Source organism: Duganella sp. OV510 (assembly GCF_900100205.1).
In the GTDB taxonomy this organism is placed as follows: domain Bacteria; phylum Pseudomonadota; class Gammaproteobacteria; order Burkholderiales; family Burkholderiaceae_D; genus Rugamonas.
Map to the genome: position 1 here is coordinate 1 of NZ_FNEQ01000011.1, position 112,261 is coordinate 112,261.

Below are 112,261 nucleotides of genomic sequence, written 5' to 3' on the forward strand. Positions count from 1 at the left end.
ACTGGATACGGCCGCATCAGTTCAACCAGGGACTGGCACCGGCCGTCGTCGAAGAAAAACTTAACATAGTGTCCGGGATGGGTTGACCACTACAACATCATCAAGGCGATGCTTATGCAGCATAGTCCATTAATCCTCAACGAGATTTTCCCACGCCTGCGAAGCGACATGGTAGACCCGGGATTCCAAGAAGATTTTTTGACCCACTTTCGAAATGAGGCAAGGCTAGAGCTTATGCATCTCGATACCGAAGCGCAAAAGTGCGAAGCAGTCGGTGATGATGCTCGGTTTTACACGGACCAGATTCCACGTTTTAAAGTAAGCGTCGGCCCAGCACCGTCTGCGAGTAGCGTCTGCCAAAGTAGTCCCCGTTTTTTTTTGCAGGAACTACTGTGGACATTGAAATGGAATCGGGTAATCATAAAGCCGGCCAAATTATTCGCCGGAGTTTATACTTTGGCTCGCAGTGACGGTCTGTAAGACTGGCGTGTCGGTATCGAAAATGGCCCAGGACCACGGCGTTTATTTGATAATTTGAACTGGCGGCGCCAATGGGCATCAATGGAAAACGACACACGCTGACATTAAAAAATAATGCATGGCGATAATCCTGCCTACAGGCACATCCCTTACAATCTGCTTTTGACATTCCGTTACGACGCGGTACTGCCACATGCCACAGCCGAGCTCAGACGAGCAACTCGACCCACTTGACGCAACTTCCCTCAGCCGCGAAAAGGCGCACCGTATCGTCGTTCTCGACGATGAGCTCGAGCTGCGCAACATGCTGCTGCGCTTTCTCACCTCGGAAGGCTACGAGGTCCGCGCGGTGGCCGACAGCGCCAAGCTCGACCGCCTGCTGGAGCGTGAACCGTTCGACCTGCTGGTGCTCGACTTGATGATGCCCAAGGAAGACGGCCTGTCCATCTGCCGTCGCTTGCGGGCGGAGGGCCAGACTATTCCGATCCTGATGCTGACCGCGCGCGGCGATCCGCTCGACCGCGTGATCGGCCTGGAGACCGGCGCCGACGACTACCTGGCCAAGCCGTTCCTGCCGCGCGAATTGGTGGCGCGCATCCGAGCCATGCTGCGCCGCCAGCAGATGCTGCATGGCGATACGCCGTCGACGCCGGAACGATTGCGCTTCGGCGACTTCACGCTCGACCTGACGCGGCATCAACTGCGGCTCGGCAATGAGGAGATCGAATTGAACTCGGCCGAGCGTTTGCTGCTGGAAGCGCTGGCGAGCACGCCCAACCGGGCGGTCAGCCGCGACCATCTGTTGCTACGCGCGCGCGGCCGTGGCTACGACGCCAACGCCCGCAGCATCGACGTGCAAATCTTGCGCCTGCGCCAGGCCATCGAAGCGGTGCCGGCCAGTCCGCGCCATATCAAAACCATCTGGGGGCTCGGCTATATGCTGGTGGCCGACATCGAAGCATGAGCCTGAAATGGCCCCGCACCCTGCTCGGCCGCAACGCGCTGTTGCTGATCGCCGCCATCACCATCAGCCAAGTCACGGCGGTGCTGGTGTTCATCATCTTCGTGCAGGCGCCGCGTGTGAAGGATGCGGCAGCATTGCTCGCGGCACAGGTCACGATCATCCAGCGCCTGCTGTCGGCCCTTCCCGACGCAGAACGCGCAGGATATGTCGCCCTGTTGGACGGCCAGACCACGCCGCCGGCGGTGCCTTCCTCCGCCAATGAGTCCGCGTTATTCCAGCCGCTGGCCCAGTACGAAGTGCGGCGATTCTTGGAGGAAATGAAAGCGCGCCTGCCAACCGAAACCACGCTGCGCATTCAGCCCGGCCAGCCGGCACGGTTATGGGTGCAACTATCGATGAGCGGCAAGCCGTACTGGATCTCGCTGCCGGTCGAACGTAGCGCGCGCTATCGTGGTGCCTGGATCGCCATCTCCGTCTCGGCTGCGTTGAATACGCTCGGCGTGCTGCTCGCCATTCTGATCCACCGCCACATCAACCGGCCCCTGCAACAGCTGGCCGCCGCCGCCGAACGGCTGGGCAAAGGCGAACTGCCCGAGCCGGTATCGGTGGCGGGCCCGGTGGAGGTTTCCAGCGTGGCCGCCGCGTTCAACGACATGACCCGGGCGCTGGCCGACATCGACGCCACCCGCGCGCTGATGCTGGCCAGCCTCTCGCACGACATTCGCACGCCGCTGACCAAACTGAGGCTGTCCAACGCGATGCCCGAACTGGCGGCGACCCGGCAGGCGTCTGCCGAGCGCTACATCGACGATATCGACGCCATTGTCCAGCAATTCATCGACTACGCGCGTGGCGGCGATGGCGAGGACTTCCGCTACGCCGACCTGAACGCGATGATCGAACAGCTGGCCGCCGATTTCATCGGGCTTGGCCAGCCATTCACGCTGGCGTTGGCGCCACTGCCACCGCTGAGCATCCGTCCAGTCAGCATGCTGCGCCTGCTGGTCAATCTGATGCAAAACGCTGCCCTGTACGGGCGCGTAGGATTAACTGTACGAACCTGGCAGCGGGAACGATATGTCCATGTCGCGGTGGCCGACGACGGCCCCGGCGTGGAAACCTCGTTGCTGCCACTGCTCAAGCAACCGTTCCGGCGCGGGGAACCGGCGGCGCAACCGTCGTCCGGCACCGGTCTGGGCTTGGCGATCGCCAACCGCATCGCCCAGCAACACGGCGGCAGCCTCGAGCTGAGCCTGCGTCCCGAGGGCGGATTCCAGGCCGAACTAAGACTGCCGACTCGCCGGTAACTACCTCTCCGCGAAGAAACTTTCGAGGATGCGAACGAAATCGTCGGGCTTGTCGAGATTTACCACGTGCGTCGCGTCCACTTTCACAAACTGTCCATGCTGGAGCAGCCCCATTGCGCGGGCTGCGTCGACCTCGCTCATGGCGCCATCGAGCGTGCCGTCCGGCAGCGTCGAGGTGTTGGCCTGCATCAGCAAGGTTGGGCAAGAAATTTTTGCAAGGGCGGCAGCATGGTCGAACCCGTGGTGCCAGCTGCCATCATGGAACGCCGCGCCAAACCTGGGGTCGTACTGGTCTAGTCCGCGTAACAGCAGGCGCACTGTATCGTTGTTCAGGAGACCGATTTCCACCGGCGCGCCAGGGTGAACGAATCGATAGACCTTGATCGCACCGCTCAGCAAGCGCGCCGTTCCGGGGCCCACATTCCGTGTGAAGAATTGGGAGGTGGCATCGATCCAATACAGCAGGAAGTCATCCGTACTCTGCAGCGCCTGCAGCGCCGCCTTATAACTGGTGGCGAAGGACTTGTCCGCGATGGTTTTTTTGATGCGGGGATATTCGGCGGAAAACAACGGCGGATCTTCCAGCAAGACGGCCCGTGTCACTCGCGGCCGGTTGGCCGCCAGCCAAGTCGCCAACAATCCGCCGGAAGAGTTGCCGCTGATGAAGACCGGCTGGCCGATCCGTTTGATGAAATCGCCGAGGTCGGCGCCGATCTGATTGGCGGTCATTGGATAGTCGGACGGCGTGCGGGTGGCGCCATGACCGGGATAGTCCACGACATAGACGTGGAAAGACTGCGCGAGGGCCGGCATCACCCGGCTGTAACTGAACCAATCCAGATGCTGGGCATGCAACAGCACCAGCGGCGGCCCGTTGTCGGGGCCTTCCACATAGCTGAGCGCAACACGATTGACCTGCGCCGTCTTCACCACGTAGCCGGCCGCCGCGACCTTCGCATGGAAGGGATCGACATAGGTGCCGATCTTAGCCACCAGCGCCAAGATCAAGACCGCCGCCACCACAACGACAACGCTAGCGCCCCATAGCATCACACGCCACCTCATCGATTATTTTTTCTGCGCGGCCATGAAGGCGCCGATTTGGACCAACGTGATGAACCCGGCGTTGTCGGCATCGATCTTCTCGAAGTTCTGCGCGACGCGCGGCATGCCTGCCTTGGCTTCGGCCTTGGTCAGTTTGCCGTCGTGGTCCTTGTCGGCCGCATTGAAACGCGCCTCGATTTGCTGCATGACTTTGCCTTGCGCCAAGGCGGGGCCGGCGGCCAATGCCAGCAAGGAGGCGATGGATAAAATGGCAGCGCGAGGGGACCAATGTTTCATGGGGAATCTCCAGGTAGTGTTGAACATGAGAACCCAGTATAGAAGCGCTCGCCTTCCGCTGCTGTAACACTTCATGTCAAATGATGTCACCGGTCCGGGCCCGGCCGATGACATCGGCTGACACAAATTTGTAAGAGATTTTTACGTCGATGCTCACTATATTTCGGCCTGTAATTTCCTGTAAAGAATTCCAATCAAATCAACGTGGACAATCTATGACATCAACCTCTTCAACAAAACGGACGCTGGCAACCTGCGCCATGGCGCTCCTGGCTGCGGTGCTTTTCAGCGTGGGCATCAGTGGATGTGGCGGCGGCGGCGACGATCGCGCTCAAACCACGCCGGTGACGGAAGTGACCACGCCGGTCGCGGCTTTCCTGTCCTACAAGGACCCGTACCATGAAAAGATACAGGCTGCCGGCTATGTCGAGAAGACGGCGGCGATGAATGGCGTGAACCTGAGCTACGTCGAGGGACCGGACAACGGGCCGCCGCTGGTGATGCTGCACGCGCAGTTGCTGGACTGGTTCAGCTACAGCCGGGTACTGCCGGAGCTGGCGAAATCGTTCCATGTGTACGCCATCGATTATCAAGGGCACGGCACCACCACTACGCCGGCCAACTATGCCATGACGGCGAATCAAATCGGCGCCGACCTGGCCGCCTTCATCGAGCGAAACATCGGCCAGCCCGTCTACGTGACCGGAAATTCATCCGGCGGTCTGCTGACAACGTGGCTTGCCGCCAACCGGCCGGACCTGGTCAAGGCGGTGGCGCTGGAAGATCCACCGCTGTTTTCGTCGGAATATCCTGAAATCAAAAACACCGTGGCGTACCGTACTTTCGCGACCAGCTATAAGGCGGCGTCCACCGATCATCCGGATGACTTCCTGCTGTACTGGGTGAGCGCCAGCACCGAGTTCTTTAACAACAATATCGGCCCCGGCTCGGCGCTGGTACTGACCGGCGCGATCGAAGCCTACCGCAAGGCCAATCCCGGCGTGCCGGTCGAGCTCAGTCTGGTGGAAAACGACACGATCAGATTGATGCTGCGCGGACTCGATCACCAGTACGATCCCCGCTTCGGCGCCGCCTTCTACGACGGCAGCTGGAATGCTGGCTTCGATCATGCCACGGCACTGGCCAGGATCGAGTGTCCAGTGCTGTTGATGCAAGCGAACATCGCGTATCTGGCGGATGGCACGCTCGACGGCGCCATGAGCCAGGAACAGGCGGACCGCGCCATGTCGTTGCTGAAACACGGCACGTACCTGAAGATCGACTCCGGCCACGTGATCAACCTCGAAAAGCCGGATGAGTTCATCAAAGCGATTAAAGCCTTCTTCCTGAATCACTAATCCGTAAGGAGCATCAGGGTTATGGGTCATTGCCTAGAATCGGACATAAGGATATTGTACTCGGTGAGGCGTAAGCGTTCGCTCAGGTACGTCCTGAGCGCGATGGCAATGATCGATGATGGCATCACACCGCTGGGAAGCGGCGTAATCTCAGAGGGCTGCTGGTAAGTAGCAGTTCCAGGGCAAGAAATAATCGACCCTGTTGACGGGGTGATCGGCGATATGCGTCAGCACGTGACGCAACCAGGCTTCGGGGTCGACACCGTTCAGCTTGGCGGTGCCGATCAGCGAGTAGATAGCGGCGGCGCGTTCGCCGCCGCTATCAGCGCCGGCGAACAGGTAGTTGCGGCGGCCAATGGCCACGCCGCGCAAGGCGCGTTCGGCCGCTGAGTTATCAATCTCGATGGCGCCGTCGTCGCAGTAGCGCAGCAGCGCCGGCCAAAGCTTGAGCGCGTACATGATCGCCGCCGCCGTGTCGGACTTGCGTGACAAGGTATCGAGCGTGGCACGCGGCCAGCGTTCAAGGTCATCGACCAAGGGCCGCGCGCGGGCTTGCCGCGCCTGCCTGCGCTCATCGGGCGGTTTGCCTCGGATCTCGGCCTAGATCACGTATAGTTCGGCGATCCGGCGCGGCGCCTCGGCGGTCAGCGCGGTCGGGCGCGCCGCGTGCAAATCGTAGAACTTGCGGCGTGCATGCGCCCAGCAGGCAGCTTCGCGGATCGTGCCATCGTCTAACAAGGCGTTGAAGCCGGCGTAGGCATCGGCTTGCAGTACGCCTTCAAACTTGGCCAGGTGGGTCTGAGGATGGATGCCTTTTCGGTCAGGCGTGTAGGCAAACCATACCGCTGGTGGTGTCGCGTCGCCGGCGGGCCGGTCATCGCGCACGTAGGTCCACAGGCGCGCGGTCTTGGTCTTGCCGTTACCGGGCGCCAGCACCGGGATCGGGGTGTCGTCGGCATGCAGCTTTGCTGCCGCCAGCACGTGCCGCCGAATGGCGTCCACCAGTGGACGCAGCAATGCGCTGGCAGCGCCGACCCAACTGGCCAGCAGCGCGCGACCAAGGTCAACGCCTTCGCGAGCGTAGATGACGGCCTGGCGGTACAGCGGCAGATGACCGGCGAACTTCGCCACCAGGACATGCGCGAGCAGACCGGGGCCGGCGATGCCGCGCTCAATCGGCCGGCTTGGCGCCGGCCCCTGGACGATGGCGTCGCAGCAGGAGCATGCCAGCTTGGGACGCACGTGGCGTATCACGCGAAACTGGCCGGCACGAACTCCAGTTGTTCCGCCACGTCCTCACCGAGCGGCCGCAGGCCGCCACCGCAGGCCGGGCAGGCATCGGCCGTCGGCGCATAGATTTTCTCATCACGCGGCAAATGATCGGGCAGAGTAAGCGTCTGGTCAGCGACGTCTTGAGTGGTGCAGCAATTTAATCGATGATGGCATCACACCGTTGGGAAGCGGCTTTATCTCAGAGGGCTGCGGGCAGGTTGCAGTTCCAAGGCAAGAATTCATCAACCCGGTTGACGGGATGATCGGCGATATGCGTCAGCACGTGACGCAACCAGGCTTCGGGGTCGACACCATTCAGCTTGGCCGTGCCGATCAGCGAGTAGATCGCGGCAGCGCGTTCGCCGCCGCTGTCGGCACCAGCAAACAGGTAGTTACGGCGCCCGATCGCGACGCCACGCAAGGCGCGTTCTGCCGCCGAGTTATCAATCTCGATGGCGCCGTCGTCGCAGTAGCGCAGCAGCGCCGGCCACTCTCACCGAGTGCATGACAGCGGAATCAAAGGACACAAAAAACGCAAAACCTTCAAAATCGATAAAGCCCGCATACCGTTCGATTTCAGCTTCGAGAGCCGGTACTTCCTGTTCTTGGTCCTGGACAGCTACTTCCAGAACAAACGCCTCATCAGCGAGTACTTTGAGACCATGTGCTGCACTAAAGCCAAGTAGTCAGGCCGAGACCATCAACGGTTTGTACAAGGCCGAACTGATTCATTGCCGTGCTCCTTGGAGGACCCGTGAAGTCGTCGAACTGGCCAAGTTGGAGTGGGGCTGCTGGTTTAACCATCACCGGTTGTTCGAACCTATTGGTCATATGCCACCGGCTGAAGATGAAATGAACTACTATCGTCAACTTTCGAGTCAAGCCATCACGGCATGACTCAAACTAGGGGGCTCTCAAAATCCCGGAACGGTTCACTATTGATTACAGCATTTACGGAAGACTCACTCATTAGAAACACCTCAACATCACTTCGAGGAGAGCCGATTGAAAGACAAACAAAACAGCAATCTGTATCGCATAGTTAAATTCCATCACGCGGTCGAGATCCTAAAGGGCTCTCTCCATTTTTCTCACCCATCGAAATGGGATGACCCTTATGAAACGCGAGTCAAGCATTCGCACGACTATGCGATGTTCGCGCAGTGCTGGGGGAAGAAAAGTATGTCGGACGCGATGTGGCGAATCTACTCACAAGATCATCTTGGAGTGCGGATTAAAACCACGCGCGCGAAGCTTAACGACGCGCTGACAGACTTTGTGAGAAAGAACAAAGGTTACAAACGCAGGCTTGCAGACGTGAAATACGAAAAAACGCCCGCGGTCAGAAAGAAGACGCGGGAAATCGTCGATGCTTTAAATGGTGGATGGCAGCCGACATTAGCGGCAGATCTGTTGTTTCATAAACGTGAGGCGTTTGATCACGAAAATGAAGTGCGCGCTTTGCTATATTGCCCGTCTATCGATCAAGCGCAGAAGGACGTAGGATTAAAAGTACCTGTAAACGGTCATCAACTCATTGAGTCCATCTACCTAGATCCAAGAGCACCTGAAGCACTCACCGACGCGCTAACTCGTTACATAGTGGATATTCTGAAATTCAAAGGTACTGTCCAAAAATCGGAACTCTATGCGAGGCCTAAAGAGCTGACCGTGGTGCAAGAGCAGATCTTGAACCAAGTTTGAATTTGGGACATATTTCTATTGAAAGCTTCGTGCAGCTATTCCTAAAGCGCTGCAGTTGTCAACTTCCAATCTTTATGTGGCACAAGCATCATGCAATTGCTTCTTGACCATCTCAACAGCTACGCCTCGTGCGTCAACATGGACTTAACCGATCCGCAATGGTTTTTCCCGTTGGGACATCCCGAACAAGCCAGGCTGGTACTTTAGTCCCGACAACTTCGTTCTATTAGATGATCACAACATAAAACGGTTGAGATTGACCCGCTACCTCCAACTCTTGCTAGTGATTGTCATTTGCCAACCCAATAGGGCGAAAATTCACGCACATATTTTGTGCGTTGTTTTGACTTGCATCAAAATAGCTAACCAAATTCATGGTGTAAGTGACGTGCGATTGTCACGTTTGGTGAGGTGATGCGAACTATGTCCGGTTGATGCATGGTGCTTTTCAGCAGGCGCTTCCTGACGGGGAGCAGCGTAAGTTGCTCACCTCGGTGGTGTTGCAGGCGGTTGCCGATGGCGCCCATCATGCTCTAATTTTTGTTGCTTCGTGTGGGATTTCCGGAATGGGCTGGACGCAGCGTTACAATATGATGGTTTCTGTAACACTGACACAAGCCGCATTCTTAGGACATTAAAACATGAGCTACACCATTGAAGTGGTCAGCGTGGGCATAGAATTATTGATGGTGGTAGCGGAAAATCCCGGCCTCGGCGTCACCGAGCTGGCGAAGCGATCGGGCATCACCAAGGCGCGGACGTTTCGCTTGCTGAATACGCTCGAAGAAACCGGCCTGATTCGCAGAGAGGGGCCGCTTGCTACTTATTCGCTTGGCTACCGCGCCTTGCTGGTGGGCGCTGCCGCCAAGGAGCAAGTGCAGCTATCCAAGCTGGCTGACGCCTTGCTGCCGGCGGTCGGCGAGGCCTGCGGCGAGAGCGTGCTGCTGCGCGTGCGCGAGGCACATGAGACGATATGCATCGCCTGGTGGGACGCGCCGAATATGGTACGCGTCGAGTCGCAACTGGCGCGGCGCCGTCCCTTGCACGTCGGCGCCTCCGGCAAGCTGCTGCTGGCCTACGCGCCGCCATCTGTCCAAGAGGAAGTCTTGCAGGCGGAACGGGAGAGTTTCACCAGCAATACCATCACCGGCGCCGATCAGTTGAAGCAATCCATCCAGAAAGTCCGCGAGCAAGGCTATAGCATTTCCTACGCCGAGAAAGCGGTCGATACGGTCTCGGTGGCCACGCCAATTTTCGACGCTACAGGCAGCGTGGTCGCCTCGCTGGCCACCACGGCGCCAGCTAGCCGCGTATCGCAGGAAAAACTGCCGCTGCTGGTCGCTGCCTTGCAGCAGGGCGCACGCCAATTCTCCCAACAGCTCGGTTACGTCGCTAGCTAATGCTGTTTCCATGGGCATTGTTCTGATGCCCATGTTTCATTTCTTCCACATCGGACGCCGCTAGCCAGCCCGCCTTTTCCCTATGAAAAGCTGATTCGGGCGCTTTTTTGCGTCGGTAATCTTATTGACTCGTATCATTCAATGAGATACTGTTGCACTCAGTGAGACAAAAATCGAAACTTGGAGAGATAGATGTTGAGATGGCGTAGATGGTTTTCTGCCGTGGTGCTGAGCGCCAGCGCAGTCCTTGCGACGGCTGCTGCTGCTGATTTGCGGATTGGCTTCAAGGCCGAAGTCACCTCTGCCGATCCGCACGTGCTGAACGGCCAGAACCGCAACGTCTGGTTGCACGTCTACGAATCGCTGGCACACCACGATAGCCAGTTGCGCCCGACGCCTGGTCTGGCGCTGAGCTGGCGCGTGATCGACCCGACAACCTGGGAATTCCAACTGCGCCCAGGCGTGCGCTTCCACAATGGCGAGACCATGACCGCTGCCGACGTCGAGTACTCGCTACGCCGCGCCATGGCGGTCAAGGGCGCACGCACATTCCGCACCTACCTGAAGGGCATCGTCGCGGTAGAGGCCACCGGACCTTTGACGGTGCAGGTGCGCACCAGTGGGCCGAGTCCGGCTGTCCCGGATAATCTGGGCCTGATCGCCATCCTGCCCAAGTCGCTGGGCGCCGTGGACGAAGCCAGCTTTGCCGACGGCCGCAGCGCCATTGGTACAGGCCCCTACAAGTTTGGCAGCTGGACCCATGGCCAGCGCGTGGTCCTGCTGCGCAATGCCGATTACTGGGGCGATAAAGAGCCCTGGAACAAGGTCACGTTCGAATTCATCCCGCGCGAGCCGGCGCGCGCCTCGGCGCTGCTATCGGGCTCGGTGGACCTGATCGATGGCGCCACTGCCAACCTGGCGTACTCGCTGAAGCGCTCGCAAAAGGTGGTGCTGCAATCGGTCACTTCCTACATGCTCAATTACATTGGCCTGGACCAGTTCCGCGCAGCCTCGCCCTATCTGCGCGCCAACGACGGTACGCCGCTGCCACACAATCCGCTGCGCGACCTGCGCGTGCGCCAGGCGCTGATGCTGGCCATCAGTCGCGAGGACATCGTGCGTTACCTGATGAAGAGCGACGCCACCGCCGCCGCGCAAATTGTGCCGGCTGGGTTTGTCGGCTATGACGCGGATCTCAAGGCGCCGCAGCAAAATATCGCGGCGGCGCGCGACCTGCTGACGCAGGCCGGTTATCCGCAGGGCTTCCGCATTACGCTGCATTGCCCGAACAACCGCTATGTCAACGATGCCCGCATGTGCGAGGCGCTGGCGCAGCAGCTGGCGCATATCCGTATTCAGGTGGAGCTGTCGGCGATGCCATTCTCCGTGTATCAGACCCGCGTGGTGGGCACTGGCGGCGCTTCCGATTTCAGCATGTTCCTGATCGGCTATGGCTCGGTCACTGGCGACGCCATGACCGGCCTGGTGTCGGTGATACGCAGCCGCGATAACAAGGCCGGCGTCGGCGCCAACAATTATGGCGGCTACAGCAACCTCCAGGTTGACGCGCTGGTCGATCAGGCCACCCATACCTTCGACCTTGAGCAGCGCCAGGCCTTGCTGCGTCAGGCCGCCAGCCTGGCCATGCAGGACGGCGCCATCATTCCGCTGGTGCACCTGAACGCCACCTGGGCGCTGCGCAAAGGGCTGACGATACAGCCGCGCGCCGATGGCTTCACCATGGCCACCGATGTGCGGATGACGCCATGATCCCGATGACCCCTCTTTTGAAAGACGATTCCAGCGTGATTCTGCAACGTGACGTAATGGTGCCGATGCGCGACGGCGTGCTGCTGGCGACGGATATCTATATGCCCGCCGGTGATGCGGCTACGCCGCATCCGGTGATTCTCGAGCGCACGCCGTATGGCAAGCATCTGCCCAGCCGCAGCGAGTGCAGCGCTGCCGATCCGCAGCCCAAAAGCCGGGCCGAGATCGCCGCTTACTTTGTGCAGCACGGCTACATCGTGATCTACCAGGATTGCCGTGGGCGCTACCAATCGCAGGGCAGCTTTGTCAAATACACCAGCGACAGCGAAGACGGCTACGACACTTGCGCCTGGATCGTGGCGCAGCCCTGGTGCAATGGCCGTATCGGCACCAAGGGCTTGTCGTACGCAGCCCATACACAGGCGGCGCTGGCCAGCCTGAATGCGCCGGGCGTGAAAGCGATGTTTGTCGATTCCGGCGGCTTTGCCAATGCCTACCAGGGCGGCATCCGGCGCGGTGGCGCGTTTGAGCTGAAGCAGGCCACCTGGGCCTTGCGCCAGGCGCTGGAAAGCACGGCGGTGCAGGACGATCCGGCCACGCTGGCGGCGCTGGCGGCGGTCGACATGCGCGTCTGGCTGCGCCGCCTGCATGAATGGCAGCCAGGTCATTCACCGCTGTCGCTGGCGCCGGAATATGAGTCCTTCCTGTTTGATCAATGGCGGCGCGGCGTGTTCGACGACTACTGGCGCCAGGCCGGCCTGTATGCGCAAGGCTTCTATCCGCAATTCAGCGATGCCGCCATGGTGCATATGTCGTCCTGGTATGACCCGTACTCGCGCACCGCCGCCGCCAACTACGCCGGGCTGGCTGCGCGTGGCGGCGCGCCGGTGCATCTGATCCTGGGGCCCTGGACCCATGGAAACCGTTCGCTGACGTATGCCGGTGATGTCGACTTTGGTCCACAGGCGCAGCTCGACGGCCAGCTTGCGCCGGACTTCCTGGCGCTGCGGCTGCAATGGTTTGAGCGCTGGCTGAAGCAGGACCGCGCCGCGCCGGATCCGCTGGCGCCGGTGACGATTTTTGTGATGGGGGGCGGTGATGGCCGCAAAAATGCCGAAGGGCGTATGTCTCACGGCGGCCAATGGCGCAGTGAGCAAAGCTGGCCGCTGCCGGATGCGCGCCAGGTGGCGTTCTATCTGCATGGCGACGGCACACTGTCCCCTCAGACACCGCAGCCGGAGGCGCCCGCGCTGAGCTATTGCTACGACCCAGCCGACCCGACGCCGACCACCGGCGGCGCCGTGACCTCTGGCGAGCCGCTGATGTTTGGCGGCGCGTTCGATCAGCGCCGCGAGCGCGATGATGTACTCGTATTTGAAAGCGCTCCGCTGCATCAGGACATGGAAGTAAGCGGTGATATCTCGTTGCATCTGTGGGTGTCGTCTGATTGCGTCGATACCGACTTCACTTTCAAACTGATCGACGTCTATCCGCCTTGCGACGATTACCCGCAGGGCTATGCGATGAATCTGAGCGATGGCATTCTGCGCGCCCGCTACCGCGACAGCTGGAGCGAACCAACGCTGCTGACGCCGGGCCAGGTGTATGCGCTGCGCATCGATGGCTACCCGACCAGCAATCTGTTCCAGCGCGGCCACCGCATCCGCATCGATATCGCCAGCAGCAATTTCCCTCACTTCGACAGCAATCCGAACAGCGGCAATGCCGAAGGTTATCCGGGACCGGTACGGGTGGCGCGCAACCGCGTGTATCTTGACCATGCGCGGCCATCGCATGTGATGCTGCCGGTGATCCCGCCACGCCAGGGGGGCAAGCATGGCTGAGATGTTATTCAAACGCCTGCTGCAAAGCGCGGTCGTTCTGTTGCTGATGTCCTGCCTGGCCTTCGCCGGCATCAACCTGGTCGGCGATCCGATTCATCTGCTGGTGGCGCCGAACGCTACACCGGACGAAATCGCGCGCGCCTCGCAGGCACTGGGGCTGGATTTGCCGCTGCATCAGCAATACCTGCGCTTCCTGAGCAACGCGCTGCATGGCGACCTGGGTACGTCGTTCGTGTTCAACCGTCCGGCGGTCGAACTGATACTGGAGCGCATGCCGGCCACCTTCGAACTGGCGGTCAGCGCCTTGCTGCTGTCGCTGCTGATCGGCGTTCCGCTGGGCATGTGGGCCGGCATGCGGCCGGGCAGCCGGCTGCATCAGTTGACCATGGGTGTCTCGCTGCTGGGTGTAACCATTCCCTCGTTCTGGGTCGGGCTGATCTTGATCCTGGTGTTTTCGGTCACGCTGGGCTGGTTCCCGTCCGGTGGACGCGGTCCCACGGTCGAGGTGCTGGGTGTGCCGCTCAGCTTCCTCTCGCCGCAAGGCCTGTCGTATCTGGTGCTGCCGGCGCTGACGCTGGCGTTGCACAACGTTGCGCTGGGCATGCGCATGGCGGAAGCCGGCACGCGCGAGGTGGCCGGCCAGGAATACATCAAATTTGCGCGTGCCAAAGGTGTCGGTCCGCTGCGGCTGATGCTGCGCCACATCGCCCCCAACGTGATGATCCCCATCGTGACCTTCATGGGCATCGAATTTGGCCATCTGGTCGCGTATTCGCTGATCACTGAAACCATTTTCGCCTGGCCCGGCATGGGCAAGCTGATTATCGACTCGGTGCTGCAACTGGACCGGCCGGTGGTGGTGGCCTACCTGATGGTGGTGCTGGTGCTGTATGTGGTGATCAACCTGGTGGTGGATGTGCTGTACCTGGTGCTGGACCCGCGCCTGCGCAGCAAGGCAGCCTGATTGTGGAAAACGAGACCCCTATGCATATGAACGACATCCAGCAAGTCAGGGCCGCACCACCGGTACAGCCGCCATGGCGTGCGGCGCTGCGGCGCTTTTTCCGCAGCCCGTCCGCACGCTTTGCCGTGGCGCTGCTGGCGCTGCTGGTGGTGGCCGCGATGACCGCGCCGCTGATCGCGCCGCAGGACCCGTATGACCTGCGCCAGGTCAGCATCATTGAAAACGAGAAGCCGCCGGGCGCATCCAGCAACGACCATGCTTTGACCTACTACCTCGGCACCGATGGCGCCGGCCGCGATGTGCTGAGCGCAATCCTGTATGGCCTGCGCGTCAGCCTGGTGATCGGCGTGACCAGCGCGCTGGTAGCGCTACTGATTGGTACCGCAGTCGGGCTGCTGTCAGCCTGGCGCGGCGGCCGTGTCGACGCGCTGCTGATGCGCATCGTCGATGTGCAACTAAGCCTGCCCACCATCCTGATCGCGCTGGTGTTGCTAGCCGTTCTTGGACAGGGCGCTGACAAGACCTTGCTGGCGTTGGTGCTGGTGCAGTGGGCGGTGTTCGCCCGCAATGTGCGCGGATCGGCGCTGGTGGAGCGCAGCAAGGATTACGTCGAAGCTGCGCGCGGCCAGGGCCTGCCGGCGCATCGCATCATGTTCCGCCATGTGCTGCCGAACTGCCTGGCACCACTGATCGTCACCACCACCAACCAGATGGCGGCTGCGATCACGCTGGAGGCGACCATGAGCTTTCTCGGCATCGGCCTGCCGCAGACCAAGCCGTCGCTGGGGCTGCTGATTTCGAATGGCTTCGATTACATGTTTTCCAATCTGTACTGGATCAGCGTGTTTCCGGGCATTGCGCTGGTGCTGCTGGTGGTGTCGATCAGCCTGGTCGGCGACCGTCTGCGCGTGATGTTGCAACCTGACTGAGAGGATAGGCAGATGGCACTGATTGAAGTGAACAAGCTGGTTACCGAATTCCATACGCGCGCCGGCGTCATCCGCGCGCTGGATCAGGTGTCGTTCTCGATTGAACGCGGCAGGGTGCTGGGCATCGTCGGCGAATCCGGTTCCGGCAAGTCGGTGACGGCGTTTTCGCTGATGAATTTGCTGGATGCGCCGGGCCGTATCGCCGCTGGCGACATCATCTTCCGTGGCGAGGACTTGCGCCAGGCCGACGCCGCCCGCTGGCGCGAGCTGCGCGGCAATCGTATCGCCATGGTGTTTCAAGACCCGATGATGTCGCTCAATCCGGTGATGCGCATTGGCGCCCAACTTGGCGAAACGCTGGCGCTGCATCAGCGGCTGGACCGCCAGCAGATCAACCAGCGGGTGATTGCGGCGCTGCGCCAGGTAGGCATTGCCGCGCCGGAGCAAAGGATGCGCGCCTACCCGCACGAGATGTCGGGAGGCATGCGCCAGCGGGTGGCCATCGCCAATGCCATCCTGAACCGGCCGGACCTGATTATCGCCGACGAACCGACCACCGCACTGGACGTCACCATCCAGGCGCAGATCCTGTACCAGATGAAGCGCCTGGCGCGCGACAGCGGCACGGCGATGATGTGGATTACCCACGACATCAGCCTGATCAAGGATCTGGCGGACGATTTGTGCGTGATGTATGCCGGCCGCGTGGTCGAGCGTGGCCCGGTCAGCGAAGTGCTGGCGCAGCCGCTGCATCCCTACACGCGCGGCTTGCTCGATGCGCTGCCGCACGCTGGCTCACGCGGCAGCCGTTTGTATGCGATTCCCGGAGCGGCGCCGCCATTGCACGCTTTGCCGGCCGGCTGCGCCTTTGCGCCGCGTTGCGGACGGGCCGAAGCGGCATGCGCCGCGCCGCCGCCAGTGGTACGACTCGGCCACCGGGAACACCGCTGCTTTTACCCACTGATACCGGTAGGAACTGTATGAATACGATGCTGGAGACACAGGAAATCAGCAAGAGCTTTAGCGCGCCGCCGGGCTGGCTGGCGCGCTTGCACGGCCGCACCAACCCTACCGTGTATGCGGTCAATCAGTTGTCGCTGCGCGTCGAACAGGGCGAGGTACTGGGCCTGGTGGGCGAGTCGGGGTGTGGCAAATCCACGGTCGGACGCATGATCGCCGGCCTGCTGCCGCCGACTAGCGGTGCCATGCTTTTTGAAGGCCGCGATATCAGCCGTCCTAGCGTGGCGCAACACCGGCAAATTCAGATGGTGTTTCAGAATCCATATGCATCATTGAATCCGCGTTTGCGCATCGAGCAGCTGGTGGGCGAGGCGGCGCTGTATCACGGCCTGGTGGCGCCAGCCGATGCTGCCGACTACGTGCGCAGTCTGCTGTCGCAAGTGGGGCTGGATGCCAGTTATGCGACGCGCTATCCGCAGCAGTTTTCCGGCGGCCAGCGGCAGCGCATCGCGATTGCGAGGGCGCTGGCGCTCAAGCCGCGCTTTATTGTCTGCGACGAGGCAGTGTCGGCGCTGGACGTCTCGGTGCAGGCGCAGATATTGAATCTGTTCATGGACCTGCGCGAGGCGCAGGGACTGACCTATCTGTTCATCAGCCATAACCTGGCGGTAGTCGAATACGTGGCCGACCGCGTCGCCATCATGTATCTGGGGCAGTTGGTCGAACTGGCCGACACCGCCGAGATTTTTTCCCATGCCAACCATCCCTACACGCGCGCGCTGATTGCCGATGCGCCACGGCTGGATGCGCCGGTGGTGGAGCATCAGCCTATCCAGGGAGAGTTGCCCAGCCCATTGCAGCGCCCCGGCGGCTGCGCCTTCCATCCGCGCTGCCCGCATGCGATGCCGCGTTGCGCGGTGGAAGCGCCGGCCTGGGAAGAAATCGCACCGCGCCACTGGTCGGCGTGCCATCTGAATCAGGATGGCGCCTGAACGGCGCCGTCATCCATCAACTCGTTCGGAGTCCGGACTCCGCGCGCTTGAAGCAGTCCGGCCGCCATGGCGGTCAAGTTACATGTTCATGCAATCCAAAAATGTATAGGGGTGTAATAATGATTTTGAAGAAAAATTGGGCAGTGGAAGCAATCGCGCTGAGCTTGTTAGGACCGCTCGCTGTGCACGCGCAGACAACCGAACCGGCCGGTGCTCCGGCTACGCCGGACCCGTCTTTGCAATCGATCGTCGTCACCGGTTCGCGCATCATCCGGCGCGATGCCGACGGGGTAGGTCCGATGCTCACCTTGAGCAAGGACGATATGAAATTTGCGTCGCCAACCTCGGTCGGCGACCTGTTGCAGACGGTGCCTAGCGCTGGCGTCAGCCTGAACTCCAACGGCACCCAGGGTACCTCGTACGGCGTCAGCTCGATCAATCTGCGCTATCTGGGCAGCGCTGAGGGCAGCGGCAATCGCACGCTGGTGCTGGTGGACGGGCATCGCTGGGGCAATGCGGCCGGTGGCCGTGGTTTTCGCGACTTTGTCGACCTGAACACGATTCCGCTGGGGATCATCGACCATATCGAAGTGCTCAAGGATGGCGCTTCGGCCATCTACGGCGCGGACGCGATTGCCGGCGTGGTCAACATCTATACCAAAAAGCGCCTCGACGGCTTTGAGTCGGACCTGCGGCTGGGACAAAGCAGTCATAACGACGCGGAGAACGCCAGCGGCTATGTCAACTGGGGCAAGCGCTTTGACAAAACCTCGCTGTTCCTGTCTGCCAGTTTTAATGACAGCAAGCCGATTGCCAGCTCCGACCGCGCGCTGACCAGCGTGGCGCTGGCGCCATTGACTGCGGCGCCGGTCAGTCCGCAAGGCCTGTATGTGTTGCCGGGCTTGTCCAATAATGCCTACTTTGGCACGGCCAGCGGCTTTGCATCGAGCGCAGCGACGGCGGTGGCGCGCAATGCCGGGGTCACGTCGATTGGCGTCGGCGCTGGCGCCGACAACAGTTTCCATACTGCCAGCTTACCCGGCGACTATTACAACACCATGACCCAGGGCATGCAGGCGGCCGGTCCGAGCAAGCGCGGCGGCGTGTTCGGCCGCCTCAGTTATCAGATCGATGACGACACCACAGCGCGGGTGGAAGCGCTGTACTCGGTGCGCGAATCCAGTCAGCTGTATTCGCCGTTTGCGTTGGACATACGCGGCAGCAATGGCTTCCGCATCTCCAGCGACCAGGCCTACAATCCATTCGGCACGGCCAACGGTGTGCCGGCGGCGAATGCGCTGGGCTTCTCCGGTTCGACCTTCCGTATCCAGCGTGTTGCCAACGACGTGGGCAATCGCAGCGTCGAGCAGCGCGTGGAGCTGGGACGGCTGCTGCTCGGCATTGATGGCCGTCTCGACTGGATGGGGGAATGGCGCTGGGACGCCACCGCGACCTACACTAAATCGCGCGCCGACTTCGATTCCTATAATCAGATCAACCTGGATCACGTCTACAACGCGCTGGCCTCGCCCGCTGTGTGCGCGGCGGCGCCGGGCTGCACGCCGCTGAATATCTTCGGCACCATCACGCCGGACATGGCCAACTACATCCGCTATAACGCGCATGACCGCAATGGCACCAGCCAGACTGATTTGTCGTTCAACGCCACGCGGACCCTGATGGAACTGCCTGCCGGCGAACTGGGCCTGGCAACCGGCTACGAATACCGTCGCGAAACCGGTTTCGATGCACCGGATGCCTTCTCCGGCAGTATCTCGACGGTGCTGCCAACTGTCAGCGGTGTTGGCCAGTCGCCGACCACCAATGCCGGCCGCAGTCCAACCAATGGCAAGTACGACCTGCATGAAGCCTATGCCGAAGTCAGCGTGCCTTTGTTGTCCAATCTGCCAGGCGTGCACTATCTGGAACTGGATGCGGCGATGCGCTACTCGCGTTATTCCACCGTGGGCGGCAAGGCCACCGGCAAGCTGGCCTTGCTGTATCGTCCGGTGAAATCGACCATGTTGCGCGGCACCTACTCGCAGGGCTTCCGGGCACCGTCTATCCTGGAACTGTACCAGGGCCAGCGGCAGACCAATTTCCAGGCGGTCGACCCATGTAACGGCGGCGGCGCCAGCTTGCCGGGATGCGCGGGAATACCGTCGAGCTACAACCAGAATCTGTACAACAGCGGCTTGATGCGCGGCGTTACGGCAGGCAATACCAGCCTCAAGCCGGAAACCGCCGATACCTACAGCGTTGGCCTGGCGTGGACGCCATCGGCCATCGACGGGCTGAGCTTCACGGCCGATAAATTCCTCATCAAGATCAAGGATGCGATCGCCTCGCAAACGGCGACGCAATTGCTGCAATCGTGCGCGGTAAGCGGCCAGTTCTGCGATCTGATCCAGCGTGGCACCGGCGGTGAAGTATTACAGCTGACGCAGGCGGTGGTTAACCTGTCGCGGCTGGAGGTCGCCGGGATTGACGCCACGCTGCGCTATGTATTCCCGGCAGCCGGCGGCAAGATCGACAGCGCGCTGGATGTCTCCTATCTTGAACGTTACCGTTCCTACGTGCCGCAGGCCGATGGCAGTGTGGTGGTCGATGACCGCGCCGGCAAGTCGGACCAGCCGCGCTCGACCTTCCCGCGCGTAAAAGCCCAGGCTTCATTGCGCTACCTTGGAAAAAACTACACGGCCGGATGGAAGGCACGCTTTATCGGCGGCAGCGCGGATATCGCTAACAACGCGGTCAATGGTGGACATACAGCAGCGGTGCTGTATCACGATCTGCAGTTCGGCCATACGCTACCTGGCGGTAATTTGACGCTGGCGCTCGGGATCGACAATGTATTTGATAAGATGCCGCCCGCTTCCGCCGCCAACAATCCGATCAACTTCGATATGTACACCTATGATGTGCGTGGGCGCTACTTCTACGCGAAGGTTGCAACCAAGTTTTGATGAGATTGAAGTTCTCTCACCCCAAACAGGTAGAGAGTTCCTATGGCGCTAATAGATGACCTGTGAGCCTTTCCTGTGGCTAATCGTCTTCTGTTTTCCATGGTTCTTCAAAGACCAGCAAGCGCAGCTCCCGTTCTAGATGTAACTGGAGCTGCACTGCTTTCTCCGAGCGCTGAGCCTCGCGATTAGCCAAGCTGGATCAATCCGTCCTTGCAGGCAAACCACGCTTGCTGCCCAGACCAGCTTAATCCCCAGCAGTAAATAGCGTGTAAAAGCACTTTCGCCGCTGTCAATTTACACCGAACATTACAGCTTCCAGTCCTGAATTCCCTCAAAACACGTCATTTTCGTATTGGCATGCCGTTTGCTGTATGTCCCTCGATAACAAAAATCCAGGGGAAGACAGCATGAGCACGATTTCGAGCTTGCATGGCTTGCAGGCGTTGTGGGGCGAGACCCTCGGCCATCCGGAGATTTGCATTGCCATCCTGGATGGGCCGGTTGATCTTGCCCACGCCTGCTTCGACGGCGCCCAAATTGAAGAAGTCGCCACGCTTGCCAGCAGCGCGGTAGGCAATGACCCTGCCTCGCAACATGGGACACATGTGGCCAGCATCGTGTTTGGCCAGCACGGTAGTGCGATACAGGGGATTGCGCCTGGCTGTCGCGGCATTATTGTGCCGATCTATTCGTCCAGCCAGGGTGGCAAGCGCAGCTGCCTGCAGCTTGACCTGGCCCGCGCCATCGATCACGCAATCTCCCACGGCGCCCACATCATCAATATCAGCGGCGGCGAATTGAGCGCCAGCGGCACGGCCGATCCGCTACTGCAACAGGCGATCCAACGCTGCGCCGAACTCGGCATCCTGGTGGTCGCCGCCGTAGGCAATGACGGCTGCCGCTGTCTGCATGTGCCAGCGTCGCTGGCCTCGGTGCTGGCGGTTGGCGCGATGGACCACAATCAGCAGCCTCTGGACTTCAGCAACTGGGGCGATCTCTATCAGAACAACGGCATTCTCGCGCCCGGCGTTGACATCCCCGGCGCCGCGCCCGGCGGCGCTGTCATGCCGCGCAGCGGCACCAGCTTTGCCGCACCTATCGTTACCGGCGTCGCCGCGCTGCTAATGAGCTTGCAGGTCCTGCGCGGCGCGCCACGTGATGCCCATGCGGTCCGCACCGCATTGCTGGATGCGGCGGATCGCTGCGACAGCACCACCTCCACCGATTGCCAGCGCACGCTGGCCGGCCGGCTCAATATCACCGCAGCGCACGCCAGTTTGCTAGGCATAAAAGAAGTTGGTCCCCACAGTTCCCTTGATTGGAGAAAGATGATGATTGAAAGCGAAAACACCATATCGGCAAGCATGCTCGAAACAGCCCTGGCCGGCGGCGCCGACAACGCGGCAGTCCTGCCGTCCTCCGCGCCGGCGCAAGTCAGCGCCAGTGAAGTCAACGCTTCCGACTGCGCCTGCAGCAAGAACAAGGCGCCGCCAGCGCTGGCTTATGTGCTGGGGCAGATCGGCTACGACTTCGGCACCGAGGCAAAGCGCGATGCCTTTGCCCAGCTGTCCGGCATCAATGTGCACAATCCGGCCGAACTGCTGGCCTATCTGCAAAACGATCCGGTATCCGCCTCCATACATGTTGGAAGTCACTGCGTCGTATAGTCACTACGACATTTATTGTTCGCGGCCGGAATGGCGAGCTTAAAGCCGAAGGATTCTTCGTCTTCAACACTTCCATCGTTTCAATAGATGATCACCGCAACCGCGCGCTGAATTTGCAACGCGTATCCGTTTCGGCTGACCTGTTAAAGGAACGCAGCGCAACAGATAAGACAACGTTCCTCGAATTGCAGGAGGCTGACGTTTTCCTGACGCTTGCTGCTGTCGCCAAAATGGACTTGAATTCAGGGGGATCCAGCCACTTTTGGACTCCACGCACCGCAGTCTACTTCCACTACTCGGCGCAACTGCCTTTGTTTATTAGGGCAGGTGATGAGCATACCCGAAATGGGATTCTGTCAGCTTTGTCAGTAGAGAACGGGGCAGCCTTGAAATTGAAGTTTGACGAAGTCAGCAAGCTTTTCAACGGCTTCGGAAGATTAAGTCTCGGCACCTTCAGTGATTTCAATTTTCTCGATGCAGTGAATGCTGAGAAGTTGACGCGCTGATAATCACCAAGATGTGATGCATTTATGGACTGAATGAGGTGGTTTGTCTGCCTACTGAATCCGCGGCAAGAGTGGTCAGTCAAAATATCAGAAGGCAATAGCTATACACAAGCGGGGTAATGTATGTACACAGGATTCTGGATAGATGATAAGTTCATATGGGGGCCACAGCAATCTGGAAAGTACTGGATCGATGATGGTTGGATTTGGGGCCCTCAGAACGGTGGGAAATACTGGATTCAAGATGGGTACATATGGGGGCCAGTCGATGGGGGTAAATTTTGGATTGATAACAATTATATCTACGGCCCGCACAAGAATCTTCCTTGGCTTCGTTGATATGAACTGAGCGGCGGCCTTGGGGAGCAGACCGTCGCTATCTCTAATGTGACCGCAGCCCACGCTGAGCGTTGGTGGAGCCGCATACGAACGAGTGGCGGCGGTTATTGGGAACAGGTACCTGTTGCACATGAGAAGTGGCGATTATCTCGTGGCTTGGATAAATACTCGGCACAGCTATTAGGCTGGATCAAGGTCGAGGCCCAAAGGCTCTAATCAGAGGCGCTTGCCTTGGGGGAACTCATCGTCGTGTTGAAGAAGACCAGCAGACGTTAGCGTGGAACGCCACGTGGCTATTTCGTAGTGTCAAACTTTATTACTGCAAGATTTTGCGGGCAAAGTGGTCAAGCTAATTTAGTGTCAAACTATATTCTGTTGGCTATTGCTTCTCTAATGACTTAACTCTTTGATTTGTATGAGAATGAAGTGTCAAACTTTATTCCGCGTGCACACTAATCAGTAATGATAGCGGCAAGAAATGATGACCAAGTCTTCTTCGGTGGCTTCGTAGATAAAGCGGTTTGTCTCGTCTATCCGTCTGGACCAGAAGCCAGTGAGGCTATGCTTTAATGCCTCGGGCTTGCCAATACCACTGAAGGGGTCTCTTTGCGCATCTTTGATGAGTTCATTGATGCGTTTGAGCGTTCTTTTGTCCTGCGTTTGCCAGTAGGTGTAGCTGGTCCAAGCCTCATCCGTGAACTTTATGTTGCGCATTTTCCGAGTTCTCCATATCGGGAATGCTGATTAGTTCCCGATGCTGCGCTTGACCTGCGCGTGCCTGATCGATTGATTTTGCCAGGTGTGCCACGTTAGCCGGCGAACTAAGCAAATGCACAGTCTCCATCAGGCTGCTGTAGTGATCGAAGGACATGACTACGGCATCTGGCGCATCGCGACGCGAAATGACGGTGATATCGGCATCTTCCACCACCTGGTCGATGACAGTCCGTAGATTGCTGCGGGCATCGGAAAAGTTAATAATTCGCATAGGCACTCCATCGTTTCAAATCTTGTACAGCATATGGTACATGTTGAAGTATATACGAATGATTGGAGCTCGCACAGCTCTGCCAATTTTGGCTTGGTGCGCAGTGCACGCGTAATCAAAGCCCCAGTTCGGTCAAGCCCGGATGATCGTCCGGGCGGCGGCCCAGTGGCCAGTGGAATTTGCGGTCGGATTCCTTGATCGGCAGGTCGTTGATGCAGGCGAAGCGGCGCTGCATCAGTCCCTGCGGGTCGAACTCCCAGTTCTCGTTGCCGTAGGAGCGATACCAGTTGCCGGAATCGTCGCGCCATTCGTAGGCGTAGCGCACGGCGATGCGGTTGCCTTCGTAGGCCCACAGTTCCTTGATTAAGCGGTAGTCGAGTTCCTTTGCCCATTTGCGGCTCAGGAACTGGACGATTTCCGGGCGGCCGGTCGCGAACTCGGCGCGGTTGCGCCAGCGGCTGTCCGGCGTGTAGGCCAGGCTGACTTTTTCAGGATTGCGGGAATTCCAGCCATCTTCGGCGAGACGGACTTTTTCCAGGGCGGAGGCGAGGTCGAACGGCGGCAGTGGCGGGCGGATTTCGTTGGTGGTCATGCGGGGCTCCTTTGCGTAGGCATCTTGCGATGCATTGTGCGGCAGGAGCGCCGGCCAGGAAATCACGCAGGCTGCAATTCTGCATTCACCCTCGCGTAATAATGGGCAAAGCTCAGGCGAAGGTTTCGTCGCTGCGCAGCGTCAACACCTGCACGCCGCTGCGGGTGACGGCCACCGTATGCTCGAACTGGGCGGACAGCTGGCCGTCGGTGGTGACGACTGTCCAGCCGTCGTCTTCGGTGCGGCAGGCGTGTCGGCCCTGGTTGATCATCGGCTCGATGGTGAACACCATGCCTTCGCGCAGGATCAGCCCTGTCTTCGGACGGCCCCAGTGCAGCACCTGCGGTGGCTCGTGCATTTCGCGGCCGATGCCGTGGCCGCAGTATTCGCGCACCACCGAGTAGCCGTGACGCTGAGCGTGGCGCTGGATAGCGTAGCCGACATCGCCCAGTTGCGCGCCCGGCCGGACGGCGTGAATGCCCTTCCACATCGCTTCATAAGTCACTTGCACCAGCCGCTGTGCCTCTTGCGCAACAGCGCCGATCAGGTAGGTTTTGCTGGAGTCGGCGATGTAGCCATTTTTTTCCAGCGTGATGTCGAAGTTGACGATATCGCCGTCCGCCAGGATGTCGGTGGTGGATGGCACGCCGTGGCAGACCACGTTGTTGCGCGAAGAATTCAGCGCGTAGGCATAACCGTACTGGCCTTTGCTGGCCGGCCGTGCCTGCAATTCGTTGACGATGAAGCTGTCGACCAGGTCGTTGACCTGCATGGTCGAGATGCCGATCAGGTTGAGCTTATCCAGCCGGCTGAAAACGCTGGCCAGCAGCCGGCCCGATTCGGCCATCAGCGCTATTTCTTCTGGCCGCTTGGTCATGAGGCGACCGCTTTCAGATGCCTGGCGTCGACGCCGGCCGCGTGCAATTCGCGCGCGATGATTTCGTTAAACGTCAGCGTGGGATTGGTTTCGGCCAGCATGCCGATCTTGATCCAGAACGCCGCCTGCGCGTTGATCGAACGGCACGAAACCGCGCTGGCCTTGCGGATCTGGTCGTGCAGATCCTCGTCGATGTTCACAATACCCATGCTGCCCTCTATATACGAAACGTATACGAAGTATATATTCGTTCCGCCGGGGCAGGCAAGTTATTCCGGAATCGGCCGCGTCACCAGAAACAGGTAGGACATCGCTCCCAGGAAGGCGATGCCGGCGCCGGTCAGCAGCGCCGGCACGAAGGACCAAGTCTGGGCGATGTAGCCGGTGAGGATGGGCGCCAGCGCGCCGCCGAGGAAGCCGCCGAAGTTTTGCAGCGCGCCCAGCGAAGCCACCCGGCTCGGCGGCGCCGCCACGGTCGCCAGTGACCAGGCGCAGGCCGACGAGGCATTCGCCAGGAAGATGACGATCGAGATGCAGGCCACCGCCACCACATTGCTGTCGACCAGCGCCGCCGGAATGGTGAACGCCACCATGCCCAGCGTCGACACCACCACCGCGTTGCGGCGGCCGGTGACTGGCGAGGTCGCCGCGCGGGCGACCCGGTCGGAGGCCCAGCCGGCAATCAGCGCGCCGGCAAAACCGCACATGAACGGTACCGAGGAAGCGATGCCGGCGTAGGCCAGGTCCATGTGGCGTTCGGTGCGCAGATAGCCGGGCAGCCAGGTCAGGTAGACCCAGTTCAGGTACACCGAGCCGAAGAAGCCGAGCATCATGCCCCACGTCACGCGGTAGCGGAACAGCGCCAGCCACGAGGAGAAACTGGCTTTCGGCGCCACCGCGTTGACTGCGTCCACTTCGAGGTAGGCACGTTCTTCCGTTGTCAGTTGCTCGCGCACCGGGTCGCGGTACAACGTGACCCACACCAGCGCTGCCACGAGGCCCATCGCGCCGGTGATGAAGAACGCCCAGTGCCAGCTGGTGGCGACGATCAGCGGCGCCAGCAGCAATGGTGCCAGCGCCACGCCCAGCGGCGAGGCGGAGTTGTAGACGCCGGTCGGCGTGCCGCGCGCACGCGCCGGAAACCAGTTGCTGACCACGCGCGCCGCTGCCGGGAACTGCGGTGCTTCGCCGATCCCCAGTGCGATGCGGGCGATGACGAAATAGCTGAAGGTGGCGGCAAAGCCGCCCGCCATCTGCGCCAGCGACCACAGCACAAGCCCGGCGCCGAGCAGCCAGCGCGGCCCGATCTTGTCGACCAGCGCCCCCACCGGCAACTGGCATAGCGCGTAGCTCCACGAAAAAGCCGACAGCAGCAGCCCCATCTGCCCAAGCGACAGGCCAAGGTCGGCGCGAATATATTCATTGGCGACCGCCAGCGTGGCGCGGTCGAGGTAGTTGATAACGCCGCACACCACCAGCAGCACCAGGGCCAAGGTCTGGCGACGGCGGATGCGGGCTGGCGCTGCAAGGTTGGCGTGAGGAGTTGTCATGGCGCGTCATGTATCGGGAGAAAATGACGGCGAGTATAGAACATGTCAGGCGCTGCGCCGCAGCAAAACCGTCACATCTGGCGGAAGTGATGCAGGTAGTTGCGGCTCACTGGCAGCACGGCGGCATGGTTGCGCAGATGCAGCTCGGCGGTTTCGTTGAGGCCGCGTACCACTTCGCGCACGCTGCCCAGATTGACGATGACGGAGCGGTGCGTCTGCACGAAGCGCGCTGGATCGAGTTCTTCGCTGAGTTCGCGGATACTTTTGCGTATCAGGGCTTCGCCTTCCTCCCACGCCACCAGTGTGTATTTGTCGTCGGCACGCAGGAAATGGACTTGATCGACCGGTATCAGCCTTACGCTCGTGCCCACCGATGCCTTGATCCATTGCAGCCATGCTCGCGGCTGCGCACGCTGTGCCATGTGGTCCGCCAGTTGGTCGAGCACGGCATGCAAGGTGTCGCTGCCCTGCTTGCGCGTGCGCAGCCGCTCCACCGTGTCCGCCAGGCGGGCGCTGTCCACCGGCTTCACCAGGTAATCGATGGCGCCCTGCTCGAACGCCTGCACCGCATACTGTTCGTATGCGGTGACAAACACCAGGTGCGCGCGCCGTCCCAGTGCGCGTGCGGTGTCGATGCCATTTAGTCCAGGCATGTGGATGTCAAGGAAGACGATGTCCGGCCGGTGCTGTTCAAACAGTTCCAGCGTTTCCGGGCCGTTGCGCGCGTCGTCGATCAGGCGCAGTTCCGGCCATAGCTGTGTCAGCAGGCTGCGCAAGCGTTCGCGTAGCAGCGGTTCGTCGTCGGCAATGAGAGCGGTGGTCATGCTGGCGTCCCTGGTTGAAAATGAAGTTCCACGCGCACGCCGTGCGGTTGCTGTTCGTGTACGTCGAGATGCGCATCGGCGCCATAAAACGCCTGCAAGCGCGTGCGCAGATTCGACAGCCCGGTGCCAGGCTGCGCTGTCTCCGCCATGCCGACGCCGGTATCGCTGACCCACAGCACGACCTTGTCGTCATGCCGCTCGCCACCCACTTCAATGCGGCCGCCGGCCATGCTCGGATCGATGCCGTGGCGGACAGCGTTTTCCACCAGCGTCAGCAGCGCCATCGCGGGAAAGCGCAGGCTGGCCAACGCGGGCAGGTTGGCCACATCATATTGCAGCCGGTCTGGCATGCGCATGTGCATCAGGTCCAGATAGGTCCGCACCAATTGCAGTTCGGTGCCCAGCGTGGCATCGGCATCATTCAAGCGCGGCATGGCGGCGCGCAGGTAGGCGATCAGCTGGCGCAGCACCGGCCCGGCATTCGGTGAACCGGAGGCCACCAGCGCCTCGACGTTCGCCAGCGTATTGAACAGGAAGTGCGGTTCGATCTGTGCTTGCAGCAGTCGCAGGCGCGCGTCCAGCAACTCGCGTTCCAGCGTGTTCTTTTCCAGTTCCCCCTGCAAGCGGTCGGCGCGTTCGCGCTGGCGTCGCTCGCCGCGCATCGACAGCGTCGACAGTACCAGGCCAAAGACCAGCGCCACCAGCACCAGCATGATGTAGCCGCTGAGGTTTTTTATGCTACGCAGATAGCTGAAGACATTAGCCCCCTGCATGATCGCCGCCATGGCAAGCGCCGCGACCGGCGCGGTCACCACCAGCGCCAGCAGCCGCGCTGCGCGCAGCGACAGCCACTGCGGCCGCAGCGGCCCTGCTGCCGAGTAGGCCATCAGCAGGCAGCTGCCCATAAAGCCGATGTGGGCGAGCACGATGTGCAACGGCGTGCGGCTCGCCGCATGGAGAAACCATGACAGCAGCGCCACGACCACTGCCACGGTCAGCACCTGGCGCCGGGTGGGCAACAGTGTGCGGTAGGAATGGATGGGTGTGGTCGTCATCGGCTCACAATAACCGCAATACGATCGTCGTTCAAGTCCTGAAAACCGTCGTTCATCGCATCAAGGACGGCACTGTCTTGAGACAGTGGCGGCCGCTGGCTATCGTAGGCCGGATACAACAACACGGGAGAAACGACATGGACAAAGCCCTCAATGCCACCGCCAGACTGTGGTTCGGCGCTACCTTCGCCGGGCAATTGATCTTCGGCCTGTACGTGGTGGCGCTGTACGGCGGCGCCGCCGTACGGGGCGATCTGACGGGATGGAATACGGTGATGCCGCACGGGTATGTTCCAGGCCAGCATGCCGGCAATACGGCCATCGCTGTGCACCTGTTGCTGGCGGCAGTCATCATGCTGGGGGGCGCCTTGCAACTGCTGCCACAGCTGAGGACGCTGGCCCCGGCCTTCCACCGCTGGAATGGCCGGGTTTACCTGGCTGGCGCGGTGCTGGCCAGCATCAGTGGCATCTATATGGTGTGGTTTCGCGGCACCGTCGGCGACACCTCGCAGCACATCGGCACCACCGTGAATGGGCTGCTGGTGCTGCTATGCGCGGCACAGGCCTTGCGCCATGCGCTGGCGCGCGAGTTCGATGCCCACCGGCGCTGGGCCTTGCGCCTGTTTCTATGCGTCAGCGGTGTGTGGTTTTTCCGTGTGGGACTGATGTGCTGGCTGGCGCTGAACGGCGGGCCGGCCGGTTTTGATCCGCATACCTTTACCGGCCCCTTCCTGACCTTCCTCGCCTATGCACAGTACCTGCTGCCGTTGGCGGTGCTGGAACTGTATCTGCTGAGCCGCAAGCACGGCGGCACGGCGGCGCGCGCTGGCATGGCGATGCTGCTGGCGCTGTCCACCGGCATCATCGCCATGGGAACAGGCGTCGCCACCATGGGCATGTGGCTGCCGCATATGTAGTGCTTACACTTCGCTCCACTGGCGCAGCAGGTTGTGATAGTGGCCGGTGATGCCGACCATTTCCGGGCAATCGCCGAGGCGGGCGCGCAGGCTCTGGATATTCTGGTCCAGCTCCAGCAGCATGCCGCGCCGCATGTCGTCACGCACCATGCTTTGCGTCCAGAAGAACGAGCAGACGCGGGCGCCGCGCGTCACCGGCTCAACCCGGTGGATGCTGGTCGACGGGTAGATGATGGCATCGCCGGCCGGCAGCTTGACCTCGTGCTCGCCATAGGCGTCGGTGACGATCAGTTCGCCGCCGTCGTATTCGTCCGGATCGCACAGGAACACGGTGGTGGAGACATCGGTGCGCACCCATTCGCCGCTGCCGGGAATGCGGCGCATCGAGCCATCGACATGCGCGCCGTAGTGCTCGCCGCCAGCATAGCTGTTGAACAGCGGCGGGATGGTGCGCAGCGGCAGCACCGCCGAGAAATATAGCGGGTGCGTGGCCAGCGCCGTCAGGATGGTCTGGCCCAGCTCCAGCGCCAGTGGCGATGATTCCGGCAACTGGCGGTTCTGCTTGACCTTGGCGCCCTGCTCGCCGACCGTGGCGCGGCCGTCGATCCATTGCGATTCATCCAGGCGGCGTCGCATCTCGCTCACTTGTTCGCGCGTCAGCACGCAGGGGATATGCAGCATCATGATGTAGCTCCTATAAAGCAAAAAACCTCGCCGCTACGCATCAAGCGTAGCGGCGAGGCCAGCAACACGGAATCGGGTACCGGTGCTTAGAACTTGAAGTTCGCGGTCAGGCTGGCCGAACGTGGCGTGCCCGGGGTGTAACGATAACCCGATTTGTTGATCGCTTGCACGAACTCTTTGTCGCCCAGATTGTAGACATTCAGGCGCAGGTCGATGTTCTTGTTGATCGGGTAAGCAGCCATGGCGTCGAACACCCAGTACGAATCAGCATATTTCGGGGTGCCGATGGCGCCATCGGTGCCGCGTGCCAGCTTGTCGCTGAAGCGGGCGCCGCCGCCAACTTGCAGGCCGAACGGCAGCGTGTACGAGGTCCACGCGGTGAACGCTTGCTTCGGCGTGTAGGTCAGCTGGTTGTCGCCGCTGGCGGTGATCACGCGGCCGGTTTCCACGCTGGTCGATTGACGGGTGTAGCCTGCGCTCACCAGCCAGCCGCGGCTGATTTCGCCGGTCACGCCCAGTTCGATACCTTGCACGCGTTTCTTGCCGTTCTGGTAGACGATGGCGGTGTTGGTCGGATCGGTTTCGATCTCGTTCTTCACCTCGGTGCGGAAGGCGGCGGCGGTCAGCGACAGTTTCTTGTCCAGCAGATCCCACTTGGTGCCCAGCTCGTAGTTGGTGGTTTCCTGTGGATCGAACTTCGGATTGGCAGCGCTGCTGGCGCTGGTGCTCAGGCTGAAGCTGGTGCCGCCTGGTGGCGATTTCGAGCTGCCGACCATTGCGTACACGCTGCTGTAGTCGGTAGGCTTGTACAGCGCCGACAGTTTGCCGGTCCACAGGTTGTCGCTGTTGGTCAGCGCGGTGGCGACGTTGGTGGTGACAGCGATCGAGGTGTAGTCCAGGTTGTAGTGGTCCAGACGCACGCCGCCGTTGATGATCCACTTGTCACCGATCTTGATGGTGTCGAACACATAGGCGCTCTGGGTGTTGATTTCGCCACGGGTCTGGGCGCCGTTGCGCGCATAGCTGACGTTGACCACGTCGTTGACGTTCGGGTGGTACAGGTTAGCCGGCGGCAGGGTCTGGCCGGCAGCCAGCGCCACGGTGTAGTTGGTCTGCTTCTCGTTGGTGATCTCGAAGCCGCCGACCACGGTGTGCTTGACGGCGCCCGTGTCGAAGCTGGCGGTCAGCGTGGTCTGGTTGGTCAGGATTTCATTCAGCTGATCCTTGAAGGTCGGATTGCTGCGGCGCATGGTCCAGCTGTTGTAGTTGGTGGTGTCGGTGCCGGTCATGTTGGCAGCGGTCAGCATGAACGCGGTCAGCATGTAGTCCTGCTGGGTACGGCCGTAGCGGCTGATGTTGGACAGCTTGGCGCCGCCGGCGAAGTCGTGCTCGACCTTGACGGTGGCCATGTCGGCCTTGACGTTGTCGTGGTCCAGGCGGGTGCCGTAGAAGTTGTTCGGGTCGACCATCGGTGCGTTGGTCATGTTGGCAACAGCAGCGGTGGTGGCCGGCGCGGTATAGCCTGGCAGGCCGATGGTCGGCACGCCGCCATCAGGAATATTGTTCTGCTTGACGTGCAGGTAGTTCAGGTAGACGCGGGTTGGACCGTTGAGGCCGAAGGCCACCGATGGCGCCACGCCCCAGCGCTTGTTCTTGACCACGTCACGGCCGGCGTTTTCGCTGTCCTGGTCCAGCAGGTTCAGGCGGAAGGCGGTGCCCGATTCGGCGTTGATGACGGTGTTGATATCAGCGGTGCCACGGCGTTGCTTGCCGCTGCCCACGGTCAGCGAACCCTGGTAGGCGTTTTCCAGCGATGGCTGCTTGCTGACCAGGTTGATCGAACCGGTTGGCGACGAACGGCCGTTGTCGGTGCCGGCCGGGCCTTTCAGCACGTCGATCTGTTCGATATTGAAGACGTCGCGCGAGATCGAGCCGACGTCGCGCACGCCGTCGACATAGATCGAGGCCGAAGCGTCGAAGCCGCGCATATAGATGCTGTCGCCGGTGGTGGTGTTGCCGTTTTCGCCCAGGAAGAAGGCGCCGACGCCCGGGGTGTTGCGCAGCGCTTCGGTCAGCGTGGTGGCGCCTTGTTGTTCGATCAGCTCTTTCTTGATGACGGTCAGGGTCTGGGCGGTGTCGACCAGTTTTTCGGTGTACTTGGCGGACGAGGCGCGTTCGGCCTTGAAGTCATTTTCGCGGTTGGCGTTGACTTGCACTTCCTGCAGGGTTTGTGGCTTGGCCTGGTCGGCGGCTTCCGGGGCGGCGGCCTCGGCGGCGTGGGCGGCCACTGGCAGCAGCATCGCAGCCAGCGCTGCGCTCATATGTTGGTTGAAGCGCGTCTGCGCGTGTTTGCGACTCTTAATCATTGCCATGTCTTCTTTCTGTTCTGGAAAGTGGTCAGGTGTAAAAATGAGTAAGATTGTAGCAATTAAAAGCGTGAACGTAAATGCGAATTATTATCAATATGATTCACGAAAACGATTAAGCCTGCAAAGTGTTGCAAAAAAACAGCGGAAAGTGGATCAGAATGGCTGGCTGTCCAGCCAGGCGCGGGCCAGCACCAGCGTGTGTTGCAGCTCGTTGCGCACGGTCTGGTAGAGCGCGTCAAACTGCTCTGTGCGCTGCTCGTGGATGGCTTCCTCGGCCGCCAGCGTGGCCTGGATCAGGCGCTTGGCACCGAGCACGCCGACCGCCCCGCGCAGGCCGTGCAACAGCTTGGTGGCGTCGCGCAGCTGTCCTTGCTGCAAGGCTACGCCGGCCTGGTCGGCAGGCTGCATGCCAGTGTCGAGCACGCCGCGCACCATCTTGATCATGGCGGCGCGGCCCCTGGCATCCTTGCCCATCACGCGCATCAGCGCGTCCATATTGAAGACGGTGTTGGCCGGCGTGCCGGCATCGACCAGCCTGGGCGCTGGCGGCGGCGCCGTTGCCGCGCTGCCGAGCTGCATCGCCAGCGGCACGGCAAACACCGGCGCTGGCGCGGCGGCGGCCATGGCGGCCAGCAGGTCGTCCTGTTCCGGGACGGCGGTCGGCGCCGGTGCCGGCTTCACCACCGGGGCTGGCGCCGGTGCTGGTTTCGGCAGGTGGCGGCGCAGCACGCCCAGCATTTCCTCGACTTCGATCGGCTTGGGAATGAAATCGCTGATGCCGGCCTCGCGGCTGCGTTCGCGCTCGGATTCCAGTACGCCGGCTGTCATGGCGATGATCGGCAGCGTCAGATGCAGTTCCTGGCGCAGTATGCGGGTGGCGGTAAAGCCGTCCATCACCGGCATCTGCATGTCCATCAGCACCATGTCGTACTCGTTGGCGCGTTGGCGCATCAGGTCGACCGCCTGGCGGCCATCGGCGGCGATGTCCAGCGTGGCGCCGGCGTGTTCCAGGATGCCGCGCGCCACCGCCTGGTTCAGCAGATTGTCTTCCACCAGCAGGAAATGGATGTCGGCCAGGCTGCCGACGATGTGGTTGTCGGCAGCAGCCTGCGGATCGCCTTCGCCCTGCGTGACCAGCGCCTGGTGCAGCGCGTCGAACAGGTTGGAACTGGTGATCGGCTTGACCAGTACCACGTCCGCCTCCGGCGCATGCGAGATTTCCTCGATGCGGTCGCGGGCGAAGGCGTTCAGCATCACCACGATCGGCTGCGGCTTGCCGTTGGCGCTGGCGCGGATGCTCTTGGCGGTGGCCAGCCCGTCCATGCCGGGCATGTGCCAGTCGGCCAGCACCACGTCATACGGCTGCTGGTGATCGATGCTCTGGCGGTAGCGGCGCAGTGCCGCTTCGCCGGAATCAACCTCGTCCGCCTGCCAGCCCCAGGCGCGTATCAGTCGCGCCACCAGTTCGCGGCTGGTGCGGTTGTCGTCCGCCACCAGCAGGCGCAGCTGGCCCAGCGCCGGCTTGCGGCGCTCGTCGGTCTGGTCGGCCTGGATGTCGAACGGCAGGCTGAACCAGAAGGTCGAGCCCTGCCCCGGCCGGCTGTTGACGGCGATCTGCCCGCCCATCAGCTCGATCAGCCGCCTGGTGATGGCCAGGCCCAGGCCGGTACCGCCGAAGCGCCGGGTGATGCTCTGGTCGCCCTGCGAGAAGGCATTGAACAGCTGGCCCAGCTGGGCCTCGGTCATGCCCATGCCGGTATCGCGCACCTCGAAGCGCAGCAGCGCGCTGTTGGCGTCGCGCGCGCTTAGCTGCACCGCCACCACCACCTCGCCCTGCTCGGTGAACTTGATGGCGTTGCCGGCCAGGTTGACCAGGATTTGCTGCAGCCGCATCGAATCGCCGTGCAGGCGGTTGGGGATATTGCTGTCGACGCTGATCGCCAGTTCCAATTCCTTGTCGCCGGCGTTCATGGTCATCACCGTGGCCAGCGTGTCCATCACATCGTTGAGGGCGAAGTCGACCGGCGACAGTTCCAGCTTGCGCGCCTCAATCTTGGAAAAGTCCAGCACGTCATTGAGGATGCCCAGCAGCGACTGGCCCGACACGCGCACCATGTTCAGGTACTTGCGTTGTTGCGGCGTCAGCTGCGTGTTGCCGAGCAAATACACCATGCCCAGCACCGCGTTCATCGGCGTGCGGATCTCGTGGCTCATATTGGCGACGAAATCGCTCTTGGCGCGGTTGGCGGCCTCGGCACGGTCGCGCTCGCGCTCCAGTTCCAGTGCGCGCGTCTCGACTTCGTGCTGCAGGCGCTGGCGCTCGGTGATGTCGGAAATTACCGCCAGCACCTTGGTGCCCTGGTCGGTGCGCACCGCGCTCAGGTTGACTTCGACCGGGAATTCGCTGCCGTCGCGGCGCCGGCCGTAGGTGGCCATGCCGGCGCCCATGCGCACCGGCTCGGCGCTGAGGCGGTCGGCAAAGAAGCGGCTGCGGTGCGCCACGTGCTGCTGGCGCAGGCGTTCCGGCACCAGGATTTCCAGCGGCTCGCCGAGTAGCTCGTCACGATCATAGCCGAAGCAGCGCTCGCCTTCGCGGTTGAAGGTTTCGATGCGGCCATCGACGCCGACCACGACGATGGTGTTGGGCGCGAATTCGACCAGGCTTTGCAGGCGCGCGTCGGCCGCCAGCCGTTCGTGCATCAGGTCATTGAAGGCAGAGGTCAGCTGGCCGACCTCGTCATGCGCGTGCACCGGCAGCGGCGTGAAGCGGGCCGGCTCGGCGCGCAGCGCGACGATGGCGTTGCGTAGCCTGATCAGCGGCGCCATCAGCCGCAAGGTCATCACGCTGATCAGCAAGGCGGTCAGCAGGGCGGCGATGCCGCTCCAGATCATCACGCGCTTCATGACGCCGTCGAACGGCTCGAACGCTTCCTCGGCAGGCAGCGAGGTGGCCAGCAGCCAGTCGACCGATTTCAGCATCTTGTAGCTGTTCAGCGTCGGCCGGCCGTCGCCCATGCCCATCACCGTGCCCTCGAACCCGTCATCCAGCGCGCGGCTGGTGGCCGGGTTGGCGTTTTCCGCGCGCGGCTTCAGCAGGCGCGTGATGTCCGGATGCAGCACGTACACCGGATTGTCGCTGCGCGTCAGCGCAAAGTAGTAGCCGTTGTTGCCGATTTTGGCGGTGCGCAGGTGGCCGAGCAGGTTGTCCTTGTACAGCCGCAACACGCCCAGCAGCACGCACACCACTTCGCCTTTGTCGTTGAGCACCGGCGCCACCATCTGCACCACCGGCTGCTTGTTGGCGCGGCCGATGATGGGCTCGGTAATCATCGGCTTGCGGGTCCGCATCACCGTCTTGAAATAGGCGCGGTCGGCGGCGTCGATGCCGACGCGGCCGGCCACCACCGGCAGGTCGGAGATCACCTTGCCGCTGGCGTCCAGCACCAGCAGGTCGTCGAACAGCGCCAGCACGGCGCGGTTCTGGTAATACTCACGCAGTTTCTCGGCTGAACTGGCCAGCGCCGGCGGCTGGTTGCGGGCCGACAGCGCAATGATGTCCAGCAGCATGGCCAGCTTGTCGTCCAGCTCCTGCGCGGTACGGTTGACCAGCGCGGTCTGCTGCGTGAACAGCACCCGCGTGTAGTCTTCCTGCATGCGCTGGGTTTGCACCAGCGTCACCAGGCCGATCATCAGGACCGAGGTGATGCTGGTGGCGAGTGCGACCTTAGCCTTGATGCCGAGTGGCTTCATATCGTCCTTGATATAAGAGGGCTAGGTCGATTCTCCTATCAAAGCGACAAGTTGGCAAGATACAAAAGCCGGCGTGTGCGCCGGCTTCATCTGGTTTAACGCTGGGCTGCGGCGAGGATGACTTCCGCCACCTTGGCTGGCTGCGACACCATCGGCACGTGGCTGGTGGGCAGCGTGGTGGTGAAGGCGTTGATTTTCTTCGCAAACGCCTGTTCAAGTTCCGGCGAGATCATGCGGTCCTTGCTGGCGACGATGTAGTAGTTGGCCTTGTTTTTCCAGGCAGCTACGGTGGTGGTGTCGCTGAAGGCTTTGGCAGCGATCGGGCCCTGGGTGGCGGCGATCAGCGCGGCCTTGGCGGCTGGCACATCCTGGGCGAAGTTTTTCGCCACCGAGTCGGCTGGCAGCCACAGGTAGCCGCCGGCGTCGGCTTTCAGCGTGGCGATGCCTGGCGGCACAGGATAATCCTTGCCCAGGTTGCCACTGGCTTCACCTTCCGACGGCGCGAAGGCGGCCACGTAGACCAGCGCCTTGATCTTGTCGCTGGTGCCGGCTTCGGTAATCACGGTGCCGCCCCACGAGTGGCCGACCAGTACCACTTTGCCGGTTTGCGCGTCCACCACGCGCTGGGTGGCGGCGACGTCGTCGGCCAGCGAGCTCAGCGGGTTTTGCACGGCGACCACCTTGTAGCCTTTGGCCGTCAGGATCGGAATGACTTTGTCCCAGCTGGAACCGTCGGCAAAGGCGCCGTGGACCAGCACGATGGTGGTGTCACTGGCTGGCGCGGCCTGGGCGAAGGTGGCGGCGGCGAACAGGGCGGAGGCGATCAAGGTGCGTTTCATGATGTGTTTCCTTTCAGTAGTTGGCTATTAAGTCGTGCTCGATGTAGTGATAATAGTGCACAACTAAATCGTATGCAACATAAAAAGTTTAAATATTTGTTGAAACCTGTGCTGCCGCTGCCGTGCTAGAACGCGTGGCGCGGGGGAATACCTGATTGGATGAGTGCGGAATAGCCAGCAAAATTGATGTTGATGGGCTACACTAGCCGCATGATACGAGAACTTCCTTCGCTGGTTATCCCCGGCGCGACGATTGAGGTCCTGAAGGCGAGTTGCGCCTCCTGCAGCATGCACCAGTTGTGCCTGCCGATGGGCCTGGATAATAACGACATGGCACGGCTGGACCAGATCATCGGCCGCCGTAAAAAGGTGGCCCGTGGCGCCACGCTGTTCCGTATTGGCGATCCATTCCAGAACCTGTACGCGATCCGCCTCGGCCATTTCAAGACTTACCAGGTCAACCGTGAGGGCGCGGAGCAGATCACCGGCTTCCAGATGGCCGGCGAGCTGCTGGGCATGGACGCGATCAGCGCCGACCAGCACCATTGCACCGCCATCGCGCTGGAAGACAGCGAGGTGTGCGAAATTCCTTTCGGCACGCTGCAAACCTTGCTGGCGGAAATGCCGACGCTGCTGCGCCATTTCCACCGCATGATGAGCCAGGAAATCACCCGCGAGCAAAGCGTGATGCTGTTGCTGGGCAATATGCAGGCGACCCAGCGCTTCGCCGCCTTCCTGGTCAACCTGTCGTCACGCTACGAGGCGCGCGGCTATTCGCCAACCACCTTCCAGCTGCGCATGTCGCGCGAGGAAATCGGCAACTACCTGGGCCTGACCATCGAGAGTATTTCGCGCCTGCTGTCGAAGTTCAAGAAAGAAGGCCTGCTGCGCGTCAGCAACCGCGAAATCGAGTTGCTGGATGCACGCACCTTGAAAGCCATCACCGCCGGCACCGAGACTTGCGGTTAATCCGGTAGCAGCGTGATGTCACGCTGCTTCGGCCAGATCCAGGCGCCGGCCAGGCGCCATTCGCGTTTTTCCCCTTCCACCAGCACCACCCAGCGGCTGCGCTCCAGCATCGGCAGGCGCACGCTGAAGCTGCCATCCGCTTGCGGCACCACAATCAGCTTCAGGTCCTTGGCCGGCTGCGTCGCATGCGACAGGCTGACCATCAGCGGGCCGGTATCGGCACGGTTGATGCGGCCGGTCAGCTGGCCGTTGGCGGCGTCGTAGCCCAGTTCCACCGACAGGCCCATCTGCGCCGCCACATGGTCGCGCCGCAGGTCCTGGTTGATGGCCTTGCCCTGCTTGTAGTAATCGCCCACCACCACCGCGTCCGGCGTCTGGATGGCGAGATAGGTGGCGTAGCCGGTGGCCGCCATGATGATGGCCGGGCCGGCCATCAGCAGCCACGGCCAGCGGTGTTTCCACCACGGGGCGACAGGTGCGGCAAGTGTGTTCATGGCATTCTCCTTAGCGCGGCACGATAAATACCGCAGATTCTTTCACATGCAGCGACGGATCGTCGACTGCGGTCAGCGTGACTTCAATCTTGTTCGAGCCCGGCTGGCCGGCGCCGTGCGCGGCGCGCAGGCGGATCGGATGGGCGCGGGTTTCGGTGGCTTCCACCCGCACCAGGTCGGCGGCGGCCACGGCCAGCGTAGGCATGCCGCTGACGGTAATCTTGTACACATGCTCCTGTTCGGAGGTATTCATGATCTGCAGGCGGTAGACGTTTTCGATCATGCCGTCCTCCACTTCGCGGCCCATCGAGCCACGGTCGCGGATCACGTCCAGCTTCAGCGGCGTGCGCAGGTAGAGCGAGGTACAGGCGGCGATGACGATCAGGCCCAGCACGGCCGTGTAGATGCGCACGCGCGGGCGCGTGGCGCGGCGGCGGATCTCGGTCGGCGTCAGGTGCTCGTCCATCGCGCGCTCGGTGCTGTAGCGGATCAGGCCGCGCGCCTGGCCGGTCTTGTCCATGACGATGTTGCAGGCGTCGATGCAGGCGGCGCAGCCGATGCACTCGTATTGCAGGCCGTTGCGGATGTCGATGCCGGTCGGGCAGACCTGCACGCACAGCGAGCAGTCGATGCACGAGCCGCCATTGCCGTTCTTGTTCTTGGCCAGCGGGCCGCGTGGTTCGCCGCGTTCGGTGTCGTAGGTGATGATCAGCGTGTCGCGGTCGAACATCGAGCTCTGGAAGCGGGCATACGGGCACATGTATTTGCATACCTGTTCGCGCAGCCAGCCGGCGTTGCCGTAGGTGGCGAAGCTGTAGAACAGCACCCAGAACCATTCCCACGGACCGAAGTTGAAGGTCCACACTTCGTTCATCAGGTGCTTGATCGGCGTGAAGTAGCCGACGAAGGTGAAGCCGGTCCACAGCGCCACCGTCAGCCAGGCGATGTGCTTGGCGGTTTTCTTACCGGCTTTTTTGACCGACAGCGGCTGGCGGTCAAGCGCGATGCGGGCGCTGCGCGGACCTTCGATCTTGCGTTCGATCCACAGGAAGATTTCGGTATACACCGTTTGCGGGCAGGTGAAACCGCACCACACCCGCCCTGCTATCGCTGTCGCCAGGAACAGCAGGTAGGCGCTGATGATCAGCAGCACCGCGAGGTAGATAAAATCCTGCGGCCACAGGACCAGGCCAAAGATGTAGAACTTGCGTGTGCCCAGGTCAAACAGCAGGGCCTGACGGTCGTTCCATTGCAACCACGGCGTACAGTAGAAAGCAAGCTGCGTCAGCCAGACAAACAACCAGCGCAGACGGGCATATTTACCGTCAACCTCGCGAGGGTAGATCTCCTCGCGTTTTGCATACATCTTGATGACTTGTTCCTGTGGGGTGTTCATTTTGTTTCTGCTATCGGTGGATCGGTAGGAGTGGCAGCGGTGGCTGCAGGCGTAACTGCTGGAACCGCCTTTGTATCATTCGACAAACTCCATACATACGCTGCCAGCACATGGACCTTGGCGTCACCCAGGAAGTCGGCGAATGCCGGCATGGTGGCGGTACGGCCCTTGTTGATGGTTTCCTTGATCGTCTCGATGCTGCCGCCGAACAGCCAGATCCTGTCGGTCAGGTTAGGCGCGCCCAGCATCTGGTTGCCCTTGCCGTCGGCACCGTGGCAGGCCATGCAGGCAGCGAACTTGTCTTTGCCGAACACCGCCTTGATCGGGTCGTGGGTCGATTTGGACAGGCTCAGCACATAGTGCGCCACCGCCTCCACTTCCTTGTCGCCGCCTACCGCCGCACCCATCGGTGGCATCATGCCGGCGCGGCCGTGCATGATGGTTTCCTTGATGGTTTCCGGCGCGCCGCCAAACAGCCAGTCCTTGTCGGTCAGGTTGGGGAAGCCCTTGTTGCCGCGTGCGTCAGAGCCGTGGCACTGGGCGCAGTAGGTCAGGAACAGGCGTTCGCCGATGGCGTGCGCTTGCGGATCGGCTGCCACCGCTTTCAGGTCCTGCTTCTGGAACTGGGCGAACAGCGGGCCGTATTCGGCGTCGGCTTTTTTCAGCTCTTGCTCGTACTCGCCGCTGGATTTCCAGCCCAGCTTGCCGGCGTAGGAACCCAGGCCCGGATACAGGAACAGATAGGCCAGCGCAAACACGATGGTGATGTAGAACAGCCACATCCACCAGCGCGGCATCGGCGTATTCAGCTCGGTCAGGTCATCGTCCCAGACGTGGCCGGTGGTGTCGACATTGACGTCGCTGCGCACGCCGACTTTGACCTTGGATTGCGAATACAGCAGGATGCCGCAGCCGATGATGCCCAGCAGCGTCAGCGCGGCGATGTAGATGTCCCAGAAGCCGTTGGTGAAATCAGCCATGGCGCTTCTCCTCGTCGTCGGCGAACGGCAGCGCGGCTGCCGTGGCGAAGTCGGCGTCCTTGTGGTGCACATAAGCCCACCACAGGATGCCCGCGAAAGTGATGAACGAGACCACCGTCATCACGCTGCTGGCGTTGTCAAACAGGATATCCATGCTAGTTCCTCGCTTTGATCAGGGTGCCCAGGCCTTGCAGGTAGGCGATCAGGGCGTCTTCTTCAGTCTTGTCCTTGAGCTCTTCCGGTGCGGCGGCGATCTCGGCGTCGGTGTACGGCACGCCAATGCGGCGCAGCGCGCGCATCTTCGGCTGCACCTCGGCCGGCACCAGCGCGGTTTTCGACAGCCATGGATAGTTCGGCATATTCGATTCCGGCACCACGTCACGCGGATTGTTCAGGTGGGTGCGGTGCCATTCGTCGGAGTAGCGGCCGCCCACGCGCGCCAGGTCGGGCCCGGTACGCTTGGAGCCCCACTGGAACGGGTGGTCGTAGACGAACTCGCCCGCCACCGAGTAGTGGCCATAGCGCTCGGTCTCGGCGCGCAGCGGACGCACCATCTGCGAGTGGCAGTTGTAGCAGCCTTCACGCACGTAGATGTCGCGGCCGGTCAGGCGCAGCGGCGAATACGGCTTCAGGCCCGCCACCGGCTCGGTGGTCGATTTCTGGAAGAACAGCGGCACGATCTCGACGGCGCCGCCGACGCTGACCACCAGCGTCACCAGCGCGATCAGCAGCCAGGGATTTTTCTCGATCCATTCATGTGAAAATTTCATACTGTGCTCCGATTAAGCGTGGGCCGGGTTCACTGCCGGAATCGGCGCGACCGCAGTCTTGGTGTTACGCAAAGTCATCCAGGTGTTGTAAGCCATCACGCACATGCCGGTCAGATACAGCGCGCCGCCGGCGACCCGCACCACGTAGTACGGATAGGTGGCTTTGACGCTTTCCGCGAAGGTGAAGGTCAGCGTGCCGTCCGGATTGACCGCGCGCCACATCAGGCCTTGCATCACGCCGGCAATCCACATCGCGGCGATGTACAGCACCACGCCGATGGTGGCAACCCAGAAGTGCAGGTCGATCAGCTTGGTCGAATACATCTTCTGCTGGTCGGCCAGGCGCGGGATGATGTAGTAGATCGAACCCATGGTGATGAAGCCCACCCAGCCCAGCGCGCCACCGTGGACGTGTGCAACGGTCCAGTCGGTGTAGTGCGACAGCGAGTTGATGGTTTTGATCGACATCATCGGACCTTCGAAGGTGGCGATGCCGTAGAACGACAGCGAAACGATCATGAACTTCAGGATCGGGTCGGTGCGCAGCTTGTGCCAGGCGCCCGACAGCGTCATCATGCCGTTGATCATGCCGCCCCAGCTTGGCGCCAGCAGCACCAGCGAGAACACCATGCCGACCGATTGCGTCCAGTCCGGCAGTGCGGTGTAGTGCAGGTGGTGCGGACCGGCCCACATATAGGTGAAGATCAGCGCCCAGAAGTGCACGATCGACAAACGATATGAATACACCGGACGTTCGGCCTGCTTCGGAATGAAGTAGTAGACCATGCCCAGGTAGCCGGCGGTCAGGATGAAGCCCACCGCATTGTGGCCGTACCACCACTGGATCATCGCGTCCTGTACGCCGGCGTAGACCGAGTACGATTTGAACAGCGAGGCCGGCATCGACATGCCGTTGACCACGTGCAGAATGGTCACCGCGATGATGTAGGCGGCAAAGAACCAGTTGGCGACGTAGATGTGCTTGACCTTGCGCTTGATGAGCGTGCCGAAGAACACCACGGCGTAGGAAACCCACACCAGCGCGATCAGAATCGCGATCGGCCATTCCAGCTCGGCGTATTCCTTGCCGCGGGTGAAACCCATCGGCAGCGTAACAACCGCGCTCAGGATGACCGCTTGCCAGCCCCAGAAGGTGAAGGCGGCCAGCTTATCGGAGAACAGCCGCACCTGGCAGGTGCGCTGTACCACGTAGTAAGAAGTAGCAAACAGGCCGCAGATACCAAACGCAAAAATCACCGCGTTGGTATGCAGCGGACGCAGACGGCCATAAGTCAGCCATGGAATGTCCAGATTCAGCGCCGGCCAGGCAAGCTGGGCCGCGATGATGACGCCAACGAGCATGCCGATGACGCCCCAGACTACGGTCGCAATCGTGAACTGCTTGACGACCTTGTAGTTGTAATGATGATCCAATTTTGTTCTCCCCAGAACACTTTGATGATGTACGTCAAAGGTTACTTAGGAGAAGCTTAAAAATCCTTGATATAAGTCAAAATCTGCCGGATCACTTGGTGTCAGGCGGAGGATTGTCATCGTCTTGCAGGATGCGCAGCGCCGGGCCGACCAGGTCGTCGAACTGGCCATCGTCGGAGGCGCGGAAGAAGATCCACAGCGCGACAAACACCAGGATCACGCTGAGCGGAATCAGCAGGTAGAGTGCTTCCATCAAGTTTTCCTTCGCAGCCGCAGCGCATTCAGCACCACCACCGCCGAACTGGCCGCCATACCGATGCCGGACAGCCAGGGGTTGAGCAGGCCGATGGCGGCGGCCGGAATCGCCGTCACGTTGTACAGCATGGCCCAGCCGAGGTTCTGGCGGATGATCTGCATGGTGCGTTCGGCGGTGCGGGCGCTGTCCGCCACCGCGCCGAGGCGGCCGTTGAGCAGCACCGCGTCCGCATGGGCCTGCGCCAGCGCGGCGCCGCTGCCCATGGCAAACGAGACGTCGGCCGCACCCAGCACGGCGGCGTCGTTGATGCCGTCGCCGATCATCGCCACCACGCAGCCACGGCGTTGCAGTTGTTGTACGAAATTCAGCTTGTCGGCCGGCAGGTAGCCGCCGACGGTGGTTTCAATGCCGAGCTGATCGCCAACGCGGCGCGCCAGCACGTCATCGTCGCCGCTGACCAGCACCACGGTCTTGCCGGCCTTGCGGAAGTAATCGACGGTGTCCTGTGCATCGGGCCGCAGACCGTCGTGCAGGTGGAAGCAGGCCAGCCACTGGCCTTCAACACCCAGGTAGACCGGCGTGACACCTTCCGCATGTTCGCGCGGCGGTGGCAGGCCGGCAATACCGGCCACAAACTGCGCGCTGCCGAGGCGGTAGCGGCGGTTGTGTACCGTGCCTTCCAGGCCGCAGCCGGCGGTTTCGGTCAGCGTGGCGGCGCTCCAGTTCTCGCGTCCCGCCTCGTCGGCGGCATTGACGATGGCGCGTGCCAGCGGATGGGCGCTGCCGGCTTCCAGCGTGGCGGCCACTTGCAGGCAGAAGTCGGCGCGCATCGCGCCCAGTTGGTGGATGTTTTGCAGCACCGGCCGGCCCCAGGTCAGCGTCCCGGTTTTATCCAGCACGATGTGGGTGGTGCGGTACAGCGTTTCCAGCGTTTGCGGGCCGGTCACCAGCACGCCCTGGCGCAGCAGCTGGTCGGTGGCGGCGGCCAGCGCGGTGGGCGTGGCCAGTGACAGCGCGCACGGGCAGGACACTACCAGCACGGCGATCGCGATCGGCCAGGCGCGCACCGCGCTGCCATCGAGCCAGAACCAGAAGCCGAAGGCCGATAAGGCAAACAGCAGCAAGCCGGCGACAAAGTAGGCGGCCACGCGGTCGGCCCACAGCGAGATGCGCGGTTTCTCGCCGCCGGCGCGGTTGATCAGTTTAATCAGGTCGGACAAGGTGCTGTCCTGCGCCTTGCGGGTGACGCGGGCGATGATCATGCTGCCAGCGTTGATGGCGCCGCCGGGAATGGCGTCGCCGACGTTTTTCGGCACAGGCGCGCTCTCGCCGCTCAGCAGCGACAGGTCGAGCGAGGTGCGGCCTTCGATGATGACGCTGTCGGCAGCCACCGCTTCACCGGGCTTGATAACAATGATGTTATCCACAGCCAGCGCCGCCGCGCGCACGATGGTGGCGGCGCTGCTGGCCGGGTAGTTTTCCAGCAGCGAGGCGGATGCGGGCAGCGCATGCTGCAATCGTTCCAGCGCGGCGCCGGCCTTGCGGCGTGCGCGCAGTTCCAGATAGCGGCTGCACAGCAGCAGGAAGATGAACATCGTCACCGAATCGAACCACACGTCGCCCTGGCCGGTGAAGGTGGCGATGACGCTTGCGCCGAAAGCGGCGGCGATGCCCAGCGCCACCGGCACGTCCATGCCCAGCGTGCGGGCGCGCAGTCCGCTCCAGGCGCCGCGCCAGAACGGCAGCGCGGAGTACAGGATGGCCGGCAGCGTCAATAGCAGACTGGCCCAGCGCAGCAGCGAGGCCATGTCGCTATCCAGCGTGCCATCTCCGGCGGCCAGGTAGGACGGAGCCACATACATCATCACCTGCATCATTGACAGGCCGGCGACGAACAACTGGCGGCCCAGCGTTTTCGAGGCGCGGCGCTGCTGGTCGGCGTGGCGGTCGACATCGTAGGGATAGGCCGAATAGCCGATGGTGTGCAACGCGCCGAGGATGTCGCCGGGCTGGCAGCGGTCTTGTTGCCAGCGCACGTACAGGCGTTCGGTGGCGACGTTCAGCTGCGCGCTGTCGACGCCGGGCAGGCGCGCCAGGCGCTGTTCGATCAGCCACACGCAGGCGGCGCAGCGGATGCCTTCCACCGTGAAGGTGGATTCGCGGCTGTCTTCATCCAGCGCGAAACGCGGATCGGCGTTGTCATACAGTTGCAGTTCCGGCGGCAGCTGCTGCGCGCCTTCGGCACTGGCGGCGTAGGCGGTGCGGTCGCGATAGTAGCTTTCCTGGCCAAGATCGACGATGGTTTGCGCGACTGCCGCGCAACCGGGACAGCACATGGTGTGCGCGGCGCCGGCGATGTTGACGGTCCACGCGGCGTTGTCGACCACGGCCGGCAGTGGCTGGCCGCAGTGGTAGCACGGCGCAGCTTCGGCGTCGTTCAGTGGTTTGGTGTGAGGCATAACATTTCCATCCATTCGGGCGTGACGCCACCCGCTGCGCGGGCAAGCCCGATCACGCCGAAGGCCAGCACCAGCAGGCCGCAGGCGATGCGCATGGAGCGGCGCTGCATCGCTTGCTGTACGCGCGCACCGACCAGGCCAAGGCTGGTCAGCATCGGCAGCGTGCCGAGGCCGAAGGCCAGCATCATGGCGGCGCCGTTGGTGGCGGAGCTGCTCAGCATGGCGGTGGTCAGCGCGCTGTAGACCATGCCGCAGGGTAGCCATCCCCACAGCGCGCCGAGGGCGAAGGATTTTGCGGCGGTGTCGGCGGGCATCAGGGTTTTCATGGCCGGACCGATGACGGGTTGGGCGCGTTGCCACAGCACGCGGCCGCCCTGCTCCAGTATGGCCAGGCCGCGCCAGGCGTTCATCAGGTACAGGCCGAGGGCGACCAGCATCAGGTTGGCCAGCCAGTAGAAGCCCATTTGCACGCCGGCCACGGTGGCCATGTTGCGCGCGCCGCCGGCCAGGCCACCGGCCAGCGCGCCGGCCAGCATATAGCTGCTGATACGGCCGGCGTTATACGCCAGCACCTGCGGCAGCGCGCCAGCGTGCGATCGCGGGTGCGCTGCGGTCGCAACCGCGATCGGGATGGCGCGGCGAACCGGCATGGCCGCATGCGCTGGCGCCATGCCGTCGGGCACTGTGGTGGCGCTTGCGCGCACGGCGTCGCGCGGCCGCGCGGCGGCAGACATCGCGGTAACAATCCCGCCGCACATGCCGGCGCAGTGGATGCTGCCGGCCAGGCCGACAACAAACACTGGCAGTAGCTGTGCAGCGTTCATGGCATCCTCAGATGGTCTTCGAGTAGCGCAGCGGTTGCGGCGCGATGTCCTGCGCCACGCCAAGATAGCGGTCGAACACCATGCAGATATTGCGGATCAGCAGACGGCCTTTCGGCGTCACCGAAATCCATTCATCGTCGATGGTCATCAGGCCATCCTCCTCGAAGGCTTTCAGCTTGCCCAGCTCCGTCTCGAAATACTGGCGGAACTTGATCGGAAAGCCCTGCTCGATCGACGACATCGACAACTCGAAATTGCACATCAGCTTGGCGATTACAATCCGGCGCAGCAGGTCGTCGTTATCCAGCTTGATGCCGCGCGTGATCGGCAGCACGCCGCCGTCGAGTTTTTCGTAATACGCGTCCAGCGTTTTCTCATTCTGGCTATAGGTCGCACCGACCGCGCTGATGGCCGACACGCCGCACGAAATCAGCTCCGCTTCGGCGCGCGTCGAATAACCCTGGAAGTTGCGCTGCAAACGGCCCTGGCGCTGCGCCACCGCCAGCTCATCATCCGGCTTGGCGAAATGGTCCATGCCGATGTAGATGTAGCCGGCGTCGCACAAACGCTGAATGCTCATCTTCAGCAGTTCCAGCTTGACTGCCGGCGACGGCATATCGGCATCGGCGATGCGGCGCTGCGGCTTGAAGATGTGCGGCAGGTGCGCGTAGTTGTACAGCGCGATACGGTCGGGCGAGGCAGCTATCACCTTGTCCAGCGTTTGCGTCATGCTGGCGATGGTCTGCTTCGGCAGGCCGTAAATCAGGTCGATGCTGATCGAGCGGTAGCCGGCGGCACGCGCGGCATCCATCACGGCGCGCGTTTCCGCTTCCGGCTGGATGCGGTTGACCGCCTTCTGCACATCCGGATCGAAATCCTGCACGCCGAGGCTGATACGGTTGAAGCCCTGCTTGCGCAGGCTGTGCACGCGCTCCACGCTGACCGTGCGCGGATCGATCTCGATCGAATACTCGCCGTGCGCGTCATCGGCAAAGTCGAAGTTGGCATGCAGGTGCGCCATCAGGTCGCCCATCTGCTTGTCGCTCAGATAGGTCGGCGTGCCGCCGCCAAAGTGCAGCTGCTCGATCTGTCCCATGCCGTCGAACAAACGCCCCTGCATATCGATTTCCTGCTTCAGGTAGCCGAGGTAGACGGCCGCCTTGCTGCGATCCTTGGTGACGATCTTGTTGCAGCCGCAGTAGTAGCAGATCGTATCGCAGAACGGGATATGCACGTACAGCGACAGCGGGCGGCGGATGCGGCGCATGCGCAGGCCGGCCACCGCTTCCAGGAACTGGCCGTAGCCAAAGTCGTTCTGGAAGCGGTCGGCGGTCGGATACGAGGTATAGCGTGGTCCCGATTGACTCAGTTTGCCAATGATCTCGGCGTCAAATTCAACGGGTGGGAAAGGCGTAATCATAGTTATGCTGCGAGGCGTTTCACTGAGGTTGAAGACTTCTGGGACGCAGCCGCACGCGATGCGCGCGAGCTGCGGGCCGGGCCGAATTTGAACAGGCTGACCGCTTGTGTCAGGCCGCCCGCTTCCAGCGCCAGGCTGGCGGTGGCGGCAGCTGCCTCTTCGACCAGCGCGGCGTTCTGCTGCGTGACCTGGTCCATATGGGCGATGGCGGAATTGACTTGGTCGACGCCGATGCTTTGCTCGTGCGAGGCGACCGAAATTTCACGCATGATGGCGGTGACCTGCTGCACCGAGGCCACCACTTCCTTCATCGTGGCGCCGGCGCGGTCGACCTGCAGCATGCCGGCACTGACCTTGCCCACCGAGACGTCGATCAGGTTCTTGATATCCTTGGCGGCGGTCGCGCTGCGTTGCGCCAGGTTGCGCACCTCGCCGGCCACCACCGCGAAGCCGCGGCCCTGTTCACCGGCGCGCGCCGCTTCGACTGCTGCATTCAGCGCCAGGATATTGGTCTGGAAGGCGATCCCTTCGATCAGGCCGATGATGTCGACAATCTTGCGCGACGAGTTGTTGATTTCGTCCATGGTGGCGATGACGTCGGCGACGATTTCGCCGCCCTGCACTGCCACGTCGGAGGCGTTCTGCGCCAGCTTGTTGGCCTGCTCGGAGTTGTCGGCATTCTGCTTGACGGTGGACGAGAACTCCTCGACGCTGGACGCGGTTTCTTCCAGGCTGGCGGCCTGCGCTTCGGTGCGGCCGGACAGGTCGGCATTGCCGGCGGCGATCTGGCGGGTGGCCACGGCCATCGTCTCAACGTTGACGCGCACGTCGCGGATAGTGGCGATCAGGTTGCTGTTCATCTGTTCCAGCGCGCGCAGCAGCTGGCCCACTTCGTCGGTGGCGTGGGTTTCAAAAGTGCCGGACAGGTCGCCGGCGGCAATCGCGCGGGCGCCGTGCAGCGCACGGTCGAGCGGCTGCAGCACCGAAACGCGCAGCGTGTACCACAGGAAGACGTTGATCAGCAGGCCGACAAAGGTGGCGGCAAAGATGCCGTAGTTGTTGGCGGTATTCCCGTTCAGCAGGGCGGCGGCGCAGACGCTCATCTGCAGCACGTTGACCAGGCTGGTGGCGGCCCAGATGCGGAAGCCGAGCGAGGTATGGCTCAGGCGCGACAGCAGCGTGCCGAAGCCGGGTTCGATCACCTGGCCGTTCTTGATGCGGATGCCGTGGTTGCTTTCGGTGCGGATGGTACGGTAGACCTGGTCCGCCTTGGCGATCTGGTGGCGCTCGGCCTTGACCCGCACCGACATGTAGCCGATGGTCTTGCCGTGTTCGCGGATCGGCGTGATGTTGGCGCGCACCCAGTAGAAATCGCCGTTCTTGCAGCGGTTCTTGACGACGCCGGTCCATGGCGTGCCATCCTTCAGCGAGGCCCACAGGTCGGCAAAGGCTTCGGCTGGCATGTCCGGGTGGCGGACGATGTTTTGCGGCTGGCCCAACAGTTCTTCTTCGCTGAAGCCGCTGACCTGCATGAAATACGGGTTCACATAGGTGATGTTGCCGTTCAGGTCAGTCTTCGACACGATGGCCTGGTCGTCCAGGACTTCTACTTCGCGATTGGTGACTGGTTGATTGTTGCGCATTCGTCTCTCCGGGCGGTTTTATTGCTTTATCGCAATGGATATGATCAGTTTACGTAGTCCACCTGTCGAATTTATTGATTTAGATCAAATTTCGCCGGAATGGAGGGGGTATGCCTCCATTCCGTCAAGGCGGACAGGTCAGAGGTTTTGGTTGGAACGCTGGGCGGGCTTGGTGGCGGTCAGGTCGCGCACATTTTTCTGCACGGTGACGGCTGCGAACAAGCTAAGCACGAAGGCCATGCCGTAAAAGCCCTTCTCACTTAGCGCTAGCTGGGCGTTCCATAAGCCGATTAATAACAGCAAAATTGCCAGGAGTACAGACATCCAGCACAGTCCGTAGTACAGGGATGAAACTGGTATACCTTCGCTGCGGTCGCGGACGGATTTCTGTAGCGAAATAGCGGCAAACAGTCCGTACATCAGAATGGTGAAGTAGTAGCCCTTCTCGTTGAGCGCCATGTTGGCGTTCCACAGGCCGATGATGAAGGTGAGGCAGCCGGCCAGCAGGGCCAGCCAGGAGGCGCCGACGAAGGCGTTGGAGGGAGTGCTCATGCAGTGCTCCTTGTCGAAATGGAAAGCGAGCGCCGGGATGGCGCTCGTTCCATATCAGAGCAGAAGACTCATGCTGGCTTTTTGACCAGGCGCAGCACTTTGCTGCCGAGGGTGACCACGGCCAGCGCCAAGGCGCCGGCGATGACGCCTGCGACCGCGTCCAGCAGGCTAGGCACGATCACGCCCAGTACCGGGCCGACCGTCGGCGTGGCGGCCGCTGCTTGGGTGGCGTGGTGGATGAGGTCGTGGGCGAACGGCAGGCCGTGGGTCAGGATGCCGCCGCCGACCATGAACATGGCCAGCGTGCCGACGATGCCCAGCGTCTTCATCAGCAACGGCGCCGCCGACAGCAGCAGGCGGCCCAGCGCCTGCACCGCCGCACCGCCGCGCTGGGTCAGGTACAGGCCGGCGTCGTCCATCTTGACGATGGCAGCCACCAGGCCGTACACACCGACCGTCATCACCAGCGCGATGCCGACCACCACCGTTACCTGTTGCGCAAAGGCCGCCGTTGCCACCGTGCCCAGCGCGATGACGATGATTTCCGCCGACAGGATGAAGTCGGTGCGCACAGCGCCCTTGATCTTTTCCTTTTCCAGCGCCACCAGGTCGACCTCGGGATTGGCCAGCGCGGCGTGCAGTTCCTGCTTGTGGCCGTCGTCCTCCTTGGAATGGAACAGGCTGTGGGCAATCTTCTCGAAGCCCTCGAAGCACAGATACAGGCCGCCGATCATCAGCAGCGGCGTGATCGCCCACGGCGCAAAGGCGCTGATCGCCAGCGCCGCCGGCACCAGGATGGCCTTGTTCTTCAGCGAACCGACCGCCACCGCCCACACCACCGGCAACTCGCGCTCGGCGCGCACGCCGGCCACCTGCTGCGCATTCAGCGCCAGGTCATCGCCAAGCACGCCGGCGGTTTTCTTGGCGGCGACCTTGCTCATCGCAGCGACATCGTCGAGGATGGTGGCGATATCGTCGATCAGCATTAACAGGCTGGAACCGGCCATCTTGTGCAACTCCTTAGTAGTTTGATAGACAATATTAACCCAAGCGGGCGACAGCACGATACCGCTACAATGGTGATTGCCTCTGAACAAATGGAACCGTCATGACTTTCGCCACCTGGATCACCTTTTTTGTCGCCGCCTGCATTATCGCCGTCTCGCCTGGTTCGGGGGCGGTGTTATCGATGTCGCATGGATTGTCGTATGGCGTGCGTCGCGCTAGCGCCACGATTTTCGGCCTGCAGACCGGCTTGCTGCTGGTGTTCTTCATCGCTGGCGCCGGGGTCGGCTCGCTGCTGATGGCGTCCGAGGTGGCGTTCAATATTGTCAAAACGGTGGGCGCGCTGTACCTGATCTACCTTGGCCTGAGCCAGTGGCGCGCCAAGGTCACCATCGGCGCGCAGCAGCACGCCGAGGTGGTGGTGCCGACCGCCCGCAAGCGTTTCCTGACGGGTTTCCTGACCAATGCCACCAACCCGAAAGGCATCATCTTCATGGTGGCGGTGCTGCCGCAGTTTATCACCCACGCTGCGCCGTTGCTGCCGCAGTTGCTGATCCTGGCGGTGACGATGTGCTGCATCGACCTGGTGGTGATGCACAGCTACGCCTTCCTGGCATCGTCGATGCAACGTTTCTTCCGTGACGCTGGCGCGGTCAAGAAGCAAAACCGCGTGTTCGGCGGCTTGCTGATGGCGGTGGGTGCGGCGCTGTTCTTCGTCAAGCGCGGCGGTTCGACGGCTTAAGTGCAATTATTTGTAAGCGCTGTAGTCGAAATCTAACGTGCGGCGTTAAATCAGGCATCACCCACAGGAGACGCAGCCATGAGCCGCAACATCATCCCGACCGTCGTGCTGGCCGCTTTGGCCGGCTATAGTGCGTTGGCCTATGCCGAAGATCCGCCCGCCATGGTCGGCCGGATTTCCAGCATTCAGGGCCAGGTGACGCTGGTCGGGGAAGGCGAGCCGGTGGGCGCCTCGCTGAACTGGCCGGTGACCGCCGATAACCACGTCAATACCGCCTCCGGCGCGCGCACCGAGTTCCGCGTCGGCTCGACGGCGGTACGGCTGGACAGCGATTCTGATCTGGAAATCGTCGGCATGGACGACGACCTGCTGCGCCTGCGCCTGAACTACGGCAGCGTCAGCATTCGCGTGCGCAGCCCCGAGATGCTGCGCGATTTCGAGCTGAACACGCCGCAGGCGCGCATCACCATGCTGGAGCCGGGCATACTGCGGGTCGACGTTGATCGCCAGCCGGATACCAGCCAGGTCACCGTGCTGGAAGGCAGCGCGCGGGTGGAAGGCGCCGGCTCGTCGGTGGTGGTCAACAATGGCCGCCACGTCGACATCACGCCGGAAGACGTGCGTACCAGCGTCGCGCGCCGCGACGGCTTCGACGTCTGGGCCGAAGACCGCGACCGCCTGGACAGCGCCACCACCACCACCCGCTACGTCTCCAGCGGCATGACCGGCTACGAGGAACTGGACCGCAACGGCAGCTGGACCGACAACGTCGAATACGGCCCGCTGTGGACGCCACGCAACGTGGCGCTGGACTGGGCGCCCTACCGCGACGGCCGCTGGACCTGGCTGGCGCCGTGGGGCTGGACCTGGGTCGATAACGCATCGTGGGGCTATGCGCCATCGCATTACGGCCGCTGGGTGCTGGTCGAGCGCCGCTGGCGCTGGGCGCCAGGCCGTCCCGCCGGGCGTCCGGTGTGGGCGCCGGCGCTGGTTGGCTGGGTCGGCGGCAATGGCGGTCCGCATCATCCGGGACCGGGGCTGGGCTGGTATCCGCTATCGCCGCGCGACCGCTTCGTGCCGAATTACCGTGTCTCGTCCGACTACGAGCGGCGCGTGACGTGGACCCATAACGGCAAGCCGTTCACGCCGCGTCCGGACTTCAACGGCCGTCGCGACGGCCTGACCGTGCTGCCGCGCGACCAGTTTGATGGGCGCCGCAATGTGAATGTCGGACGTGGCGCGCATCTGCTGCCGCCAGCCAACTTCGTCAAGAACGTCACACCGGTGACGCCCCCGCAGGGACCGCAGCGTCCGCTGAGCACCGACCGTGGCGGCCGGGGCGACCGCGACCATGATGGCATCCCCGACCGTTTCGACCGCAACGATGGCCGCAATAGCCGTCCGGGGCCGGGCCGCACGATCACCGCGCCATCGCAGCCGCAGCAGGTGCCGGCGCAACAGCCGCCAGGCCGCATCAGCACGCTGGCGCCGAACCAGTTCGGCCATCCGGATACACCGACGCAGACCATCAATCCGAACGATATGCGGATCGAGCTGCGTCCGCGCTTCAATCCTGGGCAGCCGGGGCAGCCGCGTCCGCAGACATCCCAGTCGCCAGTAATGCCGCAGCCGGTATTGCAGGTATCGCCACAACAACAGCAGCAGCAACGCGAGCGCTTCGACCGCGACCGCAACGACGATGACCACCGTGGCCGTCAGCGTGAGCAGCGCCCGCAACCGCAACCGCAAGCCCAGCCCCAGCCGCCGCGCCAGTTCACGCCGCCACCGCAGCAAGCGCAGCCAGCCCAGCGCGAGCACCGCGAAAGCCGCGAAAACAATCGCAACGACAACCGCCGCAACGACAACCCCCGCGTCAACGAACGCTAATCCGGGGTCAGTTCTGCCAAACGTACACGAGCTCATGTACATTTGGCAGAACTGACCCCCGGTTTATTGTTGGGCTTTGAGGCGCAGGCGGGCGCGCCATTCGCCGAGGGCGGAAAGTGCGCCCTGGAATTCTTTTTCGATCAGATCCGCTTCCGCAGCGGTCACTTTGCCATCCATCAATGCGGTGGAGACGGCTTCCGCTACCGCGCCTACCTGGCTCATTACCTTGCACACCGTCTGCGACAGGTCGTCTTCGCTGACGCTGTCCGGCGTCGGCACCACGAAGGCGGCCATGCCGTGGCGTACCAGCAGGGCGTGCAGCGGCAGGTGCGCTTCCACGACGCCAGCCCGGTGGCACAGGTCCACCACCGTTGATACTTCTTCGAACGACGGGTAGTGCGACGCAATCGTCGGCGCTAGCTTGTTGCGCAGGACGTTGACCGAGATCCCCATCGCTTGCGCCAGCGCGTCGATGCCGCCGGGATAGCTGCGCGCCACCTTGTAGAGCGCGTCGTGCTGATTCATGTCCAGGTATTTACGTGTCATGGTGAAGCGGGCCTTTTATTACCGATGCAAGCGCGAACGCGCGGCGCTATGCTGTTTTTCATTCAACTTCTTTGTGAAAAGACATCATGAAGTCATTCAGTTCTGCGCTGCTGTTGATGGTTTGCCTGGGGGTGGCAGGCAATGTGCCGGCGGAAGCGCGGCCGGCTTCACATTCTGGCACATCGTCGTCGTTTAAAAAGGGATTTTCTTCACAAAAGAGCAACTCCGCTGCCAGGCATAGCAAGCCAGCCGCGCCGCCCGCCAATCGCCAGAGCGGTCCGGGCGCTTTCGGCAAGCAGGCTGGTTCGCCGGCGCAGCCGCAACGCAATACGTCGGCGATGTCGCGCGATGTCGATCGCGGTGCCGCCGAGGCCAATGCGCTGAAGACGCTGGACCAGCGCCGCAACGCCACCACCAATCAGCCGCTGCCACCGCTGAACGATCGCTTGCGTCAGCCGCAGCCTCCGTCACCTGTGGACCGTGCGCCGGCCTCTCCGGCGCCGGGGCCGGGCTATCAACAGCAAGCGTCCGGCAATGGCAATGGCCTGATGGCCGGCGTGCTGGGCTTTATGCTGGGCCGGGCGATGAGCCAGAGTCATCAGCCGGTGTCGTATCCGACCACCAATGGCAGCCAGCCAGCCGCGCAGCACCCAGCCGTTGCGGGGCCGGCGACAGCAGACAGCGCCATGGTTGGCGGCATGCCCGGTCTTGGCGACACCGCGCCCGCAGCCATGACGCCCACCACCGCGACCACCGCGCAGCCCGGCGCGGCCATGACATCCGCCGCTGCGCCCGCGCCGCCGTTCAGCGCCACTGTGCTGCGCTGGTTTGCCTGGTTGTCGGTGCTAAGCCTGCTGGGCTGGGCCGCTGTGTATTCGGTGCGCAAGTTCCGCCGCCTGCGCACCGGTCCGAATTATTCATTTGAAAGGAACTGAAGATGGGCTGGACCGATGCTTACAACTATCTGCGCACTGGCGCCACCAGGCTGATGGGCGATGACGCGCCGCGCACCGATACCGGCCTGCCGCTCGGCGCGCGCATCGGCAGTGTGGTCGGCATCCAGCAGTCGCCGCTGCTGCGCGCGGCCGGCGAAGGCTCGCTGATTGCGCTGCCGGATGCCGATGACACGCGCATCGTCGCCGTCTCGCAGATCAAGCTGAAGCAGTCCGGCGGGCTGTACCGCTATTACCTGGAAACCGGCGACCGCGACGACAAGGAGAAATTCCTGCAGGTCTACCAGAACGCCAGCGGCGAAGTCAGCGAGATCATGTACTGCTCCCAACTGGCGCGCGTGATTCCGGAATCGACCGAGGACCAGGATGCTTACACCGGCCGCACCGGCGCCGGCCTGGGCGACCGCAGCTACACGCTGTGGCGCGAGCAACTCAGCGATATGGAGCTCGATCTGGCGCTGATCTTCGGCGCCAATGAAGGCATCGACTACTGGCGCGACGCCGGCGACCCGGAAGTGGCCTATATGCCGCCCTTCACCGGTACCGAGGTCCGGCTGGACGACGCCAGCGGCAGCACCGGCCTGCGCCAGGAAATGTACTTCATGCCGTATGTGCGCGAACTGCGCAGCGGCAACCACGAATATCTGCTGATCACGACGGAAATCATCCACAGCGTGAACGGCGATACCAGCAAACGCGGAATCCATGTCGACTTCGTCATCGGCATCCCGGTGGAGCAGCAACGCATCGTTATCCAATGATGCGCAACCTTTGTAAACCTTGAGGAAACTGAAATGAGCAACTTGAATGGCTGGGGTTTGACCGCGCGACTGATTTCCAAGCACTTTGGCGCGCTCGGCAATCGCGTTTCCGAGGCGATCGCCAACTTTGATCCGGAAACCGCCACCGAGGCCGACCGCGACCGCCTGGCCGACAACCTGCGCAGCGCCGCGCAAAAGCTGGCCGCCGCCCGCGCCGCCTTCGACAAGGAAGCGTCCGACGTGGTCAAGCTGCGCCAGCTGATCGCGACCGACGAGCAAGCCGCCGGCACGCTGGCCGAACGCCTGTCCGCCGGCAAGATTTCGGAAGCCACCATCACGCTGTTCTGCGACGAGCTGGAAGGCAACAAGGCGCGCCTGCCGCAGGAATTGCAGGAGGAAGCCGATGCGAAACAGTACATGAACGAGCTGCAAACCATCGTCGACGCGCTGTCGAAACAGCTGGCCGAGTTCGATACGCAGGCGAAAAAGGCGATGCAGGCGCTGGCTTCGGCCCGCGCCCAGCAGGATCTGCAACAGCTGCGCGCCGACCGACAGGCCCAGCTGGCCGGCTTGCAAGGCATGCGCGGCCAGTCAAGCGCGCTAAGCGCCCTGACCCGCCGCGCCGACACCATCCGCAACGATGCCGAAGGCCTGCGTATCGTCACCGATATCGGCCAGAAGCCGCTGGACCAGGCCGCCGAACTGGAGGCGATCCGCAAGTCGGTCAGCCAGCCTGCGCTGGGTGGCAATGAGTCGGCGCTGGCGCGTTTGCAGCGCCTGTCCGGCACGCCGGCGCAGGAGCCGCTGGCGCTTGCAAAGTCCTGATCGGGCTACAATATAGGGTAGTGCCGCCGTTGTGGATGGCACTACCTTATTAGATTGGAAAGAATATGCAAGCGATCCCGCCATCAGAGTCCCTCATCGAGTATCCGAGCGACTTCCCGATCAAGGTCATGGGGCCGACTCATATCGATTTCGCCCCGACCATCATTGTGGTCGTGCAAAAGCATGACCAGGATTTTCATGAAGGCAAAATGGAAGTCCGCCCTTCGGCCAAGGGCAATTACACCGGCCTGACCTGCACCGTGCGCGCCACCAGCCGCGAGCAGCTGGATGCGCTGTACACCGAGCTGTCCGCCCATCCGATGGTCAAGATCGTCATGTAATCAGGCTTGCTGGCGCTGGAAGGCGTTAATTTCTTCCAGCAGCCAGTCACGGAACGCCAGCACCTGCGGCTTGCTTGCCGCGTTGGGCGGCGTGACGAAGTAGTATTCATCCGGGCTGGGCGTGGCGATATCGAACAGTCGCAGCAGCTGCCCGGAGGCGATCTCCTGCATCGCCACCACATGCCGCACCAGCGCCACGCCGTTGCCGTCGGCAGCCGAGCGGATCAGCATCGGCAAATCCTCGAACATCAAGCCGCCTGACGGTTCTGACAGGCTCAGGCCAGCCGCGTGCAGCCATGGTGTCCAGCGCTCGGTCGAGCGCAGCAGCGTGTGCCTGGCCAGATCGGCCGGCATGGCGGGCAGCTGCCCACCGCGATAGTGTGGACTCACTACCGGGTAGTAGACATCTCCCATCAGCCTGAGCACCACCATGCCCGGATAGTTGCCGCGCCCGAAGCGGATGCCGACGTCCACGCCCTCGCGCGCCAGGTCCTGCATGTGGCCGCTGGACTGCAACACCACCTCGATATCCGGATGCAGCTCGATGAAACGCCCGAGCCTCGGCGCCAGCCAGCGCGCGGCAAACGAGGGAATCGAGGTAATCGTCAGCCGCTGGTTGATGCTGGTGGCGCGCATGGCGTCGGTGGCGGCTTCGATGTCGGCAAAGGCCTTGCCGAGGAATTGGGCGAACTTCAGCCCGTCGTTAGTTATTTTCACCTGGCGGCCGTGACGCACGAACAGCGCCCGGCCCAGCTCCTGTTCCAGTCCACGCACCTGATGGCTGATGGCGCCGTGCGTCAGGTGCAACTCTTCCGCCGCGCGCGAGAAATTCTCGTGGCGGGCCGCCGCCTCGAAGGCGCGCAACGCGGAAAAATTGGGCAGCCTGCGGGCCATTCTGTGGATAACTTTGTGAATAAAACTAACAAGAATTGCGAAAATATACCGTTATACAGGCACTTACACAAGGTTTACCATGTGAATAAATCTACCTAAGCCGGAGCCGCCATGCCGTTTGAACTGTACGTTGATGCCTTGCACACCAGCCCGTATGCGCTTTCCGTCTTCGTGGCGTTGACCGAGAAGGGCCTGCCCTTCGCCGTCAAGACAGTGGACTTGTACAGCGGCGAACAGAAGCTGGCAGCTTTTGCCGACCGGGCGCTGACGGCCCGCGTGCCGGCGCTGGTGGAGGGCGATTTTGTGCTGACCGAGTCGTCCGCCATCACCGAATACCTGGACGAGAGCTTCCCGCCGCCGGAATACATCGCGCTGTATCCGCGCGACCGCCGCCAGCGTGCGCTGGCGCGGCAGCTCCAGGCCTGGGTGCGTAGCGACCTGGTGCCGGTGCGCGTTGAGCGCGATACGGAAACGGTGTTTTTCGGCAAGGCCTGCGCGCCGCTGACCGAAACGGCGCAAGCCGCCGCATCCAAGCTGGTGCACGTGGCCAGTCACTTCGTGCAAGGTCCGCAGCACCTGTTCGGCGACTGGTCGATTGCCGACACCGATCTGGCCATCATGCTCAGCCGCCTGGTGCGCAATGGCGATGAAGTACCGGCCAAGCTGCGCGAATACGTCGATTTCCAGTGGCAGCGCCCGTCCGTGCAGCAATGGCTGGAGCGCCAGCAGCCGGGCTGAAAGCGGCCTTCGAGGGTATAATGCCGGCATGACGTCCCCAACCTTCCCTGAGATCAAGCATCTCGGCAAAGCCGACTACGACAGCACTTTTGCCGCCATGCGGGCCTTCACCGACGCCCGCACGCCGGACACGCGCGACGAACTGTGGATCGTCGAGCATCCGCCGGTCTACACGCTGGGCCTGGGCGCCGATCGCGGCCACCTGCTGGCCGGGACGTCGGAGATACCCGTGGTGCAGACCGACCGGGGCGGCGAAGTCACCTACCATGGCCCCGGCCAAGTGGTGATCTACCTGCTGATGGACCTGCGCCGCAACAAGCCGGGCGGCAAGCTGTATGCACGCCAGTTTGTACATAAAATCGAGCAGGCGATCATCAATGTCTTGCAGGCGTATAATCTTGTCGGTGAGCGCGTGGAAGGCGCGCCGGGCATCTATATGGCCGGCGGTGACCACCAAGGCGCCAAGATCGCCGCGCTGGGCTTGAAGGTACGCGGCAATGGCTGCACCTACCACGGGCTGTCGCTGAATGTGGCGATGGACCTGGCCCCGTTTTCCTGGATCAACCCATGCGGCTATGCCGGGCTGGAAACAGTCGATATGCGTACTGTCGGTGCGCAGGCAATGCTGTCGGATGTGCAACAGCAGCTGGCCGAGGAATTAGTCCGCGTCCTGGCGGCAAACGAATGAACTGATTATGACCACTGAAACTCCTGTAGCTTACAACCCGAGCGAAAAGCAAAAAGGCGCCAGCAAGACGTCGCGCATTCCGATCAAGATCGTGCCGGTCGAGCAGGTCGAGCGCTTGAAGAAGCCGGACTGGATCCGCGTCAAGGCCGGTTCGCCGAACACCCGTTTCTACGAAATCAAGGAAACGCTGCGCGAGAACAAGCTGGTCACCGTCTGCGAAGAAGCCAGCTGCCCGAACATCGGCGAGTGCTTCGGCAAGGGCACGGCCACCTTCATGATCATGGGCGACAAGTGCACCCGCCGCTGCCCGTTCTGCGACGTCGGCCACGGCCGTCCGGACCCGCTGGACAAGGATGAGCCGACCAATCTGTCGCACACCATCGCCAAGCTGCGCCTGAGCTACGTGGTGATCACCTCGGTGGACCGCGATGACTTGCGCGACGGTGGTGCCGCCCACTTTGTCGAGTGCATTTCCAACACCCGCGCGCTGTCGCCGAAAACGCAGATCGAAGTGCTGGTGCCGGACTTCCGCGGCCGCCTCGAAAAAGCGCTGGCGATCTTCGCTGACGGTCTGCCGGATGTGATGAACCATAATCTGGAAACCGCACCGCGCCTGTACAAGGAAGCGCGTCCGGGTTCGGATTATATGCACTCGCTGAAGCTGCTGAAGGATTTCAAGGCCCTGTATCCGCAGGTGAAGACCAAGTCCGGCATCATGGTTGGCCTCGGTGAGACCGACGAAGAAATCCTGCAAGTGATGCGCGACATGCGCGAACACGACATCGACATGCTGACCATCGGCCAGTACCTGGCGCCGTCCAACAGCCACCTGCCGGTGCGCCGCTACGTGCACCCGGATGTGTTCAAGATGTTTGAAGAAGAAGCCTACAAGATGGGTTTCAAGCACGCTGCCGTCGGCGCCATGGTGCGCAGCTCGTACCACGCGGACGAGCAAGCACACAACGTGCTGGCTGCAGGCTAAGTAGTCGACGCTGTCGTTATTGACAGCGTCGCCCTGCTTTGCTGCCGGATCTTATTTCGACGGGTCGTTATCTGGCGCCAGCACTACCGGCTGGCCGTCTTCCGTCACGTCGGTACCGTCAAAGACCACCACCGTGTTGCCGCCCATCTTGGGCATGGTAATCGTAATCTTGCCGCCATCCTGCGCGAAGCTGCCTTGCGGCGCGCAGGTGCCGAATTCGGGCGTTGCGGTAACGCCGGAAGCTTGGACCACCAGGAAGAAGAACAGCGCCTCGCAACTATTGCCGCGACCGCCGCTGCTGGTCATCAGCACGAATTGCTTGCTGTCGGAATGCTGGAATAGACGGACCGGCTTTTGCCAAGCTGCGTCATCGCCGTTGAACAGTGGCGTGCCGTTGAGCGTGACGGCGGACTGGCCGTTGGCCAACTGGGTTTGAGCCAGTTGGCCAACGATCGTATTCAGCGTTGCAGGCAGATTATCGCTGTTGATGTCGAAACTGCCGCTGGCGGTGGGCAAGGCTGGCGCGACTTCTTGCGACGGCGTATTCACCGGGGCGGACATCGCTGCCGAGATTTCATCCGACAGTTTCTGCTCCTCGGCCCTGTTGCGGTAATTCTGGTAAGCGGGGATCGCCACGGCGGCCACAATACCCAGCAGCATGACGCCAAAGGTGAGGCCGACAGCCCAGCGCGACCAGGATTTCTGAACGCGGTTGAAGTGTTCGAGGCTTTCCCACTTGCCATTCTTCCAGGCCATTTCCCGGCCTTTGATGCCCAGCCAAATGGCAAAGATGAAGCCGATGTACGGGATCAGCGCCAGCAGACCTATCCAGGTGCGGTTACCGATGGCCCATATCCAATTCAGCAGGAAGGCGCCCCAGCTCCATCCTTTGACGCCTTCAGGTATGGCTTCGGAGGCCGGTTGCGCCGGTGCTGCCGGCACTGCCGGCGCCGGGTGATGAACAGTTGCCGGCTGTGCGGTCAGGGGTTTTCCGCAGTTCTTGCAAAACGCTGCCTGATCGTCATTTTGACTGCCACATTCACTACAAAACATATTGGTTTCCTCTTTTAGCCAAGCAAGGCAAACAGAATTCGGATGATGGAAAGCACGCCAACAACCATCAGGATGATCTTTGCGTACTGCGGAATCGGTGTGACCTTGCCGTCTTTTTCCAGATAGATATCGCCGGTGTACAGAATGAACAACAGGGCTGGCGAGAAGAACAGGCAGCACAACACTGCGAACCAGCGTTTTCTAAACACGGGGACATCGTCGTACCTTGCGTAGCTGACTGGCGTGCCAGGCGACGCGGCAACTGGCGGTACTGCTTGCGGCGCGCCGCACTTGGAGCAGAAGCGGGTGGTGTCGGTGATTTCGTTGCCGCATCCACGGCAGAAAGCGATGGCCATAGTCGGCTCCTTTTTATTGGGTATGCATGCCGATCAGGGCCAGCACGGAAATGGAAGAAAGTACGATGCCGGCAATGGCCATCTTCTTTGCGGCGATGTAGCTTTTGACGCTGACCGCGCCGAAAACGATGGAGACTGTGGCAAACATCAGGAAGCCGATGATGGTGTCCTTGTCCATGGGTTCTTCGTCGAACAGGATGAGAAAGCAGATGATGCCCAGCACCAGCGAGGTGATACCCATCCATTTGGGGCCATCGGCTGCCAAGGCTGCGCTGTCGGGCACTTTTTGCACGGCGCCGCATTGCGGACAGGTCGGCGCCGACTCATGTATTTCCTTGCCACAGCCTCTACAAAATACCATTCGTTTCCCTTTCGGACATTCGTTGGAGTAGTTATTGAATTGAAAAAAATAGTTCAATAACACAATTTCTTATAGGAATTATCTTAACGAAAGGGAATAGCTTAGAAACTCTCCAATACTCACAAACAAAAACTTTTTATTCGCCGGGACGGTTCTAGTATTATTTCTATTTCCCTGATCATTTCATCCACGTTATAGGATATCTATCATGTCGCTACGTATTAATGACATCGCCCCGAATTTCACCGCCAACACCACCCACGGCAAGATCGACTTCCACGAGTGGATCGGTGACCAGTGGGCGATCCTGTTTTCGCATCCGAAAGACTTCACGCCGGTCTGCACCACCGAGCTGGGCTACATGGCCAAGATCGAACCGGAATTCACCAAGCGTAACGCCAAGCTGATCGGCCTGTCGGTCGACGCTGTCGAAAACCATGAGAAGTGGGCTGCCGATATCGAAGAAACCCAAGGCGCCGCCGTCAAATATCCAATGATCGGTGACACCGACCTGGCCGTGGCCAAGCTGTACAACATGCTGCCAGCCGAAGAAGAAGGCACGCATGAAGGCCGCACGCCAGCTACCAACGCCACCGTGCGCTCGGTATTCATCGTCGGTCCGGACAAGCGCATCAAGCTGACGCTGACCTACCCGATGACCACCGGCCGCAACTTCGACGAAATCCTGCGCGTGCTGGATTCGATGCAGCTGACCGCCAAGCACAAGGTCGCCACGCCGGTGAACTGGAAAAACGGCGATGACGTCATCATCACCACCGCTGTCAGCAACGAAGAAGCCGAAACCAAATTCCCAGGCTTCCGCACCATCAAGCCCTACCTGCGCGTGACCAAGCAGCCGGTTTAACAATGAGCGTGCGCATAGAGGAATCGTGGAAGCAGCGGCTGCAAGGTGAGTTTGAGCAGCCTTACTGGGAATCCCTGACTTCCTTTGTGCGTGCCGAATATGCGGCCACGCAGTGCTGCCCGGCCGGCAAAAACATCTTCCGCGCCTTCGACCTGACGCCGTTTGATGACGTCAAAGTCGTCATCCTCGGACAAGATCCGTATCACACGCCCGGCGCCGCCATGGGCTTCTGCTTCTCGGTCCCGGATGGCAATCGTCCGCAACCCAGCTTGCAGAATATTTTCCAGGAACTGCACAGCGACCTTGGCGTTGATCGTCGCCACACCGATTTGAGCGACTGGGCGCAGCAAGGCGTGTTCCTGCTGAACAGCGTGTTGACGGTGCGTGCGCGCGAAGCCGGCTCGCATGCCAACAAGGGCTGGGAGACGTTCACCGACAGCGCCATCAAAACGCTGTCGCAGCAGCGGGAAAACATCGTCTTCATCTTGTGGGGCAGCTATGCCATCGCCAAGCGCGCGCTGATCGACAGCCGCAAGCACCTGGTGATTACCTCGCCTCACCCATCACCGTTCTCCGCGCACAAAGGCTTCTTCGGTAGCCGGCCATTCTCGCGCGCGAACGATTACCTCACCTCCAACGGCCACGCGCCGATTCAATGGGCTTGAACATGGACGCCAGCAAATTCACCACGGAGTATTTCAACACCTTCGGCAAGGGCACGCTGCCCGATCATCTGGGCATCGTCATCACGTCGGTGAAGGAAGGCGAGATCGTCGCCGAGTTCGACGTCACCAAAAACCATCTGGCGCCGAACGGCTTCCTGCACGCCGGCAGCGTGGTGACGCTGGCCGATACCGCCTGCGGCTATGCGTGCTTCTCGCACCTGCCTGACGATGCGCAGAACTTCACCACGATCGAACTGAAATCCAACCACCTGGGCACCGCGCGCGAAGGCACGGTGGTGGCGACTGCCACGGCGGTACATCTGGGCCGTACCACGCAGGTGTGGGATGCCACCGTCATCAACAAGTCCACTGGCAAAACAATAGCGTTGTTCCGCTGCACACAAATGGTTTTGTATCCCAAATAGCTGCTAAATTTGCGGGTAGGCATGACATTCATGAGGACCCACGATGATCAAATTCTCCCGCATGGCAGCCATCGGCCTACTGCTGGCCTCCTCGCTGGCGATGGCGCAAACGCCCTACACCGACGACTCCACGTATCAAGGCCTGGGCGGCAAGGACGGCATCAAGAAAATCGTCGATACCTTCATTACGCTGGTACTGGCCGATCCCCGCATCAAGGACAATTTCAACGATTTCGACATCCCGCAGCTGAATGTGCGCTTGCAGGAGCAGTTCTGCGAGTTCGCCGGCGGCCCTTGCAAATACACCGGCAAATACCGCGACAAGACCATGGACGGCGTCGGCACGGTGCGCGACATGAAGACCGTGCACCAGGACCTGCAGATCACCAACGCCATGTTCAACGCGCTGACCGAGGATTTGCAGATCGCGATGGAGCAGCACAATGTGCCAAGCAGCGTTGCGCTCAAGCTGGTCGCCAAGCTGGCGCCGATGCAGCGTGACATTGTGACCAAATAATCGCCAGGAGCGGAGCCATGAAAAAACTCATCCCAGCATTGTTGGCATGCGCGTGCGCCAGCGTCGGTGCGCAGGACATGGGCAAGCTGCTTGCCACGGGCGGCGTCTCGCAGGTGGAGGGCGCGGGCGGCGGCGGCATCACGCCTTGGGCGCTGATCACAGGCTACGGCACGCGCGACTCGTGGGGCGCCAATGCGCACTTCACCTACGTCAGCACACAGGACTATCAGCTCAACACCTATGGCGTCGCGGTTGGCATTGCGGACCGGGTGGAGCTATCGCTGGCCAAGCAGGAATTCAAGGGCAGCCTGGCGCCGCTGAATCAGCTCAACATCAAACAGGATATCGTCGGCCTCAAAGTGAAGGTGCTGGGTGACGCTGTGTATGAACAGGATAGTTGGGTGCCGCAGGTGGCGGTCGGCGTCATGTACAAGAAGAACAAAGGCATAGACGGCCTGGGCGCGCTGGGCGTCACCAACGTCAAGCAACTCGGCGCCAAGGACGATAGCGACTATGATTACTACGTGTCCGCCACCAAGATCTATCTGGAATACAGCCTGCTGTTGAATGCCACGCTGCGCGCCACGCGGGCGAACCAGATGGGGATACTGGGCTTTGGCGGCGACAGAAATGAAGACCGTCGCCTGAAGCCCGAGTTCTCGGCCGCGTACCTGATCAACCGCAAGCTGGTGCTGGGCGCCGAGTACCGCCGCAAGCCACACAATCTCGGCGTGGATAACGAGAAGGCATATTACGACGTGTTCCTCGCGATATTCCCCAACCGTCATTTCTCGGCGACGGTGGCATATGCCAACCTGGGGGACATCACCATCTTCAATCCTAAAAAGCAGAAGGGACTCTATCTGTCCCTCCAGGCGGGCTTTTAGTTTTAGTAGCTTTTGTACGGCAGGAATTTTCCGCTCAGGACCACCTGCACGCGGTCGCCTTTTGGATCGGCTGCGCGCTGGATGTCCATCGAGAAGTCGATGGCGCTCATGATGCCGTCGCCGAATTCTTCATGGATCAATTCCTTGATGGTGGTGCCGTACACGCTGACGATTTCGTACCAGCGGTAGATCAGCGGATCGGTCGGCACGGCGCTTGGCAGCGAGCCTTTGTACGGCACGATCTGCAGCCACGCGGCTTCCTCGTCGGTGAGGCCGAACAGCTGCTGCGCCTTGTCGGCCTGTTCGCGGTTGAAGGTCATCTGGCCGAGCAGCGCGGCGGTGGTCCATTCTTTACTTTGTCCGAATTCCTTGGCCAGATCGCCCCAGCGCAGGCCTTTGGCGACTTTGGTCGAGATGATTTTTTGCGTGACTTGATTGCGGTCCATGAGGTTTCTCCTTTAGTTGGAACGGTGGACGAGGAAGTCCACCAGATGATTGCGTAAGGGGTAGAACTGCGGGTCGTGGTGCATGCCGGCGCGCGTACGGTCCTTGGGCAGCGGGTTGCTGACCACTTCGGCGATGCGGGCGCGCGGTCCGTTTGACATCAGCATGATCTTGTCCGACAGCAGAATCGCTTCGTCGACATCGTGCGTGATCATGAAAACGGTTTGATGGGTGGCGGCGCAGATTTTCAGCAGCTCGTCCTGGATCACGCCACGTGTCAGCGCATCCAGTGCGCCAAAGGGTTCATCCAGCAGCAGCATCTTCGGCTCGATCGCGAACGCGCGGGCGATGCCGACACGCTGCTTCATGCCGCCCGACAGCTCGGACGGTTTTTTGTTTTCCGCATGTGCCAGGCCGACCATGGCGATAAAGCGTTTGGCATGCCCGGTCTTCTCGGCCTTGCTCCACTCCGGATAGCGCGACTGCACGGCGAACAGCACGTTCTCCAGCACCGTCAGCCAGGGCATCAGCGCATGGCCCTGGAATACGACGCCACGTTCCAGGCCGGGGCCATTGATCTCGCGGTTGTTCATGAAGGCGTGACCTTCGGAGGCGGATTCCAGCCCGGCCAGTACATTCAGGATGGTCGATTTGCCGCAGCCGGAATGGCCGATCACGCAAACGAATTCGCCCTGCTCGATATCGAAGGAGACGTTTTCAAATACCGGCGGCGCCGATGGCACGTAGCGCTTGGCCAGGTCCTGCACGCGCAGGAAGGGAATGTTATTCGACATAAGTCACCAGTTTTTGCAGTCGTCCCAGCGCCAGGTCCAGCAGCATGCCTACCACGCCAATCAGCACGATGGCGAACAGCACGCTGGTCAGCGACAGGTTGTTCCATTCATTCCAGACGAAGTAGCCGATGCCGGTGCCGCCAACCAGCATTTCGGCGGCGACGATCACCAGCCAGGCGATGCCCATCGAGATACGCATGCCCGTCAGGATGGTCGGTGCAGCCGCCGGCAGGATCACGCGGTGCGCGGTACGCAGCGGCCCCACTTCCAGCGTGCGGGCGACATTGAGCCAGTCGCGCCGCACCGAGGCGACGCCGAAGGCGGTGTTCATCAGCATCGGCCACAGCGCGCAAATGAAGATGACGAACATGCCGGACAGCGAAGAGTCCTTGATGGTGTACAGCGCCAGCGGCATCCACGCCAGCGGCGAGATCGGCTTGAGGATCTGCACATAGGGATTCAGCGCGCGCTGCATCAGCGGCGACATGCCAAGCACAAAGCCGACCGGGATCGCTACCAGCGCGGCCAGCAGGAAGCCGATGCCGACCCGCGCCAGCGAGTAGCCAAGTTGAATGCCGATGCCTTTGTCGTTCGGGCCGTTGTCATAGAACGGATGGGCGAGATGGCCGGCGGCGGCGCGGCCGAATTCCAGCGGCGTGGGGAAGCCGCCGCTGCTCTTTGGCGCCGCTGCGGACTTGCCCATCAGCGCGGCGTATTCCGCGTCGGCCGCAGCGGTGGCGCTGTCCTCCGCCGTTGTGCCGGCGCTCGTCGGCAGCGTGGCGAGGTGCCAGGCGCCGACAATCACCAGCAACAGCAGCAGCGATACCAGCGCAGCGCGCAGGTTCAATGAAGTCCGCATCAACGGCTGCTCCGCTTGATGGCAAAGCTGTCGGCATACGCCGCTGGCTTGGCCGGATCGAACACTTTGCCCATCACGGTAATCGGCTTGTTTACGCCTTGCGGCACCGGCTGGCCCAGTTCCTTCATGTGCTTTTTGGCGTCGGTCAGCAGCAGCACTTTTTCGGTGATGGCCTGGTAGTCGATGTCTTCCTTGATATAGCCCCAGCGCTTCATCTGCGTCAGTATCCACACGCCCATCGAGTGCCACGGCACCGGATCGAAACCGGCACGGCCAGGCACGGTGCGTACATTGCCCAGGCCATCGGCAAACTTGCCGGTCAGGACTTGCGTGACCACGGTTTCCGGCTGGTTCAGGTAAGCCGCCGGCGAAATCACCTTGGCCACCAGCGCGCGATGCTGTGGATCGTTGGCCATGGCGGCGGCGGTCAGCACGGCGCGGAACAGCGCGGCAAAGGTGTTCGGGTTCTGGCGCACGAATTCGTCCGGCGCACCGAAGGCGCAGCATGGGTGGCCATCCCAGATTTCCTTCGACAGGATGTGGATGAAACCTACTTCGTCATACACGGCACGCTGGTTGAACGGATCGGGACCAAGGAAGCCGTCGATGTTACCGGCGCGCAGATTGGCCACCATCTCCGGCGGCGGCGTCACGCGCAGCTGTACGTCGCGGTCCGGATCGAGGCCATGCTCGGCCAGGTAGTAGCGCAGCAGGTAGTTGTGCATCGAGTATTCAAACGGGATGGCCAGCTTGAAGCCCTTCCATTGTTTCGGATCGCGCTTGTCCTTGTGCTTGACGTGCAGCGTAATCGCCTGACCATTGATGTTCTGGATGGTGGCGATGCGCACCGGCTGTGGCGCGGCGCCGCCCAGGCCCAGCGACATCGCCAGCGGCATCGGCGACAGGAAGTGCGAGGCGTCGTGCTCCTTGTTGATGATCTTGTCGCGGATCAGCGCCCAGCCGGCGGTCTTGTTCAGCGTGACGTTGAGGCCCTGCTTGCGGTAGAAGCCCAGCGGGTCGGCCATGATCAGCGGTGCCGCGCAGGTGATGGCGATGAAGCCGACCTTCAGGTCTTTCTTCTCCAGCGCACCATTGGCGCCTTTCGTCTCTTGCGCCATCGCCTGCATGGCGCCCACCGGCAGCACGCTGGCGATGGCGGCGCGCGCGGTGTTGGCGCCGACCGCGCGCAGGAAGTCGCGCCGTTGCTGCGCTTGCGGGAACATGGCGCGCAGCAGCGATTCTTCGACGACATCGTTGCTTAGTTGTTCGACGGAGGCAGCTTCTTCTGCCGCGTGTTCGGCGGCGCTGGCGTGACGTCCGCAGCCGCAGGCCAAGGCCGGGCGGTCGGCGTCATAGGAACGGAAGATCGACATGGACTACTCCTGGAGTGGTTATGTCGATGATGCTCGCAAGCGTCGGGCCAAGCGCCTGCGGCTGTAGTGCTTCCCCTACATCAGACTTTAATCAGCTGGTGCTGCACGGCGTACAGGGCGATGCCGACGTCGTTGCTGGTGCCGGTCTTTTCCAGGATGCGTGCACGATAAGTGCTCACCGTGTTGGAGCTGACGCCCAATTCCAGTGCAATCTGCCCGACGCTGCGGCCGGCGGCAATGGCTTCAAAGACCTGGTATTCGCGCTGCGACAGCGCTTCATGCGGCAGCTTGGGGGCGCTGCCGGGGGCCAGTGAGCCTCCGCTGGCGATCAGGCGGATGGCGGCCAGCAGTTCGTCGGCGTCCACGCTTTTATTCAGGTAGCCGGCGGCGCCCAGCTTGTAGCAGCGCAGCGCGTACTGTTTTTCCGGGTAGGTGGACAGCATCAGCACCGGCAGGCGCGGCGTGCGACGCTTTAGTTCCTCCAGCACTTCCAGGCCGTCCTGCAAGGGCAACGCGATATCCAGCAGCACCATGTCGATCGCCTGGATGCCGGCCTGGCGCAGCGCTTCCGGGCCATCGGCGCATTCGGCGGCCACTTCGATGTCGCCGGCATCGGCAAGGATCTGTTTCAGGCCCTCGCGCACCACGCGGTGGTCGTCGCACAGCAGCACGCGGATCATGTGGCGCTCCGCAGCGGCATGGTCAGGCGGACGCGCGTGCCGACGCCGCCGTCGCCACGCTCGATCTCCAGTGCGCCGCCGAAGTGCAGCGCGCGTTCGCGCATGCCCATCACGCCGTAGGAGCCCCGGTCGCTGAGGCGCGCGCTGGGTGCGCCCACGCCGTTGTCGGCCACTTCCATCTGCAATTCATGCGACAGCAGGTGGATGCGGATGCGCACCGCCGTGGCGCCGGCGTGGCGCGCGACATTGCTCAGCATCTCCTGGAAAATGCGGAACACGGCGGTGGCCTGCTGCGCTTCCGGCGCTGGCGCTTCGGGTGCGGCGACGATGTCGGCGTCGCAGTCGATTTCGGTGGCGTCGGCAAACTCCTGCAACTGCCACTCCAGCGCGGCCACCAGGCCCTGGTGATCGAGGATGCTGGGACGCAGATCGGTGATGATGCGGCCGACGTCTTCCACCGCGCGCTCGATCAGGCGGTTCATGGTCTGGCATTTGTCGGCCACCGGCGCGCGGTCGTTGACGCGGCGGGCGATCCAGTTGACGTCGAACTTCAGCGCCACCAGCAGGCTGCCCAGTTCATCGTGGATTTCGCGGGCGATGCGCTTGCGTTCCTGTTCGCGCACCGCTTCGGTGTGGGCCGACAACTGGCGCAGTTGCAGCAGCGCCTGTGACAGTTCGGCGGTGCGCTCGGCCACCCGCTGTTCCAGCTCCAGGCGGGCGTGCGCCAGCGCTTCCTCGGTCTGCTTGCGCTGCGTGATGTCGGTGAAGGTGATGACGGCGCCACGCACTTCGCCCTGGTCGACCACCGGGTGCGACGAATATTCGGCGTTGAAGCGGCTGCCGTCGGCGCGCCAGAACACTTCCTGGTCGTTGCGGCACGGCCGTCCGGTGCGGAAAGCCAGGAAGATCGGGCATTGCTGCTCTTCGTAGTGGCTGCCGTCGGGATGCGAGTGGTGGATCAGGTCATGCATGTTCTGGCCCAGCACCTGCGCGGTGCTGTAGCCGAGGATTTCCGCACCGGCGCGGTTGATGAAGGTGCAGCGGCCATCGAGATCGACGCCGAACATGCCGTCGCCGGTGGATTCCAGCAGCAGCGTCAGCTTGTCATGCCAGGCCGCCTGCATGGACGCTTAGCCTTTCAGCGATTCGTCCAGCAGCTTGTGCAGCGCGGGGAAGTCCGGCTCGCCGAGGTAGCGCTTGAGGATCTTGCCGTCCTTGCCGATGACGAAGGTGGTTGGCGTCATCGATACATTGCCGTAGGCCTTGGCGGCCGAGCCGTCGACATCCAGCGCCACCTTGAACGGCAGCGCGCGGGTTTCGGTGTAGTTGATGACATAGTCCGGGCGGTCGTAGCTCATCGCCACGGCGACGAACTCCAGGCCCTGCGGCTTGAACTTGTTGTAGGTGGCGACCATGTCCGGCATCTCCTTGACGCAGGTGGCACAGTCGGTGGCCCAGAAATTCACCATCACCACCTTGCCCTTCAGGCTTTCCGGCGTGATCTTGTCGCCCTTGATGCTGAGGAAGGTCAGCTGCGGTGCCACCTCGCGCTTGGAGACCGTGGCGTAGACGCCGACGCCAATGGCGGCCACCACCACGGCGGCAATGACCGGCTTGATCCAGCCGCGCGAGGAGCTACTCATGGATTACTCGTGCTGTTGGCGGTGTTGGCCGGCTGTGGTTGATACGATTTCCACTCTTCTTCCGAGATGTATTCGAATACCTTGACCACTTTGGTCACGCCGCTGACGCCACGGGCGATGTCGGCGCCGATCTGGCCTTCGCGCTGGGTGACGCGGCCCTGCAGGTAGACCACGCCGCGCTCGGTGACCACCTGATACGAGTTGGCGGAAATGTCCTTGGCGTCGACCAGGCTGGCCTTGACCTTGCCGGTGATGATGGTGTCGCTGGAGCGCGAGGTGTAGCTGGCCGGGCCGGCGATCTCCATCTCGTTGATGACGTCGATGACGCCTTCGATGCCGCGGATTTCGCGCTCGATCTGCGCCTTCATCGCTTCATCGCGCACTTCGCCGGTCAGCAGCGCGCGGCGGTTGAAGCTGTTGATATTGACATGCGCGGCGTTGCCGCCGACATTGGTGATCTTGATTCCGCCCTTGACTTCAATCGCCCGGTCTTCGGTTTGCGCGCCGAAGGTGCGGCGGTCGGAGGCGGCCAGCGTACCGGAAATCGCACCGCCCGCGACCAGCGCGACGCAGCCCGTCAGGGAAGCCAAGGACGCCACCATCGCGCCGCACAGCACGCTCATGGCCAGCGGACGTTGTACCTTTTTCCAGATAGCGCTGGAATTATTCATTCACATCTCCTCCGAACAGGGCGACGTCGATGCCGTCGCAAATAGCATGGATGGTAACCAGGTGGACTTCCTGGATGCGGGCGGTGCGGTCGTGCGGCACGCAGATGTGCACGTCGGCGTCGGTCAGCATCTTGCCGATGGCGCCGCCGCCCTTGCCGGTCAGCGCCACCACGCGCATTTCGCGTTCCAGCGCCGCTTCAATCGCCGCCACCACGTTGCCCGAGTTGCCCGAAGTGGAAAACGCCAGCAGGATGTCGCCGGCCTGGCCGAAGGCCTGCACCTGCTTCGAGAAAATCTCGCGGTAGCTGTAATCGTTGGCCACGGCAGTCAGGATCGAGGTGTCGGTGGTCAGCGCGATGGCCGGCAGCGGGAAGCGCTCGCGTTCGAAGCGCCCCACCAGCTCGGCAGCGAAGTGCTGCGAGTCGGCGGCCGAACCGCCGTTGCCGCAGACCAGAATCTTGTTGCCGTTGGACAGTGCCGTGAACATCATCTCAATCGCTTGCGCAATATGCGGCGCGAGGACGGTGGCGGACTGGATTTTAGTTTCGGCACTTTCGTGGAAGTGCGCCAGGATGCGTTGATTAGTCATAGTGTGCTGATTATAGTGCAGTCGTCCGGTTGACCGGACAAGCGCTGTTAAAAATGCTTACATCTCTAGTGCGTTTTGTATCCATGATAACTTTTCCGCGTCGATGGCGACCAGGTCGAAGCGGCACGGCGGTGGAATTTTGTGACGTAAAAGATAATATTGCGCCGCACGAAACAGCCGCTGCTGCTTGGCCGGCGTCACGCTGTAGACGGCGCCGCCGAATTTTTCGCTGGCGCGGCGGCGCACTTCGACAAACACCAGCATCGGCCCATCCAGCATGATCAGGTCGATTTCGCCCGATTTACACAGGAAATTGCGCTCCAGCAGCGTCAGGCCGTGGGCTTCGAGGTGGGCCAGCGCCCGGTCCTCGCCCAGCCGGCCCAGCCGTTGCTGTGGAGTGCGCGACATGATGTCCTCATGGGTTGACCGGCTCCGGCGCGCCGTTCTTGTAAACGGCCGCTGGTTCGATGCGCTCGAAGCTGGATGGGCCCTGGCCGAAATCGACGCTCAGCCTGCCGGTGACGCCATCCAGCTGGAAACGGCCGGCCGGATGGCGGCCGATCTCCCGCGCCACGCGGAAGGCGTCGATGCCCAGCGCGTACAGGCGCGACATGTCGGCGCTGCCGACGCCGGCTTGCAGCGGACGCGGGTAGACCATCACCGCCGGGTGGTCGCGCTGGACTTGCCATGGCAGGTCCAGCAGGCGCACGCCGTCCAGATCCTGGGTCGGGAAGCCGGCGTCGCGGCCCGGATTCAGCGCCGAGGTGCCGTAGATCGGCAGGCCGCTGAATTGCTCGGTGGGCGCTGCGGGTGGCGGTGGCGGCAGCGCGTCGGCGGTGCTGAAGATCGGATTGGTCGGCTCGGTGCTGACATTGCTGCCAAGGGCGATACGCAGCTGGCGTGTCTGGTCGGCGCCCATGGCCGAGAACAGCAGCGCCGGCAGGTTCTGGCGCAGGCCGGCGCGCAGCTGCATCAGGTCCGGATCGCTGAGGTAGCTGTCCGGCGCGTTCAGTTCGATGGTGCGCACCGGGCGGCCCAGGCGCTGCCACTCGGCGGCAAAGGCGGCTGCCACGCGGCGCTGCCATGGCGAATTGGTGAGCACCACCACGGCGGCGCCGTCCGGCTGCTCTTTGGCGGCCCATTGGGCCACCTGGCGCGATTCTTCCTCGATCGACAGGCCGATGGCCAGCATTTGCGGCGGCAGCGGCGTGGCGCCGGCCTGGCCGTAGCCTTCCGGATAATTCAGCGCGATGGTCGGCTTGTTGACCAGTGCGCTGGTGGCGACCGTCGCCACGGCCGAGCGCGACAGCGGGCCAACCACGATATCCTCGCCTTGCAGCGCGCGCGCATAGGCGGACAGGATGTCTTGCGGCACGTCGCCGGTTTCCACCACGGTGACGGTGATGTTGCTGCGATCGCGTTCCCAGGCGGCCATGAAGCCGGCGCGTACCGAGTCCGCCGCAGCGCCCAGCGTTTCCGAACGCAGCGGCAGCAACAGGCCGATGCGGACCGGGCCGCTGGCCGGCTGGCCGGCGTCGCCATTGCGGACGATGGCCGGCGGCTCGGCGCGTGGCGGCAGCTGGCTGCGGTCCTCGTCGGCCACGCTGACGCCGCCCGGCAGGCTGATGGAGAAGGTCTCCGCCGCCGGCAGCGGTGGCTCAGGCGGTGGCTTGGGCAGCGGCGGTGGCGGCGGCTGGACCGGCGGCGGCGGGCTTGTGTTTGCCGCCTGGGGCGAGCACAATCCTCCCGGCGCGTTGCAAAATGGCGTGCTGCACGCACTTAAAACTGCGGCAACCATGCACAGCAGCGTCAACCTCACACTTTTCATCCTACCCCCAATGAGCGACCTTGATTCCAGTTCCATAGCCACTTTGCCCGTCATGGGCGAAATGGCGCATCAGACCTATCCTAGCGCAACCTTGTACGTCGTGGCGACCCCCATCGGCAATGTCACCGATATTAGCCTGCGCGCGCTGCACGTTTTGAGCCTGGTCAATGCTGTGGCATGCGAGGACACGCGCAACACCGCGACGCTGATGGGCCGCTTCGGCCTGCACAAGCCGCTGATTGCCGCCCATCAGCACAACGAGCGCGAGGCGGCCGAGACGCTGATCGCCCGTTTGCAGGCCGGCGAGCGCATCGCTCTGGTGTCGGATGCCGGCACGCCGGCGGTGTCGGACCCGGGCGCGCGCATCGTCGATGCGGTACGCGCGGCCGGTCTGCGCGTGCTGCCGCTGCCGGGGGCGTCGGCGGTGGTGACGGCCTTGTCGGCCAGCGGGCTGGTGAACGATCAGTTTTACTTTGTCGGTTTCCTGCCGGCCAAGGCCAAACAGCGCGAGAACTTCCTCGGCACGCTGCGCGCGGTGACAGCCACCATGGTGTTTTACGAGGCGCCGCATCGCATCCTGGATTGCGCCAGCGCGCTGGCCGCCGCGTTCGAGCCGACCCGCCAGGTGGTGTTTGCGCGCGAACTGACCAAGATGTTCGAGGAAATCCACCGCTGCCCATTGTCCGAGGCGGAGGCCTGGATCAAGGCCGATGGCCATCGGGAAAAAGGCGAATTTGTCGTGCTGCTGGAGGGCGCCACCCCGGCGGAGGATGAAAACGACGCCGAGGCTGACCGTATTTTACAGATCCTGCTGGCGGAACTGCCGGTTAAACAGGCAGCCGGCCTGGCCGCGCAGATTACCGGCCGCAAGAAAAACGCGCTGTATGACCGCGCGCTGACCTTGAAAAACGATTAAAACTTGCAGTGCTTGTCCAGCGCCCAGAATAGCGGCGCCAGCAGGCCGGCGCCGGAGGCGGATTTCAGGCAATCGGTTTTCTTGGCGCCTTCCATTTTCTTCGCCAGCGCATTCGAGGTTTCCTCGGGATAGAGCGGATGGGCTTCCAGCTGGGCGCTCAGCGTGCCCGCCCTGGCCGGATCTTTCTCTGCTGCCACTTTGCGGGCGAGTTTCTTCGCATCGTCGACGTTGAACTGTTTCGGCTGCTGGTCGGCGTACAGCGGATCTTGCTCGCGTGGCAGCGTGATCGCCTGGGTTTGCGCGGGCTGAGCTGGCTCCTGCTGCTGCTGCTGCTGCTGCGCCGGTTCGGCGGCGGCGGCGCGCTGGGGCGCGGTGGCCACAGCGCTGCGTTGGCGCACCGGTGCCGGTGCCGGTTCACGTTCGCGCTTGCGGGGCGGCGGTGGCGGCGCGATGGTGGCAATCGGCGCCGGCGGCTTGGGCGCTTGCAGCCACACCGTCATCGACCTGGACGCATGCTCAGCGGCTGGCGGGCCGGATAGCCGATAAGCAAACAGCAGTACCGCGTGCAGCGCCAGCGAGACGGCAAGCCCTGCTGCAATGCCGGGCCGCCGCAGCCTGCCCGGTGTATCGAATGAAATCATGGTGCTCATGGTTTTTAGATACTAGCATCGATATGACGCGGGCACTTGACGACATTCTTGCTAGCCTGTATTATCTTGCTTCTTCGGAGTGTAGCGCAGCCCGGTAGCGCACCTGGTTTGGGACCAGGGGGTCCAAGGTTCGAATCCTTGTACTCCGACCAAAATCTAAAAACCCTGTTTGATGGCAACGTCAAACAGGGTTTTTTCCTTTTCGCTCCCGATTTTGGCCGCTTCGTCGCAAGCGCCGCCGCACCGCCCGGCCGCCGTTAGAATGGGCGTTATGAATACGACACCTTTTTACCTCAAACCTGCCGCCATCGAGCACGATCCCGTGCTGGTGCGCCGCTACAAGTGGCAATCGTTGCTGCGGCTGTGGGCGCGCGTGGCGATTGGCGTCATCGTGTTGACGCCGCCGCTGGTCTGGCTGATCTTGTCTGTCGTGCCGCCTGGCCCAAGCAAGTCGACCTGGGCGTGGGGGCCGCTGTCCACTATTCTGATGCTGGTCTTCATGCCCGTCAGCGTCATGCACGCGATGGTGCAGCAACGTCTGAAAGAACTAAGCGAAGCCGGTACGCCGCTGACGGCGGAGATGCTGTCCTCGCGCCCGAGCCGCACGCTGATCTCGCCGCTTGATTCGCTGACCACTTACAACGTCTGCACTGAAACGCTGTCCGGGCTGGCGCTGGGCATGGCGCTCGGCTACGGCGGGCCGGCGGCGTTCCGCTACTCGCCATTCAAGGGCCAGATCCTGATCGCGCCGCGCCGGCCGGTGTGGCTGCACAAGTGCACCGAGGTGCTGGTGGTCAGCGAGCCTGGCCAGCCGTCGCAAGTGCGCATCCGCCGCCGCTTCAGCTGGGACTTCTTCAATATGCAGGGCGGCCTGGCGCTGGCTGACGTGGAAACCGTGGCCGCGCATCTGCGTGCACAGTTTGAACAGCGTGAACGCGTGCTGCGCGCCATCAAGCGGGAACAGGAGCTGGAGCGCGCGGCGCTGCACGCCAAGTTGTCGGCCCTGCAGGCGCAGGTTGAGCCGCATTTTTTATTCAACACGCTGGCCAACCTCAAATACCTGATCCGCACCGACAGCGACAGCGCGCAGCAGATGCTCGACCATCTGGTCGGCTACCTGCAAAACACCCTGCCGGATATGCGCTCCGTGTCGTCGACGGTGGAGCGTGAGCTGGCGCTGGTGCGCAATTACCTGTCCATCATGCAGATCCGCATGGGCCAGCGCCTGCGCTTCCATATCGTTGCGGACACCGCTTCGCTGCGGCTGCCCTTCCCGCCGGCGATGCTGATATCGCTGGTGGAAAACGCCATCAAGCATGGGCTGGAGCGAGCCAGCCGGCCGGGCGAAATCGTCATCACCACGCTGCGGCGCCCGGGTGATCTGTGCGTCCACGTCAGCGATGACGGCGTTGGCCTGACCGAGCAAATGGGCGAGGGCTTTGGCCTGGCGAATATCCACGAGCGCCTGCAATTGCTGTATGGTGAAGGCGCGTCGCTGTCGGTGGCGGCGGGAGAGAACGGCGGCGTGGTGGCCACGCTGATCATCAAGGAGTGAGCATGCCGATCGCGTTGATCGTAGAGGACGAACCACTGCTGGCAGCGGAACTGCGTGACCAGCTGGCCGCGCTGTGGCCGGAGCTGGAGATCGCCGGCCAGGCTGAAAACGGTGTCGAAGCCATATCGCTGCTGGACTCCGTGAAGCCTGACGTGGTGTTCCTCGACATCCAGATTCCCGGCCTGACTGGCATGGAAGTGGCGGCGCATGTGGGCGAGAACGCACAGATCGTCTTCGTCACCGCCTACGCGGAACACGCGGTGCAGGCATTTGAAGCGGGCGCGGTCGACTACATCGTCAAGCCGGTGACGGCGGCGCGGCTGCTGCAAACGGTGAAGCGGCTGAAGACGCGCAGCACGGCGCCGGTGCCGGCCGGCGTGTGGCAGCAGATCGCGCCGGCGCCGGTGCAGTATCTGAAGTGGATCAGAGCCTCGGCCGGCAACACGGTGAGGCTGGTGATGGTGCGTGATGTGCAGTTCTTCCAGTCGGACGGCAAGTACACGCGCGTGGTCACGCAGGAGGGCGAAGCGTTGATACGCCTGCCGTTGAAAGACCTGATCGAACAGCTTGATCCGGCGCAGTTCACGCAAATCCACCGTGGCGCCATCGTCAACCTGGAAGCGGTCGACCGCATCGACCGCGATGGCACGGCAATGGAAGTGCGCCTGAAAGGCCGTGCCGACAAACTCGCGGTCAGCGAATCCTACACACGGCAATTCCGGCAGATGTAATGTCGGCACTGACCCCGATGTGTTTAGTTGGCGCGCTTGGCGGCGATGGCGTTGCCGGCGCGGCTGGCGCCTTTGCGGCCGAGGAATTGCGAGATGAACTGGCCGGCGTCAACGACGATGTCGAGATCGATGCCGGTGTCGATGCCCAGTCCCTGCATCATGTACAACACGTCTTCGGTGGCGACATTGCCAGTCGCGCCTTTCGCATACGGACAGCCGCCCAGTCCCGACACCGACGAGTGGTAGATCGCGATGCCCAACTCAAGGCTGGCGTAGATATTCGCCAGCGCCTGGCCATAGGTGTCGTGGAAGTGGCCGGACAGGCCGTCGATGCGGAATTCGCGGATGGCCTGTTCCATCACCGCCTGCGTCTTGCGCGGCGTGGCGACGCCTATGGTGTCGGCGATGTCGATTTCATCGCAGCCCAGGTCGCGCATGCGGCCCACCACGTCCGCCACGGCGTCCAGCGGCACCTCGCCCTGATACGGGCAGCCAAAGGCGCAGCTGATGCTGCCGCGCAGGCGGATGCCCTGCGCTTTCGCCGCCTTGGCCACGCCCTCGAAGCGGGCGATCGATTCGGCGATCGAGCAGTTGATGTTCTTTTGCGAGAAGGCTTCAGAGGCGGAGCCGAAGATCACCACTTCATCAGCACGCGCCGCCAGCGCCGCTTCAAAGCCCTGCATGTTCGGCGTCAGCGCGGAGTAGATCACGCCCGGCTTGCGCGCGATGGCGGCCATGACTTCGGCGCTGGTGGCCATCTGCGGCACCCATTTCGGCGAGACGAAAGCGGCCGCTTCGATGTTCTGGAAGCCGGCGGTGGTGAGGCGGTTCACCAGTTCAATCTTGATCCCGGCCGGGACGTTTTCCTTCTCGTTCTGCAGGCCGTCGCGCGGGCCGACTTCAACGATCTTCACTTGCTTCGGTAAGCGGCTCATTTCAATATCCCAGTGTGCGGTCGACCACGCCGGCGATGGCTTCGCCTGCTTCGGCCTTGCGAATGTTAGCGGCAATCTGCTGCACGCTCTCGCGGCGCAAGGTCAGCGCGGAGATGTGCGGCGTGATGGTGATGCGCGGCTCCTGCCAGAACGGATGCTGCGCCGGCAGCGGCTCGTTGCGGAACACGTCCAGCGTGGCGGCAGCGATGTGGCCGGATTTGATCAGCGTCACCAGGTCCGGCTCCGCGATATGCGCACCGCGTGCGACGTTGATGATGTACGCGCCCTGCGGCAGCTTGCACATATTCGTGCGGTCCATGATGTTGCTGGTGTCCGGCGTCAGCGGCAGCATGCAGACCAGCACGCGGCTGCCGCGCAGGAAGGTGTCCAGGCCATCGGCGCCGGTGAAGGTCTGCACGCCGGGTACGCTCTTTTCGGTGCGGCTCCAGGCGCGCAGCGGGAAGCCGAACGGCGCCAGCGCTTCCAGCACACGGGTGCCCAGCACGCCCATGCCCAGCACGCCGACGGCGAAATCTTCCTTGTGATACTGCGGCAGCGGCGCCCATTTTCCATCGCGCGCCTGCGCCTCGTATTCGTCGAAGCGGCGGAAGTAGCGCAGTACGCTGTGCGTGACGTATTCGGCCATCTGCACGGCCATGCCGGCGTCTTCCAGGCGGATGATGGGGATGTGCGCTGGCAGCGCTTCGCCGAACTTGAGCAGCGCGTCGACGCCGGCGCCGGTGACGAAGATGGCCTTGACGGTGGCCAGCTCCGCCAGCATGGTTTCCGGCGGCGACCAGACCACGGCGTAATCACAGACCTGACACTTCTCGCCCGCATGCCAGATTTCGATTTCGGCCTCGGGCAGGAATTTGGCGAAGTCCTTGATCCACGGTTCGGTCTTGCCGTCGGCGCGGTGCAGCAATATGCGCATGGTGGTTCTCCTTATGCGGCCTGGAAGTCCAGCAGCGGCGCGCCATCCGCGACCTGGTCGCCGACGTTGTAGAGGATGTCGTTGACGGTGCCATCGTGCGGCGCGGCGATGGTGTGTTCCATTTTCATCGCTTCCATGATGACCAGCGCGTCGCCTTTCTTGACGTCCTGGCCTTTGCTGGCGAGGACGGCAACGACTTTGCCCGGCATCGGCGCGGTGAGGCGGCCGCCTTCGGATTCGGTTTCACCGGCGTGCGCCATCGGGTCGTTCCACGCCAGCTGGTAGTGCATGCCGTTGCTGAAGACGTGGAAGGTGTCGCCATCGCGCAGCACGGTGCCGCGATTGGCCTGGTCGCCGAGCTGGATGCTTTCCTCGCCGCTGGTGAACAGCAAGCCGCCAGGGCGATAGGTGACGCTGGTGTCGTAGGCCGCGTGTTCGTCCGCGAAGGCGAGCTTGCGGGTGTAGGTCTGGTTCATGCGCCAGCCGGTGGTTTGCTGCCATGGGTCGGTGGCGTGCTTGCGTTCGTCGGCCAGCAGCGCTTTGGCGGCCAGTGCAAGTGCCGCCACTGGCGCAGGCTGCGCGGTGGGGAACAGCGTGTCGTGATTGCGTTCGATCAGGCCGGTGTCCAGGTCGGCGCTGGCGAAAGCCTGGCCTTCAACGAGGCGCTTGAGGAAGGCGATGTTGGTGTGCAGGCCGACGATGTGGTACTGCTCCAGCGCCTGTGCCATGCGGGCCAGCGCCTGCTTGCGGTCCGCGCCCCAGACGATCAGCTTTGCGATCATCGGATCATAGAACGGCGAAATAGCGTCACCTTGGCGCACGCCGGAGTCGATGCGCACTGCCGCTGGCGCGGCGCCATGCGTCGCTGCGCCGGCGCCGCCGATAGCGGTTGCTGCGCCTCCCAGCTCGAACGAGACGGCGGCTGGCGTGCCAAGATGGCGCAGCGTGCCGATCGACGGCAAGAAGCCTTTCTCCGGATTCTCGGCGTAGATGCGCGCTTCGATGGCGTGGCCATTGATGGTGAGTTCGTGCTGCTGCTTCGGCAGCGGCTCGCCAGCGGCGACGCGCAACTGCCATTCGACCAGATCGGTCCCGGTAATCATTTCAGTCACCGGGTGTTCCACCTGCAGGCGGGTATTCATCTCCATGAAATAGAACGTGCCATCCTGATTGGCGATGAACTCCACCGTGCCGGCGCCAACGTAGCCGACAGCGCGCGCAGCGGCCACCGCTGCCTCGCCCATCGCCGCGCGGCGCTCGTCCGTCATGCCCGGCGCTGGCGCTTCTTCCAGCACCTTCTGGTGCCGTCGCTGCACCGAGCAGTCGCGCTCGAACAGATAGATGCAATTGCCAAGCGTATCGGCAAACACCTGAATTTCAATGTGACGCGGGCGCTGGAGGTATTTCTCTGCCAGCACCTTGTCGTCGCCAAAAGAACTGATCGCCTCGCGCTTGCAGGACGCCAGCGCGTCCTTGAACTGCGCCGAGTTTTCCACCACGCGCATGCCCTTGCCACCGCCACCGGCCGACGCCTTCAGCAGCACCGGATAGCCGATGCGGTCCGCTTCGCCATGCAGGAAATCGGCATCCTGCTGCTCGCCGTGATAGCCCGGTACCAGCGGCACGTTGGCCTTTTCCATCAACTGCTTGGCAGCCGACTTGGAGCCCATTGCGCGCATGGCGGATGCCGGCGGGCCAATGAACACCAGGCCAGCTTCAGCGCAGGCGTCCGCGAACTCGGCGTTCTCCGACAGGAAGCCGTAGCCGGGATGGATGGCTTGCGCGCCGGTGGCCTTGGCGGCGGCGATGATCTTGTCGCCGCGAAGATAGCTTTCCTTGGCGGCGGCAGGGCCGATCAATACTGCCTCGTCGCACACGGCGACGTGCCTGGCGCTGGCATCCGCTTCCGAATATACGGCAACGGTCTTGATGCCCAGGCGGCGCGCGGTAGCGGCCACACGGCAGGCAATTTCACCACGATTGGCGATCAGAATTTTGGTAAACATCGTCTCTCTCTCTGCGGCTTGATTTTGTAAATTTGCCGGAAGTTTTTTTTATCTCGTGGGAGCGGGCTGGTTAGCAGCCGCAGCTCTCCTTTTGTACCGATTCCAGTACCGCGCCACGAGTACGCAGACCCAGTTTCTCCAGCAGTGCGCGGTCGTCGTTTGCTTCCGGGTTATCGGTGGTCAGCAGCTTGTCGCCGTAGAAGATCGAATTGGCGCCAGCCATAAAGCACATCGCCTGAATCGCTTCGCCCAGCTCGCGACGGCCGGCCGACAGACGCACACGCGCTTTCGGCATGGTGATGCGCGCCACGGCGATGGTGCGCACGAACTCGAACGGGTCCAGCGGGTCCAGACCGTGCAGCGGCGTGCCTTCCACCTGCACCAGGTGGTTGATCGGCACCGATTCCGGATAGGGATTCAGGTTGGCCAGCTGCGCGATCAGGCCGGCGCGCTGGTCACGGGTTTCGCCCATGCCGACGATGCCGCCGCAGCAGATTTTCAGGCCGGCTTCACGCACGTGGCCCAGCGTATCCAGGCGATCCTGGTACTGGCGGGTCGAGATCACGTTGTCGTAGAACTCGGGCGCGGTGTCCAGGTTGTGGTTGTAGTAGTCCAGGCCTGCGTCCTTCAGGCGCTGCGCCTGGTGCTCTTCCAGCATGCCCAGCGTGGCGCAGGTTTCCAGGCCCAGTGCCTTCACCGAACGCACCATCTCTTCGACCTTGTCCATGTCGCGGTCTTTCGGGCTGCGCCATGCGGCGCCCATGCAGAAGCGCGTGGCGCCGTTGTCCTTGGCCTGCCTGGCTGCGTCCAGCACGGTGTCGATGTCGAGAATCTTTTTGGCTTCGACGCCGGTGTCGTAGCGTGCGGCTTGCGGGCAGTAGCCGCAATCCTCTTCGCAACCGCCGGTCTTGATCGACAACAGCGTCGCCAGTTCAACATCGGCATCCGGGAAATTGGCGCGATGGATTTGCTGTGCCTTGAACATCAGGTCATTGAATGGCAGCTCGAACAGCGCCAGCACTTCTTCGCGCGGCCAGGTGGAGGCGGCCGGCTGGATCGCTGCGGTCGGGCGGTGCAGGGAAACGACTTTCGGTTCCTGGAGGGTAGTTTCAGACATCTGTTTTCCTTTTTAATTTGCATCCTGCAGCGGCCAATTGGGCAGCTGCGTAAAATCGATATATTCTGCCGCCGCCTCGGCGGTCGGCTGGTCAAGGCGCGGCACGCGGCCGAGGAAGGGCGCGGGAATGCGCTGCTCCAGCGCCAGCACGTTTTCATCGGCAAAGGCCATGTCGGCCTGGGTTTCATTCGCCACCCAGCCCACCAGCTTCAGGCCGCGCGCCAGGATCGCTTCCACCGTCAGCAGCGCGTGGCTGATGCAGCCCAGGCGCAGGCCGACCACCAGCACCACCGGCAGCGCCAGTTGCTCGGCCAGGTCGCCGGTGTCGAATTCGTCGTTCAGCGGCACGATGAAGCCGCCCACGCCTTCCACCACCACCGCATCCGATGCGGCGTTGATTTCGACGTAGGAAGCCAGGATCGGTACCGGCGAAATGATGATGCCTTCCAGCGCGGCGGCGATATGCGGCGCCGCCGCTTCCTTCAGCAGGAACGGCGTGGTGATCGACTGCAGCAGGTTGACGTTGCCTGCGGCGGCCAGCTGGTCGCAGTCATCGTTGTGCCAATTGCCGTCAGCGCCCAATTCGGCGCCGGCGGCCACCGGTTTCATGCCGCAGGCGCGCACACCGCTTTCCACCAGCGCATGCAGCATGGCGGAGGAAACCAGCGTCTTGCCGATTTCCGTATCGGTGCCGGTAACGAAGCAGTTGAAGCGTGGCGGCATGCCGCTGCCTGCCGCCGTCGGCTGGGTTTGTGGTGCGATTGCTAACACGGGATCATCCAGGCTCATTTCAGGTCCCTTTCCAAGGCATTGATCGCAGCGATCAGTTTTGCGACCTCCAGGCCGGTATGGCCTGCGGACAGCGTCACGCGCAAGCGCGCCGTGCCTGCCGCCACGGTCGGCGGGCGGATGGCGCCCACCCACAATCCCTGCTCATACAGGGCGGCGCCGGCGCGCATGGTGACGCCATTATCGCCGATCAGGATGGGCTGGATCGCAGTCTGCGAGGGCAGGCGCTGCCAGCGCTCAAGACGCAGGCCATCGTCCAATTGTGCCACCAATGCCTGTAACTGTGCGCGCCGTGTGACGCCCTCGTCGCCTTCCAGCAGATCCAGGCTGGCCAGCAGGGCATGCGCCAGTGCCGGCGGCGTGGCAGTGGTGAAGATGTAGGGGCGGGCTTTCTGGATCAGCGTTTCGATCACCGTCTCGTGCGCGGCGACGAAAGCGCCACCGACGCCAGCCGCCTTGCCCAGCGTGCCCATGTAGACCAGATTGGGCGAGCGCAGCTTGAAATGCTCCAGCGCGCCGTGGCCTTTGTCGCCCAGCGTGCCGAAGCCGTGGGCATCGTCGACCACCAGCCAGGCGTTGTACTGCTCGCACAGTGCCAGCAGTTGCGGCAGCGGCGCCAGGTTGCCGTCCATGCTGAATACGCTGTCCGTCACGACGACTTTGGTAGCGGCCTTGCTGGCTTTCAGCAGCGCTTCCAGCGCTTGCAGGTCGGCGTGCGGGTAGACGTGGGCCTTGACGCGCGACAGGCGCACGCCGTCGATCAGCGAGGCGTGATTCAGTTCTTCAGAGAAGATTTCGGCGTCGCGGTCATGCGCGGTCAGGCCGGTGATGACGGCCAGGTTGGCCATGTAGCCGGTGCAGAAGCTGATGGCGCGCGGCGCTTCCAGATGCTCGCCGACGAATTGCGCCAGGCGCTCTTCCAGCATGGCGTGCGCACGTCCATGGCCGCTGATCAGGTGCGAGGCGCCGCTGCCCACGCCGTAGATCGCCGCGCCCTCTTGCAGCGCAAGCTTGATCTTGCGGTGATTGGCCAGGCCGAGATAGTCGTTGCTGCAAAAGGCCAGCAGCTCGCGGCCGTCGACGTACACGCGCGGTCCGCATGGCGAATCGACCGTGCGGCGCTTGCGGATCAGCTGTTGTTCGTCCAGCGCTTGCAGCTGCTGGCTGAGTTGTTTCAGCAGTTCCATCGTCAGCCCGCCATGACCTTGTTGAACACGGCCAGCGTGTTGGCAGCGAGACCGTCGATTTCCTCGTCGCTAAGGATATACGGCGGCATCATGTAGACGGTGGCGCCGATAGGACGCATCAGCAGTTCGTGTTCGGTGGCGGTGGCAAAGAAGCGGCGCGAGAAGTCTTTCGGCGCATCGATGGCGTCGAAGGCCCAGATCATGCCGCGCTGGCGGAAGTTGCGTACTTGTTCGTGCTGCGCCAGCGGTTGCAGCGCTTGGGTCAGGCGTTCGGCCTTCACGCGGTTGGTGTTGAGCACATCGTCTTCTTCGAAGATTTGCAGCGTCGCCAGCGCAGCGCGGCAGGCCAGCGGGTTGCCGGTGTAGGAGTGCGAGTGCAGGAAGCCGCGCGTGACGTCGTTGCTGTAGAACGCCTGGTAGATGTCGTCGCGCGTCATCACCAGCGACAGTGGCAGATAACCGCCGCTGATGCCTTTGGACAGGCACAGGAAGTCCGGCCATACGCCGGCCTGCTCGCAGGCGAAGAAGGTGCCGGTGCGGCCGCAGCCAACGGCGATTTCGTCGAGGATCAGGTGGACGTTATGCTGGTCGCACAGCGCGCGCACCAGTTGCAGGTACAGCGGGTCGTGCATCGCCATGCCGGTGGCGCATTGCACCAGCGGCTCGATGATGATGGCGGCGATCTTGTCGCCACGTTCGGTGAACAGGCGCTCGACATCGGAGGCAGCGCGGCGGGCCACGTCCTGCGCGGTTTCGCCTTCCGTGGCGGTGCGCGCGTCGGGTGACATCACGGTTTGCGAGGCGCGCAGCAATGGGCCGTAGGCGTCCTTGAACAGCGCGACATCGGTGACGGCCAGCGCGCCGATGGTTTCGCCGTGGTAGCTGCCTTTGAGGCAGACGAATTCCTGCTTGGCGGTGTGGCCGTTGTTGCGCCACGAGTGGAAGCTCATTTTGAGCGCGATTTCAACGGCGGAGGCGCCATCGCTGGCGTAGAAGCTGTGGCCCAGCACATGGCCGGTCAGCGCCGACAGTTTTTCCGACAGTTCAATCACCGGTTCGTGCGTGAAGCCGGCCAGCATGGCGTGCTCCAGCGTGTCCAGCTGGTCTTTCAGCGCGGCGTTGATGCGCGGATTGGCATGGCCGAACAGGTTCACCCACCAGGAGCTGATCGCGTCCAGGTAGCGGTGGCCGTCATGGTCGTACAGCCATGCGCCCTTGCCCCGGCTGACCGGGATCAGCGGGATGGTTTCGTGATGCTGCATCTGGGTGCACGGATGCCATACACTGCGCAAGCTGCGCGCGACCCAATCGCTTTGTTTATTCAGTTCCAAAACTGCTCCATTAATTCAACCAGGCGGGCTTGCGCTTCTCAAGGAAGGAAGCCACGCCTTCGCGCCCCTGGTCGGAGGCGCGGATTTGCGCGATGCGTTCGGCCGTATCGGCCAGCAGTGCATCGCTCACTTCTTGTCCGGCCACTTCGCGCACCAGCACCTTGGCTTGCTGGACGGCGTTCGGACTGTTGTTGACCAGTGCCTTGACGATCTCCGCCACTTTGGTGTCAAGTGCGTCGGCAGCAACCACTTCATGCGCGAAGCCGATGCGCAGCGCTTCTTTCGCGCCGAAACGTTCGGCGGTCAGGAAGTAGCGGCGCGCGGCCTGCTCGCCCATGGCCTTGATGACATACGGCGAAATCGTCGCCGGAATCAGGCCGAGTTTTACTTCGCTGAGGCAGAAGTTGGCTTCTTCCACCGCAACGATGATGTCGCACGCGGCCACCAGGCCCATGCCGCCAGCGTAGCAATCGCCCTGCACCTTGGCCACCACCGGCTTGGGGCATAGATAAATGGTGCGCAGCATCTCCGCCAGCTGCAACGCATCAGCGTGATTTTCAGCGTGCGTGTAGCCCGCCATTTTTTTCATCCAGTTCAGGTCCGCGCCGGCGCAGAAAGACGGGCCGTTTGCCGCCAGCACGATGGCGCGCAGGCCGGCATCATCGCCGAGTTCACTGAAGGCTTGCTTAATTTCGGCGATGCTGGTTTCGTTGAAAGCATTGCGCACGTCCGGGCGGTTCAGCGTGACGGTGGCAACGTGGGCTTCGCGTGTGATGGTCAGGGTCGTATAGCTCATCATCGCCCCTTACATGCGGAAGACGCCAAACTTGGTGTCTTCGATCTCCGCATTCAGCGCGGCGGACAGGCCCAGGCCCAGCACCATGCGCGTATCGGCCGGATCGATGACGCCATCGTCCCACAGGCGCGCGGTGGCATAGTAAGGGTGGCCCTGATGCTCGTACTGCTCCTTGATCGGCTGCTTGAACGCGGCTTCCTCTTCCGCCGACCACGAACCGCCCTTGCCTTCAATGCCATCACGCTTGACAGTCGCCAGCACCGATGCCGCCTGGTCGCCGCCCATCACCGAGATGCGCGCGTTAGGCCACATCCACATGAAGCGCGGCGAGAACGCCCGGCCGCACATGCCGTAGTTGCCGGCGCCGAAGCTGCCGCCGATGATGACGGTGAACTTGGGCACCTTGGCGGTTGCCACCGCCGTCACCATCTTGGCGCCGTTGCGGGCGATGCCTTCGTTCTCGTACTTGCGGCCGACCATGAAGCCGGTGATATTTTGCAGGAACACCAGCGGGATCTTGCGCTGTGCGCACAGCTCGATGAAGTGCGTGCCTTTCAGCGCCGATTCGGAGAACAGGATGCCGTTGTTGGCGATGATGCCGACCTTCATGCCGAAGATATGGGCGAAGCCGCACACCAGCGTGGTGCCGTAACGCGCCTTGAATTCATCGAACTCGCTGCCGTCGACGATGCGGGCGATGACCTCGCGCACATCGAACGGCTTGCGCGTATCGACCGGGATCACGCCGTACAGCTCCGATGCCGGGTACGAAGGCTCCACCGCTTCGCGCAACGCGCCCTGTTGCGGCTTGCTGCGGTTCAAATTGGAGACGATGGTGCGGGCCAGCGACAGTGCGTGCAGATCATTCTGCGCCAGATGATCGGCGACGCCAGACAGGCGCGTATGCACATCGCCGCCGCCCAGGTCTTCCGCCGTCACCACCTCGCCGGTGGCGGCTTTCACCAGCGGCGGGCCGCCGAGGAAGATGGTGCCCTGTTCCTTGACGATGATGGATTCGTCGCTCATCGCCGGCACATAGGCGCCGCCGGCGGTGCAAGAACCCATCACCACAGCGATCTGCGGGATGCCCTTGGCCGACAGGTTGGCCTGGTTGTAGAAGATGCGGCCGAAGTGGTCGCGGTCCGGGAAGACATCGTCCTGGTTGGGCAGGTTGGCGCCGCCGGAGTCCACCAGATAAATGCATGGCAGCTGGTTCTGGTCGGCGATTTCCTGCGCGCGCAGGTGCTTTTTCACCGTCATCGGATAGTAGGTGCCGCCCTTGACGGTGGCGTCGTTGCAGACGATGACGCATTCCTGCCCGGCCACGCGGCCGATGCCGGTGATGATGCCGGCGGCGGGCGCCGCGTCGTCGTACATGGCGTAGGCCGCCATCTGCGACAGTTCAAGGAAAGGCGTGCCGGGATCGAGCAGCATCTGCACGCGGTCGCGCGGCAGCAGTTTGCCACGGGCGACGTGCTTGGCCGAGGCCGCTTCACCGCCGCCCTGGGCGATTTTCGCGATCTTGTCGCGCAAATCGTCGACCACGGCTTGCATGGCGGCGGCGTTGGCCTTGAAGTCCTCGCTACGAGGGTTGAGCTTGCTTTCGATTTGCGGCATTGCTTTTCCTTTTTGTCTGTCTATTCTGGAAAACTACCGTCAACGTAAAACCAGCGCAGGTCTCCTCCTTCTGCCGGTTCGCGTACAAAATTGCTAATCTCGTGCAGACGCTGGGCCCGGCCATTGATCTTGAACCGGGCGACAAACTCCACCGTGTCCCTGGTCAGGTCGGCGTCATCTGCTTTACGTTGACGTAAACGTAAAGCAGATTTTACCTCAAGTCCCAGCCATTGCACCTTTTCCTCTTCGCTCATGATGGGCTCGGTGGGGCGGGTGCTGGCGTGCCAGGTGGCCAGCAGGTAGGGCTCGTTGCGCTGGCCATAGGCGGTATAGCGCGAGCGCATCAGTGCTTCGGCGCTCGGCGCGATGGCGGAACCGTCGATGTACGGGCCGCAGCAGGTGGCAAGCGCTGGGCCGCCACAGGGGCAGCCGGCAGGCGCGTTGGACTTCTTGGACATGGCTCTGGACAGTCTGGGCTGGTGGTGCAAACCCCGCATTATCCGCCAAATAGGCGCATTCCGCCGCGCCGGGCCTTATGCTACTTGTAGAAATATTGTTGCTTCACACGTCAACAGGCGTACACCGTTTACCGCATCGCTATTACACTAGAGGCGTGAGGAGAATTGAATGAGCCAGACCAGTTTTGAATTCAAGGCGGATGCCAACGACAGTTCGCCGTTGTACATGCAAATTGCCCGCAAATTGAGCGACGATGTGCTCAATGGCCGCTATCAGGTGGATCAGGCGCTGCCGTCCGAACGGACCTTGTCGGAGCTGTTAAACGTTTCGCGGGTGACCGCGCGCAAGGCCATCGACCAACTTGTCGACCAGGGATTGGTGGTGCGTCGGCGCGGATCGGGCAATTATATTGCGCCGCGCATCGAGCAGCCGCTGTCCAACCTCACCAGTTTTTCGGAGCAATTGCAGCAGCGCGGCCACATTCCCGGTTCGCGCTGGCTGAAGCGGGCGATTGTCACGCCGACGCCGGAAGAGCAGCTGAGCCTGGGGCTGTCGCCGTATTCCAAGGTGGCGCGGCTGGAGCGTTTGCGCCTGGCGGATGATGTGGTGATGGCCTACGAGGTGTCGGTACTGCCGCAGACCGTGCTGAACGATCCGAATGCGGTCGGCAACTCGCTGTATCAGTATCTGGACGGCATCAACAAGGCGCCGGCGCGGGCGTTGCAGCACATCCGCGCGATGAATGCCTCGGCCGAGCTGGCCAAGCAGCTGGGCGTGCCGGAAGGCCAGGCCTTGCTATACATCACCCGTATCGCCTATCTGGACACCGGCGAGGCGATGGAATTGACCCATTCGTATTGCCATAGCGACCATTACGACTTTGTCGCGGAGATGCGCCGCGCTACCTGACCACCATGCTCAAGACCGAGACGCCGAGTACGCAGCATCCACAGCTGGACCTCTACCCGGTGGAGGACCTGGTGGCGGCGCTGGTCGACGACCAGGCGCAGGCATTGCAGGCTGTGAAGGCGGCGTCCCCCAGCATCAGCGCGGCGGTGGCAGCGATGGCGCCGCGCATTGCCGCTGGCGGAAGGCTGATTTATGTGGGCGCCGGCACCTCGGGCCGGCTGGGCATTCTGGACAGTGTCGAACTGTATCCAACCTTTTCCTGGCCGCATCAGCGGTCAGTGGCATTGCTGGCCGGCGGCCTCGGGGCGATGTTCGAGGCGGTCGAGGGCGCCGAGGATGACGCCGGCAAGGGCGCTTCGGACCTGCGGCTGCTCTATCCCAACTACAACGATGTGATCCTGCTGGTGGCCGCGTCCGGCACCACGCCGTATGTGCTGGGCGCAATGCAGGCGGCGCGCATGGTGGGATCGCTGGCGGTCGGCATCGCCAACAATGCCGGCACGCCGTTGCTGGCCAGCGCCGACATCGGCATCTTCCTGGACACCGGGCCGGAAGTCATTTCCGGCAGCACACGGCTGAAGGCCGGCACAGCGCAAAAGATCGTGCTGAACACGCTGTCCAGTGCCTTGATGGTGCGTCTGCACAAAGTCTACGGCAACCTGATGGTCGATATGCATCCCACCAACGCCAAGCTGACCGAGCGCGCGGTCAGCCTGACCATGCGCGTTACCGGCGCCGATGCTGCCGCCGCCCGCAATGCGTTGGACGCCTGCCAGTACCAGATCAAAACCGCCATTATCATGCTGCTCAAAAAACAGTCAGCGACTGATGCCCAATCCCTGCTCGACCACCACACCGGCAACCTCCGCGCCGCCTTGCAATAATCTGGAGTTTTCGTATGCAACAACGTAGTGCCTGGGCGTGGGTGCCTAGTGTTTCTTTTAGCCAGGGTGTGCCGTATGTGGCGGTGATGATGTTGTCTACCGTGATGTACAAGAACCTCGGCATTTCGAATGCCGACCTGGCGTTCTACACGGCGTGGCTGTACCTGCCGTGGGTGGCCAAGCCGTTGTGGTCGCCCGTCGTGGAGATGTTTGGCACCAAGCGGCGCTGGACGGTGTTGATGCAGCTGGTCAGCGGCGCCGGCCTGGCGGCGGTGGCGCTGACCTTGCACGCGCCGGATTTCTTCCGCTGGACGCTGGTGATTTTCTGGTTGATGGCATTTAGCTCGGCCACGCACGATATCGCTTCGGATGGTTTCTATATGCTGGGCCTGCCGACGCAGCGTCAGCAGGCGGCCTTTGTCGGCGTGCGCAGCGCGTTCTACAAGCTGGCGATGATCGGCGGCCAGGGCGGTCTGGTGTATATCGCCGGCGAACTGATGAAGGCGACCGGCGATCCGGTGCATGCGTGGTCGGTGGTGTTTGTGCTGATGGCGGTGCTGTTCCTGTTGCTGTGCGCCTGGCACCAGTTCATGCTGCCGCGTCCGGATGATGACCATGCGCACACCGCCGGCGGCGCGCTGTGGCAGGATTTTGTGCAGACCTTTGCCAGTTTCTTCCGCAAGAAGGATATCCTGACCACGCTGGCTTTCCTGCTGCTGTACCGTCTCGGCGAGGCGCAGCTGCTGAAAATGGCGGCACCCTTCCTGCTCGATCCGCGCGACAAGGGTGGGCTGGGCCTTAGTACCTCGGAGTTCGGCCTGGTCTACGGCACCATCGGCGTAGCCGCGCTGGTGGCCGGCGGCATCGCTGGCGGTGTGGTGGTGTCGCGTTTCGGTCTGAAGCGGGCGCTGCTGCCGATGGTTTTCATCATGCACGTGCCGGACCTGGTGTTTGTCTACCTGGCAACGGCGCTGCCGGACAATCTGCCGTTGATCGGCGCCTGCCTGGCAATCGAGCAATTTGGCTATGGTTTCGGCTTTGCCGCCTTCATGCTGTACATGGTGATGGTGGCCGATGGCGAGCATAAAACCGCCCACTACGCACTGTGCACCGGCTTCATGGCCCTCGGCATGATGTTGCCGGGCATGGTCAGCGGCTGGATACAGCAGCAGCTCGGCTACCAGCACTTTTTCATCTGGGCCTGCATTTCGACGTTGCCGGCGTTTTATATGGCGCTGAAGGTGCGGATTCCTGCTGAATTTGGCCAGAAATAGCCATTACAATACGTGCTCTACTGAATCGGAGAGTGGTTTTGGTTTTTAATGCGAAGAAGCGGCTGATCTTGTCGGCCGGCATGGCGACTGGTCTGGCGGCGCTGCTTGAGGGATGTTCCAGTACGCCGACCGCGCCCGTGCCGGAATCTGGCACGGCGCCGTCATCGCCGCCGCAGCCAGCAGCGCGGCCTGCGCCGGGCGGCTTGGCTACGGCCCCGTCCGATCCGCACATGCCACCACCGGCGCCGCGCGAATTCCGCGCCGCCTGGGTGTCGACCGTGGCCAATATCGACTGGCCCAGCCGCAGCAACCTGAGCACGGCCAGGCAGCAGGCCGAAGCCCTCGCCATTCTCGACCGCGCCAAGGCGCTGAACCTGAACGCCATCGTGTTGCAGGTACGTCCGAGCGCGGATGCGATTTATCCGTCCGAACTGGAACCGTGGTCGGAGTTCCTTACCGGCCAGCAGGGCCGCGCACCGGCGCAGCCGTGGGACCCGCTGCAATTCTGGATCGAACAGGCGCACGCGCGCGGGCTGGAGCTGCACGCGTGGTTCAATCCCTATCGTGCGCGCCATGCGACCGCCAAGACGCCGCTGGCCGCCAACCATATCGGCCGCAAGCAGCCGGAAGTCATCAAATCGTATGGCCGCTACCTGTGGATGGACCCGGGCGAAGCCGCTGCGTCGCAGCACACGCTGAACGTGGTGCTGGATGTGGTGCGCCGCTATGACATCGATGGCGTCCACATCGACGACTACTTCTATCCGTATCCGATCGATACGCCGAATGCCGCCGGCCCGGAAGGCGTGGCGCTGGATGGCGGCGTTGGTGGCGCGCGGCAGGAGCTGGAATTCCCGGACCAGCCTTCGTGGCAGCGCTATCTGCTGGAAGGCGGCACGCTGGATCGTCCGCACTGGCGCCGGCAGAATGTGAACTCGCTGATCGAGGCGATGTACATGGGCATCCGCAAGGAGAAGTCGTGGGTGCGCTTTGGCATCAGCCCCTTCGGCATCGGCCGTCCTGATCGCCGTCCGGCCGGCATCATCGGTTTCAGCCAGTACGACAAGCTGTATGCGGACGCGGAACTGTGGCTGCAAAACGGCTGGCTCGATTACCTCGCGCCGCAGCTGTACTGGCCGGTGGCGCAGGCGCCGCAAGCCTTCGATGTGCTGCTCGACTACTGGCTGGCGCAGAACACGCGCGCACGCCATGTGTGGCCTGGCTTGTACACCAGCCGCATCGACAACAGCCTCAAGTCCTTCGCGCCGGAGGAAATCGTCAAGCAGATCGGCGTCACGCGTAGCCGTGGCGGCGTGCGCGGCCACCTGCACTTCTCCATCGCGCCGCTGATGGAAAACCGCAAAGGCATTACCGATCAACTGAAAACGCAGGCGTATCAGACCGCCGCATTGACGCCGGCCACGCCGTGGCTGGGCGCCGATGCGCCCGCCGCGCCACAGGCATCCACGCGGCGCGACAGCAATGGCGTGGCGCTAAAGCTGTCGGCCGGCGCCGGCAAGCCGGTGGCGCATTATGCGATCTGGTCGCGCTATGGCAACGAGTGGCGCTTCGCGGTGGCGCCGGCATCGCGCCCGGTGCTGCTGCTGGCTGACGATGCGGCAGGCGGCGCGGCGCAAGTGGTGGTGGTCAGCGCGGTCGACCGGCTGGGTAATGAAAGTGAACGGATTAACGTCTACACACGGAGCTGACCATGAGTGATCTCGGCCTGGGCATCGATGCAGGAGGCACGCAAACGCGCTGGGCGCTGGCCAATGCTGCCGGCGCCATCGTGGCCGAGGGCAGCGTGGGCGGCATGTCGGCCACGCAGATGGGCAGCACCGCCGGCCGCGATGCGGTGCGCGGCATCTTCGCCATGCTGGCGACGCAGGTGCTGGCCGCCGGTCAGCCGGTGCGCGCCTGCGCCGGCCTGACGGGCTTCGATGGCGCCAGCACGCAAGCCACGCAGTTGCTGGCCGAGGTGCTGAAGATCGCGCCGGCCGCGATCAGCATGCGTAATGACGTGGAGATCGCCTATCTGGACAGCTTTGCGCCGGGCGAAGGCTACCTGGTCTATGCCGGCACCGGCTCCATCGCCGCGTGGATCGATGCCGATGGGCAGTTCCATCGCGCCGGCGGACGTGGCGTGACGCTGGATGACGGCGGTGGCGGTTTCTGGATCGCGCGCGAAGCGATGCGGCATATCTGGCGGCTGGAGGACGAGCAGCCGGGCGTGTGGCAGCAATCGGCGATGGCGCGCGCGGTGTTCGCGCAGATCGGCGGCAGCGACTGGTCCTTGTCGCGCCAGTTCATTTATGGCCAGGATCGTGGCGCCATCGGCAGCCTGGCGCTGGCCGTGGCGTCCAGCGCGGATGCCGATCCGGTGGCGCGCAACATCCTGGACCGTGCCGGCAGCGAGCTGGCGCGGATTGCGCTGGCGCTGGTCGGCCGGTATGGCGCGCGTCCCATCGCGCTGGGTGGCCGCGCGGCGCAGCTGCATCCGCTGATCGCGCAAAGCATGCGCGCGGCGCTGCCGGATGAATTGTCGCTGACGCAGCGGCACACGCTTGCGCACCACGCGGCGGCGCGGATTGCTCTACACTCCCCTCATTGAACCGATGCTGACACGCTTATGAAAATTGTTCCGCTACTCGCCCTGGGCGCCCTGCTTGCCGGCTGCGCCACCGTGCCGCCCGAGGGGCCGCGCCTGGACCACTCGCTGACTGCGCGTGCGCAGAGTGAGCGCATCAAGTATGTGATCCTGCATTACACGGTGAGCGACCTGCCGCGTTCCATCAACACGCTGGCGCACGGCACGCAGGTCAGCGCGCATTACCTGCTGACGGATACCAATCCGCCATTCTTCTACACGCTGGTGGATGAATCGCGCCAGTCGAATCATGCTGGCCTGAGCAGCTGGAAGATTTACAACCAGCTCAATTCGGCGTCGATTGGTATCGAGATCGTCAATCCCGGCTTCAAGGAGACGCCGGAGGGACGCGTGTACGCGCCGTTCCAGCAGGCACAGGTCGATCAGCTGATTTTGCTGTTGAAGGATATCGTCAAGCGCCACAACATCGCGCCGGGGAATATCCTCGGCCATAACGACATCGCGCCGCAGCGCAAGCAGGACCCTGGTCCGGCCTTCCCGTGGAAACAGCTGGCGGACGCCGGCCTGATTCCTTGGCCGGAGGCGAGCCGCGTGGCATCGCGCCTTCCCGGCTATCAGGAGCAGTTGCCGGAGGTGCTGTGGTTCCAGCGCAAACTGGCGGAAATCGGCTACGCGGTGCCGCAGACCGGCGAACTGGATCAGGCGACCCGCAATGTGATTTCAGTCTTCCAGACCAAGTATCGCCCGGCGCTGTTCGATGGCACGCCGGACGCGGAAACAGCAGCGATGATCGATGTGCTGACCACGCCGCTGCCGGTGATGCCGGCTACTCCTGCAGCGCCGTCAGAATCGCATACGCCGCCTTGATGCGTTCAGGGATAGGGTAGCTGCGGTTCGCCAGGATGACGATGCCGATTTTCTTCTCCGGCACAAAGGCCACATAGGAACTGAAGCCGCTGGTGGAGCCGGTCTTGTTGTACCACGCCTGGTCCGATGCCGGCAGCGGTGGCGACAGGCGCATGGTGGGATTCACTTCGCGGCTCATGGTGTTGGAATTCCCTTCCAGCAGATGCTCCAGCGATACCGGATATGCATAACGCTCCCAGCCCAGGCCCTGCGTATTCACGCCAGTCTTGAAGTAGCCAACGTGTGTGCCCTCGATGGCGCGGCGCATGGTGACGTCCAGCTGGCTGGGATCGATGTTGGTTTGTACATAGCGGATCAGGTCCGCGCTGCTGGAGCGCATGCCGTAGGCTTCGATCGAGAACACATCATCGCGCATGCGCACTGGCTGGTTCTTGCTGTTGTAGCCCCAGGCGTAATTCGGCATCGCGCTATGCGGCACGCGGACGTAGGTGCTGTGCATGCCCAGCTTTGGCAGGATCTGCTTTTCCAGGATGTCGGCCTGGCTGGCTTTCATCGCCAGGCTGGCCACGTGGCCAAACACGCCGATGCTGGGATTCGAATACACGCGCACCTGGTCCGGCGCCGCCACCGGCTTGAAATTGCGCAGGAAGGCCAGCGTGCTTTGCTCCGTGTTTTTCACGTCTTTCGGCACTTGCAGCGGCAGGCCGCCGGCGGTGTAGGTGCCGAAGTTGAGCAGCGTGGCCTGGTCGATGGCGCTGCCTTCCAGCTGCGGCATGTAGCGGCTCGGATGATCGTCCAGCGACAGCTTGCCCTGTGCCACGCCATACGTGACCATGGTGGCCGTGAAGGTCTTGCTGACCGAGCCCAGTTCAAACAGCGTGTGTTCGGTGACCGGCGCCTTGCTTTCCTTCGAGGCGACGCCGTAGCTGAAGTAGGACGGCTTGCCGTTGGCGATGACGGCGACGGCGACGCCTGGCACATCGTGCTCTTTCATGATCGGCTTGATGGCTTGGTCGACCACGGTTTGCAGGTCGGCGGCGCCGGCGATAGGCGTGCAGCAGCACGCTGCGATGGCAAATGCCATGCGGCTCAGTGTAGACAAGGTAACTCCTTTGGTTGGGGGATTAAAGTGTATCCAGCTGCGTTGCGACTTCGCTCAAGAAGGCCTGTCGCGCGCGGGCACCGGCGTAGGTTTCCTGTCGGTGGTCCAGCATCATGCGGGCGAACACGATGGTGCGCGTGCCCTTGGTGGCCCAGCCGACGTACCAGCCGTACCGGCGCTCGCGGTCGTCGCGGCCATCCGCCAGCACCGCCGCTGCGGTGCCGGTCTTGCCGCGTATGGTCCAGCCGTTGGCCAGCGTTTGCGGCTGCATGATGCGGTTGGTCATATCGTAGGCTTTCGGCGATACCGGCAGCTGGCGATTGACGACCTTGCGCAGGAAGTCGACCTGTTCGTCCGCTGAAATCTGCAGCGATGAGCCCATCCACGACATGGTCAGGCCATTGCGCTGGCCGGCATCGCCGGAGACATCGCGGTTGCCGTAGCCGAAGCCGTCGACGTAGTGCTGGAAGCGCGCGGCGCCGATCTGGGTGGTGACGTTCTGCGCGAACCAGACGTTGGAGTTGATGATCCAGCTGGTGGGATCGGTATCGGTGCGCCAGCTTTCATTCCAGTCGGAGTAGCCCGGCTTGTACTTCATCAGCGGTGTGTGCTCGTCGATCAGGATGCCGCTGTCGTAGCCCATCAGGCTGACCACGATGTTGAAGGTGGACGCGGGCGTGGCGCGGGCATCGCACTGGCCATCGTGGCGCAGGCGCTGGCCGGTGGCGGCGTCCATCAGCGAGGTGCAGGACAGCAGCGTGCCGCCTTGCGACGCCAGCGACGGTTGCAGCGTCAGGCTGGCGGCCAGCACGCCGGCCAGGCCGGCCACGGTGGCGATGCGCGCCCAGCGGCTTTGCATGGCGCCGCGCGGATTGCGGATCAGGGCGATGCGGCTGGCCAGCGTGTCTTGCGTGGCGTTGCCGAAGGCGAGCGCGGTTGGCATGGTGGTCTGTTGCAGCTTGAGTTGTGCGACCAGCGCGGCAGCGTAGGCCTTGCGCTGTGCTTGTGGGCGGCCTTGCAGCACATCGCGGTCGCAGCCCAGTTCCTGCGCCCACGACAACTGATTGCGCAGCAGGCGCATGAAGGGATTAAACCAGAGCAGGGTTTGCAGCAGGATGCCGGCGCTGGCCCATTGCAGGTCGCCACGGCGCCAGTGGGTCAGTTCGTGTTCGAGGATCAGCTGGCGCTGGTCGGCGTCGAAGCCGCGCAGGTGCAGCGGCAGCAGCAGGCGTGGGCGGAACAGGCCAAACAGCATCGGCGAAATTGGCGCGTCGACTTCGATGGTATCCATCGGCTGTGCGCTGGTCTTGTTGCCGGCGGTGGCCAGGGCGTTCAACATGCGGCGCGTGTGCAGCAGCTGGACCAGCGTGTAGCCGAGGCCGAGCGCATAGACCAGCAGCCAGCCCTGGGCGGCATAGCCCAGGTAAGTACGCGGGCTGGCCAGGGTGGTATCGGCTGACGCGGCGGCAGCGGTGGCGGTGCCGGTGGTAGTGGCGCTTGCGGTGGCGTACTGCGTCGAGAATTCTTCAATGTCGATCGGCGGCAGCAGGCGCAGGCGCTCGGTTTGCGGAATCAGGATCAGCAGGAAAGCAGCGATGATGGTGCACTGGCCCAGCAGCCATACGGAGCGCTGGGCGGCGATGCCGGGCAGCCAGCGTCGGCACAGCGTCATCACAGCCCACACGCCCAGCCCGGCGGCAACGCAACCGCCGCTGGCCAGCAGAAACTGGAAAGCCAGCAGGTCCAAGCCTGTGAAAATGTTTGATAGGGTCATCGAATGCTCCGCGTGCGACTGTTGCCACCATTATGCGACAACTGTCGCACGCAGGTCAAGCAAACCCCGTGGTCAGTGCCGACATTCGGACATTTTCTGCGGGAAATGTCCGAATGTCGGCACTGACCACGGGGTTTAGCGGTCTACGGTGGCCATGCGTTCCTGGTTGTAGCGCGGGCCGGCGACTTGCTGGAGGGCGCTTTCCAGGGTGGTCAGTTCTTGCGTGCTGAGCACCACCTCGGCGGCGGCGGCGTTCTGTTCAAGGTTGGCGCGGCGGCGGGTGCCGGGTATCGGGACGATGTCTTCGCCCTGCTGCATCACCCATGCCAGCGCTACTTGCCCGGCGGCCAGACCGCGTGCGGCGGCGACGTCGCGCACCGTTTGGGCGGCGGCCATGTTGGCGTCAAAATTGGCGCCCTGCATGCGCGGGTCCTGGTGGCGGAAGTCGGTTGGCGGATATTCTTCGGCGCGCTTGGCGGTGCCGGCCAGGAAACCACGGCCCAGCGGGCTGAAGGGCACCAGGCCGATGCCCAGTTCGCGTAGTACCGGGATGATCTCGTCTTCCAGGTTGCGTTCCCATAGCGAGTATTCGCTTTGCAGCGCGCTGATCGGATGTACCGCATGCGCGCGGCGGATATTGCTCACGCCCGCTTCGGACAGGCCGAGGTAGCGCACCTTGCCTTCCTTGACCAGTTCGCCCATGACGCCGACCACGTCCTCGATCGGCACTTTCGGGTCGATGCGGTGCTGGTATAGCAGGTCGATGTAGTCGGTGCCGAGGCGGCGCAGCGAACCTTCCACGGCCACGCGGATATGCGCCGGGTCGCTGGTGACGGCGTTGCGCACGCCTTCACGGATGTCGAAGCCGAACTTGGTCGCCAGGATTACTTCGCTGCGGCGGCCTTTGAACGCGCGGCCAAGCAGTTCTTCGTTGTGATACGGGCCGTAGACTTCGGCGGTGTCGAAGAAGTTGATGCCTAGTTCAATCGCGCGGTACAGCGTGGCAATCGATTCGCTTTCGTCGGCGTTGCCATAGATATTGCTCATGCCCATGCAGCCCAGCCCTTGGGCCGAGACGATTAATCCTTGCTTGCCTAATGCGCGTTGTTTCATGTCGGCTCCTGTTAGTTGCGCGCCACCCAGTCGACCAGGCTGTCCAGCACGGCGCGGCCGGCACCGTTGGCGACGTGTTCGTCGTTGAGAATGGCGACCACGATGCAGGGCTGGTTGTTGGCGTCCGGCACGTAGCCGGCGATGGCGATGACGCCTGACAGGCTACCAGTTTTCAGCCGCGCGCGCTGGGCAGCCGGGCTTTCCTTCAGGCGGCGACGCATGGTGCCGTCGGTGGCGGCGATGGGCAGGCTGGACAGGAACTCGGGCATCCACAGGCTTCTCAGGCCGGCTTGCAGTACGCCGGCCAACTGGGCTGGCGTGGCGCGTTCGCTGCGCGACAGGCCGGAGCCGTTGTCCAGTACCAGGCCATTGCCGTCGATGTTGTGCTGTTGCAGCCAGGCGCGGATGGCGGTTTCGGCGCGCATCGGCGTGCTGACGCCGTTGGGATCGGCCGGCAGCGGTTTGCTGCCCAATAGCGGATCGGCTTCCAGGCTGCCCAGGCTGAGGAAGATGGTGCGGGCCAGTGTGTTGTCGGACTGCTTGTTGGTGTCGCGCAGGATTTCCGGCAGGCTGCGGGAGACGTGCTCGGCCAGCAGGCGGGTCGGCTTGGCAGCGGCTGGCATGGCGACGGCGGTCGTTGTCGCGGCAGGAACGTCGTTCGAGGCAGCGGAATGGGCCGGTGCGCCGGCGCCAAGGATGCCTTCTGCGGGTGGCGGCGCCAACGCGGGTCCAGGCGCCGGCAATTCCGCTTCGCGCACGTCGCCGCCCAGGCTGCCACCGAGCTTGCGCCATTCGGCCAGCAGCAGGCGTGCCAGATAGTCCTGGCTGTCCAGCACATTGATGCTGGTGGACTTGGTGCAATCCTTGGGGAAGGTGCCGTGCAGTACGACTTCGATGCGGTCGCCCTTGCGCGTGTAGCTCGGCGTGCGCCAGCCGTTTTCCCAGGTGGCGCAGGCGGTGTTGGTCAGCTTCATGTCGGAGCGGATGCTGACCTTGTCCATCTCCGGCAGCATCAACAGGTCAAACTTGTCGCCGGTGGAGCGCATTTCCACTTTCAGCAGATTCGTGTTGACCAGCGCTGCGTTGGGGATGACGTTGTAGTAGGCCCACGGATACTCGTCAAACGGCGCCTGCCCTACCTCCGGCCTGGACGGCGTGAATAGCAGCCGGTCGACCACGATATCGCCCTTGATCTTGCGGATGCCCTGGTTGCGCAGCGCTTGCAGCATATGCGCCAGCGCATCTTCGTTGAGGTCGGCATCGGCGCCGCCACGCAGGATCAGGTCGCCCTGAAGGACGCCGTTGACCACCTCCGCGTCGCTACGAAACTCGGTGCGGCCACGGAACACCGGCCCCAGCTGCTCCAGCGCCGCCAGCGTGGTAAACAGCTTCATCGTGGAAGCGGGCGACATACTCTGCGAAGGATTGTGCGACACCAGCACGGTATCGCCGCGCATGACGATGACGCCAGCCGCTTCCTGTGGAATGCGCGAGGATTGCATCAGTTGCGCCACCGGTTCCGGCAGGGCAGCATGAGCGGTGGCGGTGGCCAGTAAAGTGGCCGCCAGCAGGCGGCGCATCAGTTTAGTAGAAGAAGACATAGGAAATCGCAATCGCAGCAATCACGCCGGCCAGGTCGGCGATCAGCCCGCACGAGATCGCATAGCGCGTCTTGCGGATGCCGACCGAGCCGAAGTACAGCGCGACAATGTAGAAAGTAGTATCCGCCGAGCCCTGGAACACGCAGGCCAGGCGGCCGACGAAGGAATCGACGCCATACGTTTGCATGGTGTCGATCATCATGGCCTTGGCGGCGCTGCCGCTCAGCGGCTTCATCAGCGCGGTGGGTAGCGCCGCAACGAAATCGGTATTGAAGCCAAGCGTGCTGAACAGCCAGCTGAAGCCCTGCACGATGAAGCCGAGCAGGCCGGCGTTGCGGATCACGCTGATCGCCACCAGCATGCCGACCAGGTAGGGAATCACGGTAATCGAAGTCTGGATGCCGCCCTTGGCGCCTTCGATAAACGCCTCGTAGACATTCACCTTCTTGCGCAGCGCGCCGATGATGAAGCCGCCAATCACCGCAATCAGCACGAAGTTGCTGAACACCTTGGACACCACTTCGATTTCCGGCTTGGTCAGGTAGTTCGTGAAGTACCAGACCACGCCGACGATGAAGGCAGTGATGCCGCCCAGCCAGCCCACCACCACGCGGTTGAACAGGTTGATACGCTGGCGGATGGAGACGGCGATGATGCCGGTCATGGTCGCCACATAGGTCGCCACCATGCAGGGGATGAAGATGTCGGACGGATCGGCCGCGCCGAGAATGGAGCGCTGCGCCATGATGGCCAACGGGATCAGCGTCAGGCCGGAGGTGTGCAGCACCAGGAACATGATCTGCGCGTCGGTCGGCTCGTCCTTGTTGGGATTCAGCGTTTGCAGGCTTTCCATCGCCTTCAGGCCGAACGGCGTGGCGGCGTTGTCCAGGCCCAGCAGGTTGGCCGAGAAATTCATCACCATGTGGCCGGTGGCCGGATGGTTGGATGGCACGCCGGGGAAGATGCGCGAGAAGAACGGTGCGATCAGCTTGGCCAGCAAGTCGATCGCGCCGGCTTTTTCGCCGATGTTCATGATGCCCAGCCACAGCGTCATCACGCCGGCCAGCGGCAGGGCGATGTCCATCACGCCGGTGCGGGCGGAATCGAAGGTGCCATCGATGATGCGCTTGAAGATTTCCGTGTCGCCCAGGAACAGAAATTGTGCCAATGCGGCCAAAAAGCCCACCAGGAAGAAGCCAGACCAGATGTAATTGAGCGACATTTTTCTTGAGTGCAGTAGGTGATCTGCAAAGTATAGCGGGTAAGCAAGGCAAAAAAGTTATAAGCTGCCGCTTTACCGTGCGAGGACTGATGGGACGACTGCTGAAAAAATGTGCAGCGATAGCGCTGGCCCTTGCCGCCCCCTGCATTGCCGCGCCGGCCGCCGTCGCTCCGGCGAACGCCGCAGCGCATACTGAGCACGTCGCCCCCACAGCCGCTCCCAAAATCCTGCGCGCCTTCCTCAGCACCGGCGAAACCGGGCTCGACCCGGCCGTCGCCTCGGATGTGGCCAGCCTCAGCCTGCTGGAAAACCTGTTTGACCCGCTGCTGCGCTATGACTACCTGGCCCGCCCGGTCAAGCTGATCCCCAACACCGTAGCCGCGATGCCGGAAATCAGCGACGACGGCCTGCGCTACACCTTCCGCCTGCGGCAAGACATCTATTTCACGCCAGACGCCGCCTTCAACGGCAGCCGCCGCCAGGCAAGCGCCGCCGATTACGTCTACAGCTTCGCACGCCTGCGCGATCCGGCGCTGAAATCTCCCTGGCTCTACCTGTTCGACGGCATGGCCGCCATCGATGCACCAGACAAGTTCACACTGCGCATCCGCCTCAAGGCCGCCGATCCCAATTTCCTCTACTACCTGGCGATGCCCGCCACCTCCGTGGTGGCGCAGGAAGTGGTCGAGGCCTACGGCGCCCAGACCGGCAATCACCCGGTCGGCACCGGACCGTTCAAGATCGGCAGCTGGAAACATAGCGACCAGATCACCCTGCTGGCCAACCGCGACTTCCGCCCGACCGAATTCCAGGGCCGGCGCCTGCCTATCCTGGACCGCATCGACATCCGCATCGTCGAGGAATACCAGTCGCGCGTGCTCGGCTTCCTGAACGGCGAATTCGACTTTCTGGAGCAATTGCCCGAATCGATGAAGGAACTGGTGCTGACGCCGGATGCACAGCTGAAGCCGGAACTGGCCAGCAAAGGCATCGTCCTCGCCCCATTCCCGGTATTGCAGACCTATTACATGTGGATGAATATGGACGATCCACTGATCGGCGGCTACAGCAAGGACAAGCTGGCGCTGCGCCGCGCCATCGCGCTGGGCTACAACAGCGCCGAAGACATCGCCACGATGAAAAAGGGCCTGGCCTTGCGTGCCGTCACGCCGCTGCCGCCGAACGTGCTGGGCAACGATCCCGGCTACCGCAGTCCGGTGCGCTACGACCCGGCGCTGGCCAACGCGCTGCTGGACCGCTACGGCTATCGCAAGGGCAAGGACGGTTTCCGCACGCAACCGGACGGCAAACCGCTGCAACTGGTGATGCACAGCGAAGCATCCACCGTCGGCCGCCTGCGCGATGAGCTGTGGCGCAAGAACCTGCACGCCATCGGCCTCAAGGTCAGCTTCAAAAGCGATAAAAAAACTGAAATCATCAAAGCCTCGCGCTTGGGAGCGGTGATGATGTTTGAAACCAACTGGGTGGCAGATTTCCCCGACGGCGATAATTTTTACCAACTGCTATACGGTCCCAACGCGGGCCGCGCCAATTACGCCCGCTTCAACTTGCCAGCCTACAATCAGCGCTATGAGCAAGCCCGCACGATGGGAGAATCGCCGCAGCGCACCGCACTGTATGATGAGCTGGCGAACCTCATCCACGCCTACACGCCGTGGGTGCTGCTGACGCACCCCATCTCCGCCGACCTGCAACAGCCGTGGTTGAAAAATTACCGTCGTCATCCGGTGGAGTTTACCAACTGGCGCTATCTGGACGTCGACGCACATACCGCACGCTGAGCCGTGCCTAGAATGACAATATGAAGCTATTCAACCGCAGGGCGCTGGCCTATGTGGCCAGTCATCCCATGGATTTCACGGTGCAATGCCTGAAGGGCTTTCGCGCCAATCAAGGCCTGCTGCTGGCAGGCGCGGTAGCGTATTACTCGCTGCTTTCCATCCTGCCGCTGCTGATGCTGGTGGTGGTGGCCTTGTCACATGTAATCGACCAGGCCGAGCTGCTGTCGGCGGTGGGGCGCTACCTGAACTGGCTGGTGCCGGGACAGTCACGGCCGATTGTCGCCGAGGTCGCGCATTTCCTGGAGCATCGCGACCTGGTGGGCGGCGTGCTGGTGGTGACCATGCTGTTCTTCAGTTCACTGGCCTTCACGGTGCTGGAAAACGCCATGTGCGTGATTTTCAAGCACCGGGTGGCGATACGGCGGCGGCATTTCATGATTTCAGCGGTCATGCCCTACTGCTACATCCTGTCGCTGGGCGCCGGCATGCTGCTGGTGACGCTGGTGGCGGGCAGCTTGCAGGTGATGGGCGAAGAGAGCGTGCGGCTGTTTGGCTATAGCTGGTCGTTGAATGGCGTGTCGGGCGTGCTGCTGTATCTGCTGGGCTTTGTCGGCGAGGTATTGGTGCTGTCGTCGATCTACCTGGTGATGCCGGTTGGGCGGCTGTCGCTGTCGCATGCGCTGATTGGCGGCGTGACGGCGGCCTTGTTGTGGGAAATCGCGCGGCGCATCCTGGTGTGGTATTTCTCGACGCTGTCGCAAGTCAATGTGGTGTACGGCTCGATGACCACCGCCATCATCGTCATGTTCAGCCTGGAGATCGGCGCCACGCTGTTGCTGTTCGGCGCGCAGGTGATTTCCGAATTCGAGCGTGTTGGCCGTGAACGGCCGCAGCGGGCGCCGCGCGGACTGGTCACGGAAGCGCCGGTAAAATAAATTTGTGCGCCGCACAAAATGTGTGGTACACTACGTTCGTGGTTGAGGTTTGCATGCAAACAGTCCCACGTCCGGCTGATGCGCCGCGCCCAGAGTTGTGTAAGTTCGATGGCGCAGGTGACGCAGATGCTGGAGTTGTAATCCCGAAGACGTTAGTCGATTTACACGTCAGGGGCACCACGCAGATAGCATGGGCGCCTGAGACGCCGCCTCACCTGGCAGATAGCCTCGGAGAACGGTACGATTGAAGCATAGGTAATACATTGGAACGAAGCCTGCAGCGATGCGGGCTTTTTTTTCGTCCGCAGCTTGCGCTCGCCCAAAGGGCGTGGCCGGCGTCAGCCTATTCTGGAGGGCCGACGGAGGTGCATGATGGAATTCGCTTTTACGCTCAGATACCGGCTGGCGAGCCCGTGCCGCGACTACGACGCGCTGGCCGCGCAACTGGCGGCCTGTGGCTGCGAGGATGCGCTGGTGAGCATCAACCGCGCCGGCAACCTGGTACTGGACTTCCTGCGCCCCGCCGATAGCGCTGCCGCCGCCCTCTCCAGCGCCATCGCCGACGTGCAGCGCGCGCTCCCCACCGCTGAACTGATCGACATTCGCTCCTACTTCATGTCGCACTGAGTCTTATCTGGGCTATCATGTTTTCATGATAGTCACCCTTCTATTTTCCGCATGCTGAGCGCCGTATCGATTTTCATCGCCACGCTGGTGCTGGTCATCTGGCAGCCGCGCGGCCTGGGCATCGGCTGGAGTGCGTCGCTGGGCGCGCTGGCGGCCTTGCTGGCCGGCGTGATCCATGTGGCCGATATCCCGGTGGTGTGGCACATCATCTGGAATGCGACGGCGACGTTTGTGGCCATCATCATTACCAGCCTGTTGCTCGACAAGGCCGGCTTCTTCGAATGGGCGGCGCTGCATGTGGCGCGCTGGGGCGGCGGCAGCGGCAAGCGCCTGTTTGTGCTGCTGGTGCTGCTGGGCGCTGCGGTGTCCGGGCTGTTCGCCAATGACGGCGCGGCGCTGATCCTGACGCCGATTGTCATCGCCATCCTGCACGAGCTGCGTTTTTCCGCGCGCGCCACGCTGGCGTTTGTGATGGCGGCCGGCTTTATCGCCGATACCGCCAGCTTGCCGCTGGTGGTGTCCAACCTGGTGAACATCGTCTCGGCGGATTATTTCGGCATCAGCTTTGCGCGCTACGCGGCGGTGATGGTGCCGGTGAATGTGGTCGCGGTGGCGGCCACGCTGGCGGTGCTGATGTGGTTCTTCCGCCGCGATATCCCGGCTGACTATGATGTGAGGCAGATCAAGGAGCCGGCATCGGCGATCCATGACCGCGCTACGTTCATCGCCGGCTGGTGGGTGCTGGCGCTGCTGCTGGTGGGCTTCTTCGTGATCGAGCCGATGGGCGTACCGATCTGCGTGGTGGCGGCGGCGGGATCGGCGGTGCTGCTGGTGGTGGCGTCGCGCGGGCATCGCATCTCCACGCGTGAAGTGCTGTTGCACGCGCCTTGGCAAATCGTGATTTTCTCGCTGGGCATGTACTTGGTCGTGTATGGCCTGCGCAATGCCGGGCTGACAGCGTACCTGACGGCGGCGCTGGACTGGTGCGCGCAGCATGGCGTGTGGGGCGCGGCCATGGGCACCGGCTTCCTGACAGCCATCCTGTCGTCAATCATGAACAACCTGCCGACGGTGCTGATCGGCGCGCTGTCGGTGGATGCGTCGTCGGCGCAGGGCGTGGTGCGCGAGGCGATGGTGTACGCGAATGTCATCGGCAGCGATCTCGGGCCGAAGATCACGCCGATCGGCAGCCTGGCCACGCTGCTATGGCTGCATGTGCTGGCCAACAAAGGCACGCGCATCTCGTGGGGCTATTACTTCCGTGTCGGCGTCTGCCTGACATTGCCGGTATTGTTTGTGACGTTGGCGGCATTGGCCGTCCGTTTGCAGATGTGAGGAGTAGGAATTGGATCAGCATATCAAGCCAGTGGAGCTGGCAAAAGCGTACCGTTTGTTGAATCACGGCCCGACCGTGCTGGTGTCGGCCAGCCATGGAGGCGTGGCGAATGTGATGTCGGCTGCATGGTCATGCGCGCTGGATTTCGCGCCGCCGAAGGTGACGGTGGTGCTGGACAAGGCGACCGCCACCCGTCCGCTGGTGGAGAAAAGCGGCTACTTCGTGCTGCAGGTGCCGAACATGGCACAGCTGCAGCTGACCTACGACGTTGGCCACACCAGCGCCAACGATATGCCGGACAAACTGGCCAAGGCCGGCGTGCAGCTGTTTCGTGTCAACGGACATGATGTGCCGCTGGTGGCTGGATCGTCGGCATGGCTGATCTGCAAAGTGCTGCCGGAACCGCGCAATGAGCAGGTCTACGATCTGTTCATCGGCGAAGTGGTGGCCGCCTATGCGGACGAGCGCGTATTCCAGAACGGCCACTGGGCCTTTGAAAACGCCGATCCACAATGGCGCAGCCTGCACTACATCGCCGGCGGCAATTTCTACGCCATCGGCGAAGCCGTGGTGGCGAAAACTTAAAGCGCGCGGGCGATCAGGATTTTCTGGATGTCGCTGGTGCCTTCGTAGATCTGGCATACGCGGGCGTCGCGGTAGATGCGTTCTACCGGGAAGTCGCTGACGTAGCCGTAGCCGCCGTGGATCTGGATGGCGTCTGAGCAGACTTTTTCCGCCATCTCGGAGGCGAACAGCTTGGCCATCGCGGCTTCCTTCAGGCACGGCAGGCCGGCGTCTTTCATCGATGCGGCGTGCAGGATCAGCTGGCGCGCGGCTTCGATCTGCATCGCCATCTCGGCCAGCTTGAATTGCACCGATTGATGTTCGAAGATCGGCTTGCCGAAGCTTTCGCGTTCCTTCGCATAACTCAGCGCCGCTTCGTATGCCGAACGCGCCATGCCGACCGATTGCGAAGCAATGCCGATGCGGCCTCCCTCCAGCCCGGACAAGGCGATCTTGTAGCCCTGGCCCTCTTCCCCGATCAGATTTTCGGCCGGGATGCGGCAGTTCTCAAACACGATCTGCGCGGTGTCGGACGAGTGCTGGCCCATCTTCTGCTCGATGCCGGCGACGATGTAGCCGGGCGTCGACGTCGGCACCCAGAAGGCGCTGATGCCTTTCTTGCCGGCGTTCTTGTCGGTGACTGCCATGACGATCGCCACATCGGCGTGCTTGCCGCTGGTGATGAACTGCTTGACGCCGTTCAGCACATATTGGTCGCCGTCGCGCGTGGCGGTGGTGCGCAGCGCGGCGGCGTCGCTGCCGGTGTGCGGTTCGGTGAGGCAGAAGGCGCCCAGCATTTCGCCTTGCGCCAGTGGCCGCAGCCATTGTTCTTTCTGCCGCGCGTTCGCATACATCATGCCGATGCTGCATACCGGGCAGTTGTTGACGGAGATGATGGTGGACGTGCCGCCGTCACCTGCCGCGATTTCTTCCAGCACCAGCGCCAGGGACACATAATCCATGCCGGCGCCGCCCAATTCCTCGGGCACGGCGACACCAAAGGCGCCAAGCGCCGCCAGCTCTTTCAACTCCTCGTGTGGGAAGTGATGCTCCTTGTCCCAGCGGGCGGCGTTGGGGGCCAGACGCTCCTGCGCGAAAGTGCGCAAGGCGTCGCGGATCATTGCGTGTTCCTGGCTCAGTATCATGGCGTCCCTGTTGTTTTACCAGCCGATGGTTGTGCCATCGTAGTTACGGTAAGTCGCCTGGTCGGACCCGGGCAGCGTCGCCAGCGTGCTGCGGATGCCAGCCGCGCTTTGTTCCGGCGTGATGTCGGCGTCCGCGCCGCCCATGTCGGTCTTCACCCAGCCCGGATGGAAGGCGACGCAGGTGACGCCTTGCTTGCCATGCACCAGCGCCGTATCGATCAGCACCGAGTTCAGCGCCGCCTTGCTGGCGCGGTACAGCGAACCGGCCGGCGAACTGCGCTCGCTCAGCGATCCCATGCGCGATGACAGCACCGCCAGCTTGCCCTTGGCCGCGCCAACCAGTGGCGCCAGCACAGGCAGCAGGCGCATGGCCGCCAGCACATTGGTGTGCATGACCGCGTTGAAGTCGATCTCGGTCGGGAAACCGTCGTGACGCGGGCCGTACACGCCGGCATTGAGGATGGCGACGTCCAGCTCTTCGCCATCCAGCTTCCAGCCGATGCCGGCCACCGCTTCCACATTGTTCACATCCAGCTTGTGCGGCTCGGCGCCCAGCGCCGCCAGCGCGTCGCAGTCTTCCTGCTTGCGCGCTGTGGCGATCACGCGCCAGCCGTCACGGCGATATTGCCTGACCAGTTCCAGCCCGATGCCGCGCGATGCGCCGATAACCAGTGCGGTCGTCATTACACCAGCTCCACTGCCACCGCGGTTGCTTCGCCGCCGCCGATGCACAGCGCCGCCACGCCCTTCTTGCCGCCGGTGCGTTTCAGCGCGCCCAGCAAGGTGACGATGATGCGCGCGCCGGAAGCGCCGATAGGATGGCCCAGCGCGCAAGCGCCGCCGTGGATGTTGACCTTGTCGTGCGGGATGTCGAGGTCGCGCATGGCGGCCATCGGCACGGCGGCAAACGCTTCATTGATCTCGAACAGGTCGACATCGCTGGTGCCCCAGCCGATTTTCTTGTACAGCTTCTCGATGGCGCCGATCGGCGCGGTGGTAAACCAGTTCGGTTCCTGCGCAAAGGTGGCGTGGCCGTGGATGCGGGCGATTGGCGTCAGGCCCAGTTCCTTCGCTTTCGATTCGCGCATCATCACCAGCGCGGCGGCGCCGTCGTTGATCGACGACGACGAGGCAGCGGTGATGGTGCCGTCTTTCTTGAAGGCGGCGCGCAGCGTCGGGATTTTTTCGACCTTGGCTTTCAGCGGGCCTTCATCCTTGTCGATGACGGTGTCGCCGGCGCGCGAGGTCACGGTGACGGGCGCGATCTCCCACTTGAAGTAGCCTTCATTGGTGGCGACCTGCGCGCGCTTCACCGATTCGATGGCGAAGTTGTCCTGTGCTTCGCGGGTGAATGCATACTTGGCCGAGCATTCTTCGGCAAAGGTGCCCATCGAGCGGCCTTCACCGGTTTTCTCGTTGCGCGAGTAGGCGTCTTCCAGCCCGTCGTACATCATGTGGTCGAACATCACGCCGTGGCCGATGCGGTAGCCGCCGCGTGCTTTCGGGATCAGGTAGGGTGCGTTGGTCATCGACTCCATGCCGCCGGCGATCACCACGTCGGCGCTGCCGGCCACCAGCTGGTCATGCGCGAAAATGGCGGCCTGCATCGCCGAGCCGCACATCTTGGACAGCGTGACGGCGCCGGTGGAGACCGGCAGGCCGGCTTTCAGCAGCGCCTGGCGTGCCGGCGCCTGGCCCTGGCCCGCCATCAGGCAGTTGCCGAAGTAGACGTGTTCGACCAGCTTGCCGTCGATGCCGGCGCGTTCCACCGCAGCCTGAATGGCGACAGCGCCCAGGTCATGCGCGGCCTTGCCGGAGAAGTCGCCCTGGAAGGCGCCCATGGGGGTGCGTGCCGCACCGACGATAACGACAGGATCATTCATGTTCACTCTCCGATTAACGGGTTTCCGCGAACAGCTCGCGGCCGATCAGCATGCGGCGGATTTCGCTGGTGCCGGCGCCGATTTCATACAGCTTGGCATCGCGCCACAGGCGGCCGACCGGATATTCATTGATGTAGCCATTGCCGCCCAGCGTCTGGATTGCCTCGCCGGCCATCCAGGTCGCCTTCTCGGCGCTGTACAGGATGGCGCCGGCGGCGTCCTTGCGCAGGTTGCGCACCTGTTCCGGCGTGGTGGCGCGGTCGCAAGCCTGGCCCACCGCATACACATAGGCCTTGGACGCCATCATGGTCGAGTACATATCGGCGATCTTGCCCTGCATTAGCTGGAACTCGCCGATCGGCTGGCCGAACTGCTTGCGGTCATGGATATACGGCACCACCACGTCCATGCACGCCTGCATGATGCCCAGCGGGCCGCCGGACAGCACGGTGCGCTCGAAGTCGAGGCCGGACATCAGCACATTGACGCCCTTGCCCAGGCCACCCAGCACGTTCTCGGCCGGCACTTCGCAATCCTCGAACACCAGCTCGCCGGTATGGGAGCCGCGCATGCCCAGCTTGTCCAGCTTCTGCGCGATGGAGAAACCTTTGTAGCCTTTTTCGATCAGGAAGGCAGTCATGCCTTTCGGGCCGGCTTCCAGATCATTTTTCGCGTACACCACCAGCACGTCGGCATCCGGGCCGTTGGTGATCCACATCTTGGTGCCGTTCAGCACCCAGCGGTCGCCCTTGAAGTCGGCGCGCAGCTTCATGCTGACCACGTCGGAACCGGCGTTTGGCTCGGACATCGCCAGC

107 protein-coding genes, 1 tRNA gene and 5 pseudogenes (1 of these 113 cut by a window edge) are annotated in these 112,261 nt (G+C 62.6%); 46 read left to right on the top strand and 67 right to left on the bottom strand.

The features are described from left to right. The first annotated feature begins 673 nt into the window (after positions 1–673). On the top strand, positions 674–1,444 hold the full coding sequence (locus BLS51_RS24350) for a response regulator (protein ID WP_090191000.1): 771 nt from the start codon (positions 674–676) through the stop codon (positions 1,442–1,444). After that, positions 1,441–2,751 carry an ATP-binding protein gene (locus BLS51_RS24355; protein WP_090190996.1) on the top strand — a complete coding sequence of 437 codons (1,311 nt, stop codon included), beginning with the start codon at positions 1,441–1,443 and terminating at the stop codon, positions 2,749–2,751. The genes BLS51_RS24350 and BLS51_RS24355 overlap by 4 nt, the downstream gene beginning before the upstream one ends. Here BLS51_RS24355 and BLS51_RS24360 read toward each other — a convergent pair whose 3' ends face one another. Continuing rightward, positions 2,752–3,759, bottom strand: a complete 1,008-nt coding sequence (locus BLS51_RS24360; protein ID WP_217636499.1) for an alpha/beta fold hydrolase — start codon at positions 3,757–3,759, stop codon at positions 2,752–2,754. It lies immediately after the preceding gene. Between the two features lie 60 nt (positions 3,760–3,819). Then, the gene (locus BLS51_RS24365) at positions 3,820–4,092 is read right to left on the bottom strand and encodes an EF-hand domain-containing protein (protein ID WP_175472678.1); all 273 of its coding nucleotides are present in this window, start codon (positions 4,090–4,092) and stop codon (positions 3,820–3,822) included. A gap of 260 nt (positions 4,093–4,352) precedes the next feature. Between BLS51_RS24365 and BLS51_RS24370 the strand changes: the two genes are divergently transcribed. Further along, on the top strand, positions 4,353–5,450 hold the full coding sequence (locus BLS51_RS24370; RefSeq protein WP_217636498.1) for an alpha/beta fold hydrolase: 1,098 nt from the start codon (positions 4,353–4,355) through the stop codon (positions 5,448–5,450). 150 nt (positions 5,451–5,600) lie between these two features. Here BLS51_RS24370 and BLS51_RS24375 read toward each other — a convergent pair. After that, positions 5,601–6,835: pseudogene (locus BLS51_RS24375) on the bottom strand (IS66 family transposase); the annotation flags it as partial. Between the two features lie 86 nt (positions 6,836–6,921). Next, a pseudogene (locus BLS51_RS24380) lies at positions 6,922–7,212 on the bottom strand (transposase domain-containing protein); the annotation flags it as partial. Between the two features lie 200 nt (positions 7,213–7,412). Between BLS51_RS24380 and BLS51_RS24390 the strand changes: the two are divergent. The 12 genes and pseudogenes from BLS51_RS24390 to BLS51_RS24445 all read left to right on the top strand — a co-directional run. Further along, positions 7,413–7,619 (top strand): annotated as a pseudogene (locus BLS51_RS24390) (IS3 family transposase); the annotation flags it as partial. A gap of 108 nt (positions 7,620–7,727) precedes the next feature. Further along, the gene (locus BLS51_RS24395) at positions 7,728–8,426 is read left to right on the top strand and encodes a DUF2971 domain-containing protein (protein ID WP_217636497.1); all 699 of its coding nucleotides are present in this window, start codon (positions 7,728–7,730) and stop codon (positions 8,424–8,426) included. 641 nt (positions 8,427–9,067) lie between these two features. After that, positions 9,068–9,826 carry an IclR family transcriptional regulator gene (locus BLS51_RS24400; protein WP_090190983.1) on the top strand — a complete coding sequence of 253 codons (759 nt, stop codon included), beginning with the start codon at positions 9,068–9,070 and terminating at the stop codon, positions 9,824–9,826. 192 nt (positions 9,827–10,018) lie between these two features. Then, a complete protein-coding gene (locus BLS51_RS24405) occupies positions 10,019–11,596 on the top strand; it encodes an ABC transporter substrate-binding protein (RefSeq protein WP_090190981.1) in 1,578 nt (525 codons plus the stop codon). After that, entirely contained in the window at positions 11,593–13,440 is a 1,848-nt protein-coding gene (locus BLS51_RS24410; RefSeq protein ID WP_090190978.1) for a CocE/NonD family hydrolase, read from the top strand. Before BLS51_RS24405 ends, BLS51_RS24410 begins: the two co-directional genes overlap by 4 nt. Further along, a complete protein-coding gene (locus tag BLS51_RS24415) occupies positions 13,433–14,404 on the top strand; it encodes an ABC transporter permease (protein WP_090190976.1) in 972 nt (323 codons plus the stop codon). Before BLS51_RS24410 ends, BLS51_RS24415 begins: the two co-directional genes overlap by 8 nt. A 20-nt stretch (positions 14,405–14,424) precedes the next feature. Next, on the top strand, positions 14,425–15,333 hold the full coding sequence (locus BLS51_RS24420; protein WP_090190974.1) for an ABC transporter permease: 909 nt from the start codon (positions 14,425–14,427) through the stop codon (positions 15,331–15,333). A gap of 12 nt (positions 15,334–15,345) precedes the next feature. Continuing rightward, positions 15,346–16,317, top strand: a complete 972-nt coding sequence (locus BLS51_RS24425; protein WP_090190971.1) for an ABC transporter ATP-binding protein — start codon at positions 15,346–15,348, stop codon at positions 16,315–16,317. After that, positions 16,314–17,285: an ABC transporter ATP-binding protein gene (locus BLS51_RS24430; RefSeq protein WP_090190968.1), complete on the top strand. Its 972-nt coding sequence runs from the start codon at positions 16,314–16,316 to the stop codon at positions 17,283–17,285. Before BLS51_RS24425 ends, BLS51_RS24430 begins: the two co-directional genes overlap by 4 nt. A 182-nt stretch (positions 17,286–17,467) precedes the next feature. After that, complete coding sequence (locus tag BLS51_RS24435; RefSeq protein ID WP_217636495.1) at positions 17,468–20,251, top strand: TonB-dependent receptor; 2,784 nt, start codon at positions 17,468–17,470, stop codon at positions 20,249–20,251. 407 nt (positions 20,252–20,658) lie between these two features. Continuing rightward, positions 20,659–21,918: a S8 family serine peptidase gene (locus tag BLS51_RS24440; protein ID WP_175472679.1), complete on the top strand. Its 1,260-nt coding sequence runs from the start codon at positions 20,659–20,661 to the stop codon at positions 21,916–21,918. A 113-nt stretch (positions 21,919–22,031) separates the two neighbouring features. Next, positions 22,032–22,424 carry a hypothetical protein gene (locus tag BLS51_RS24445; RefSeq protein WP_090190960.1) on the top strand — a complete coding sequence of 131 codons (393 nt, stop codon included), beginning with the start codon at positions 22,032–22,034 and terminating at the stop codon, positions 22,422–22,424. 795 nt (positions 22,425–23,219) lie between these two features. On the opposite strand, the gene BLS51_RS24450 is transcribed toward BLS51_RS24445, so the two are convergent. From BLS51_RS24450 to BLS51_RS24485, 8 genes are all read right to left on the bottom strand, one after another. Then, complete coding sequence (locus BLS51_RS24450) at positions 23,220–23,477, bottom strand: Txe/YoeB family addiction module toxin (RefSeq protein ID WP_090190958.1); 258 nt, start codon at positions 23,475–23,477, stop codon at positions 23,220–23,222. After that, the gene (locus BLS51_RS24455) at positions 23,452–23,751 is read right to left on the bottom strand and encodes a type II toxin-antitoxin system Phd/YefM family antitoxin (protein ID WP_090190955.1); all 300 of its coding nucleotides are present in this window, start codon (positions 23,749–23,751) and stop codon (positions 23,452–23,454) included. Before BLS51_RS24455 ends, BLS51_RS24450 begins: the two co-directional genes overlap by 26 nt. 115 nt (positions 23,752–23,866) lie before the next feature. Next, entirely contained in the window at positions 23,867–24,343 is a 477-nt protein-coding gene (locus BLS51_RS24460; RefSeq protein WP_090190952.1) for a nuclear transport factor 2 family protein, read from the bottom strand. 112 nt (positions 24,344–24,455) lie between these two features. Further along, positions 24,456–25,220: a type I methionyl aminopeptidase gene (gene map, locus BLS51_RS24465; RefSeq protein ID WP_090190949.1), complete on the bottom strand. Its 765-nt coding sequence runs from the start codon at positions 25,218–25,220 to the stop codon at positions 24,456–24,458. After that, positions 25,217–25,429 carry a ParD-like family protein gene (locus BLS51_RS24470; protein ID WP_090190946.1) on the bottom strand — a complete coding sequence of 71 codons (213 nt, stop codon included), beginning with the start codon at positions 25,427–25,429 and terminating at the stop codon, positions 25,217–25,219. Before BLS51_RS24470 ends, map begins: the two co-directional genes overlap by 4 nt. 60 nt (positions 25,430–25,489) lie before the next feature. Next, complete coding sequence (locus BLS51_RS24475) at positions 25,490–26,770, bottom strand: MFS transporter (protein ID WP_090190943.1); 1,281 nt, start codon at positions 26,768–26,770, stop codon at positions 25,490–25,492. A gap of 71 nt (positions 26,771–26,841) precedes the next feature. Then, positions 26,842–27,594 (bottom strand): LytR/AlgR family response regulator transcription factor, encoded by a 753-nt coding sequence (locus BLS51_RS24480; RefSeq protein ID WP_090190940.1) that lies wholly within the window; start codon positions 27,592–27,594, stop codon positions 26,842–26,844. Continuing rightward, positions 27,591–28,649 carry a sensor histidine kinase gene (locus BLS51_RS24485; RefSeq protein WP_090190938.1) on the bottom strand — a complete coding sequence of 353 codons (1,059 nt, stop codon included), beginning with the start codon at positions 28,647–28,649 and terminating at the stop codon, positions 27,591–27,593. The genes BLS51_RS24480 and BLS51_RS24485 overlap by 4 nt, the downstream gene beginning before the upstream one ends. Before the next feature lie 137 nt (positions 28,650–28,786). Between BLS51_RS24485 and BLS51_RS24490 the strand changes: the two genes are divergently transcribed. Next, positions 28,787–29,566 (top strand): DUF2306 domain-containing protein, encoded by a 780-nt coding sequence (locus tag BLS51_RS24490; RefSeq protein ID WP_175472680.1) that lies wholly within the window; start codon positions 28,787–28,789, stop codon positions 29,564–29,566. Positions 29,567–29,569: 3 nt separating this feature from the next. Here the strand turns inward: BLS51_RS24490 and BLS51_RS24495 are convergent, their stop codons facing one another. The 4 genes from BLS51_RS24495 to BLS51_RS24510 form a co-directional block, all read right to left on the bottom strand. Then, entirely contained in the window at positions 29,570–30,250 is a 681-nt protein-coding gene (locus tag BLS51_RS24495) for a Fe2+-dependent dioxygenase (RefSeq protein WP_090190932.1), read from the bottom strand. A gap of 86 nt (positions 30,251–30,336) precedes the next feature. Then, on the bottom strand, positions 30,337–32,622 hold the full coding sequence (locus tag BLS51_RS24500) for a catecholate siderophore receptor Fiu (protein WP_090190930.1): 2,286 nt from the start codon (positions 32,620–32,622) through the stop codon (positions 30,337–30,339). 150 nt (positions 32,623–32,772) lie between these two features. Beyond that, entirely contained in the window at positions 32,773–36,369 is a 3,597-nt protein-coding gene (locus BLS51_RS24505; RefSeq protein ID WP_090190927.1) for a response regulator, read from the bottom strand. A 95-nt stretch (positions 36,370–36,464) separates the two neighbouring features. Then, the gene (locus tag BLS51_RS24510) at positions 36,465–37,208 is read right to left on the bottom strand and encodes an alpha/beta fold hydrolase (RefSeq protein ID WP_090190924.1); all 744 of its coding nucleotides are present in this window, start codon (positions 37,206–37,208) and stop codon (positions 36,465–36,467) included. A 210-nt stretch (positions 37,209–37,418) separates the two neighbouring features. On the opposite strand from BLS51_RS24510, the gene fnr reads away from it, so the two are divergent. Further along, complete coding sequence (gene fnr, locus BLS51_RS24515) at positions 37,419–38,177, top strand: fumarate/nitrate reduction transcriptional regulator Fnr (RefSeq protein ID WP_090191021.1); 759 nt, start codon at positions 37,419–37,421, stop codon at positions 38,175–38,177. On the opposite strand, the gene BLS51_RS24520 is transcribed toward fnr, so the two are convergent. From BLS51_RS24520 to BLS51_RS24580, 13 genes are all read right to left on the bottom strand, one after another. After that, positions 38,174–38,671 (bottom strand): FixH family protein, encoded by a 498-nt coding sequence (locus BLS51_RS24520; protein WP_090190921.1) that lies wholly within the window; start codon positions 38,669–38,671, stop codon positions 38,174–38,176. The genes fnr and BLS51_RS24520 overlap by 4 nt on opposite strands. A gap of 10 nt (positions 38,672–38,681) precedes the next feature. Next, positions 38,682–40,067 carry a cytochrome c oxidase accessory protein CcoG gene (gene ccoG, locus BLS51_RS24525; protein WP_090190918.1) on the bottom strand — a complete coding sequence of 462 codons (1,386 nt, stop codon included), beginning with the start codon at positions 40,065–40,067 and terminating at the stop codon, positions 38,682–38,684. Next, positions 40,064–41,047 carry a cytochrome-c oxidase, cbb3-type subunit III gene (gene ccoP / locus BLS51_RS24530; protein ID WP_090190916.1) on the bottom strand — a complete coding sequence of 328 codons (984 nt, stop codon included), beginning with the start codon at positions 41,045–41,047 and terminating at the stop codon, positions 40,064–40,066. Before ccoP ends, ccoG begins: the two co-directional genes overlap by 4 nt. After that, a complete protein-coding gene (locus BLS51_RS24535; RefSeq protein ID WP_090190911.1) occupies positions 41,040–41,201 on the bottom strand; it encodes a cbb3-type cytochrome oxidase subunit 3 in 162 nt (53 codons plus the stop codon). The genes ccoP and BLS51_RS24535 overlap by 8 nt, the downstream gene beginning before the upstream one ends. 1 nt (position 41,202) lies before the next feature. Then, positions 41,203–41,817 (bottom strand): cytochrome-c oxidase, cbb3-type subunit II, encoded by a 615-nt coding sequence (gene ccoO / locus BLS51_RS24540; protein ID WP_090190909.1) that lies wholly within the window; start codon positions 41,815–41,817, stop codon positions 41,203–41,205. Positions 41,818–41,829: 12 nt separating this feature from the next. Beyond that, entirely contained in the window at positions 41,830–43,251 is a 1,422-nt protein-coding gene (ccoN, locus tag BLS51_RS24545; RefSeq protein ID WP_090190906.1) for a cytochrome-c oxidase, cbb3-type subunit I, read from the bottom strand. Between the two features lie 91 nt (positions 43,252–43,342). Beyond that, a complete protein-coding gene (ccoS, locus tag BLS51_RS24550) occupies positions 43,343–43,504 on the bottom strand; it encodes a cbb3-type cytochrome oxidase assembly protein CcoS (RefSeq protein WP_090190903.1) in 162 nt (53 codons plus the stop codon). After that, on the bottom strand, positions 43,504–45,966 hold the full coding sequence (locus tag BLS51_RS24555; RefSeq protein WP_090190900.1) for a heavy metal translocating P-type ATPase: 2,463 nt from the start codon (positions 45,964–45,966) through the stop codon (positions 43,504–43,506). The genes ccoS and BLS51_RS24555 overlap by 1 nt, the downstream gene beginning before the upstream one ends. After that, entirely contained in the window at positions 45,945–46,790 is an 846-nt protein-coding gene (locus BLS51_RS24560) for a sulfite exporter TauE/SafE family protein (RefSeq protein WP_090190898.1), read from the bottom strand. Before BLS51_RS24560 ends, BLS51_RS24555 begins: the two co-directional genes overlap by 22 nt. A 7-nt stretch (positions 46,791–46,797) precedes the next feature. Continuing rightward, complete coding sequence (gene hemN / locus BLS51_RS24565; RefSeq protein WP_090190895.1) at positions 46,798–48,210, bottom strand: oxygen-independent coproporphyrinogen III oxidase; 1,413 nt, start codon at positions 48,208–48,210, stop codon at positions 46,798–46,800. Between the two features lie 2 nt (positions 48,211–48,212). Next, positions 48,213–49,853 (bottom strand): methyl-accepting chemotaxis protein, encoded by a 1,641-nt coding sequence (locus tag BLS51_RS24570; RefSeq protein ID WP_090190893.1) that lies wholly within the window; start codon positions 49,851–49,853, stop codon positions 48,213–48,215. 138 nt (positions 49,854–49,991) lie between these two features. Then, positions 49,992–50,405, bottom strand: coding sequence for an inner membrane protein YiaA (yiaA, locus tag BLS51_RS24575; RefSeq protein ID WP_090190890.1), 414 nt, complete (start codon positions 50,403–50,405; stop codon positions 49,992–49,994). 68 nt (positions 50,406–50,473) lie between these two features. Then, on the bottom strand, positions 50,474–51,412 hold the full coding sequence (locus BLS51_RS24580) for a DUF808 domain-containing protein (protein WP_090190887.1): 939 nt from the start codon (positions 51,410–51,412) through the stop codon (positions 50,474–50,476). Positions 51,413–51,513: 101 nt separating this feature from the next. Here BLS51_RS24580 and BLS51_RS24585 point away from each other — a divergent pair, with 101 nt between their 5' ends. Together BLS51_RS24585 and BLS51_RS24590 are read left to right on the top strand one after the other, a co-directional pair. Then, the gene (locus tag BLS51_RS24585; protein ID WP_090190885.1) at positions 51,514–52,152 is read left to right on the top strand and encodes a LysE family transporter; all 639 of its coding nucleotides are present in this window, start codon (positions 51,514–51,516) and stop codon (positions 52,150–52,152) included. Between the two features lie 78 nt (positions 52,153–52,230). Then, complete coding sequence (locus BLS51_RS24590; protein WP_090190883.1) at positions 52,231–54,039, top strand: FecR family protein; 1,809 nt, start codon at positions 52,231–52,233, stop codon at positions 54,037–54,039. Positions 54,040–54,102: 63 nt separating this feature from the next. Here BLS51_RS24590 and BLS51_RS24595 read toward each other — a convergent pair whose 3' ends face one another. Then, complete coding sequence (locus BLS51_RS24595) at positions 54,103–54,585, bottom strand: phage regulatory CII family protein (RefSeq protein ID WP_090190881.1); 483 nt, start codon at positions 54,583–54,585, stop codon at positions 54,103–54,105. A gap of 86 nt (positions 54,586–54,671) precedes the next feature. Here BLS51_RS24595 and BLS51_RS24600 point away from each other — a divergent pair, with 86 nt between their 5' ends. From BLS51_RS24600 to BLS51_RS24615, 4 genes are all read left to right on the top strand, one after another. Then, positions 54,672–55,520 (top strand): hypothetical protein, encoded by an 849-nt coding sequence (locus BLS51_RS24600; protein ID WP_090190879.1) that lies wholly within the window; start codon positions 54,672–54,674, stop codon positions 55,518–55,520. A 2-nt stretch (positions 55,521–55,522) separates the two neighbouring features. Further along, positions 55,523–56,299, top strand: coding sequence for a DUF2491 family protein (locus BLS51_RS24605; RefSeq protein WP_090190876.1), 777 nt, complete (start codon positions 55,523–55,525; stop codon positions 56,297–56,299). A 33-nt stretch (positions 56,300–56,332) separates the two neighbouring features. Beyond that, the gene (locus BLS51_RS24610; RefSeq protein ID WP_090190874.1) at positions 56,333–57,124 is read left to right on the top strand and encodes a hypothetical protein; all 792 of its coding nucleotides are present in this window, start codon (positions 56,333–56,335) and stop codon (positions 57,122–57,124) included. Between the two features lie 65 nt (positions 57,125–57,189). Next, entirely contained in the window at positions 57,190–57,465 is a 276-nt protein-coding gene (locus BLS51_RS24615; RefSeq protein ID WP_090190872.1) for a DUF493 family protein, read from the top strand. Here the strand turns inward: BLS51_RS24615 and BLS51_RS24620 are convergent, their stop codons facing one another. Beyond that, on the bottom strand, positions 57,466–58,359 hold the full coding sequence (locus tag BLS51_RS24620; protein WP_090190870.1) for a transcriptional regulator GcvA: 894 nt from the start codon (positions 58,357–58,359) through the stop codon (positions 57,466–57,468). A 111-nt stretch (positions 58,360–58,470) separates the two neighbouring features. Between BLS51_RS24620 and yfcF the strand changes: the two genes are divergently transcribed. The 3 genes from yfcF to lipA are packed head-to-tail and all read left to right on the top strand — an operon-like array spanning position 58,471 to position 60,767. Continuing rightward, positions 58,471–59,097 carry a glutathione transferase gene (yfcF, locus tag BLS51_RS24625; RefSeq protein WP_090190867.1) on the top strand — a complete coding sequence of 209 codons (627 nt, stop codon included), beginning with the start codon at positions 58,471–58,473 and terminating at the stop codon, positions 59,095–59,097. Between the two features lie 28 nt (positions 59,098–59,125). Then, positions 59,126–59,785, top strand: a complete 660-nt coding sequence (gene lipB / locus BLS51_RS24630; RefSeq protein WP_090190864.1) for a lipoyl(octanoyl) transferase LipB — start codon at positions 59,126–59,128, stop codon at positions 59,783–59,785. A 7-nt stretch (positions 59,786–59,792) separates the two neighbouring features. Next, a complete protein-coding gene (gene lipA / locus BLS51_RS24635; protein ID WP_090190862.1) occupies positions 59,793–60,767 on the top strand; it encodes a lipoyl synthase in 975 nt (324 codons plus the stop codon). 51 nt (positions 60,768–60,818) lie between these two features. Here lipA and BLS51_RS24640 read toward each other — a convergent pair whose 3' ends face one another. From BLS51_RS24640 to BLS51_RS24650, 4 genes and pseudogenes are all read right to left on the bottom strand, one after another. Then, positions 60,819–61,709 carry a hypothetical protein gene (locus BLS51_RS24640; protein WP_229207752.1) on the bottom strand — a complete coding sequence of 297 codons (891 nt, stop codon included), beginning with the start codon at positions 61,707–61,709 and terminating at the stop codon, positions 60,819–60,821. A gap of 45 nt (positions 61,710–61,754) precedes the next feature. Continuing rightward, positions 61,755–61,820 (bottom strand): annotated as a pseudogene (locus BLS51_RS30685) (zinc-ribbon domain-containing protein); the annotation flags it as partial. Positions 61,821–61,834: 14 nt separating this feature from the next. After that, on the bottom strand, positions 61,835–62,176 hold the full coding sequence (locus tag BLS51_RS24645) for a zinc-ribbon domain-containing protein (RefSeq protein ID WP_090190857.1): 342 nt from the start codon (positions 62,174–62,176) through the stop codon (positions 61,835–61,837). Between the two features lie 13 nt (positions 62,177–62,189). Next, positions 62,190–62,468 (bottom strand): hypothetical protein, encoded by a 279-nt coding sequence (locus BLS51_RS24650; protein ID WP_217636500.1) that lies wholly within the window; start codon positions 62,466–62,468, stop codon positions 62,190–62,192. Positions 62,469–62,745: 277 nt separating this feature from the next. Here BLS51_RS24650 and BLS51_RS24655 point away from each other — a divergent pair, with 277 nt between their 5' ends. Genes BLS51_RS24655 through BLS51_RS24675 form a run of 5 tightly spaced genes read left to right on the top strand, consistent with a single transcriptional unit; the run spans position 62,746 to position 65,896 of the window. Then, positions 62,746–63,402, top strand: a complete 657-nt coding sequence (locus BLS51_RS24655; protein ID WP_090190851.1) for a peroxiredoxin — start codon at positions 62,746–62,748, stop codon at positions 63,400–63,402. A gap of 2 nt (positions 63,403–63,404) precedes the next feature. Further along, entirely contained in the window at positions 63,405–64,067 is a 663-nt protein-coding gene (locus BLS51_RS24660) for a uracil-DNA glycosylase (protein ID WP_090190848.1), read from the top strand. Positions 64,068–64,069: 2 nt separating this feature from the next. Then, positions 64,070–64,492 carry a PaaI family thioesterase gene (locus BLS51_RS24665; RefSeq protein ID WP_090191019.1) on the top strand — a complete coding sequence of 141 codons (423 nt, stop codon included), beginning with the start codon at positions 64,070–64,072 and terminating at the stop codon, positions 64,490–64,492. Positions 64,493–64,535: 43 nt separating this feature from the next. Beyond that, positions 64,536–65,009, top strand: coding sequence for a group I truncated hemoglobin (locus BLS51_RS24670; RefSeq protein WP_090190847.1), 474 nt, complete (start codon positions 64,536–64,538; stop codon positions 65,007–65,009). 17 nt (positions 65,010–65,026) lie between these two features. Beyond that, complete coding sequence (locus tag BLS51_RS24675; RefSeq protein ID WP_090190845.1) at positions 65,027–65,896, top strand: DUF3034 family protein; 870 nt, start codon at positions 65,027–65,029, stop codon at positions 65,894–65,896. Between the two features lie 2 nt (positions 65,897–65,898). On the opposite strand, the gene cynS is transcribed toward BLS51_RS24675, so the two are convergent. The 11 genes from cynS to BLS51_RS24730 all read right to left on the bottom strand — a co-directional run bounded on the left by cynS (position 65,899) and on the right by BLS51_RS24730 (position 74,831). Next, the gene (cynS, locus tag BLS51_RS24680; RefSeq protein ID WP_090190842.1) at positions 65,899–66,342 is read right to left on the bottom strand and encodes a cyanase; all 444 of its coding nucleotides are present in this window, start codon (positions 66,340–66,342) and stop codon (positions 65,899–65,901) included. Between the two features lie 12 nt (positions 66,343–66,354). Next, the gene (locus tag BLS51_RS24685; RefSeq protein WP_090190840.1) at positions 66,355–67,134 is read right to left on the bottom strand and encodes an ABC transporter ATP-binding protein; all 780 of its coding nucleotides are present in this window, start codon (positions 67,132–67,134) and stop codon (positions 66,355–66,357) included. Beyond that, on the bottom strand, positions 67,124–67,993 hold the full coding sequence (gene ntrB, locus BLS51_RS24690) for a nitrate ABC transporter permease (protein WP_090190834.1): 870 nt from the start codon (positions 67,991–67,993) through the stop codon (positions 67,124–67,126). Before ntrB ends, BLS51_RS24685 begins: the two co-directional genes overlap by 11 nt. After that, complete coding sequence (locus BLS51_RS24695; RefSeq protein ID WP_090190832.1) at positions 67,993–69,366, bottom strand: CmpA/NrtA family ABC transporter substrate-binding protein; 1,374 nt, start codon at positions 69,364–69,366, stop codon at positions 67,993–67,995. Before BLS51_RS24695 ends, ntrB begins: the two co-directional genes overlap by 1 nt. An 80-nt stretch (positions 69,367–69,446) precedes the next feature. After that, positions 69,447–70,046, bottom strand: coding sequence for a response regulator (locus tag BLS51_RS24700; protein WP_090190829.1), 600 nt, complete (start codon positions 70,044–70,046; stop codon positions 69,447–69,449). Beyond that, positions 70,043–71,170, bottom strand: coding sequence for a sensor histidine kinase (locus BLS51_RS24705; RefSeq protein ID WP_090190827.1), 1,128 nt, complete (start codon positions 71,168–71,170; stop codon positions 70,043–70,045). Before BLS51_RS24705 ends, BLS51_RS24700 begins: the two co-directional genes overlap by 4 nt. A 6-nt stretch (positions 71,171–71,176) precedes the next feature. Beyond that, complete coding sequence (locus BLS51_RS24710) at positions 71,177–71,689, bottom strand: peroxiredoxin family protein (protein WP_090190824.1); 513 nt, start codon at positions 71,687–71,689, stop codon at positions 71,177–71,179. After that, on the bottom strand, positions 71,686–72,360 hold the full coding sequence (locus tag BLS51_RS24715; RefSeq protein WP_090190821.1) for a BON domain-containing protein: 675 nt from the start codon (positions 72,358–72,360) through the stop codon (positions 71,686–71,688). The genes BLS51_RS24710 and BLS51_RS24715 overlap by 4 nt, the downstream gene beginning before the upstream one ends. Further along, on the bottom strand, positions 72,353–72,949 hold the full coding sequence (locus BLS51_RS24720) for a phosphoheptose isomerase (RefSeq protein WP_090190818.1): 597 nt from the start codon (positions 72,947–72,949) through the stop codon (positions 72,353–72,355). Before BLS51_RS24720 ends, BLS51_RS24715 begins: the two co-directional genes overlap by 8 nt. A gap of 57 nt (positions 72,950–73,006) precedes the next feature. Further along, positions 73,007–73,357: a YraN family protein gene (locus BLS51_RS24725; RefSeq protein WP_090190816.1), complete on the bottom strand. Its 351-nt coding sequence runs from the start codon at positions 73,355–73,357 to the stop codon at positions 73,007–73,009. A 7-nt stretch (positions 73,358–73,364) separates the two neighbouring features. Beyond that, the gene (locus BLS51_RS24730) at positions 73,365–74,831 is read right to left on the bottom strand and encodes a penicillin-binding protein activator (protein ID WP_373994426.1); all 1,467 of its coding nucleotides are present in this window, start codon (positions 74,829–74,831) and stop codon (positions 73,365–73,367) included. Here BLS51_RS24730 and rsmI point away from each other — a divergent pair. Next, a complete protein-coding gene (gene rsmI, locus BLS51_RS24735; protein ID WP_090190812.1) occupies positions 74,788–75,693 on the top strand; it encodes a 16S rRNA (cytidine(1402)-2'-O)-methyltransferase in 906 nt (301 codons plus the stop codon). The two genes, BLS51_RS24730 and rsmI, sit on opposite strands and share 44 nt — an antisense overlap. Here rsmI and BLS51_RS24740 read toward each other — a convergent pair. Further along, the gene (locus BLS51_RS24740; RefSeq protein ID WP_139168785.1) at positions 75,690–76,343 is read right to left on the bottom strand and encodes a hypothetical protein; all 654 of its coding nucleotides are present in this window, start codon (positions 76,341–76,343) and stop codon (positions 75,690–75,692) included. The two genes, rsmI and BLS51_RS24740, sit on opposite strands and share 4 nt — an antisense overlap. 75 nt (positions 76,344–76,418) lie before the next feature. Here BLS51_RS24740 and BLS51_RS24745 point away from each other — a divergent pair. The 3 genes from BLS51_RS24745 to BLS51_RS24755 all read left to right on the top strand — a co-directional run bounded on the left by BLS51_RS24745 (position 76,419) and on the right by BLS51_RS24755 (position 78,629). Further along, a tRNA-Pro gene (locus tag BLS51_RS24745) sits at positions 76,419–76,495 on the top strand. A 119-nt stretch (positions 76,496–76,614) separates the two neighbouring features. Next, positions 76,615–77,898, top strand: coding sequence for a sensor histidine kinase (locus BLS51_RS24750; RefSeq protein ID WP_175472681.1), 1,284 nt, complete (start codon positions 76,615–76,617; stop codon positions 77,896–77,898). Positions 77,899–77,900: 2 nt separating this feature from the next. Next, entirely contained in the window at positions 77,901–78,629 is a 729-nt protein-coding gene (locus tag BLS51_RS24755; RefSeq protein WP_090190805.1) for a LytR/AlgR family response regulator transcription factor, read from the top strand. A gap of 23 nt (positions 78,630–78,652) precedes the next feature. Here BLS51_RS24755 and BLS51_RS24760 read toward each other — a convergent pair whose 3' ends face one another. The 10 genes from BLS51_RS24760 to BLS51_RS24805 form a co-directional block, all read right to left on the bottom strand. Beyond that, on the bottom strand, positions 78,653–79,564 hold the full coding sequence (locus tag BLS51_RS24760) for a hydroxymethylglutaryl-CoA lyase (RefSeq protein WP_090190803.1): 912 nt from the start codon (positions 79,562–79,564) through the stop codon (positions 78,653–78,655). A 1-nt stretch (position 79,565) separates the two neighbouring features. Next, positions 79,566–80,498, bottom strand: a complete 933-nt coding sequence (locus BLS51_RS24765; RefSeq protein ID WP_090190800.1) for a 2-hydroxyacid dehydrogenase — start codon at positions 80,496–80,498, stop codon at positions 79,566–79,568. Between the two features lie 11 nt (positions 80,499–80,509). Beyond that, positions 80,510–82,504, bottom strand: coding sequence for an acetyl/propionyl/methylcrotonyl-CoA carboxylase subunit alpha (locus tag BLS51_RS24770; protein ID WP_090190798.1), 1,995 nt, complete (start codon positions 82,502–82,504; stop codon positions 80,510–80,512). Positions 82,505–82,574: 70 nt separating this feature from the next. Then, entirely contained in the window at positions 82,575–83,621 is a 1,047-nt protein-coding gene (bioB, locus tag BLS51_RS24775) for a biotin synthase BioB (RefSeq protein WP_090190795.1), read from the bottom strand. A gap of 12 nt (positions 83,622–83,633) precedes the next feature. Continuing rightward, complete coding sequence (gene bioD, locus BLS51_RS24780; protein ID WP_090190793.1) at positions 83,634–84,410, bottom strand: dethiobiotin synthase; 777 nt, start codon at positions 84,408–84,410, stop codon at positions 83,634–83,636. Continuing rightward, on the bottom strand, positions 84,407–85,597 hold the full coding sequence (gene bioF, locus BLS51_RS24785) for an 8-amino-7-oxononanoate synthase (RefSeq protein WP_090190790.1): 1,191 nt from the start codon (positions 85,595–85,597) through the stop codon (positions 84,407–84,409). Before bioF ends, bioD begins: the two co-directional genes overlap by 4 nt. A 2-nt stretch (positions 85,598–85,599) precedes the next feature. Further along, positions 85,600–86,928, bottom strand: coding sequence for an adenosylmethionine--8-amino-7-oxononanoate transaminase (bioA, locus tag BLS51_RS24790; RefSeq protein ID WP_090190788.1), 1,329 nt, complete (start codon positions 86,926–86,928; stop codon positions 85,600–85,602). Positions 86,929–86,938: 10 nt separating this feature from the next. Next, positions 86,939–87,724 carry an enoyl-CoA hydratase/isomerase family protein gene (locus BLS51_RS24795; protein ID WP_175472682.1) on the bottom strand — a complete coding sequence of 262 codons (786 nt, stop codon included), beginning with the start codon at positions 87,722–87,724 and terminating at the stop codon, positions 86,939–86,941. Positions 87,725–87,733: 9 nt separating this feature from the next. Further along, positions 87,734–89,341 (bottom strand): carboxyl transferase domain-containing protein, encoded by a 1,608-nt coding sequence (locus BLS51_RS24800; protein ID WP_090190783.1) that lies wholly within the window; start codon positions 89,339–89,341, stop codon positions 87,734–87,736. Between the two features lie 20 nt (positions 89,342–89,361). Continuing rightward, complete coding sequence (locus tag BLS51_RS24805) at positions 89,362–89,799, bottom strand: YchJ family protein (RefSeq protein WP_090190781.1); 438 nt, start codon at positions 89,797–89,799, stop codon at positions 89,362–89,364. Between the two features lie 169 nt (positions 89,800–89,968). Between BLS51_RS24805 and BLS51_RS24810 the strand changes: the two genes are divergently transcribed. Genes BLS51_RS24810 through BLS51_RS24835 form a run of 6 tightly spaced genes read left to right on the top strand, consistent with a single transcriptional unit; the run spans position 89,969 to position 96,342 of the window. After that, a complete protein-coding gene (locus BLS51_RS24810) occupies positions 89,969–90,709 on the top strand; it encodes a GntR family transcriptional regulator (protein ID WP_090190779.1) in 741 nt (246 codons plus the stop codon). Between the two features lie 5 nt (positions 90,710–90,714). Next, positions 90,715–91,593, top strand: coding sequence for an N-acetylmuramic acid 6-phosphate etherase (locus tag BLS51_RS24815; protein ID WP_090190776.1), 879 nt, complete (start codon positions 90,715–90,717; stop codon positions 91,591–91,593). Positions 91,594–91,607: 14 nt separating this feature from the next. After that, positions 91,608–92,867, top strand: a complete 1,260-nt coding sequence (locus BLS51_RS24820; protein ID WP_090190773.1) for an MFS transporter — start codon at positions 91,608–91,610, stop codon at positions 92,865–92,867. A gap of 32 nt (positions 92,868–92,899) precedes the next feature. Then, the gene (locus BLS51_RS24825; RefSeq protein ID WP_090190770.1) at positions 92,900–94,576 is read left to right on the top strand and encodes a glycoside hydrolase family 10-like protein; all 1,677 of its coding nucleotides are present in this window, start codon (positions 92,900–92,902) and stop codon (positions 94,574–94,576) included. A 2-nt stretch (positions 94,577–94,578) separates the two neighbouring features. Further along, positions 94,579–95,478, top strand: coding sequence for an N-acetylglucosamine kinase (locus BLS51_RS24830; protein WP_090190767.1), 900 nt, complete (start codon positions 94,579–94,581; stop codon positions 95,476–95,478). Positions 95,479–95,496: 18 nt separating this feature from the next. Beyond that, complete coding sequence (locus BLS51_RS24835; RefSeq protein WP_090190762.1) at positions 95,497–96,342, top strand: N-acetylmuramoyl-L-alanine amidase; 846 nt, start codon at positions 95,497–95,499, stop codon at positions 96,340–96,342. On the opposite strand, the gene ampC is transcribed toward BLS51_RS24835, so the two are convergent. From ampC to BLS51_RS24860, 6 genes and pseudogenes are all read right to left on the bottom strand, one after another. Next, entirely contained in the window at positions 96,302–97,426 is a 1,125-nt protein-coding gene (gene ampC / locus BLS51_RS24840) for a class C beta-lactamase (protein WP_090190760.1), read from the bottom strand. The genes BLS51_RS24835 and ampC overlap by 41 nt on opposite strands. A gap of 40 nt (positions 97,427–97,466) precedes the next feature. Continuing rightward, positions 97,467–98,303: a class D beta-lactamase gene (gene blaOXA / locus BLS51_RS30690; protein ID WP_373994360.1), complete on the bottom strand. Its 837-nt coding sequence runs from the start codon at positions 98,301–98,303 to the stop codon at positions 97,467–97,469. 30 nt (positions 98,304–98,333) lie between these two features. After that, positions 98,334–99,218 (bottom strand): annotated as a pseudogene (locus BLS51_RS30695) (M56 family metallopeptidase); the annotation flags it as partial. Between the two features lie 135 nt (positions 99,219–99,353). Next, a complete protein-coding gene (locus tag BLS51_RS24850; protein ID WP_090190755.1) occupies positions 99,354–100,331 on the bottom strand; it encodes an aldo/keto reductase in 978 nt (325 codons plus the stop codon). Between the two features lie 11 nt (positions 100,332–100,342). Next, positions 100,343–101,932 carry a D-alanyl-D-alanine carboxypeptidase/D-alanyl-D-alanine endopeptidase gene (gene dacB, locus BLS51_RS24855; protein ID WP_175472683.1) on the bottom strand — a complete coding sequence of 530 codons (1,590 nt, stop codon included), beginning with the start codon at positions 101,930–101,932 and terminating at the stop codon, positions 100,343–100,345. Further along, positions 101,916–103,154, bottom strand: coding sequence for a nucleoside recognition domain-containing protein (locus BLS51_RS24860; RefSeq protein ID WP_090190753.1), 1,239 nt, complete (start codon positions 103,152–103,154; stop codon positions 101,916–101,918). Before BLS51_RS24860 ends, dacB begins: the two co-directional genes overlap by 17 nt. 89 nt (positions 103,155–103,243) lie before the next feature. Between BLS51_RS24860 and BLS51_RS24865 the strand changes: the two genes are divergently transcribed. The 5 genes from BLS51_RS24865 to BLS51_RS24885 all read left to right on the top strand — a co-directional run bounded on the left by BLS51_RS24865 (position 103,244) and on the right by BLS51_RS24885 (position 108,439). Continuing rightward, the gene (locus tag BLS51_RS24865) at positions 103,244–104,956 is read left to right on the top strand and encodes an ABC transporter substrate-binding protein (RefSeq protein ID WP_090190750.1); all 1,713 of its coding nucleotides are present in this window, start codon (positions 103,244–103,246) and stop codon (positions 104,954–104,956) included. A 20-nt stretch (positions 104,957–104,976) separates the two neighbouring features. Beyond that, on the top strand, positions 104,977–105,891 hold the full coding sequence (locus tag BLS51_RS24870; protein WP_090190748.1) for a YihY/virulence factor BrkB family protein: 915 nt from the start codon (positions 104,977–104,979) through the stop codon (positions 105,889–105,891). A 369-nt stretch (positions 105,892–106,260) separates the two neighbouring features. After that, positions 106,261–106,518: a hypothetical protein gene (locus BLS51_RS24875; protein WP_090190745.1), complete on the top strand. Its 258-nt coding sequence runs from the start codon at positions 106,261–106,263 to the stop codon at positions 106,516–106,518. Positions 106,519–106,569: 51 nt separating this feature from the next. Further along, positions 106,570–107,853, top strand: a complete 1,284-nt coding sequence (locus BLS51_RS24880; protein ID WP_090190742.1) for an arsenic transporter — start codon at positions 106,570–106,572, stop codon at positions 107,851–107,853. A 10-nt stretch (positions 107,854–107,863) separates the two neighbouring features. Continuing rightward, entirely contained in the window at positions 107,864–108,439 is a 576-nt protein-coding gene (locus tag BLS51_RS24885; RefSeq protein ID WP_090190740.1) for a flavin reductase family protein, read from the top strand. Here BLS51_RS24885 and BLS51_RS24890 read toward each other — a convergent pair. The 4 genes in view from BLS51_RS24890 to BLS51_RS24905 are tightly spaced (at most 15 nt apart) and all read right to left on the bottom strand, a layout consistent with a single transcriptional unit that may run on beyond the window. Next, positions 108,436–109,563, bottom strand: coding sequence for an acyl-CoA dehydrogenase family protein (locus tag BLS51_RS24890; RefSeq protein ID WP_090190737.1), 1,128 nt, complete (start codon positions 109,561–109,563; stop codon positions 108,436–108,438). The two genes, BLS51_RS24885 and BLS51_RS24890, sit on opposite strands and share 4 nt — an antisense overlap. 15 nt (positions 109,564–109,578) lie before the next feature. After that, positions 109,579–110,247: an SDR family oxidoreductase gene (locus tag BLS51_RS24895; protein ID WP_090190734.1), complete on the bottom strand. Its 669-nt coding sequence runs from the start codon at positions 110,245–110,247 to the stop codon at positions 109,579–109,581. Then, entirely contained in the window at positions 110,247–111,446 is a 1,200-nt protein-coding gene (locus BLS51_RS24900; protein WP_090190732.1) for an acetyl-CoA C-acyltransferase, read from the bottom strand. The genes BLS51_RS24895 and BLS51_RS24900 overlap by 1 nt, the downstream gene beginning before the upstream one ends. A 13-nt stretch (positions 111,447–111,459) precedes the next feature. After that, positions 111,460–112,261: the 3' portion of an isovaleryl-CoA dehydrogenase gene (locus BLS51_RS24905; protein ID WP_090190729.1), read on the bottom strand. 383 nt of this gene lie beyond the right edge of the window; the window shows 802 of its 1,185 coding nt (coding positions 384–1,185); its start codon lies beyond the right edge, outside the window; it ends in the stop codon at positions 111,460–111,462.

Coding starts and splice junctions, on each gene's coding strand:
- ccoG (WP_090190918.1), bottom strand. CDS start 40,067: ATGAACACCCCACAGGAACAAGTCATCAAGATGTATGCAAAACGCGAG.
- ntrB (WP_090190834.1), bottom strand. CDS start 67,993: ATGCGGACTTCATTGAACCTGCGCGCTGCGCTGGTATCGCTGCTGCTG.
- BLS51_RS24560 (WP_090190898.1), bottom strand. CDS start 46,790: ATGAACGCTGCACAGCTACTGCCAGTGTTTGTTGTCGGCCTGGCCGGC.
- BLS51_RS24645 (WP_090190857.1), bottom strand. CDS start 62,176: ATGGCCATCGCTTTCTGCCGTGGATGCGGCAACGAAATCACCGACACC.
- ccoO (WP_090190909.1), bottom strand. CDS start 41,817: ATGAAATTTTCACATGAATGGATCGAGAAAAATCCCTGGCTGCTGATC.
- BLS51_RS24890 (WP_090190737.1), bottom strand. CDS start 109,563: ATGATACTGAGCCAGGAACACGCAATGATCCGCGACGCCTTGCGCACT.
- BLS51_RS24705 (WP_090190827.1), bottom strand. CDS start 71,170: ATGCAGGCGGCCTGGCATGACAAGCTGACGCTGCTGCTGGAATCCACC.
- BLS51_RS24655 (WP_090190851.1), top strand. CDS start 62,746: ATGTCGCTACGTATTAATGACATCGCCCCGAATTTCACCGCCAACACC.
- bioB (WP_090190795.1), bottom strand. CDS start 83,621: ATGTCTGAAACTACCCTCCAGGAACCGAAAGTCGTTTCCCTGCACCGC.
- BLS51_RS24595 (WP_090190881.1), bottom strand. CDS start 54,585: ATGACACGTAAATACCTGGACATGAATCAGCACGACGCGCTCTACAAG.
- BLS51_RS24370 (WP_217636498.1), top strand. CDS start 4,353: ATGGCGCTCCTGGCTGCGGTGCTTTTCAGCGTGGGCATCAGTGGATGT.
- BLS51_RS24860 (WP_090190753.1), bottom strand. CDS start 103,154: ATGTCGCTCAATTACATCTGGTCTGGCTTCTTCCTGGTGGGCTTTTTG.
- BLS51_RS24430 (WP_090190968.1), top strand. CDS start 16,314: ATGAATACGATGCTGGAGACACAGGAAATCAGCAAGAGCTTTAGCGCG.
- ccoS (WP_090190903.1), bottom strand. CDS start 43,504: ATGGAAGCACTCTACCTGCTGATTCCGCTCAGCGTGATCCTGGTGTTT.
- BLS51_RS24485 (WP_090190938.1), bottom strand. CDS start 28,649: ATGACGACCACACCCATCCATTCCTACCGCACACTGTTGCCCACCCGG.
- BLS51_RS24800 (WP_090190783.1), bottom strand. CDS start 89,341: ATGCCGCAAATCGAAAGCAAGCTCAACCCTCGTAGCGAGGACTTCAAG.
- lipA (WP_090190862.1), top strand. CDS start 59,793: ATGACCACTGAAACTCCTGTAGCTTACAACCCGAGCGAAAAGCAAAAA.
- BLS51_RS24720 (WP_090190818.1), bottom strand. CDS start 72,949: ATGACTAATCAACGCATCCTGGCGCACTTCCACGAAAGTGCCGAAACT.
- BLS51_RS24895 (WP_090190734.1), bottom strand. CDS start 110,247: ATGACGACCGCACTGGTTATCGGCGCATCGCGCGGCATCGGGCTGGAA.
- BLS51_RS24455 (WP_090190955.1), bottom strand. CDS start 23,751: ATGCGAATTATTAACTTTTCCGATGCCCGCAGCAATCTACGGACTGTC.
- BLS51_RS24405 (WP_090190981.1), top strand. CDS start 10,019: ATGTTGAGATGGCGTAGATGGTTTTCTGCCGTGGTGCTGAGCGCCAGC.
- BLS51_RS24795 (WP_175472682.1), bottom strand. CDS start 87,724: ATGAGCTATACGACCCTGACCATCACACGCGAAGCCCACGTTGCCACC.
- map (WP_090190949.1), bottom strand. CDS start 25,220: ATGACCAAGCGGCCAGAAGAAATAGCGCTGATGGCCGAATCGGGCCGG.
- BLS51_RS24715 (WP_090190821.1), bottom strand. CDS start 72,360: ATGAATAATTCCAGCGCTATCTGGAAAAAGGTACAACGTCCGCTGGCC.
- BLS51_RS24555 (WP_090190900.1), bottom strand. CDS start 45,966: ATGCCTCACACCAAACCACTGAACGACGCCGAAGCTGCGCCGTGCTAC.
- BLS51_RS24605 (WP_090190876.1), top strand. CDS start 55,523: ATGGGCTGGACCGATGCTTACAACTATCTGCGCACTGGCGCCACCAGG.
- BLS51_RS24600 (WP_090190879.1), top strand. CDS start 54,672: ATGAAGTCATTCAGTTCTGCGCTGCTGTTGATGGTTTGCCTGGGGGTG.
- BLS51_RS24755 (WP_090190805.1), top strand. CDS start 77,901: ATGCCGATCGCGTTGATCGTAGAGGACGAACCACTGCTGGCAGCGGAA.
- BLS51_RS24870 (WP_090190748.1), top strand. CDS start 104,977: ATGAAGCTATTCAACCGCAGGGCGCTGGCCTATGTGGCCAGTCATCCC.
- BLS51_RS24810 (WP_090190779.1), top strand. CDS start 89,969: ATGAGCCAGACCAGTTTTGAATTCAAGGCGGATGCCAACGACAGTTCG.
- BLS51_RS24585 (WP_090190885.1), top strand. CDS start 51,514: ATGACTTTCGCCACCTGGATCACCTTTTTTGTCGCCGCCTGCATTATC.
- BLS51_RS24700 (WP_090190829.1), bottom strand. CDS start 70,046: ATGATCCGCGTGCTGCTGTGCGACGACCACCGCGTGGTGCGCGAGGGC.
- BLS51_RS24670 (WP_090190847.1), top strand. CDS start 64,536: ATGATCAAATTCTCCCGCATGGCAGCCATCGGCCTACTGCTGGCCTCC.
- BLS51_RS24695 (WP_090190832.1), bottom strand. CDS start 69,366: ATGTCGATCTTCCGTTCCTATGACGCCGACCGCCCGGCCTTGGCCTGC.
- BLS51_RS24450 (WP_090190958.1), bottom strand. CDS start 23,477: ATGCGCAACATAAAGTTCACGGATGAGGCTTGGACCAGCTACACCTAC.
- BLS51_RS24510 (WP_090190924.1), bottom strand. CDS start 37,208: ATGAAACGCACCTTGATCGCCTCCGCCCTGTTCGCCGCCGCCACCTTC.
- BLS51_RS24830 (WP_090190767.1), top strand. CDS start 94,579: ATGAGTGATCTCGGCCTGGGCATCGATGCAGGAGGCACGCAAACGCGC.
- blaOXA (WP_373994360.1), bottom strand. CDS start 98,303: ATGCAAAGCCGCTGGGCGCGCATCGCCACCGTGGCCGGCCTGGCCGGC.
- BLS51_RS24815 (WP_090190776.1), top strand. CDS start 90,715: ATGCTCAAGACCGAGACGCCGAGTACGCAGCATCCACAGCTGGACCTC.
- BLS51_RS24730 (WP_373994426.1), bottom strand. CDS start 74,831: ATGACGGGCAAAGTGGCTATGGAACTGGAATCAAGGTCGCTCATTGGG.
- BLS51_RS24590 (WP_090190883.1), top strand. CDS start 52,231: ATGAGCCGCAACATCATCCCGACCGTCGTGCTGGCCGCTTTGGCCGGC.
- BLS51_RS24420 (WP_090190974.1), top strand. CDS start 14,425: ATGCATATGAACGACATCCAGCAAGTCAGGGCCGCACCACCGGTACAG.
- BLS51_RS24495 (WP_090190932.1), bottom strand. CDS start 30,250: ATGATGCTGCATATCCCCTGCGTGCTGACGCGCGAACAAGTGAGCGAG.
- BLS51_RS24475 (WP_090190943.1), bottom strand. CDS start 26,770: ATGACAACTCCTCACGCCAACCTTGCAGCGCCAGCCCGCATCCGCCGT.
- ccoP (WP_090190916.1), bottom strand. CDS start 41,047: ATGGCTGATTTCACCAACGGCTTCTGGGACATCTACATCGCCGCGCTG.
- BLS51_RS24535 (WP_090190911.1), bottom strand. CDS start 41,201: ATGGATATCCTGTTTGACAACGCCAGCAGCGTGATGACGGTGGTCTCG.
- fnr (WP_090191021.1), top strand. CDS start 37,419: ATGATACGAGAACTTCCTTCGCTGGTTATCCCCGGCGCGACGATTGAG.
- BLS51_RS24355 (WP_090190996.1), top strand. CDS start 1,441: ATGAGCCTGAAATGGCCCCGCACCCTGCTCGGCCGCAACGCGCTGTTG.
- BLS51_RS24900 (WP_090190732.1), bottom strand. CDS start 111,446: ATGAATGATCCTGTCGTTATCGTCGGTGCGGCACGCACCCCCATGGGC.
- BLS51_RS24660 (WP_090190848.1), top strand. CDS start 63,405: ATGAGCGTGCGCATAGAGGAATCGTGGAAGCAGCGGCTGCAAGGTGAG.
- BLS51_RS24520 (WP_090190921.1), bottom strand. CDS start 38,671: ATGAACACACTTGCCGCACCTGTCGCCCCGTGGTGGAAACACCGCTGG.
- lipB (WP_090190864.1), top strand. CDS start 59,126: ATGACGTCCCCAACCTTCCCTGAGATCAAGCATCTCGGCAAAGCCGAC.
- yfcF (WP_090190867.1), top strand. CDS start 58,471: ATGCCGTTTGAACTGTACGTTGATGCCTTGCACACCAGCCCGTATGCG.
- BLS51_RS24615 (WP_090190872.1), top strand. CDS start 57,190: ATGCAAGCGATCCCGCCATCAGAGTCCCTCATCGAGTATCCGAGCGAC.
- BLS51_RS24415 (WP_090190976.1), top strand. CDS start 13,433: ATGGCTGAGATGTTATTCAAACGCCTGCTGCAAAGCGCGGTCGTTCTG.
- BLS51_RS24835 (WP_090190762.1), top strand. CDS start 95,497: ATGAAAATTGTTCCGCTACTCGCCCTGGGCGCCCTGCTTGCCGGCTGC.
- BLS51_RS24570 (WP_090190893.1), bottom strand. CDS start 49,853: ATGCGCAACAATCAACCAGTCACCAATCGCGAAGTAGAAGTCCTGGAC.
- BLS51_RS24710 (WP_090190824.1), bottom strand. CDS start 71,689: ATGAGTAGCTCCTCGCGCGGCTGGATCAAGCCGGTCATTGCCGCCGTG.
- BLS51_RS24685 (WP_090190840.1), bottom strand. CDS start 67,134: ATGTCGAATAACATTCCCTTCCTGCGCGTGCAGGACCTGGCCAAGCGC.
- BLS51_RS24850 (WP_090190755.1), bottom strand. CDS start 100,331: ATGAAACAACGCGCATTAGGCAAGCAAGGATTAATCGTCTCGGCCCAA.
- BLS51_RS24500 (WP_090190930.1), bottom strand. CDS start 32,622: ATGGCAATGATTAAGAGTCGCAAACACGCGCAGACGCGCTTCAACCAA.
- BLS51_RS24580 (WP_090190887.1), bottom strand. CDS start 51,412: ATGGCCGGTTCCAGCCTGTTAATGCTGATCGACGATATCGCCACCATC.
- bioF (WP_090190790.1), bottom strand. CDS start 85,597: ATGGAACTGCTGAAACAACTCAGCCAGCAGCTGCAAGCGCTGGACGAA.
- BLS51_RS24620 (WP_090190870.1), bottom strand. CDS start 58,359: ATGGCCCGCAGGCTGCCCAATTTTTCCGCGTTGCGCGCCTTCGAGGCG.
- BLS51_RS24665 (WP_090191019.1), top strand. CDS start 64,070: ATGGACGCCAGCAAATTCACCACGGAGTATTTCAACACCTTCGGCAAG.
- BLS51_RS24460 (WP_090190952.1), bottom strand. CDS start 24,343: ATGACCACCAACGAAATCCGCCCGCCACTGCCGCCGTTCGACCTCGCC.
- cynS (WP_090190842.1), bottom strand. CDS start 66,342: ATGGACCGCAATCAAGTCACGCAAAAAATCATCTCGACCAAAGTCGCC.
- BLS51_RS24865 (WP_090190750.1), top strand. CDS start 103,244: ATGGGACGACTGCTGAAAAAATGTGCAGCGATAGCGCTGGCCCTTGCC.
- BLS51_RS24440 (WP_175472679.1), top strand. CDS start 20,659: ATGAGCACGATTTCGAGCTTGCATGGCTTGCAGGCGTTGTGGGGCGAG.
- BLS51_RS24805 (WP_090190781.1), bottom strand. CDS start 89,799: ATGTCCAAGAAGTCCAACGCGCCTGCCGGCTGCCCCTGTGGCGGCCCA.
- BLS51_RS24740 (WP_139168785.1), bottom strand. CDS start 76,343: ATGAGCACCATGATTTCATTCGATACACCGGGCAGGCTGCGGCGGCCC.
- hemN (WP_090190895.1), bottom strand. CDS start 48,210: ATGATTACGCCTTTCCCACCCGTTGAATTTGACGCCGAGATCATTGGC.
- BLS51_RS24750 (WP_175472681.1), top strand. CDS start 76,615: ATGAATACGACACCTTTTTACCTCAAACCTGCCGCCATCGAGCACGAT.
- BLS51_RS24480 (WP_090190940.1), bottom strand. CDS start 27,594: ATGACCACCGCTCTCATTGCCGACGACGAACCGCTGCTACGCGAACGC.
- BLS51_RS24365 (WP_175472678.1), bottom strand. CDS start 4,092: ATGAAACATTGGTCCCCTCGCGCTGCCATTTTATCCATCGCCTCCTTG.
- BLS51_RS24770 (WP_090190798.1), bottom strand. CDS start 82,504: ATGTTTACCAAAATTCTGATCGCCAATCGTGGTGAAATTGCCTGCCGT.
- BLS51_RS24875 (WP_090190745.1), top strand. CDS start 106,261: ATGATGGAATTCGCTTTTACGCTCAGATACCGGCTGGCGAGCCCGTGC.
- BLS51_RS24675 (WP_090190845.1), top strand. CDS start 65,027: ATGAAAAAACTCATCCCAGCATTGTTGGCATGCGCGTGCGCCAGCGTC.
- BLS51_RS24350 (WP_090191000.1), top strand. CDS start 674: ATGCCACAGCCGAGCTCAGACGAGCAACTCGACCCACTTGACGCAACT.
- BLS51_RS24410 (WP_090190978.1), top strand. CDS start 11,593: ATGATCCCGATGACCCCTCTTTTGAAAGACGATTCCAGCGTGATTCTG.
- BLS51_RS24725 (WP_090190816.1), bottom strand. CDS start 73,357: ATGTCGCGCACTCCACAGCAACGGCTGGGCCGGCTGGGCGAGGACCGG.
- dacB (WP_175472683.1), bottom strand. CDS start 101,932: ATGTCTTCTTCTACTAAACTGATGCGCCGCCTGCTGGCGGCCACTTTA.
- BLS51_RS24820 (WP_090190773.1), top strand. CDS start 91,608: ATGCAACAACGTAGTGCCTGGGCGTGGGTGCCTAGTGTTTCTTTTAGC.
- rsmI (WP_090190812.1), top strand. CDS start 74,788: ATGAGCGACCTTGATTCCAGTTCCATAGCCACTTTGCCCGTCATGGGC.
- BLS51_RS24425 (WP_090190971.1), top strand. CDS start 15,346: ATGGCACTGATTGAAGTGAACAAGCTGGTTACCGAATTCCATACGCGC.
- BLS51_RS24765 (WP_090190800.1), bottom strand. CDS start 80,498: ATGCGCATATTGCTGCACCGCGCCGACGGCAAGACCGAACCGTGGATC.
- BLS51_RS24400 (WP_090190983.1), top strand. CDS start 9,068: ATGAGCTACACCATTGAAGTGGTCAGCGTGGGCATAGAATTATTGATG.
- BLS51_RS24490 (WP_175472680.1), top strand. CDS start 28,787: ATGGACAAAGCCCTCAATGCCACCGCCAGACTGTGGTTCGGCGCTACC.
- bioD (WP_090190793.1), bottom strand. CDS start 84,410: ATGAGCCTGGATGATCCCGTGTTAGCAATCGCACCACAAACCCAGCCG.
- BLS51_RS24880 (WP_090190742.1), top strand. CDS start 106,570: ATGCTGAGCGCCGTATCGATTTTCATCGCCACGCTGGTGCTGGTCATC.
- BLS51_RS24760 (WP_090190803.1), bottom strand. CDS start 79,564: ATGAGCCGCTTACCGAAGCAAGTGAAGATCGTTGAAGTCGGCCCGCGC.
- yiaA (WP_090190890.1), bottom strand. CDS start 50,405: ATGAGCACTCCCTCCAACGCCTTCGTCGGCGCCTCCTGGCTGGCCCTG.
- BLS51_RS24470 (WP_090190946.1), bottom strand. CDS start 25,429: ATGGGTATTGTGAACATCGACGAGGATCTGCACGACCAGATCCGCAAG.
- BLS51_RS24505 (WP_090190927.1), bottom strand. CDS start 36,369: ATGAAGCCACTCGGCATCAAGGCTAAGGTCGCACTCGCCACCAGCATC.
- ampC (WP_090190760.1), bottom strand. CDS start 97,426: ATGGCATTTGCCATCGCAGCGTGCTGCTGCACGCCTATCGCCGGCGCC.
- BLS51_RS24610 (WP_090190874.1), top strand. CDS start 56,333: ATGAGCAACTTGAATGGCTGGGGTTTGACCGCGCGACTGATTTCCAAG.